This window comes from Rummeliibacillus sp. TYF-LIM-RU47 (assembly GCF_008638315.1).
Classification (GTDB): domain Bacteria; phylum Bacillota; class Bacilli; order Bacillales_A; family Planococcaceae; genus Rummeliibacillus; species Rummeliibacillus stabekisii.
Genome location: NZ_VVIR01000001.1, coordinates 1 through 115,343 on the forward strand (window position 1 = coordinate 1; position 115,343 = coordinate 115,343).

110 protein-coding genes, 15 tRNA genes, 2 rRNA genes, 2 other RNA genes, 1 pseudogene, 2 riboswitches and 1 other annotated feature (1 of these 133 running past the window's edge) are annotated in these 115,343 nt (G+C 37.8%); of the genes and pseudogenes, 90 read left to right on the plus strand and 40 right to left on the minus strand.

Annotated features, from left to right (window positions below; translation table 11 throughout):
* The 17 genes from F0527_RS00005 to F0527_RS00085 form a co-directional block, all read left to right on the plus strand.
* Nucleotides 1-124 (plus strand): 23S ribosomal RNA (locus tag F0527_RS00005); the annotation flags it as partial.
* A 184-nt stretch (nt 125-308) separates the two neighbouring features.
* Nucleotides 309-424, plus strand: a 5S ribosomal RNA gene (rrf, locus tag F0527_RS00010).
* Between the two features lie 8 nt (nt 425-432).
* A tRNA-Val gene (locus tag F0527_RS00015) sits at nt 433-508 on the plus strand.
* Nucleotides 509-518: 10 nt separating this feature from the next.
* Nucleotides 519-591, plus strand: a tRNA-Lys gene (locus tag F0527_RS00020).
* Nucleotides 592-604: 13 nt separating this feature from the next.
* Nucleotides 605-686, plus strand: a tRNA-Leu gene (locus F0527_RS00025).
* 12 nt (nt 687-698) lie between these two features.
* Nucleotides 699-773, plus strand: a tRNA-Gly gene (locus F0527_RS00030).
* 36 nt (nt 774-809) lie between these two features.
* Nucleotides 810-886, plus strand: a tRNA-Arg gene (locus F0527_RS00035).
* A 4-nt stretch (nt 887-890) separates the two neighbouring features.
* Nucleotides 891-967: transfer RNA gene (locus F0527_RS00040), tRNA-Pro, on the plus strand.
* Between the two features lie 19 nt (nt 968-986).
* Nucleotides 987-1,062, plus strand: a tRNA-Ala gene (locus tag F0527_RS00045).
* 17 nt (nt 1,063-1,079) lie between these two features.
* A tRNA-Ser gene (locus F0527_RS00050) sits at nt 1,080-1,172 on the plus strand.
* 41 nt (nt 1,173-1,213) lie between these two features.
* Nucleotides 1,214-1,290 (plus strand) — tRNA-Asp (locus F0527_RS00055).
* Nucleotides 1,291-1,317: 27 nt separating this feature from the next.
* Nucleotides 1,318-1,393: transfer RNA gene (locus F0527_RS00060), tRNA-Phe, on the plus strand.
* Between the two features lie 9 nt (nt 1,394-1,402).
* Nucleotides 1,403-1,475, plus strand: a tRNA-Thr gene (locus tag F0527_RS00065).
* A gap of 6 nt (nt 1,476-1,481) precedes the next feature.
* Nucleotides 1,482-1,565: transfer RNA gene (locus F0527_RS00070), tRNA-Tyr, on the plus strand.
* 5 nt (nt 1,566-1,570) lie between these two features.
* Nucleotides 1,571-1,647: transfer RNA gene (locus F0527_RS00075), tRNA-Ile, on the plus strand.
* Nucleotides 1,648-1,661: 14 nt separating this feature from the next.
* Nucleotides 1,662-1,738 (plus strand) — tRNA-Asn (locus F0527_RS00080).
* 5 nt (nt 1,739-1,743) lie between these two features.
* A tRNA-Glu gene (locus F0527_RS00085) sits at nt 1,744-1,815 on the plus strand.
* A 124-nt stretch (nt 1,816-1,939) separates the two neighbouring features.
* On the opposite strand, the gene F0527_RS17355 is transcribed toward F0527_RS00085, so the two are convergent.
* The 4 genes from F0527_RS17355 to F0527_RS00105 all read right to left on the minus strand — a co-directional run bounded on the left by F0527_RS17355 (nt 1,940) and on the right by F0527_RS00105 (nt 4,139).
* Complete coding sequence (locus F0527_RS17355) at nt 1,940-2,707, minus strand: methyl-accepting chemotaxis protein (RefSeq protein ID WP_223823491.1); 768 nt, start codon at nt 2,705-2,707, stop codon at nt 1,940-1,942.
* A 234-nt stretch (nt 2,708-2,941) separates the two neighbouring features.
* A non-coding RNA gene (gene ssrS / locus F0527_RS00095) (6S RNA) lies at nt 2,942-3,121 on the minus strand.
* 59 nt (nt 3,122-3,180) lie between these two features.
* Nucleotides 3,181-3,373: non-coding RNA, 6S RNA (gene ssrS / locus F0527_RS00100), on the minus strand.
* Between the two features lie 127 nt (nt 3,374-3,500).
* Nucleotides 3,501-4,139 carry a YfbR-like 5'-deoxynucleotidase gene (locus tag F0527_RS00105; protein ID WP_190323343.1) on the minus strand — a complete coding sequence of 213 codons (639 nt, stop codon included), beginning with the start codon at nt 4,137-4,139 and terminating at the stop codon, nt 3,501-3,503.
* Between the two features lie 342 nt (nt 4,140-4,481).
* Between F0527_RS00105 and F0527_RS00110 the strand changes: the two genes are divergently transcribed.
* From F0527_RS00110 to F0527_RS00145, 9 genes are all read left to right on the plus strand, one after another.
* On the plus strand, nt 4,482-4,919 hold the full coding sequence (locus F0527_RS00110) for a hypothetical protein (protein ID WP_150283344.1): 438 nt from the start codon (nt 4,482-4,484) through the stop codon (nt 4,917-4,919).
* Between the two features lie 85 nt (nt 4,920-5,004).
* Nucleotides 5,005-5,487: a hypothetical protein gene (locus F0527_RS00115; protein ID WP_150283345.1), complete on the plus strand. Its 483-nt coding sequence runs from the start codon at nt 5,005-5,007 to the stop codon at nt 5,485-5,487.
* 98 nt (nt 5,488-5,585) lie between these two features.
* On the plus strand, nt 5,586-6,707 hold the full coding sequence (locus tag F0527_RS00120) for a sensor histidine kinase (RefSeq protein ID WP_223823492.1): 1,122 nt from the start codon (nt 5,586-5,588) through the stop codon (nt 6,705-6,707).
* 196 nt (nt 6,708-6,903) lie between these two features.
* A complete protein-coding gene (locus F0527_RS00125; protein ID WP_150283346.1) occupies nt 6,904-7,392 on the plus strand; it encodes a PaaI family thioesterase in 489 nt (162 codons plus the stop codon).
* A 38-nt stretch (nt 7,393-7,430) separates the two neighbouring features.
* Nucleotides 7,431-7,799, plus strand: coding sequence for a helix-turn-helix domain-containing protein (locus F0527_RS00130; protein ID WP_066791447.1), 369 nt, complete (start codon nt 7,431-7,433; stop codon nt 7,797-7,799).
* A 559-nt stretch (nt 7,800-8,358) separates the two neighbouring features.
* Entirely contained in the window at nt 8,359-9,129 is a 771-nt protein-coding gene (locus tag F0527_RS00135; protein WP_150283347.1) for a 3D domain-containing protein, read from the plus strand.
* Nucleotides 9,130-9,283: 154 nt separating this feature from the next.
* The gene (mprF, locus tag F0527_RS00140) at nt 9,284-11,818 is read left to right on the plus strand and encodes a bifunctional lysylphosphatidylglycerol flippase/synthetase MprF (RefSeq protein WP_223823493.1); all 2,535 of its coding nucleotides are present in this window, start codon (nt 9,284-9,286) and stop codon (nt 11,816-11,818) included.
* Between the two features lie 117 nt (nt 11,819-11,935).
* Nucleotides 11,936-12,070 carry a hypothetical protein gene (locus F0527_RS17310; RefSeq protein WP_255475973.1) on the plus strand — a complete coding sequence of 45 codons (135 nt, stop codon included), beginning with the start codon at nt 11,936-11,938 and terminating at the stop codon, nt 12,068-12,070.
* 126 nt (nt 12,071-12,196) lie between these two features.
* Nucleotides 12,197-13,306, plus strand: coding sequence for an amidohydrolase (locus F0527_RS00145; protein ID WP_150283349.1), 1,110 nt, complete (start codon nt 12,197-12,199; stop codon nt 13,304-13,306).
* Nucleotides 13,307-13,347: 41 nt separating this feature from the next.
* Here F0527_RS00145 and F0527_RS00150 read toward each other — a convergent pair whose 3' ends face one another.
* Nucleotides 13,348-14,592, minus strand: coding sequence for a hypothetical protein (locus tag F0527_RS00150; RefSeq protein ID WP_150283350.1), 1,245 nt, complete (start codon nt 14,590-14,592; stop codon nt 13,348-13,350).
* A 92-nt stretch (nt 14,593-14,684) separates the two neighbouring features.
* Between F0527_RS00150 and F0527_RS00155 the strand changes: the two genes are divergently transcribed.
* Nucleotides 14,685-15,815, plus strand: coding sequence for a mandelate racemase/muconate lactonizing enzyme family protein (locus F0527_RS00155; protein WP_150283351.1), 1,131 nt, complete (start codon nt 14,685-14,687; stop codon nt 15,813-15,815).
* Nucleotides 15,808-16,488, plus strand: coding sequence for a GNAT family N-acetyltransferase (locus tag F0527_RS00160; protein WP_190323344.1), 681 nt, complete (start codon nt 15,808-15,810; stop codon nt 16,486-16,488). Before F0527_RS00155 ends, F0527_RS00160 begins: the two co-directional genes overlap by 8 nt.
* Before the next feature lie 42 nt (nt 16,489-16,530).
* Here F0527_RS00160 and F0527_RS00165 read toward each other — a convergent pair whose 3' ends face one another.
* From F0527_RS00165 to pepT, 4 genes are all read right to left on the minus strand, one after another.
* The gene (locus F0527_RS00165; RefSeq protein WP_066791465.1) at nt 16,531-16,740 is read right to left on the minus strand and encodes a hypothetical protein; all 210 of its coding nucleotides are present in this window, start codon (nt 16,738-16,740) and stop codon (nt 16,531-16,533) included.
* Between the two features lie 47 nt (nt 16,741-16,787).
* Nucleotides 16,788-18,038, minus strand: coding sequence for an Nramp family divalent metal transporter (locus F0527_RS00170; RefSeq protein WP_223823565.1), 1,251 nt, complete (start codon nt 18,036-18,038; stop codon nt 16,788-16,790).
* A gap of 305 nt (nt 18,039-18,343) precedes the next feature.
* Entirely contained in the window at nt 18,344-19,339 is a 996-nt protein-coding gene (locus F0527_RS00175; protein ID WP_150283353.1) for a DMT family transporter, read from the minus strand.
* A gap of 18 nt (nt 19,340-19,357) precedes the next feature.
* Nucleotides 19,358-20,584 (minus strand): peptidase T, encoded by a 1,227-nt coding sequence (gene pepT / locus F0527_RS00180; protein ID WP_150283354.1) that lies wholly within the window; start codon nt 20,582-20,584, stop codon nt 19,358-19,360.
* 185 nt (nt 20,585-20,769) lie between these two features.
* Here pepT and F0527_RS00185 point away from each other — a divergent pair, with 185 nt between their 5' ends.
* Nucleotides 20,770-21,060, plus strand: coding sequence for a hypothetical protein (locus F0527_RS00185; RefSeq protein WP_150283355.1), 291 nt, complete (start codon nt 20,770-20,772; stop codon nt 21,058-21,060).
* 76 nt (nt 21,061-21,136) lie between these two features.
* On the opposite strand, the gene F0527_RS00190 is transcribed toward F0527_RS00185, so the two are convergent.
* A complete protein-coding gene (locus tag F0527_RS00190; protein ID WP_150283356.1) occupies nt 21,137-22,705 on the minus strand; it encodes an FAD-dependent oxidoreductase in 1,569 nt (522 codons plus the stop codon).
* Nucleotides 22,706-22,877: 172 nt separating this feature from the next.
* Between F0527_RS00190 and F0527_RS00195 the strand changes: the two genes are divergently transcribed.
* The gene (locus F0527_RS00195) at nt 22,878-24,566 is read left to right on the plus strand and encodes a YrzE family protein (protein WP_150283357.1); all 1,689 of its coding nucleotides are present in this window, start codon (nt 22,878-22,880) and stop codon (nt 24,564-24,566) included.
* 53 nt (nt 24,567-24,619) lie between these two features.
* On the opposite strand, the gene nfsA is transcribed toward F0527_RS00195, so the two are convergent.
* Entirely contained in the window at nt 24,620-25,351 is a 732-nt protein-coding gene (nfsA, locus tag F0527_RS00200; protein ID WP_150283358.1) for an oxygen-insensitive NADPH nitroreductase, read from the minus strand.
* A 176-nt stretch (nt 25,352-25,527) separates the two neighbouring features.
* Nucleotides 25,528-25,639: riboswitch (SAM riboswitch) on the plus strand.
* A 109-nt stretch (nt 25,640-25,748) separates the two neighbouring features.
* Between nfsA and F0527_RS00205 the strand changes: the two genes are divergently transcribed.
* Both F0527_RS00205 and F0527_RS00210 read left to right on the plus strand, forming a co-directional pair.
* Nucleotides 25,749-27,044, plus strand: coding sequence for an O-acetylhomoserine aminocarboxypropyltransferase/cysteine synthase family protein (locus F0527_RS00205; RefSeq protein WP_150283359.1), 1,296 nt, complete (start codon nt 25,749-25,751; stop codon nt 27,042-27,044).
* A gap of 231 nt (nt 27,045-27,275) precedes the next feature.
* Complete coding sequence (locus F0527_RS00210; protein ID WP_150283360.1) at nt 27,276-28,262, plus strand: homoserine dehydrogenase; 987 nt, start codon at nt 27,276-27,278, stop codon at nt 28,260-28,262.
* 169 nt (nt 28,263-28,431) lie between these two features.
* On the opposite strand, the gene F0527_RS00215 is transcribed toward F0527_RS00210, so the two are convergent.
* From F0527_RS00215 to F0527_RS00225, 3 genes and pseudogenes are all read right to left on the minus strand, one after another.
* A complete protein-coding gene (locus tag F0527_RS00215) occupies nt 28,432-29,883 on the minus strand; it encodes a WD40/YVTN/BNR-like repeat-containing protein (protein WP_150283361.1) in 1,452 nt (483 codons plus the stop codon).
* A gap of 186 nt (nt 29,884-30,069) precedes the next feature.
* Nucleotides 30,070-30,626 (minus strand): annotated as a pseudogene (locus F0527_RS00220) (histidine phosphatase family protein).
* A gap of 141 nt (nt 30,627-30,767) precedes the next feature.
* Entirely contained in the window at nt 30,768-30,998 is a 231-nt protein-coding gene (locus F0527_RS00225) for a MerR family transcriptional regulator (RefSeq protein WP_150283362.1), read from the minus strand.
* 167 nt (nt 30,999-31,165) lie between these two features.
* Between F0527_RS00225 and F0527_RS00230 the strand changes: the two genes are divergently transcribed.
* The 5 genes from F0527_RS00230 (at nt 31,166) to F0527_RS00245 (ending at nt 36,124) form a co-directional block, all read left to right on the plus strand.
* Complete coding sequence (locus F0527_RS00230) at nt 31,166-31,954, plus strand: hypothetical protein (protein ID WP_150283363.1); 789 nt, start codon at nt 31,166-31,168, stop codon at nt 31,952-31,954.
* Between the two features lie 276 nt (nt 31,955-32,230).
* Nucleotides 32,231-32,926 carry a response regulator transcription factor gene (locus F0527_RS00235; protein ID WP_066791496.1) on the plus strand — a complete coding sequence of 232 codons (696 nt, stop codon included), beginning with the start codon at nt 32,231-32,233 and terminating at the stop codon, nt 32,924-32,926.
* The gene (locus F0527_RS16875; RefSeq protein WP_158512612.1) at nt 32,901-33,068 is read left to right on the plus strand and encodes a hypothetical protein; all 168 of its coding nucleotides are present in this window, start codon (nt 32,901-32,903) and stop codon (nt 33,066-33,068) included. The genes F0527_RS00235 and F0527_RS16875 overlap by 26 nt, the downstream gene beginning before the upstream one ends.
* A complete protein-coding gene (locus tag F0527_RS00240; RefSeq protein ID WP_150283364.1) occupies nt 33,065-35,281 on the plus strand; it encodes a sensor histidine kinase in 2,217 nt (738 codons plus the stop codon). The genes F0527_RS16875 and F0527_RS00240 overlap by 4 nt, the downstream gene beginning before the upstream one ends.
* 159 nt (nt 35,282-35,440) lie before the next feature.
* The gene (locus F0527_RS00245) at nt 35,441-36,124 is read left to right on the plus strand and encodes a nuclease-related domain-containing protein (protein WP_223823494.1); all 684 of its coding nucleotides are present in this window, start codon (nt 35,441-35,443) and stop codon (nt 36,122-36,124) included.
* A gap of 62 nt (nt 36,125-36,186) precedes the next feature.
* On the opposite strand, the gene F0527_RS00250 is transcribed toward F0527_RS00245, so the two are convergent.
* The gene (locus F0527_RS00250; RefSeq protein WP_150283365.1) at nt 36,187-37,398 is read right to left on the minus strand and encodes an AI-2E family transporter; all 1,212 of its coding nucleotides are present in this window, start codon (nt 37,396-37,398) and stop codon (nt 36,187-36,189) included.
* Nucleotides 37,399-37,650: 252 nt separating this feature from the next.
* Between F0527_RS00250 and F0527_RS00255 the strand changes: the two genes are divergently transcribed.
* The 6 genes from F0527_RS00255 to F0527_RS00280 all read left to right on the plus strand — a co-directional run bounded on the left by F0527_RS00255 (nt 37,651) and on the right by F0527_RS00280 (nt 44,551).
* The gene (locus F0527_RS00255) at nt 37,651-37,944 is read left to right on the plus strand and encodes a hypothetical protein (RefSeq protein ID WP_150283366.1); all 294 of its coding nucleotides are present in this window, start codon (nt 37,651-37,653) and stop codon (nt 37,942-37,944) included.
* A 114-nt stretch (nt 37,945-38,058) separates the two neighbouring features.
* Complete coding sequence (locus F0527_RS00260) at nt 38,059-39,153, plus strand: metallophosphoesterase (protein WP_150283367.1); 1,095 nt, start codon at nt 38,059-38,061, stop codon at nt 39,151-39,153.
* Between the two features lie 99 nt (nt 39,154-39,252).
* Nucleotides 39,253-40,080: an undecaprenyl-diphosphate phosphatase gene (locus F0527_RS00265; protein ID WP_150283368.1), complete on the plus strand. Its 828-nt coding sequence runs from the start codon at nt 39,253-39,255 to the stop codon at nt 40,078-40,080.
* Between the two features lie 457 nt (nt 40,081-40,537).
* Entirely contained in the window at nt 40,538-42,763 is a 2,226-nt protein-coding gene (locus F0527_RS00270; protein WP_066791517.1) for a ribonucleoside-diphosphate reductase subunit alpha, read from the plus strand.
* Between the two features lie 18 nt (nt 42,764-42,781).
* Nucleotides 42,782-43,822, plus strand: coding sequence for a ribonucleotide-diphosphate reductase subunit beta (locus F0527_RS00275; RefSeq protein WP_066791519.1), 1,041 nt, complete (start codon nt 42,782-42,784; stop codon nt 43,820-43,822).
* Nucleotides 43,823-44,092: 270 nt separating this feature from the next.
* Nucleotides 44,093-44,551, plus strand: coding sequence for a VOC family protein (locus F0527_RS00280; RefSeq protein WP_150283369.1), 459 nt, complete (start codon nt 44,093-44,095; stop codon nt 44,549-44,551).
* A 414-nt stretch (nt 44,552-44,965) separates the two neighbouring features.
* On the opposite strand, the gene F0527_RS00285 is transcribed toward F0527_RS00280, so the two are convergent.
* A complete protein-coding gene (locus F0527_RS00285; protein WP_150283370.1) occupies nt 44,966-45,760 on the minus strand; it encodes a TIGR00266 family protein in 795 nt (264 codons plus the stop codon).
* Nucleotides 45,761-45,939: 179 nt separating this feature from the next.
* Between F0527_RS00285 and F0527_RS00290 the strand changes: the two genes are divergently transcribed.
* Together F0527_RS00290 and F0527_RS00295 are read left to right on the plus strand one after the other, a co-directional pair.
* Nucleotides 45,940-47,418, plus strand: a complete 1,479-nt coding sequence (locus tag F0527_RS00290; RefSeq protein ID WP_150284866.1) for an aldehyde dehydrogenase family protein — start codon at nt 45,940-45,942, stop codon at nt 47,416-47,418.
* 15 nt (nt 47,419-47,433) lie between these two features.
* Complete coding sequence (locus tag F0527_RS00295; protein WP_066791524.1) at nt 47,434-48,606, plus strand: saccharopine dehydrogenase family protein; 1,173 nt, start codon at nt 47,434-47,436, stop codon at nt 48,604-48,606.
* Between the two features lie 166 nt (nt 48,607-48,772).
* Here the strand turns inward: F0527_RS00295 and F0527_RS00300 are convergent, their stop codons facing one another.
* A complete protein-coding gene (locus tag F0527_RS00300) occupies nt 48,773-50,119 on the minus strand; it encodes a polysaccharide deacetylase family protein (protein ID WP_150283371.1) in 1,347 nt (448 codons plus the stop codon).
* Nucleotides 50,120-50,253: 134 nt separating this feature from the next.
* On the opposite strand from F0527_RS00300, the gene F0527_RS00305 reads away from it, so the two are divergent.
* Together F0527_RS00305 and F0527_RS00310 are read left to right on the plus strand one after the other, a co-directional pair.
* Nucleotides 50,254-50,994, plus strand: a complete 741-nt coding sequence (locus F0527_RS00305; protein WP_370454665.1) for a threonine/serine exporter family protein — start codon at nt 50,254-50,256, stop codon at nt 50,992-50,994.
* A 12-nt stretch (nt 50,995-51,006) separates the two neighbouring features.
* Nucleotides 51,007-51,468, plus strand: coding sequence for a threonine/serine exporter family protein (locus tag F0527_RS00310; protein ID WP_150283372.1), 462 nt, complete (start codon nt 51,007-51,009; stop codon nt 51,466-51,468).
* Between the two features lie 98 nt (nt 51,469-51,566).
* Here F0527_RS00310 and F0527_RS00315 read toward each other — a convergent pair whose 3' ends face one another.
* On the minus strand, nt 51,567-53,573 hold the full coding sequence (locus tag F0527_RS00315; RefSeq protein WP_150283373.1) for a sensor domain-containing protein: 2,007 nt from the start codon (nt 53,571-53,573) through the stop codon (nt 51,567-51,569).
* A gap of 354 nt (nt 53,574-53,927) precedes the next feature.
* On the opposite strand from F0527_RS00315, the gene F0527_RS00320 reads away from it, so the two are divergent.
* The 4 genes from F0527_RS00320 to F0527_RS16880 all read left to right on the plus strand — a co-directional run bounded on the left by F0527_RS00320 (nt 53,928) and on the right by F0527_RS16880 (nt 58,623).
* A complete protein-coding gene (locus F0527_RS00320; RefSeq protein ID WP_150283374.1) occupies nt 53,928-55,658 on the plus strand; it encodes an ABC transporter ATP-binding protein in 1,731 nt (576 codons plus the stop codon).
* On the plus strand, nt 55,651-57,474 hold the full coding sequence (locus F0527_RS00325) for an ABC transporter ATP-binding protein (protein ID WP_150283375.1): 1,824 nt from the start codon (nt 55,651-55,653) through the stop codon (nt 57,472-57,474). The genes F0527_RS00320 and F0527_RS00325 overlap by 8 nt, the downstream gene beginning before the upstream one ends.
* 15 nt (nt 57,475-57,489) lie before the next feature.
* A complete protein-coding gene (locus F0527_RS00330) occupies nt 57,490-58,356 on the plus strand; it encodes a GNAT family N-acetyltransferase (protein WP_150283376.1) in 867 nt (288 codons plus the stop codon).
* 129 nt (nt 58,357-58,485) lie between these two features.
* Nucleotides 58,486-58,623: a hypothetical protein gene (locus tag F0527_RS16880; RefSeq protein ID WP_158512613.1), complete on the plus strand. Its 138-nt coding sequence runs from the start codon at nt 58,486-58,488 to the stop codon at nt 58,621-58,623.
* Nucleotides 58,624-58,749: 126 nt separating this feature from the next.
* Here the strand turns inward: F0527_RS16880 and helD are convergent, their stop codons facing one another.
* A complete protein-coding gene (helD, locus tag F0527_RS00335; RefSeq protein WP_190323444.1) occupies nt 58,750-60,972 on the minus strand; it encodes an RNA polymerase recycling motor HelD in 2,223 nt (740 codons plus the stop codon).
* Nucleotides 60,973-61,061: 89 nt separating this feature from the next.
* Here helD and F0527_RS00340 point away from each other — a divergent pair, with 89 nt between their 5' ends.
* On the plus strand, nt 61,062-61,817 hold the full coding sequence (locus tag F0527_RS00340) for a glycerophosphodiester phosphodiesterase family protein (protein WP_150283377.1): 756 nt from the start codon (nt 61,062-61,064) through the stop codon (nt 61,815-61,817).
* Nucleotides 61,818-61,834: 17 nt separating this feature from the next.
* Here the strand turns inward: F0527_RS00340 and F0527_RS00345 are convergent, their stop codons facing one another.
* On the minus strand, nt 61,835-62,857 hold the full coding sequence (locus F0527_RS00345; protein ID WP_066791546.1) for a DUF2804 domain-containing protein: 1,023 nt from the start codon (nt 62,855-62,857) through the stop codon (nt 61,835-61,837).
* Nucleotides 62,858-63,034: 177 nt separating this feature from the next.
* Here F0527_RS00345 and F0527_RS00350 point away from each other — a divergent pair, with 177 nt between their 5' ends.
* The gene (locus F0527_RS00350) at nt 63,035-63,514 is read left to right on the plus strand and encodes an amidase domain-containing protein (RefSeq protein WP_150283378.1); all 480 of its coding nucleotides are present in this window, start codon (nt 63,035-63,037) and stop codon (nt 63,512-63,514) included.
* Nucleotides 63,515-63,632: 118 nt separating this feature from the next.
* Complete coding sequence (locus tag F0527_RS00355; RefSeq protein ID WP_066791550.1) at nt 63,633-64,202, plus strand: nitroreductase family protein; 570 nt, start codon at nt 63,633-63,635, stop codon at nt 64,200-64,202.
* Nucleotides 64,203-64,247: 45 nt separating this feature from the next.
* Here the strand turns inward: F0527_RS00355 and F0527_RS00360 are convergent, their stop codons facing one another.
* Nucleotides 64,248-65,630, minus strand: a complete 1,383-nt coding sequence (locus tag F0527_RS00360) for a dipeptidase (protein WP_370454617.1) — start codon at nt 65,628-65,630, stop codon at nt 64,248-64,250.
* Nucleotides 65,631-65,776: 146 nt separating this feature from the next.
* Between F0527_RS00360 and F0527_RS00365 the strand changes: the two genes are divergently transcribed.
* Both F0527_RS00365 and F0527_RS00370 read left to right on the plus strand, forming a co-directional pair.
* Nucleotides 65,777-67,012 (plus strand): hemolysin family protein, encoded by a 1,236-nt coding sequence (locus tag F0527_RS00365; protein ID WP_150283380.1) that lies wholly within the window; start codon nt 65,777-65,779, stop codon nt 67,010-67,012.
* A 157-nt stretch (nt 67,013-67,169) separates the two neighbouring features.
* A complete protein-coding gene (locus F0527_RS00370) occupies nt 67,170-67,715 on the plus strand; it encodes an RNA polymerase sigma factor (RefSeq protein WP_066791557.1) in 546 nt (181 codons plus the stop codon).
* Between the two features lie 45 nt (nt 67,716-67,760).
* Here F0527_RS00370 and F0527_RS00375 read toward each other — a convergent pair whose 3' ends face one another.
* Nucleotides 67,761-68,186, minus strand: a complete 426-nt coding sequence (locus F0527_RS00375; RefSeq protein WP_066791559.1) for a MarR family winged helix-turn-helix transcriptional regulator — start codon at nt 68,184-68,186, stop codon at nt 67,761-67,763.
* A gap of 24 nt (nt 68,187-68,210) precedes the next feature.
* Entirely contained in the window at nt 68,211-68,615 is a 405-nt protein-coding gene (gene spx / locus F0527_RS00380) for a transcriptional regulator Spx (RefSeq protein ID WP_066791561.1), read from the minus strand.
* Nucleotides 68,616-68,930: 315 nt separating this feature from the next.
* Here spx and F0527_RS16885 point away from each other — a divergent pair, with 315 nt between their 5' ends.
* The gene (locus tag F0527_RS16885; RefSeq protein ID WP_184117534.1) at nt 68,931-69,101 is read left to right on the plus strand and encodes a hypothetical protein; all 171 of its coding nucleotides are present in this window, start codon (nt 68,931-68,933) and stop codon (nt 69,099-69,101) included.
* 279 nt (nt 69,102-69,380) lie between these two features.
* On the opposite strand, the gene F0527_RS00385 is transcribed toward F0527_RS16885, so the two are convergent.
* The 5 genes from F0527_RS00385 to F0527_RS00405 all read right to left on the minus strand — a co-directional run bounded on the left by F0527_RS00385 (nt 69,381) and on the right by F0527_RS00405 (nt 73,836).
* Nucleotides 69,381-69,887 carry a hypothetical protein gene (locus F0527_RS00385; protein WP_150283381.1) on the minus strand — a complete coding sequence of 169 codons (507 nt, stop codon included), beginning with the start codon at nt 69,885-69,887 and terminating at the stop codon, nt 69,381-69,383.
* 121 nt (nt 69,888-70,008) lie between these two features.
* The gene (locus F0527_RS00390) at nt 70,009-70,674 is read right to left on the minus strand and encodes an O-methyltransferase (RefSeq protein ID WP_150283382.1); all 666 of its coding nucleotides are present in this window, start codon (nt 70,672-70,674) and stop codon (nt 70,009-70,011) included.
* 217 nt (nt 70,675-70,891) lie between these two features.
* Nucleotides 70,892-72,451: a ribosomal protection-like ABC-F family protein gene (gene abc-f, locus F0527_RS00395; RefSeq protein ID WP_150283383.1), complete on the minus strand. Its 1,560-nt coding sequence runs from the start codon at nt 72,449-72,451 to the stop codon at nt 70,892-70,894.
* An 81-nt stretch (nt 72,452-72,532) separates the two neighbouring features.
* Nucleotides 72,533-72,724, minus strand: a complete 192-nt coding sequence (locus F0527_RS00400) for an SE1832 family protein (protein ID WP_066791567.1) — start codon at nt 72,722-72,724, stop codon at nt 72,533-72,535.
* Nucleotides 72,725-72,759: 35 nt separating this feature from the next.
* Nucleotides 72,760-73,836 (minus strand): PseG/SpsG family protein, encoded by a 1,077-nt coding sequence (locus F0527_RS00405; RefSeq protein WP_066791569.1) that lies wholly within the window; start codon nt 73,834-73,836, stop codon nt 72,760-72,762.
* A 274-nt stretch (nt 73,837-74,110) separates the two neighbouring features.
* Between F0527_RS00405 and F0527_RS00410 the strand changes: the two genes are divergently transcribed.
* Nucleotides 74,111-74,674 (plus strand): NADPH-dependent FMN reductase, encoded by a 564-nt coding sequence (locus F0527_RS00410; RefSeq protein WP_066791571.1) that lies wholly within the window; start codon nt 74,111-74,113, stop codon nt 74,672-74,674.
* A 39-nt stretch (nt 74,675-74,713) separates the two neighbouring features.
* Here the strand turns inward: F0527_RS00410 and F0527_RS00415 are convergent, their stop codons facing one another.
* The gene (locus tag F0527_RS00415) at nt 74,714-76,900 is read right to left on the minus strand and encodes a DNA topoisomerase III (protein ID WP_150283384.1); all 2,187 of its coding nucleotides are present in this window, start codon (nt 76,898-76,900) and stop codon (nt 74,714-74,716) included.
* 656 nt (nt 76,901-77,556) lie between these two features.
* Between F0527_RS00415 and F0527_RS00420 the strand changes: the two genes are divergently transcribed.
* Both F0527_RS00420 and F0527_RS00425 read left to right on the plus strand, forming a co-directional pair.
* Nucleotides 77,557-78,120 (plus strand): sigma-70 family RNA polymerase sigma factor, encoded by a 564-nt coding sequence (locus F0527_RS00420; RefSeq protein ID WP_150283385.1) that lies wholly within the window; start codon nt 77,557-77,559, stop codon nt 78,118-78,120.
* Nucleotides 78,117-79,145: a DUF4179 domain-containing protein gene (locus F0527_RS00425; RefSeq protein ID WP_150283386.1), complete on the plus strand. Its 1,029-nt coding sequence runs from the start codon at nt 78,117-78,119 to the stop codon at nt 79,143-79,145. Before F0527_RS00420 ends, F0527_RS00425 begins: the two co-directional genes overlap by 4 nt.
* A 355-nt stretch (nt 79,146-79,500) precedes the next feature.
* Here the strand turns inward: F0527_RS00425 and F0527_RS00430 are convergent, their stop codons facing one another.
* Entirely contained in the window at nt 79,501-79,770 is a 270-nt protein-coding gene (locus F0527_RS00430; RefSeq protein ID WP_150283387.1) for a 2TM domain-containing protein, read from the minus strand.
* 278 nt (nt 79,771-80,048) lie between these two features.
* Here F0527_RS00430 and F0527_RS00435 point away from each other — a divergent pair, with 278 nt between their 5' ends.
* The 7 genes from F0527_RS00435 (at nt 80,049) to F0527_RS00470 (ending at nt 85,035) form a co-directional block, all read left to right on the plus strand.
* On the plus strand, nt 80,049-80,612 hold the full coding sequence (locus F0527_RS00435; RefSeq protein WP_150283388.1) for a GNAT family N-acetyltransferase: 564 nt from the start codon (nt 80,049-80,051) through the stop codon (nt 80,610-80,612).
* Nucleotides 80,613-80,652: 40 nt separating this feature from the next.
* On the plus strand, nt 80,653-81,405 hold the full coding sequence (locus tag F0527_RS00440; RefSeq protein ID WP_223823495.1) for a hypothetical protein: 753 nt from the start codon (nt 80,653-80,655) through the stop codon (nt 81,403-81,405).
* A gap of 337 nt (nt 81,406-81,742) precedes the next feature.
* Nucleotides 81,743-82,138: a VOC family protein gene (locus tag F0527_RS00450; RefSeq protein WP_150283390.1), complete on the plus strand. Its 396-nt coding sequence runs from the start codon at nt 81,743-81,745 to the stop codon at nt 82,136-82,138.
* Between the two features lie 176 nt (nt 82,139-82,314).
* Nucleotides 82,315-83,148 (plus strand): alpha/beta fold hydrolase, encoded by an 834-nt coding sequence (locus tag F0527_RS00455; RefSeq protein ID WP_190323346.1) that lies wholly within the window; start codon nt 82,315-82,317, stop codon nt 83,146-83,148.
* A gap of 43 nt (nt 83,149-83,191) precedes the next feature.
* Nucleotides 83,192-83,641: a P-loop NTPase family protein gene (locus F0527_RS00460; protein ID WP_223823496.1), complete on the plus strand. Its 450-nt coding sequence runs from the start codon at nt 83,192-83,194 to the stop codon at nt 83,639-83,641.
* Between the two features lie 51 nt (nt 83,642-83,692).
* Nucleotides 83,693-83,971 carry a hypothetical protein gene (locus tag F0527_RS00465; protein ID WP_150283393.1) on the plus strand — a complete coding sequence of 93 codons (279 nt, stop codon included), beginning with the start codon at nt 83,693-83,695 and terminating at the stop codon, nt 83,969-83,971.
* A 32-nt stretch (nt 83,972-84,003) separates the two neighbouring features.
* The gene (locus tag F0527_RS00470) at nt 84,004-85,035 is read left to right on the plus strand and encodes a S66 family peptidase (RefSeq protein ID WP_150283394.1); all 1,032 of its coding nucleotides are present in this window, start codon (nt 84,004-84,006) and stop codon (nt 85,033-85,035) included.
* Between the two features lie 59 nt (nt 85,036-85,094).
* On the opposite strand, the gene F0527_RS00475 is transcribed toward F0527_RS00470, so the two are convergent.
* Nucleotides 85,095-85,646, minus strand: coding sequence for a putative glycolipid-binding domain-containing protein (locus F0527_RS00475; protein WP_190323347.1), 552 nt, complete (start codon nt 85,644-85,646; stop codon nt 85,095-85,097).
* Nucleotides 85,647-85,898: 252 nt separating this feature from the next.
* On the minus strand, nt 85,899-86,480 hold the full coding sequence (locus F0527_RS00480; RefSeq protein ID WP_150283396.1) for an LOG family protein: 582 nt from the start codon (nt 86,478-86,480) through the stop codon (nt 85,899-85,901).
* Nucleotides 86,481-86,562: 82 nt separating this feature from the next.
* Here F0527_RS00480 and F0527_RS00485 point away from each other — a divergent pair, with 82 nt between their 5' ends.
* Nucleotides 86,563-86,886: a MazG nucleotide pyrophosphohydrolase domain-containing protein gene (locus tag F0527_RS00485; RefSeq protein WP_150283397.1), complete on the plus strand. Its 324-nt coding sequence runs from the start codon at nt 86,563-86,565 to the stop codon at nt 86,884-86,886.
* An 89-nt stretch (nt 86,887-86,975) separates the two neighbouring features.
* On the opposite strand, the gene F0527_RS00490 is transcribed toward F0527_RS00485, so the two are convergent.
* The gene (locus F0527_RS00490) at nt 86,976-87,695 is read right to left on the minus strand and encodes a class I SAM-dependent methyltransferase (protein WP_150283398.1); all 720 of its coding nucleotides are present in this window, start codon (nt 87,693-87,695) and stop codon (nt 86,976-86,978) included.
* Nucleotides 87,696-87,738: 43 nt separating this feature from the next.
* Complete coding sequence (locus tag F0527_RS00495; protein WP_150283399.1) at nt 87,739-88,647, minus strand: DMT family transporter; 909 nt, start codon at nt 88,645-88,647, stop codon at nt 87,739-87,741.
* Between the two features lie 97 nt (nt 88,648-88,744).
* On the opposite strand from F0527_RS00495, the gene F0527_RS00500 reads away from it, so the two are divergent.
* The 9 genes from F0527_RS00500 to F0527_RS00540 all read left to right on the plus strand — a co-directional run bounded on the left by F0527_RS00500 (nt 88,745) and on the right by F0527_RS00540 (nt 97,679).
* Nucleotides 88,745-90,214, plus strand: a complete 1,470-nt coding sequence (locus F0527_RS00500; RefSeq protein ID WP_223823497.1) for an amidase family protein — start codon at nt 88,745-88,747, stop codon at nt 90,212-90,214.
* Between the two features lie 650 nt (nt 90,215-90,864).
* Nucleotides 90,865-91,473 carry a DUF7010 family protein gene (locus tag F0527_RS00505; RefSeq protein ID WP_223823498.1) on the plus strand — a complete coding sequence of 203 codons (609 nt, stop codon included), beginning with the start codon at nt 90,865-90,867 and terminating at the stop codon, nt 91,471-91,473.
* Nucleotides 91,474-91,752: 279 nt separating this feature from the next.
* Nucleotides 91,753-92,172, plus strand: a complete 420-nt coding sequence (locus tag F0527_RS00510) for a hypothetical protein (RefSeq protein ID WP_150283401.1) — start codon at nt 91,753-91,755, stop codon at nt 92,170-92,172.
* A gap of 14 nt (nt 92,173-92,186) precedes the next feature.
* Nucleotides 92,187-92,669, plus strand: coding sequence for a Cys-tRNA(Pro) deacylase (gene ybaK, locus F0527_RS00515; protein ID WP_147195542.1), 483 nt, complete (start codon nt 92,187-92,189; stop codon nt 92,667-92,669).
* 73 nt (nt 92,670-92,742) lie between these two features.
* On the plus strand, nt 92,743-93,399 hold the full coding sequence (locus F0527_RS00520) for a YczE/YyaS/YitT family protein (RefSeq protein WP_223823499.1): 657 nt from the start codon (nt 92,743-92,745) through the stop codon (nt 93,397-93,399).
* A 68-nt stretch (nt 93,400-93,467) separates the two neighbouring features.
* Complete coding sequence (locus F0527_RS00525) at nt 93,468-94,667, plus strand: glycine C-acetyltransferase (RefSeq protein WP_184117531.1); 1,200 nt, start codon at nt 93,468-93,470, stop codon at nt 94,665-94,667.
* Nucleotides 94,668-94,832: 165 nt separating this feature from the next.
* Nucleotides 94,833-95,621 (plus strand): carbon-nitrogen family hydrolase, encoded by a 789-nt coding sequence (locus F0527_RS00530; RefSeq protein ID WP_150283403.1) that lies wholly within the window; start codon nt 94,833-94,835, stop codon nt 95,619-95,621.
* A 402-nt stretch (nt 95,622-96,023) separates the two neighbouring features.
* Entirely contained in the window at nt 96,024-97,280 is a 1,257-nt protein-coding gene (locus tag F0527_RS00535) for a Y-family DNA polymerase (protein ID WP_150284872.1), read from the plus strand.
* A gap of 60 nt (nt 97,281-97,340) precedes the next feature.
* Complete coding sequence (locus tag F0527_RS00540; RefSeq protein WP_190323349.1) at nt 97,341-97,679, plus strand: YolD-like family protein; 339 nt, start codon at nt 97,341-97,343, stop codon at nt 97,677-97,679.
* Nucleotides 97,680-97,783: 104 nt separating this feature from the next.
* On the opposite strand, the gene F0527_RS00545 is transcribed toward F0527_RS00540, so the two are convergent.
* The gene (locus tag F0527_RS00545) at nt 97,784-98,419 is read right to left on the minus strand and encodes a hypothetical protein (protein WP_150283405.1); all 636 of its coding nucleotides are present in this window, start codon (nt 98,417-98,419) and stop codon (nt 97,784-97,786) included.
* 239 nt (nt 98,420-98,658) lie between these two features.
* Between F0527_RS00545 and F0527_RS00550 the strand changes: the two genes are divergently transcribed.
* The 4 genes from F0527_RS00550 (at nt 98,659) to F0527_RS00565 (ending at nt 102,567) form a co-directional block, all read left to right on the plus strand.
* Nucleotides 98,659-99,597, plus strand: coding sequence for an L-threonine 3-dehydrogenase (locus tag F0527_RS00550; protein ID WP_150283406.1), 939 nt, complete (start codon nt 98,659-98,661; stop codon nt 99,595-99,597).
* Between the two features lie 505 nt (nt 99,598-100,102).
* Nucleotides 100,103-100,636 carry an SF0329 family protein gene (locus F0527_RS00555; RefSeq protein ID WP_150283407.1) on the plus strand — a complete coding sequence of 178 codons (534 nt, stop codon included), beginning with the start codon at nt 100,103-100,105 and terminating at the stop codon, nt 100,634-100,636.
* 103 nt (nt 100,637-100,739) lie between these two features.
* A complete protein-coding gene (locus F0527_RS00560; protein ID WP_150283408.1) occupies nt 100,740-101,678 on the plus strand; it encodes a DNA/RNA non-specific endonuclease in 939 nt (312 codons plus the stop codon).
* Between the two features lie 430 nt (nt 101,679-102,108).
* Complete coding sequence (locus tag F0527_RS00565) at nt 102,109-102,567, plus strand: DinB family protein (protein WP_150283409.1); 459 nt, start codon at nt 102,109-102,111, stop codon at nt 102,565-102,567.
* A 327-nt stretch (nt 102,568-102,894) separates the two neighbouring features.
* On the opposite strand, the gene F0527_RS00570 is transcribed toward F0527_RS00565, so the two are convergent.
* On the minus strand, nt 102,895-103,218 hold the full coding sequence (locus tag F0527_RS00570) for a YflT domain-containing protein (protein WP_066791620.1): 324 nt from the start codon (nt 103,216-103,218) through the stop codon (nt 102,895-102,897).
* A gap of 180 nt (nt 103,219-103,398) precedes the next feature.
* On the opposite strand from F0527_RS00570, the gene F0527_RS00575 reads away from it, so the two are divergent.
* Complete coding sequence (locus F0527_RS00575) at nt 103,399-105,006, plus strand: long-chain fatty acid--CoA ligase (RefSeq protein WP_150284873.1); 1,608 nt, start codon at nt 103,399-103,401, stop codon at nt 105,004-105,006.
* 43 nt (nt 105,007-105,049) lie between these two features.
* Here the strand turns inward: F0527_RS00575 and F0527_RS00580 are convergent, their stop codons facing one another.
* Nucleotides 105,050-105,538 carry a QueT transporter family protein gene (locus F0527_RS00580; RefSeq protein ID WP_066791621.1) on the minus strand — a complete coding sequence of 163 codons (489 nt, stop codon included), beginning with the start codon at nt 105,536-105,538 and terminating at the stop codon, nt 105,050-105,052.
* Nucleotides 105,539-105,545: 7 nt separating this feature from the next.
* Nucleotides 105,546-105,590: riboswitch (PreQ1 riboswitch) on the minus strand.
* Nucleotides 105,591-105,729: 139 nt separating this feature from the next.
* On the opposite strand from F0527_RS00580, the gene F0527_RS00585 reads away from it, so the two are divergent.
* The 8 genes from F0527_RS00585 (at nt 105,730) to F0527_RS00615 (ending at nt 113,315) form a co-directional block, all read left to right on the plus strand.
* The gene (locus F0527_RS00585) at nt 105,730-106,227 is read left to right on the plus strand and encodes a hypothetical protein (RefSeq protein WP_150283410.1); all 498 of its coding nucleotides are present in this window, start codon (nt 105,730-105,732) and stop codon (nt 106,225-106,227) included.
* Nucleotides 106,228-106,276: 49 nt separating this feature from the next.
* Complete coding sequence (locus tag F0527_RS00590) at nt 106,277-107,191, plus strand: N-acetylglucosamine kinase (RefSeq protein ID WP_150283411.1); 915 nt, start codon at nt 106,277-106,279, stop codon at nt 107,189-107,191.
* A gap of 142 nt (nt 107,192-107,333) precedes the next feature.
* Nucleotides 107,334-108,215, plus strand: coding sequence for a GNAT family N-acetyltransferase (locus F0527_RS00595; protein ID WP_150283412.1), 882 nt, complete (start codon nt 107,334-107,336; stop codon nt 108,213-108,215).
* A gap of 234 nt (nt 108,216-108,449) precedes the next feature.
* Nucleotides 108,450-108,587: an RAxF-45 family protein gene (locus F0527_RS16890; protein ID WP_173668500.1), complete on the plus strand. Its 138-nt coding sequence runs from the start codon at nt 108,450-108,452 to the stop codon at nt 108,585-108,587.
* 81 nt (nt 108,588-108,668) lie between these two features.
* On the plus strand, nt 108,669-110,285 hold the full coding sequence (gene abc-f, locus F0527_RS00600) for a ribosomal protection-like ABC-F family protein (RefSeq protein ID WP_150283413.1): 1,617 nt from the start codon (nt 108,669-108,671) through the stop codon (nt 110,283-110,285).
* Nucleotides 110,286-110,482: 197 nt separating this feature from the next.
* Nucleotides 110,483-110,923 (plus strand): DUF4279 domain-containing protein, encoded by a 441-nt coding sequence (locus tag F0527_RS00605; RefSeq protein ID WP_150283414.1) that lies wholly within the window; start codon nt 110,483-110,485, stop codon nt 110,921-110,923.
* A 39-nt stretch (nt 110,924-110,962) separates the two neighbouring features.
* Nucleotides 110,963-111,226: a binding site (T-box leader), on the plus strand.
* A 61-nt stretch (nt 111,227-111,287) separates the two neighbouring features.
* Nucleotides 111,288-112,487, plus strand: coding sequence for an MFS transporter (locus F0527_RS00610; protein WP_150283415.1), 1,200 nt, complete (start codon nt 111,288-111,290; stop codon nt 112,485-112,487).
* Nucleotides 112,488-112,760: 273 nt separating this feature from the next.
* Nucleotides 112,761-113,315, plus strand: coding sequence for a GrpB family protein (locus F0527_RS00615; RefSeq protein WP_150283416.1), 555 nt, complete (start codon nt 112,761-112,763; stop codon nt 113,313-113,315).
* A gap of 359 nt (nt 113,316-113,674) precedes the next feature.
* Here the strand turns inward: F0527_RS00615 and F0527_RS00620 are convergent, their stop codons facing one another.
* The 3 genes from F0527_RS00620 to bshB2 all read right to left on the minus strand — a co-directional run.
* On the minus strand, nt 113,675-114,121 hold the full coding sequence (locus F0527_RS00620; RefSeq protein WP_150283417.1) for a hypothetical protein: 447 nt from the start codon (nt 114,119-114,121) through the stop codon (nt 113,675-113,677).
* Between the two features lie 136 nt (nt 114,122-114,257).
* On the minus strand, nt 114,258-114,767 hold the full coding sequence (locus tag F0527_RS00625; protein ID WP_150283418.1) for a DUF3916 domain-containing protein: 510 nt from the start codon (nt 114,765-114,767) through the stop codon (nt 114,258-114,260).
* A 101-nt stretch (nt 114,768-114,868) separates the two neighbouring features.
* A protein-coding gene (gene bshB2 / locus F0527_RS00630) for a bacillithiol biosynthesis deacetylase BshB2 (protein WP_150283419.1) crosses the window boundary here: on the minus strand, nt 114,869-115,343 show its 3' portion. It continues 218 nt past the right edge of the window; 475 of the gene's 693 nt are visible here — the last part of the coding sequence; the start codon falls outside the window, past its right edge; it ends in the stop codon at nt 114,869-114,871.

Here is a 115,343-nt window from a genome sequence, read left to right on the forward strand (position 1 = left end):
AGATGAGATTTCCCATTACGCAAGTAAGTAAGATCCCTCAAAGACGATGAGGTAGATAGGTTCGAGGTGGAAGTGTGGCGACACATGGAGCTGACGAATACTAATCGATCGAGGACTTAACCAAATTCTTAAGAATCTTCAATTCACGTTTATCCAGTTTTGAAAGAACAACTTTCTTTCAATAGAGGATTTCAAGACACGAGCAATACAAGGAAATGAACGAATGAACACCGGAGTGTACTTATGTACATGAGGATGTGAATGAGTGAAATTGACGCACTAGTGCGATGTGTATTGGAAGCCGTAAGTCTAGTAATGATGGCAAAGAGGTCACACCCGTTCCCATGCCGAACACGGAAGTTAAGCTCTTTAGCGCCGATGGTAGTTGGGGGCTTCCCCCTGTGAGAGTAGGAAGTTGCTAGGCTTAAATATGGAGGATTAGCTCAGCTGGGAGAGCATCTGCCTTACAAGCAGAGGGTCGGCGGTTCGATCCCGTCATCCTCCACCATTTTTTAAATGAGTCATTAGCTCAGTTGGTAGAGCATCTGACTTTTAATCAGAGGGTCGTAGGTTCGAATCCTACATGACTCATCATTTAAATTACGCGGGTGTGGCGGAATTGGCAGACGCACTAGACTTAGGATCTAGCGCCGCAAGGCGTGGGGGTTCGACTCCCTTCACCCGCATTAGTTTTTTGCGCGGAAGTAGTTCAGTGGTAGAACATCACCTTGCCAAGGTGGGGGTCGCGGGTTCGAACCCCGTCTTCCGCTCCACTTATAAAATTATTGAAACTTTTTTATTATAGATTTGCGCCCATAGCTCAACTGGATAGAGCGTCTGACTACGGATCAGAAGGTTGTGGATTCGACTTCTGCTGGGCGCACCATTTCCGGGAAGTAGCTCAGCTTGGTAGAGCACTTGGTTTGGGACCAAGGGGTCGCAGGTTCGAATCCTGTCTTCCCGACCATTTATGCTATATATATATTGGGGCCTTAGCTCAGCTGGGAGAGCGCCTGCCTTGCACGCAGGAGGTCAGCGGTTCGATCCCGCTAGGCTCCACCAATTTTCAATATAATATCGGAGGAATACCCAAGTCTGGCTGAAGGGATCGGTCTTGAAAACCGACAGGCGGGTCAAACCGCGCGGGGGTTCGAATCCCTCTTCCTCCTCCATTTTTAATTTTCACTGATACATAGAAAATAAAAAATTATATGGTCCGGTAGTTCAGCTGGTTAGAATGCCTGCCTGTCACGCAGGAGGTCGCGGGTTCGAGTCCCGTCCGGACCGCCACTTTTTAAATGAATAATTATTTGTTATGGGTCGGTAGCTCAGTTGGTAGAGCATTAGATTGAAGCTCTAAGTGTCGGCAGTTCGATTCTGTCCCGACCCACCATAACAATACGCCGGTGTAGCTCAGTTGGTAGAGCAACTGACTTGTAATCAGTAGGTCGAGGGTTCGACTCCTTTCGCCGGCATTTTTTGGAGGGGTAGCGAAGAGGCTAAACGCGGCGGACTGTAAATCCGCTCCTTCGGGTTCGGCAGTTCGAATCTGCCCCCCTCCACCATATATGGGCCTATAGCTCAGCTGGTTAGAGCGCACGCCTGATAAGCGTGAGGTCGATGGTTCGAGTCCATTTAGGCCCACCATTACATTATATGATTCCGAAGTAGCTCAGTTGGTAGCAGCATCTGACTGTTAATCAGAGGGTCGCAGGTTCGAGTCCTGCCTTCGGAGCCATAGAAGGCCCCTTGGTCAAGCGGTTAAGACACCGCCCTTTCACGGCGGTAACACGGGTTCGAATCCCGTAGGGGTCATAATAAAAAAACTCTTGGAAAATTTCCAAGAGTTTTTATTTTGCGCTTTTTAAGCATAAGGTATTCGTTAATCCTAGGCGGACTTTATAAACGTGTTATCATGTCTCTATAGTGGAGCGCTCATTTACTTGTTTAATGCTTCCAATTCTATTAAAACTTTTTTAAATTGGAGCTCTGCATCTAGAATGATATGTTGCAAATCTTTTGTGATATTGTTTACCTGTGTTGTTTCAATTCTAATATGATCCACATTCATATTAACTTGATTTATAAATTCTGCTACATTATTCGCTAGCTTACGTACCTCTTCTGCAACAATACTAAAACCCTTTCCTTGGTCTCCTGCACGTGCAGCTTCAATGGCCGCATTTAATGCCAATATGTTTGTTTTGGTGGCTATGCTTCTCATTAATTGAGATACTTCACTTATTAATTGGGTCTGTTTAGTTAGTGATTGCAAAGCATCCATCTTGGATTCAGTGTTTTCCGTAACAGCTTTTACTAAGTTAGTTGGAATCTCTTTTAATTGGCGGGTGGTAGAGATAGTTTTATTTTCCCGTTCTGTAATATCAGTTGCAATCTTTAAGATACCTTCTATTTCACCTGCCTTGTTTAAGACAGGAATATAGGTAGCTTCAAGCCATACAGTTTTTCCATATTTATTAATACGTTCAATTTTTTCTTGGAATCGAACACCTTGCTTTAAACTTTCCCATAATGCAATGTATTCTTTGCTGCTTGAAAATTCATGTGTACAAAATTGTTCGTGTTTCATGTTTAACATTTCATTAGCTGTATAATTCAGTGTGTTTGCAAAGTTTTCATTTGCCCAGATGACTTCCCGATTCAGGTTAAATTCCACCATTGCTAAATTTTTTTCAAGCGCTAACAATACAAATTGCTCATTTAATATTTGAGAGCTGCCTGTTATAAGGTTAGTTTTAATGTTCTTTTTCCTCTCATTATATGTATTTCCTTTTTCCTATTTTAAAAAGAATTAAGTGTAATTATACCATTAGACTAATTCCTTTGATATATATTTCTTTGTAGAAAAAGGTAATAATAATTAAAGAACCAATAAAAAAGCATCCCTTATAAAAGGGATGCTGGAAATTCAATAGGTAAGCCACTTTTGCCGTAATTTTAAATATCGAAAGTTTTAAACCACCACTCCTCAAAGTGGGTGTTCGCAGAGCATTTCATGTTCGTCCGCATCAAGGTGGATGCGGTATACCAGTCCGTACTCAATTAAAACTCCCTATTACAGCTTAAAGGTTAAAACTTCATATTATTACGTACAATGTAGCTTGTATTGATATATTACTACTAATTAAATTTGAATTCAAGAAAGAAAGCTTGAGTAATTAATAAGCCGCCTTTGCCGTAATTTTAAATATCGAAAGTTTTAAACCACCACTCCTCAAAGTGGGTGTTCGCAGAGCATTTCATGTTCGTCCGCATCAAGGTGGATGCGGCATACCAGTCCGTACTCAATTAAAACTCCCTATTACAGCTTAAAGGTTAAAACTTCATATTATTACGTACAACGCAGCTTGTATTCATATAATACTCCCCTTGAAGGGAATCTGCAAGAGAGAACAACTATGAAATTTTTGGGAAAATAAATCTTATTTTTTCTCCATTGTATACAAGAAAATAAAAAAGCATATGCCTATGATTCAGGCCTAAGCTTCAGAAAGAACGTGTTGGGTAAGCGTAGTAATATCGATCGGCGTCTTCTCAGAAACTACGTCTGCCAAAATGACATTTTTAAAGTATTTTACACATGTAGGAAGAGGGATTTTCAGTAACTTTGTTAATGCTTCCTCATACATGCTGACAAATTCCTTATCGGTATTTCCTCTTTTTAACTCAGAGAATGCTTCATAGAAGAGATCAAGCTTATCCGCAAATTCTAGCAATAGTCCTTCAAGCGTCGAATCTTTTCCTTCTTTCATGCGATCGAAGAATATTTCTTGGAATTCCTCAGGGATTTCGTGAATGATGAATTTTTCCATCATTTTTTCTTCTACATGTGAAATCATCTGTTTTAATTCTGGTGATGCGTGTTTGACAGGGGTCTTAATATCACCAATGAAGACTTCCGCAAAGTCATGGTTAATCGTTTTTTCATAAAGAGACTTCCAATCAACTGTAGCCCCCTCCATTTCCTCTAGGGTACCGAAAAACATGGCGTATTGGGATACTTTCCAGGAATGTGCTGCCACGTTATGCTCTTCAAACTTAAAACGTCCTGGACACCGAATAATTCTTTCTAAATCCGTTAAACTTGTAAAAAATCTATGAATGCCTATATTAATCACTTCCTTGAAAATAGTATATGCCTTGCTGAAAAAATGTGAACATAAAAATGGTATTAGGGTTTACTACAATCAGTGCAATAAAGCACATCAGAGAAAAAACTTTGTTTGACCTTATTATAGACGGAAAAATAAAAGTTATCCGGGTATTTACGGAAACGTAAACAGATCTTTATTTTGTATTTACATATTCGCTGTTATTCATATATTTCATTATGAATGAACTCATATTTATTCATTTGAAAACTATTACAATAAAGAAGTTTCACCTTTTTGTTGATTGCATGTCTAGTCAATTTCTATTAAGGTAAAAGTAATAAATAGATTGAAAAGGAAGCAGAAGATATGCTGTATTCAACTGGCGTTTTTATCCACGTATTAAGTGCAATATTATCAATTGGCCCATTCTTTGTCCTTTTACCTATGCTTAAGAAAATGAAGATTGCTCTAGTACATGAAGAAATGGCTGCCTATGTAGCAACGTTCCAGATAGCCATTCGTGTCGTTAAGCATGCGGGCCATGTTTTAATCATATCAGGGATATACTTGCTCTGGCGTAGCGGTTATTCGATTGCAACGCCATTTATAGCCACTACAATTGGACTTTTGGTTGTATCGCTCTTTTTTCTAGCGAAAGCGTTCAAGCCGACAATGCGCACGTTTAATACACCAGAATATGACCAACAACAATTTGTTGGTAAGCTAAAAAGAGCTACATGGATTTACGTAATTCTATTAACCTTAATGCTATGGCTCATGGTGACAAAACCTGCTTTATGGTGATTCATCGATTGCTAGATGAATCAATAGAAGAATTACTAACAATCCTACTTCTATAATGTGAGATTAATGAAAATAGGTGAAACATATGAGATTAATGAGAATCGCTCTGATCCTTCTTGCTGTTATTCTGATCTTCTTCGGATGGACAGCATATAAAGAAAAAGGACAGAAGGAGCGCATCAATGAAATTATTAATAAACAGCAATATGTTAATGAAATAGAAGTAAAAGATCTTAACAAAGGTAAAATCATTTGGACCACAAAGTCTGAAGCAAACCAATTCAAAGAGCAATACCCTTTAAGCCATATTGAAAACCTCAAAAAAGAAGAACGAAATCGATTTGCTGAAAAACCGGATTATACTATTATTTATAAAGCAAAAGGCAAAGAACTATACAAGGTGGAAATCCTTCATCTTTTAGATAATAATAAAGTTAGCAAAGAAATGAATTCTTTTATATTCCATGCGAATGATGAAGAATATATTATTTATTGGGAAGAACAACAAAAAGTATTCGAGCAATCGTCTAATACACAAAAATTGCTTGAACGTATTCAGAAAAAGTAAATGCTTAGTAGATGCATTGTAAGGTAAATAATTGCCCAAGAAATAATCCATATGAGTAAATGTTATAATAGAAGGAGTTTAAGACAAGGAGTGTTACTGTGACAAAGTGGTATAGTGTTTTCCCTAAAAATCCAATTCTTAGCGGATTGGCGTGGCTCTGCCTTTGTTTTATACCATTCTATATGATTTTTGATACATCACAAAAGCTAGAAAGCTCTATTGCAATTGCTATTCTACTTTTATATCTTATCTGTTTTCGGTTTGCCTATACTGCGACGAATGGGCTTCTTTATTTGTGGATAGCTTTTGGCATGGCCATTAATGCGGTGATGACCGTTTTATTTGGATATATCTATTTTGCATTCTTCACGGCTTTTTCAATCGGCAAAATTCATCATACCGTTGGATTTTATATCATGTATGGTTTGCATATTGCATTGACGGTAGGCTCTGTTATTGGCGGCTTCTTTATAGAAACAGATGTATTCATTCAAGAACTTCCTCTTATTGTCGTTATCTTGTTTAGTGCAATAATGGGTCCCTTCTATCTATATAGCGAAAGTAAAAGCAAGAGGCTCCAAGGTGCGTTGCAGACGGCTAATGCTAGGATTTCTGAGTTGAGTATATATGAAGAGAGGCAACGGATTGCAAGAGACCTGCATGATACACTAGGACAAAAACTATCTATGATTGGTTTGAAAAGCGATTTGGCTGTACGTTTAGTGCAAAAGGATCCCAATGCGGCGATTCAAGAATTGAATGATATACGTCAAACATCCTCTATTGCATTAAAAGAGGTTCGTGAAATGGTCTCCAACATGAAAAATGTAAAATTGCAGGAGGAAATGCAACACGTCCAGCAAATCTTAAAAGCTGCGGATATTAGACTAAAAGTTGAAGGTAATCCTCAGTTTGATACTATACCAACGATGTTAAGCAATTCGTTGAGCATGTGTCTAAAGGAAGCAGTAAATAATATTGTGCGACATAGTCAAGCAACAGCATGCTCAGTCGCAATTAGTCAAACTTCAGATATGATTGAGCTGGTTGTAAAAGATAATGGAATTGGCATTAAGAAAGGTGTAAAGAGAAATACAAGTAATGGGTTAAACGGTTTAAAAGAACGTGTGGAGTTTGTAAATGGTGAGTTAGAGGTCAAAGATAATGATGGTACATTTATAAAAATCACTGTGCCTATTGTTAGGCCGCCAACAGAATAGCTCAAGTATCACATGAGATACTTGAGCTTTTTAACATACATATGACTGAAATGTGAGTGTTATTTATTCAACTAGTCAAAAACATTAAAAATTTTCTTTTTAAAGATAAAATTCATGAAAAAGAAAAGGATATATTGTTTTAATGTCGAATTGTAAATAGTAAGAAAATTAAAAAATATAAAGGGGTTGGGTGGAAATGAATCAAGAAAATCAAAGAGCGATACAAGATGATTACCCAGATGACTTTGCTTGGTGCTATGGATGCGGACGTAATAATAATGAAGGAATTCATGTAAAGACATATTGGGAGGGTGACCAAACGGTTTCTTCGGTTCTTCCAGATAAAAAGTATACAGCTTTACCAGGCTTCGTGTACGGTGGTTTTTTAGCTTCATTTGTGGACTGCCATGGCACTGGTTCGGCATCATTAGCGTTGCATCGAAAAAAAGGCCATCAACCGGGTGACGGTGTCGAAGCGCCTCGTTTTGTCACAGCTTCTTTGCATGTTGATTATTTAAAACCCACACCACAAGGTATTAGCCTAAAGGCAATTTCAGAAGTGGAAGAAATCCATCCGAAAAAGTTCAAGGTGAAAACCCAAATTCACGCAGGCGACCAACATGTGGCAAACGGAGAAGTAGTAGCAGTCGTAATGCCAGATACTTTTGTAAAAGATAAAGATTAATCTAAAAAGAAAACTTCATAATAGAGGGGAAGAGAAAAATGTTTAATCCACAAGACTTCGGAGAAAAATTAAAAGAATTGCGTATTCATAATGGGTACTCCATGCTGTCGTTAGGAAAAGCAATCGGCACATCTGCAAGCCGCATTAAAAGCTGGGAGATGGGCGAAAGTGTACCTTCCGCAAGCTGGATTGTGAAGCTGAGCAATATATTGCAAGTATCAGCAGATGAATTGTTGTTAAATATGCTTGAGGAGCATGCACCTAAAGCAGATAAGCCATTTCCTAAAAAGAGGAATGTCATTTTAAATGATTTGAATATATTGCTGCATGAACTAGATAAAAAAGATCTGTGGGAACTCTATACACTAGCTGAGTTAAAGGCTATGCAAAAAGAAGTAACACTATAACTTGATTAAATAGAGTATGATGCATTAGACATTTCATCATTAATTGCTCTATAGATAGCTGAGGAGTTTTTTAAAAGAGCGGGAGTAAAGAAGGGGTGGTAGTTACCACTCCTTTTTCTTTTGTATTTTAAAAGAAAAAGGGTAGTTTATTGGATATTTATAGAAATTAATACTTCACCTTAAATATAAAAGGATGTATTCTTCAACTTTTTTTGTAATATTTCAGCGTAAAATGCTTCGTTTTTCATCAATTTTGCCTCATTTTAACCCAATTTCAAATAATATTTTATATTTTTTCTATGTTTTTATCTGTTCCTTCATTTTTATAAGTTGAATTAACAGTATTTTAACCCTCTTTTTTCCATGATCTTTCATCCTATACATGCCAACTATTCGACGTATAATTTTAAAAAAATTAAATTGTTCATGTATAAATAGTCAGATTATTGGCAAAGAATGTAACACGATTGTTACAGCGCCAACATCTTTTAGCAATAGTTATGACATATGGGCGTGGTAAAGTTATTCGTGTTAGTACAAAGGAGGTCGTTTTTGAACGATGAAAAAATATTTAATTGCACTAGCAGGTGTATTCGCATTAGGAACTGCAGCTTTAACTACTCAAGCGTCAGCTGCTAGTTACAAAGTGGAAAAAGGAGATACACTTTGGAGCATCTCACAAGATGAAGAAGTATCCGTAAAGGATCTGAAAAAGTTGAACAATCTATCTTCTGATATTATTGTTCCAAAACAAAAATTAAATACTGGTAAGAATGAAGAAAAGTCATATAAAATAAAAAAAGGCGACACATTATATAAAATCGCAACTGAAAAAGGTGTTTCTGTTGGAGATTTAAAAGCAATTAATGGACTTGCCGGAGATACTATTTATGTGGGACAAACTCTTGCATTAACTGGAGACAAAGCAAAAGTAGAAGCTGCCTCTACACAACAAGTAGAACCAAAAGCAGCTAACCCTGTTGCAGCAGCTCCAGCAAAACCTGCTGCCCAACAACAACCAGCTACACAACCATCATCAGGTAAAACAATGACTGTGACAGCAACAGCATATACACCTAATTGTGCTGGTTGTTCTGGAGTGACTGCCACAGGCGTTAATGTAAAAGCAAATCCACATATGAAACTAATTGCAGTTGACCCAAGTGTCATTCCGCTTGGTTCAAAAGTGTGGGTTGAAGGATACGGTACAGCTATTGCAGCTGATACAGGTGGCGCAATTAAGGGACACAAAATTGACCTATTAATGCCAAACAATAGCCAAGCGAATAGCTGGGGCGTACGTACAGTAACAATAAAAGTATTGAATTAGTAATTCAAATTCAACAATAGGTAATTAAAGAAAACGTTCGTAATGCAACCCGCATTATGAGCGTTTTTTTTTTAGATGGTTTACAATAGGGTTATCAAAAAACGGATGGGTGTAGATCAAAATTAATAAGACTAAACTTCTCCAATGGGTTAAAGTGGTTTTGCCAATATTATTAATGGTTTTTGCCATTCATGAGATCGCTAAAATTATAGGGAATGTAGATCGCCATGAAATAGCTGTTCAAATAGAAAATTTAGATATTCGAACAGTTGCTTTCACTGCCTTGTTATCTCTAGTGCTCGTTTTTCCTATGTTCTTTTATGATTACTTTATTGTTAAAAAGCTAAAATTGAATAGATCGTTACGAAAATTAATGAAAGAGTCACTAATTATTAATTCATTTTCGAATTTAATAGGATTTGGTGGGTTAGTCGGCGTTTTACTGCGTACGCACTATTTCAAGAAGAAAGAAGTAGACAACACCTCTTTCTTTAAAACGATTGCCTCGGTCACGCTCTTTTATTTGGCGGGCCTTTCCCTGTTTACTTGGATATTGCCTTTATTCTACTGGGATTTTCCTCTTTTCAAAGAGCATAAAATCGTCGTTTTTGCAGCAGGTTTAATTGGTTTATATTTACCTTTTCTCATTATTAAAGCTATCATACAGTTACTTTCAAAGAAGACAACCAAAAAGCACGTACTATCTGACGTATTACTGGTTTGCGTTTCAACCTTAGAGTGGCTCGGTGCTTTTACTTTTATTGTCGTGCTTATTCATCTTTTAAAAATACCAATCAGTATTGAATCTGTTATTCCTATCTTTGTTGTTGCGTCATGTGCCGGCATTGTCAGTATGATTCCTGGTGGGCTAGGTTCATTTGATTTGGTTTTTATATGGGGTGCCCAAGCTCTTCAAATACCGGAAGAATCGATTCTAATCCTATTGCTCTTTTATCGAGTAGGCTATTATGTGATTCCTTTTTTGGCAGGGCTGTTACTCTTTGTACGAGAGCTGTGGGGAAAGTTCAATGTGAGCTTTAATGCCATTCCAAGGTTTTTCCTTGAAAAAACCAGCCATATACTTGCAACAGCGTTTGTATTCCTAGCTGGCCTTATTTTGCTGGTATCTTCTGTAGCGCCGAGAGCTATAGAAAGCATTCGCTATGCAAAGGAGCTAATGTCTTTTCCAATAGTCAATATTTCTCACCAATTGGCGGTGGCGACAGGCTTTGTGCTGCTGGCATTATCAAACGGTATCTCTTATAAAGACAAAAATTCATATCGCATGACAGTGTTTGTATTGCTATTCGCTTCAGCACTTTTTATTGTGAAAGGTATCCAGTATAAGCAGGCCTTATTTATGTTGTTTGTAGCTGGGCTTTTGTTTTTATCACGGGGCCGCTTCTATCGAGAGAGCTACATTGTGACGTGGGGTAGAAGCATATTAAATACTTTCATTATTTTGGCTATTTTACTGCTTTATATTGTTATTGGATTATTCGCATATCCAACGATAAAATATTCAATGCCGCAAAAGCTACAACCCTTTTTTATCACAGATTCTAGCGATTTATGGAAAAGTGCTTTTATGGGTTTGATTGTTGTACTTATTGTAGTAGTCTGCGAAGTGTCACTGCGCAAATTAACGCAGTTTAAAAAAATATCTTCGCGCGAATATGAAGAAGAAATCTTTATCCATTTGAATAAATATGGAGGAAAAGAGTTATCGCATCTCATTTTCTTGCATGATAAGTATGTCTATTGGAATTCGAAAAAGACGGTTCTCTTTCCTTATCAGGTAGTCGCAAATAAACTAGTTGTGCTGGGCGATTTAGTTGGAGAGAAAGCAGATTTCAGAGAAGCGATTGAAGAATTTATCACGTTTGCTGACCGGTATTGTTATACGCCCATTTTCTATGAAGTAAGTGATTCATTCGTTCCTTACTTGCATGGTTTTGGCTATCTTTTCTTTAAGTTCGGGGATGAAGGATATATTGATTTAAAAACGCCATTACCCGACTCAAATGGGTTGCGGAAGATAGAAGACACCTTTAAGAAGAAGGGCTGCCATTTTGAAATATGGCCTCCACCTCATTCAGAGGACGAACTGAAGCAGCTTCGCCAGATATCAGATGAATGGTTAAATAATCGTAAAGAAAAAGGCTTTTCGCTAGGCTATTTCAATGAATCGTATCTCCAATATACGCCGATTGCTGTTGTAAAAAGAAATCAACATGAAATTGTAGCATTCGCAAATTTAATTCCGCTTTATGACCAAGAGCAGACAGTTACAATCGACTTAATACGTTTTAAAAAAGACTTTTTGCCTGAGCATATTTTAGATTACTTATTTTTAAATATCTTTCTGGCAAGTGAACAACAAGAATTTAAGCGTATAAATGTGGGGATGACACCTCTTTCGCATGTAGGAATTTCACGATTTGCTGGTATAAGTGAAAAAATCGCAACGCGCATTGTTGTTGAAGGAGAGGGCTATTATAGTTCTCCTGCCATCCAGCGCATTAAAGAGACCTATATTAACGAGTGGGAAATTAAGTATGTCGCCTATCGCAAAAAGACATCATTACCTTTTACTATTCTGCAAATCATGATGTTGATAGGTGATAATAACTTTTCAAATATGAGAATGCAAGTAACTGAAGTGAAGCAATCAAGAAAGAGAACATAGCATTTTGCGCTATGTTCTCTTTTTTATCATTTTCTTATTTTAAATACTTGATAATAAATTGTATCTATTGTAAGATATAAAAAATCAGAAAATTCAACTAAAATAAGGAGTGTACAGATGAATCCATCTAGATTTGAAACGTATTTATTAGACGAAGAAAAGGAAGAGACAATGGAAAGTACTACAAACGAAGAAATGATTCCTCTTGAAGAACTAACACAGTTTCCAGCAGGTTTTTTCAGCGAATTATAATCAACACACCATGCCTACGCAGCCAAATCTATGGCTGTTTTTTTATTTGTAATCTAATCCAAAAAGGATAATGACTTTGAAAACATTGGCTAATGCAGTATGATGAAAAAACGAGGTGATGGATAAATGGCAATTGATGAACAAATTTTAGAATGGTTTCATTACTTTCATAAACATCCAGAGGTGAGTTGGAAGGAACATGGAACTACCCAAAAAATTAGTAGTATTTTAGATGAATTACATATCCCTTACCGGGAATTTAAGGATATTCCTGGGCTTGTAGCTGAGATAGGCGAAGGAGACGAAGTAGTGGCAGTGCGTGCAGATATTGATGCACTGTGGCAAGAGGTAGATGGTGAATGGAGAGCAAACCACTCTTGCGGCCATGATGCCAATATCTCAATGGTGCTCGGTGCAATGTTGCATTTAAAAGATGCCCCGTTACAGCACAAAGTACGTTTTATCTTCCAGCCTGCTGAAGAGCAGGGGAACGGAGCGGTTGCTGCTTATGAACATGGAGCAGTTGACAATGTATCACATCTCTTCGGCGTACATTTGCGCCCAATCGAAGAATTAGCATTAGGTATGGCATCACCTGCAATTCACCATGGCTCTGCAATCTTTTTAGAAGGCGAAATAAGAGGCGTTGATGCACATGGTGCTCGCCCACATCAAGGAAATAATGCAATTGATGTAATTATGGCGATTCATCAAATGGCAAAAAATATTTATATATCGCCATTTGAACCTCATTCTGTAAAGCTGACGAAAATGATAGCAGATGGCGGAAGTATAAATATCATTCCTGGTTCAGCAAGTTTTTCAATGGATATTCGAGCACAAAAGAATACGGTGCTGGAAGAAATCCAAGAAAAAGTAGAGCATGGATTGGCTAGCTTAGCTAAGCAATTCAACATTTCATTGAATTGGAAATGGATTGACTTCACACCAGGCGCAGAAGTGTCTAACGAAGCTGCAGATATGGCGGAAGCAGCAATTGTCGAAGCGTTGGGCACAGAACATTTGGCACCACATGTCATTACACCTGGCAGTGATGATTTCCACTTTTATACGATTAAAAAACCCGAATTAAAGGCAACCATGATTGGTATTGGTGCTGACCTTGCACCAGGTTTACACCATCCGCACATGTCGTTTAATCATAAAGCTCTATTCGACGGGGCGAAGGTACTCGCAACTGTTTTAGGGAAAAAACCTCATAGCATTAACTTATAAAAAAGACCGGTTTGACATTGCGCCAAACCGGTCTTATCTTATTAGGAATACGTAGAAAAATTAAGTTCATAAACAGCACGCGGTCTCCCTTGCTGATATAGCATTTCTTCACCCACTATGACAGCATAGCCATGGTCCACTAGCTTTTTTAAAATCCTTTCTGTTGTTCTTCGAGTGACCTGCAGGTAATCCGTTAAATCCTGTGCTGTAAATTGAAGGGATTTCCTAGATGTACTGAAGGCCATGATTTTTGAAATGTTTTGCGGACTTAGCTTTGTTTCTTTCGCCATTTGGAGCACATAAGGATCCTTTGTCTTGAGTGATAGCTTTATCATTTCAGGATGAGGATATTGAATAAGTTCCTTCTCCTCATTCATGATTAGTATGGTATTATAATCTGCAAACTGTAGTGCTTGCCTAGCATTTTGCTTTGCTTCTCGTATAGATGTCCCATAGCCAAAGGTAAGCTTTGCTGTAGTTGGGCTTGAATGGAGTGCCTGTTCAAGTAAGCTGTACTGAAGAGCATTGTAAAGATGGCCATACGTTGTAAATACTTCGAAATGATAGTCATCAATCTTTTGGTATGTAGCATGAATAGTAGATGTGATTTGCTGTAAGAGCAATTGATTTTCCTTTTCTTGCTCTTTGAATGCTATAATGCCCACTACAGCTTTTGCTGATTCAGATTTCAGCATTTTGGAAAGTGACTTGGTTTTTTTCAAGTGTTGGATGATTGTACTGTTTGGATCCTGCATACGGATGGCTGGTATACCTGCTGAAACTAGATCATCATATATTTGATGTATACTTGTAATAATGAATTTTGCTTTTCCTTTATGCCATAATTGTTGATGTGCTTCTTTGATTTGTTCAAATGATGATTCCAGCTTAATTTCCTGTATAAAAGGCGGTTCGCCAGAATATTGAATATCATTTAACACATGGCGGACATCTTTTGCATTCATGACATCAATAGAAATATCAGAAATGGGTACCCTATAGTTAGACAGAACAGAGAGAAGAGATGTTGAAATAGCTGCTTCATCCTGTTTTAAATACGTCCAGGGAATAGGCCAGTCATGCAGCAATGGTTTAGCATATAAGTAAGGCAGAGTGCCTGATAACAATAAGGCATCACAAGGTTTAACTTGTTTCATTAGATTGGGTGTTTCATTTGGCGCCTGATAGATGTAAAATTCTAATTGGATATTAGATACTTCTTGAGCTATCGATTCTAACCTTTCACGAAAGGCAGAGGAACAAATCACAGCAATTTTAATGGGCATTGTACAGGTTCCTTTCTTTTTGCCTATTTAGCGACAGTTTAACGACAATATATCAAGGAGTCAAATAAATGTAAAGGGAAAGGGAGAAAAAAATGAAAATCACGAAGATAGATATTTATGCTATACATTTACCGTTAATCGAGCCGTTTGTTATCAGCTATGATACATACGATACAATGCCATCCATTATCACTAAAATCACAACTGATGAAGGGATTGTCGGTTACGGAGAAGCAGTGCCAGATGACCATGTAACAGGTGAAACATGGGAAGGTGCCTATATGATGTTGAAACATCAATTAGCACCGGCTGTCATTGGCCAAGATCCACTTTGCTTTGAAAAGATCCATGACATTATGGACAAGACGGTATATCTTGCACCTGCTGCTAAAGCAGCCATTGATATTGCATGCTTTGATATTGCAGGAAAAAAACTGCAAGTGCCTGTTTATCAACTTATTGGTGGGCGCTATCATGAGAAGTTTCCTATCACTCACGTTTTGAGTATCGGCTCGCCTGAGAAAATGGCACAAGAAGCAGCAGAACGCGTAGAAATGGGATATCGTTCCTTCAAAATGAAGGTCGGTACGGAAGTGATGAAGGATGTAGAGCGCATTAAAGCGGTTCGCGAGCGAGTAGGCGATGCTATTGATATCCGTGTCGATGTCAACCAAGGCTGGCATAATGCGGCCACAACACTTAAAGGATTACGAGCACTTCGCAAGATGAATTTAGATTGGCTTGAACAACCCGTCGATGCAGATGATATAGATGCCATGGTCGAGGTAAAAGCAAAAAGCGATGTTGCCTTGATGATTGATGAAGGTTTGCATGGAATGAAAGAAATGCGTGAAATTATAGCTAAACGTGCAGCAGACAAAGTGAATATCAAGTTGATGAAATGTGGAGGCATCTATCCAGCTATGAAGCTTGCCCATATGGCAGAAATGGCGGGGATTGAGTGCCAAATTGGCTCCATGGTTGAATCTTCGGTCGGTTCTGCGGCAGGCTTCCATGTCGCTTTTTCGAAGAAAGTCTTTAAAAGCGTGGAATTGACAGGACCGCTTAAGTTTTCAAAGGATATCGGTAACCTGCACTATGACGTGCCATTCATTTCCCTAAATGAAAAAAGCGGTTTAGGTGTAGATGTAGATGAAAGCATCATCAAAGAGCTCTGCCAATTTTCATGTAGTGTTGATGGAAAGGAAGAGGGCAATGAATAATATTGCAAAAGGAACGATTGGCGGGAATGTGTATCATGCAAGCATTTTAACTGCAGACCATTTGCCAGCAATCATGGTACTGCAAGAAGAAGTAATTGGAGCGTTAACAGATCGTGATTCTCTGCAACCACTAAGTGAAGAAGAGATTATCCACATTTTTAACGGAAATGGCCTCATAATCGGTATTTTTATTACTGATGAATTAATCGCTTTTCGTGCTTTGCTTTTGCCGGAGGTTGATGAGGAACATTTAGGACTAGACTGTGGTATTCCACAAGAACAGCTTTCACGTGTGCTTTATCAAGAAATTTCTAATGTCTCACCTCGCTATCGTGGATTAGGTCTACAAAAGAAAATGGCGTCTATTATTATGGGTCAAGTTGATTTAGGCCTTTACGATTATGTATGTGCAACAGTCAAACCTCTCAATATCCCTAGCTTAAAAGATAAATTCTCGCAGGGATTCCATGTGGCTGGATTGAAGGAAAAGTACGGTGGCAAACTGCGCTACATTTTTTTAAAAAACCTAAAAGAAAATGTTCCGAGCTTTACTCAGGAACAGGAAACGGCGATGACAGATACTTTAGGACAACAGCGGTTAATTAACGCAGGATTTATTGGAACACATATGCTTCAAAGAGACGGTCAGTGGATTGTTGTTTATAGAAAGTAAAAAAAGCAAGCGGAGAACTACTCTCTGCTTGCTCTTCTATTCTCAGGATGTCCAGGATCCATTATATTTGTCATCAAGCTCTTCTTCTTTTAACTCAAGTGCTTGTGATTCTGCTGGAATAGGATCAACTGTCTGCATATCTTCATGCAAATCATAGATACTAATGTTCTCGGAATCCAGCATGTCTGGTCGATCTTTATAGGGAAGATCAACAAATATTTTTTTGTTTTCAGGTAACGAATCCTTTTTCATTGCTCACACCTACCTTTTGTAGGTTAGTGTGTGTGCGTTGCATATTATTATGCACCCATGAATGTTTCATAGAGTAGATAAAGATTTAATAATACGACAATGGCTGCAACGATCCAACCGATAAAAGTAGTGATTTTATGATTTACAAGGCCACCCATTATTTTTTTATCACTAGTGAACTTAATGAGTGGTATTAGTGCGAATGCAATACCAAAGGACAAGATAACCTGGCTCCATACTAAAGCCTTGGTGGCGTTTGCGCCGAACCCAATAATTAATAATGGCGGCAACATCGTAATAAAGCGTCTTAGATAAATTGGTATATGCTTCTTAATAAAGCCTTGCATTACCACGTCTCCAGAGAGTGTACCGACGGAGGAGCTAGCGAGCCCTGCGATTAATAAACCTAAGCCGAATGAAATGGCAGCTGTTGGCCCAAGCATGTCATGGAGCGAGTTGAAGGCTACATCCAAGTCTTCAACATTCATTCCTTTAGTATGGAATACGGCTGCTGCAATGATAAGCATACTCATATTAATTGCCCCGGCAATAATCATAGCGATCACAATATCAATGAATTCAAATTTAAAGATCTTTCGTTTTTGTTCCTCATCTTTTCCAACCACGCGATGCTGTGTTAGAGACGAATGTAAATAAATAGCATGTGGCATAACAGTAGCGCCTAGTATGCCGGTAGCCAGAAGAATCGAATTAACTCCGTCAAACTTAGGAATGAATCCTGCTGCTAACGCTCCTCCACTTGGATGGGCAAGGAATGTTTGAAAGGCAAATGCCAATACAACCATCATGACCATCGCTGAAACACCTGCTTCAAAAGCTCTTACGCCGCGTCGTTGTAATTCAAGGATGGCGAATGAACCTACAGCTGTAATAAGTGCAGCTGGCAACATAGGTATATCAAATAATAAATATAAGCCAAGCGCAGCCCCGATAAATTCTGCTAAGTCAGTAGCCATAATAACAAGCTCAGCTTGAATCCATAACAGTATAGAAGTAGATTTTTTAAATTTTTCCCGTGCGATTTCCGGCAAGTTTTTCCCTGTAGCAATTCCTAATTTAGCTGAGAGAGATTGAATTAAGACAGCCATTAGATTTGAAAAAGCAATGACCCATAAAAGAAGATAGCCATATTCAGATCCTGCGGTAATATTCGTAGCGAAGTTGCCTGGGTCAATATAGGCGACAGCCGCTATAAAAGCAGGCCCTAGAAAAGGTAAAATATTTTTGATGCCATGGGATTTGCCATTTAATACATCATCGGCGGTCGGGAAAGCCATTTTTGTTTTTCTATTTCTCATATTTTTCCCCTTCACTTAAAATTGTTATTGCAGAAATAAAGTTTCCCTAAGGCAAGTTTTATAGTGTAAAGTGTACCCTACATTTAATGAAAAGTAAAGCCTGGATTCTTCTCTATTTTAGAAAGATTCCATTTAATGTGTGTAGGCATTTACCTGGATTCATAGAATTTTTTTGAATGGTCACTGAACAATATTCAATTGCCACTTGTTGATTATTATAAACATTGTCATGTTTACCAATAAAAAAGCCCAAAGGAATCATGTTTCCTTTGGGCTTGAGTCTATTACGCTCTTAATTTTGGTTTTTGCTCATGTTTAGCATTTGCGGCCTGTACTAGAATATTCTCTTTTTTCTTTAATAGCATCGTATAGTAACTATGCAGTGACATACCAATGATAATGGCGATTATCCCAAACAGCGCAAGCGGGGTGGGGAGCGGAATACCTAAGAGAAAAATTTCTCCAATGATGACGAATATAATCTCTGTTGATTGAGTAGCTTCGACAGCCGCTAGCTTGCCTTGGTCATGATGAACGCGGTCAGTCGCAATAAAAAATAGCACAGTTGCAATGACCCCTGAGCTGATGCCGACAATCAATGACTGAATCAACTGGCTCATAGATGGAAGGCCAACTGTAAATAACGCATAGACGGCCATCCCAATCCAAGCGGGCATAGAAGCGATCGTCATTCCCAGCACACGTTGGAATGTATCTAATCTTCCCTGGCAAAGATCCATCATCTTACGGTTGCCGAGTGGATAGGCAAATGCCGCAACGATAACCGGGAGTATGCTCAACAATAACTGTGATGTAGAGACATTTTGACTACTAGGTATTTGAATTAAAATAATGCCTATCACGATAATGCTTGAGATAAGAAGTGAAGTGACGGGGACCTTTTGACGTATGGGACGCCCGTCAATATAGTTCACAAAGAATGGCGCAAGCAGCACCCCTGCTATGATTGTAAACTGCCATGTACCGGACACAAGCCACCCTGGCCCATATGCCGCAGCGAATGTAAGCGGAGCATAAAAAAGAACAAAGCCGACAAAGCTCCAACATAACCATGGTAAGGGCTTTGCTTTCATTTCTTTCGTAAGAACGGGCATTCCTTTACGTGCAGACACGATGATCAAGAGAAAAGGGAGCATGAAGAAATAGCGCAAAGACGAACTCCACAGAAAACTCCCGCCTTCTAATTCCATCGAATGATTTAATATAAAGGTCACGGCAAAAAATAAAGAAGCCAAAATACCAAGTGCTATTTCTTTCATCTCTCCACCTCTTTTCAATTATGCTTTTTGTTCAAATAATTGGACAATCTCGATAATGACATTTGTTGCTTTGACCATAGTTTCTGCAGATACATATTCAAATTTACCGTGCATATTTTCTCCACCTGCAAAGATATTAGGTGTTGGAAGTCCCATGTATGATAACTGAGAACCATCAGTACCACCACGGACAGGGGAGATTAATGGCTTGATGTCCAAGTTTTTCATTGCTTTCTCTGCGATATCTACAATCTCTTTTACAGGCAAGATTTTTTCTGCCATATTGTAGTATTGATCATTCATTTCTACGGTAATAGCTTCTTCGCCGTATTCTGCTTGGATTTTCTTCTCCGCGTCTTTCATAGAATCTTTCTTCGTTTCAAATGCTTCGCGGTCATGATCTCGAATAATATATGAAAGAGTAGTATTTTCTACATCTCCATCAAATCGCATTAAATGAATAAAGCCTTCACGATCCTCTGTTTTTTCAGGAACAGCCTCTTTTGGCATCAATTCTTGGAATTTAATCGCCATAGTAATCGCGTTGACCATTTTATCTTTAGCTGAACCTGGGTGTACACTTGTACCGCGTGTTTTAACTTTGACGCCTGCTGCATTGAAGCTTTCATATTGAAGCTCGCCTAATGGGCCGCCATCCATTGTATAAGCGTAAGTTGCATTGAAGCGTTCTACGTCAAACTTATGCGGGCCACGGCCAATTTCCTCGTCAGGTGTAAAGCCGACACGGATCTTGCCATGTTTGATTTCGGGATGTTGAATGAGGTATTCCATAGCTGTCATGATTTCGACAATACCAGCTTTGTCATCAGCACCAAGTAATGTAGTGCCGTCTGTTGTAATTAATGTTTGGCCAACATAGTTTGATAGCTCAGGTGAATTTTTTGGTGAAAGGACAACCTTTTCATTTAATTGAATATCACCGCCATCATAGTTGTCATGACGTTGCGGATTCACATTCGTACCTGTATAATCTGTCGCTGTGTCCACATGTGCTAAAAATCCAATTGTGGGAATGTCTTTTTCTGTGTTGGCAGGCAATGTAGCAAACAAGTAGCCAAACTCATCCACTGATACTTCTTCCATACCGATTTCCTTTAATTCGCTTTCTAATACACGAAGTAAATCCCACTGTTTTTCAGTAGATGGTGTAGTTGTGCTTTCTTCGTTTGATTGTGTATCAATTTTGGCATAGCGAATCAATCGCTCAATAACTGTTTCTTTCATTGTGTGAATCCTCCTTAAATTTTAAGCATTGCTATAATTCTAACACTTTCTTTAGTTGTGCGAAATATTTTCAGAAAAGAGGAGAGAGAAAATAGTTGAAATAGTTAGCTATACTAACTTTATATAAGCTTAATAGAAGGTTACAATAATTAACAAATAGATTCATGAACATAAGGAGGTGTAAAGTGAAAGATAAGATTATTGCATTATATGGTATACCAGTTGGATTTTTATTATTAGGTTTTTTATTTCTCATAATAGGGGCTAATGGAGAAGGGTTGGCGAGTTTTTTTTCTAGGCCACCTGGTGCGATGGAATGGTCAATTTCTAATAATGCTATCAAAGCTTTTAAATTTGTTCCCACAGTTTTAGGGATTACTTTTTTGACTTTGTTTGTTAGCACCTTTTCAATTTCATTTTATACATGGCAAAAGAATGTGTTGAGGGATATCGATAATGAAACAGAAAAAGGATAGCAAACAGCTATCCCTTGCATTTTTAATTATCAAATTTCGTATGGAGTTAAAACACGTAGTTTTGTGATTTTTTCTTTTAGTAACCTGAATCCTTCGAGGTGAAGTTATCAAAAAATGTATGGTCATCGCGTGACAATGGTTTTTCAGCTGGCCCTTCAATTACTTCGCCGGTATAAGTGAATCTGGAACCATGGCAAGGGCAATCCCATGATCGTTGGCCGTTGTTCCATTCAACCTCGCATCCTAAGTGAGTACAGGTTGTATCTACAATATGCAATTTTCCTTCTGTATCTCTATAAGCGCCTTTTCGTTTGCCGTTGATCGTGATAACGCCGCCTTCATCTTTCTTTATGTCTTCTATCGATTTAGTAGTTATGCCAAATTTCCCTTTCATAAACTGCCCAGCAACATTCACATTTTGAGCTAAGAGGTTTTTTAAGCTTGGATTTGCATAAAACCGTGATGGCGAATATAAGTCCTGATACTTACTTCCTTTATTTACAATGACATCACGGAATAGAAGGGCAGCAGCTGTTCCGTTCGTCATTCCCCACTTTCTAAAACCTGTGGCAATTAATATATTAGGATCATTGCTTGTGAGGTTACCGATATAAGGCAACTTATCTAGTGTTATTAAGTCCTGAGCAGTCCAACGGTAGGCGATACTTTCAAGCCCGAGAGCATGTTCCGTAAAGTCTTCTAATGCTTTGTAGCGCTTTAGTGTGTCTCCGCCTTGACCCGTTTTATGGTCCTCACCAAGAACAAGCACGTATTCCTCGCCGTTAATGGTTGCTGAGCGAAGAGAACGTGATGGCATCTCAGCACTAATATACATACCGCCCGGATACTTGTTCTTTACTTTTGTAGCAAGTACATATGAGCTACTTGCATGCATTCTTGCTGAGTAAAGTCCCATGCCCTCATAAAAAGGGAAGTGGGTGCAAATAAGCACATGTTTAGCTGTAATGCTATGATTCTCGCGGGTTAAAACCTTTGGCTGTTCCTTTGTCTCTATGTTGACAGCTGTTGTATTTTCAAAGATTTTGCCGCCTTTTTCTGTAATGTGTTGTAGAAGATGTGCCAAGTACTTTAATGGATGAAATTGTGCCTGGTCTTTCATTACAATCCCGTTCTGTATATCGATATTAAACGGAATGCTATTCACCAATTCGCCTTTGATGCCAAGCTTTTCATAAGCCTCAGCTTCTTTTTTTACTTTCATTGCATATTCTTCAGTGACCGCATAAACGTAGGCATCCTGTTTAGAGAAATCACAATCAATGTTATGCTCACTTATTGTATTTTCAATGAAATGCAGTGCTTCTGCATTTGCTTCATAATAAAGCTTTGCCTTGTTCTCACCGATATTCCTGATAAATTCATCATAGATTAAACCATGCTGAGCTGAGATTTTTGCAGTTGTATTCCCTGTAGTCCCATTGAGCACATGGTCTGCCTCGATTATAGCAACCTTTAAACCTTCGTTAACTAATAGAAAAGCAGAAGTAAGCCCGGCTATACCACCACCTACAATAACGACATCAACATTAATGTCTTCTTCTAAACGTGGAAATGTGGGCAACTTTACAGAGTCTATCCAATAAGATTGAGGGCTTTCTGGAAGCTTTCCATATTTTTCTGGCATTATTTATCCTCCAATTACTTTTTTTTAAAGAATTCCCGAATTGGAGGGTAATTATACCAATCTAGTTGAACTATTTGATGAAGTTGGAACTCAATCTTCTCAAGCATATAAATTCTTTGAAACTTTCATTCGCTCCAACCGTATTTATAGGATAAGAAAGGATGAGTAATACATGACACTAACTCTTACGATGTCAGCGTTAATCGGTTTGATCGCAATGGTTTTGGTAACGCCGCTTGCAAGCAAGACACCAGAGGGCGATCATAAAACATCGTTTAAATTAAAATTTGGCTTATTTATTTTTATTGTAGGAACATTAATTTCGAGCATTGTCTTCTATGTAACTAAATTAGATCAAAATTGGTCTGTAATATGGCCTGTTATTTTAGTTCTTGCTATCATTGGTCTTTTATTATCCACAGGAATGGAACGTAAAATAAAAGGTTTAATCGCTTTTGCTAGTTTAATTTATTTTGGTTATCTTTTAGCTGCTCCTGTTTTTAACGCCAATCAAAAATTTGAGTCGGCGGATATGGATCACAAAGTGGAAATGAAAGCGTTTGATGACACAAAAACGCCTGCAAGTGTTCCACCAAAATTCGCACGAAATAAGATGAAGAAGGCCTTTAGCCAAGTGCCAAATCCTAGCTATTATGAATTAGGAGAATTGCAGATCCAAAAAGTAGCGGGCGAATATGTTTATATTGCACCCGTTGAGTTTTCTGACTTTTTTAAATGGATGAAGGGGAAGGTTTCGCCAGGGTATCTCATTATGAGTGCAACCGATTCATCTAACAATCCAAAGTTCGTTAAATCTGAAATGGTTTACACAGCTTCTGGCTATTTTAACAATAATGTCGAACGCCACATGAGACTTGCTAATCCAAAAGAAATTTTTTATGGCGATCCACAATTGGAAGTAGACGATGACGGCAAGCCGTATTACATCAGAACGTATGGAAAATTCATTTCTGCGCGTAATGGCTTTGATCCAAAGGGCATTGTTATGGTAGATGTAAAAACAGGCGCTTCTAAAACGTATACATTAGATAAAATACCTGCCTTTATTGACGGAGCAATCTCTCCAGAAGCGGTAAGTCGACAAAATGAATATTTCGGCAAATATGTGCATGGCTTTTGGAATAGTCTAGTCGGCAAGAAAGATGTGAAATTGCCATCAGATGAAGGGACAGAAGCAAATGTCAGCCCTGTTTTTGATGAGAATGGAACCATGTATTATTTCACTGATTTTAGAAGCCCGAAAAAAGGCGTAGATTCTATGCTTGGCTACTCTTTAACAGACGCTCGCACAGGTCATGCAACGTACTATACAGGCAATAAAGAAGAATCCTATATGGATTCACAGGGTGCTATTCAAATCATTGAGAAAAAATTCATTGAGAAAAAATGGCGTGCTTCTATGCCGATTATCTACAATTTTTACGGTGAAGCTAGCTGGCTTGTACCAGTATTAGATTCCAATGGCTTCCTGCAAAATTACTCGATTGTGTCTGCAGCAAGGCCTGAACTTTCAGTATCTGCAGCAACTCCAAATGAAGCATTAAGGCAATATAAAACAATTATCTCCCGAATTGGCAACAGTTCGTTAAAAGGAACATCTGAAGCAGAAGAAAAAGAAGCTCAAGGAAAAATAGTCCGCGTTTATAAAGAAAAGAATGGGGATTTCACTACTGTTTCCTTCTTGCTAGATAATAAAGAAAATTATATTGTGAGTTCAGAAGTGGCTCCTCTCGCCGTCTATCTGAAAGAAGGTGACACTGTAAAGCTGAAATATGTGAATTCAAGCGAAGTCTTTTTACCAGTAAAAGAAATGGTTATAGAGGGAATCGAAGAAAAATAATTAAAAAAGCTCTATAAGGTAGACGAAAGCCAAAAACCTTATAGAGCTTTTTTCTATTTCCAAGTAAATCCTTTGGTTGCAAGAAAGTCTTTGATAAATGGACGACGCTGTTCAACTAAGAAATCAGCCATTTGTTTTGTCCAATTCGACATTTTTTGATTCGATGAACGATGTTGGTAGTATTCTTCTAATGTCGCATCATATTCATCAAGTAATGTATCGTATTTTTCTTCATCATAGCTATTTTCATGCAGCACGGCATCCAGTGGAAGTCTTGGTTTTGTTTCATTTCTTTTCGTCGGTTTTCCGATTGTCATGGCGAACATAGGGAAAACGTGTTCAGGCAGATTGAATAATTCGCTGATCTCAGCTGGGTTATTACGCGCACCGCCAATATAACAAATACCGTATCCTTCTGATTCAGCAGCAATAACAAAGTTTTGTGCAAATAGCGCTACGTCGGCTACGCCTGCAAGAAGGTTTTCAGCAGAATCAGCCACAATTTCTACACCTTGCTTTTTGCCGGCAGCCTCCAAACGCTTGAAGTCAACGCAGAATAAGAAAGAAGCACCTGCTGTTTTGAATTGGAACTCATTGTTAGAGAGCTCGCCTAATTTTTTCTTTTTGTCAGCATCAGTTACCCAGATGACACTGTATGCTTGGATGAAATGTGAGGTAGCAGCCATTTGTGCTGTTTCAATTAAATCTCGTACAACCTCTTTTGGTATCTCTTCACCTGTATATTTTCGAACAGATGAATGGCTACGCAATAAATCTTTAACCATCTGTAGAACAACTCCTATTTTGTGGATTTCTTTAATTAACTATAGGAGAAATTGTAGGAAATGACTAGCGAAACGAATCCGCTTGTATGTAATATTTAGAAATATCAAAAAATAGTATTGACTTTTTAAAATGCAATACCTATACTTACAACAACAAGATGGAACAGAATAAATTACCTTTATCAAGAGTGGCGGAGGGAAAGGCCCTGCGATGCCCGGCAACCAGTAAGTTATCTTACATGGTGCTAATTCCTACAGATTCTTTATTGCGGATCTGACAGATAAGGGGAGGAAAATGCTAATGACCCTCTTCTTATGTGAAGAAGGGTTTTTCTTTTGGAAAATCCTTGCCACATGCCTCAGATTTCCATCTCAAACTATATTAGGGGGAATTAGAATGACAGAATTTCGTAAAGAGACTTTAGCAGTACGTGGAGGCCAAACGCCTGATCCTACAACTGGTGCAATTGCAGTGCCGGTATACCGAACTACAGCCTATAGGTTTAATGATACAGAGCATGCAAGGAAATTATTCGCCTTGGAAGAGCCAGGTAACATTTATTCTCGAATCATGAATCCTACTGTTGATGTCTTTGAAAAACGAGTAGCCCTGCTTGAAGGTGGAACAGCAGCGGTTGCTTTATCATCAGGCATGGCGGCCATTTCATTTTCTATTTTAAATATAGCGCGTGCTGGTGATCATATAGTTTCAGCTGCGAGTGTATATGGAGGAACGTACAATTTATTTGCCAATACTTTGCCACGATACGGAATCAATACTACATTTGTAGATGAACGGAAGCTTGAAGATTTTGAAGGTGCAATCCAAAAAAATACAAAAGCGATTTATGTTGAAACGATTGGTAATCCTAGTCTTTCAGTAGCAGATATCGAAAGTATTGCGGATGTTGCCCATCGACACGAAATCCCTCTAATCATCGACAATACATTTGCATCACCGATTGGATGCAATCCTATCGAATATGGTGCTGATATTGTGATTCACTCTGCGACTAAGTGGATTGGCGGGCACGGTACGACAATCGGTGGTGTTGTGGTGGATGCAGGCAAGTTTGATTGGACACGAGGTAAATTCCCTGACTATACAGAAAGAGATGAATCCTATCATGGCATCCGATATGGCATTGATGTGAGTAATGCAGCTTTCACTACACGCCTGCGCGTACAATTGCTGCGCGACTTTGGGCCAACGCTTAGCCCAGATGCTGCCTTCCAGTTATTACAGGGTCTTGAAACACTGCATCTTCGTGTGCCTTATCATAATGAAAATGCTAGAAAGGTAGCTGAATACTTACGTCAGCATCCTCAGGTGGAATGGGTAGGATACAACGGCTTCTCTGATAGCGAATTCGCTCCTCTTGCCAAAAAATATCTAAAGAATGGTTATGGCTCTGTTCTTACATTTGGAATTAAAGGGGGCAGAGATGCTGGACGCGAATTTATCGACAATGTCGAATTGTTCTGCCACGTGGCAAATGTAGGAGATGCCCGCTCATTGATTATTCATCCAGCCTCTACTACTCATCAACAATTAAACAGTGAAGAGTTGAAAAAATCAGGCGTGCCAGAGGAATTAATTCGCTTATCTATTGGGTTAGAAGCAATCGATGATATCATCTCTGCACTAGAAGAAGCATTCACAAAGGTAAGCCCAAAAGTTGCAGCAAAATAATTTGTTAATGAGTTTCACTTCGCCTCAGGGAAATAGCAGCATTTCCTAAGATTTTTAAATAAATAAAGAAAAGAGTGATGGATTGTCTTGTCACTCTTTTCATTTTGAATTGAATGAACACACTGTAAATACATATGTCTTTTATGGGAGGAATTATCTTGTAAACATACTCTGTGTAAGCTAAAATCATCAGTATGTAGATTAATTGATTAAGAGAATGGAGGCGGTTTTTTGAAAAAGGTAAAGGTTGCTATATTAGGTTTCGGTACAGTTGGCCAGGGGGTCTATCGCATATTAACAGAAAAGCGCAGTCAATTGAAACGGATGCTAGGTGTCGACCTAGAAGTAGCAAAAATCCTCGTAAGCAATCCGAATAAGCCACGTCCTCACGCTGCTAAAGAGTTGCTGACAAATCAAATAGAGGAAATCCTGGATATTCCGAATCTTGATGTTGTTTTCGAAGCAATTGTAGGAGAGGAACCTGCATATCAATACCTTGACCGCCTTATTGAAAAGGGATGCAACGTTATCACCGCTAATAAAGTGATGTTTTCTAAGCATGGTAAATCACTTCAGGAAAAAGCAGCGAAACAGGGAGTGCAGGTAGGTTTTGATGCAACAGTTGCAGGCGGCGTTCCTGTTATAAAAACGATGCAAAATCTGCTTCGTGTCAATGAGGTCCAGCGCATTCAAGGTATATTAAATGGAACATCCAATTACATATTGACCCAAATGCGTGCCAGAGGAATGGCATTTGAGGAAGCTTTAGAAGATGCACAGAAATTAGGCTACGCTGAAGCAGATCCTTATAACGATATATCAGGCCAAGATGCTTTTCGAAAACTAATGATCCTCAGTGAACTAGCATTTAAAGAGCAGCCAGATTGGAAGGATGTAAAAGTACAAGGTATTAATGAAATCACATCCCAACAAGTAAAAGAAGCAACTGAAAAAGGCATGCGCTACCGACATATTGCACTAGTCCAAAAAAATTATAAAACAGGCGAGGTGCATGCGACAGTTAGACCTGAGCTCATAGATCAGAGTCACCCTCTCTATTCAATTGAGGAAGTAAACAACGCTGTTGCCATTGAGGCGGATCTGCTAGGCACCGTAACACTTGTAGGGCCAGGAGCGGGAATGCTTCCGACTGCGAGCGTGATGGTGGAAGATTATGGAGATATGCTAACAAAGACTAAAACTGCTATTTCAATTTAACTCAATTAAAAGATATTTATCATAATATTGGTTTAAAAAGAAAGGATAGATGAACAGGAGTGTGGACCTGTATACATCTATCCTTTTACATTATATAACTTCTCTTCTTAGTCTTTTGGGTTGAAGAGTAGAATGCTATTTATAGCTATACACTACATACTTTTATCGTCTACTTAATCGGCATATCTTCCCATGAATAATCTGGTATTGTCGCAATCCATAACGTATCTTTCATGATATCCACATCCCAAACGATGAGATCTCTCGTATCAAAGACTTTTTTAGATTTTTGTTCATCTCTTGTATTGATGGAATAAATAGCTTCATCTCTATGTGTGCTGCCGAACAACTTCTCTCCTTTTTTAATAAATCTAACCAGCACTTCATCAACTTGGACATTTCTCCAATTTCCCTTACCTTTCTGTCGGAGATTTCGAGTCCAAATTCCGCCTTGTGTTGTAACAAATAGCCTATTATTAATCACTTTCATATCCATAGGTTCATCATTACAATGTGGTATGGTTATTAATTTCCATTGATTTTTTGTGTATTGCAAAATACTTCCTTCATCTGATAACATTACCAAATCACCGTTATTTGAGATTTGTAGCACATTAAATGGTTTAGGTACTACAGTTTGTTCCCAAGTCTCTCCTTGATTGATTGTATAGTAAACCTTACCTTTTGAAGTCACAGCTATCTGGTTGTTAGCAGAAAAATCAATTTTCTCTATAGGGTACTCTAATGAAAGGATTTTAGTACCCCTACTTTTCGATGTAATACCTGCCCATATTTCTTTTTCTGTGGCTACGTATAATCGATCTTTCATATCAAACCAAGCATGTGCTACATAACCATTAAATTGCAGTTCTATCCATGTTTTACCATTGTTATGGCTCAATTCAATAAAGGGTTGCTTGGTTGTGCTAAACTGCGTTGGCTTTTTGTCGCCCCATATCACCAATTGTTTGTTCCCTGCAACAACACCCATAATAGCCATTCCTTTATTTGACAGAACTTCATTCCCAATATGTTTGGATAGTAATCCACCGCCGAAAGGTAATTTATGAATTGCACTGACTATATCTCCAGTTTTGGTATTGAATGAAATTCGAGTAAAACGGTTATCTCGATCATTTCCAACCACTGTTAAAATAGGTTCACCCTCGATACTATCAAGTGTAAAATGATATCCTGTCGCCCAATCCTTCCCTTGTTTTAATCCGTATTTATCCTTAGCCAATTGTAGAGCTTCAAAGCTATCTAACCTAATATCATCAAAAGGAATTGTTGGGCCTTGGGTTTGTTTACTCGGTCTAAAGAAGGTAATTTTCTTTTTTGAGATACCAACTATTACATAATCTTCTGTACCTGGTACCACAAAGGTCGTAAACCAATTAAAGCGTTTTCCTGTATCTCCTCTCGAACCTCCCATTGTTTCATCCACACTGTTTGCTGTTGTAAGTGTTGCATTTACATTCCATTCTTTCGCTCTCTGATATCCAATGTTAATCGCTTCTTTTAATGTAATTTCAAGATCTGAAGCGATTACTTCACGATCTTTCAAATTGACAATAACTAAAAAAACTAACAAACAAGTAACTATTTTTATGAACTTCAAAATTACCACCATCCTAAAATAATGTGCCTTGTTAGGTTGGGGTAAATCGATTGTTATATCCTTAGTATGTTCAATAAAAAAATACCTTTTTATTCAAAGTACCTTCTTGTCACACTCCTACCTGGATTAATATGTAGTTTAAGAGCAATTGTGTTAATACAATCGCGCCAATTAAGTAAACAAGAATTAATTTCTATCCCAAATTCTTTCTACGTTTCTTAAAACTTTTCCGTCAAAAGTCAATTTATATATATCTGGCATATCAAGATTCTGCCAAAAAGAAAAATTATACTGTCTGTCAAAGAAATTCATGATTAGCACCATGATATTTCCATGTGTTCCTATCACTACATTTTTACCTTTATAGTTGTCTAATATTTTAAATGTAGATTCAATACCCCTTTCTTGAGCCACAACGTTAGACTCTCCACCTTCCCATGAAAAGTTGTAGTCTTCCCAGACTTTTGCTATTGCAAAAGCAAAATCATTGAAGGGACTGCAGTTAAAGTCCGTTCTTTAAAACCTTCTATAATTCCTATATCTGTATGTATGTATTCTGCTATGTCCTCTACGGTTTGAACCGCTCTTTTATAAGGACTTGAAAAAACGAAATCAATACCCTCTGTTTTTAATAATCTTGTAACCAGTGGGGCATCAGAAAATCCCTTTTCTGATAATGGTCTATTTAATTCATCAGGTGTATAGGTAGAATGTGTATGCCTAACAAAATATAAATTAGTCATTGTATCAGCTCCTGACAGTAATGATCCTATTGTAGCATTGGAGAATTTAGGAGGAGTGATAAACAAAAAAGTACACCACTAATTTTTAAATGGCGTACTTTTATTATTATCATTAATTTTACAAAGTAGTCCTCATTGTCATTAATCCTCATCCTTAATATCAATATCCTCTGGAATAGGTGTGTTTTTCCATATTTCGATTTCTTCTTTTATTCTATCCAATTGTTCAAAATAACGTTCAAATTGGTCGCTATTAACGAGGAATTGCTGGCCATCATGTACAGCGCGTATCCTTCCTTCTAAGACATAGCGCATCACTTGATGTTCGGGCATAGAGAGATCCTGTGCTGTATCTGCCACACTTTTGTACATCAAAAGAACCCCCTTTTTGCTTCATTATACTAGTAGATGTAGGGTTGCTCAACTGCTGGTTTGTTAGCTACAATATAAGACCGAGAGGCTAATGGTTTCTCTCTAACTTTTTGCTAAGAAAAATTCTAGCAAAGATGAAGCATATTTTATAGAATGAGGTTTATTTTTTGAAGAATAATAAAAGGCTTCTATGGGCAGCTTTAGTGATATTAGCGATGATTGGTGTTTTATTAATTGCATTTTATGAATTAGCTCCAAAAAAAGAGATGAAAGAAGCGCCCCTAAAAAATGAAAAACCAAAGACTTTGAAAATAGTAGAAAGTGGTGGAGACGATTTCTTACAGACGCAAGGGCAAAAAGTGAGGGAAAAAGATAGAGCGACGCTTGAGTTAATTCAACATTACAATATAAGGAAAGAGTATAATGTTGGCGAGGTGCATATCTTTGTTAAGGAAGTTAAGCTGATAAAAATGACAGATATAGTAGATGAAGAGAAACAATATTTAAATAATTATAATAATAAGTCGATAGAGGATTTACTTGAAGAAAAAAACAAATACAAAGATGCAGATTGGAATGAATTAAATGAGGCTGTTCAAAAATCCGGGTGGAAGATTAAAGACCGTGCATATTACATAGAAATTATCTATAAAGTGACTAATCAATATCCTGAGGTAGTGCAGTTCTTTAGCTTCCTAGATGTTCAATTTGATGGAGAAAGTTTTTACGTTCCAAGAAGAAACTTTATCTTTAGTAATGATACCTTTGTTAGCGAAAGTAGCGCATCAAGAGTCGACTATCGTAAAGGTGAAAAAAGAGAGGGAAGAATAGGCTTATTGCTGAAAAAGCGTCCTAAACAAATGGGTGACATTCAGTTCTCTACAGACGATGTACGTAATGGCGTTACGCACGAATTGATAAGATCAGGAAAAAACTTTGATATTCCTTTAAAGTAGTAACTCTATTTCCAGAGATGTATCATACTCCATTTTAGAATCAAGTAGAGTGGGCAAGTTACAAAAACAAACTATTATCACTTAGGAATGAAGTGATAATAGTTTGTTTTTTGGTGTTTATTATTGGTGATGTTAGAAAGTTCTCTTCGATAGGGTTGTGAAATCCTGTAAAATAGGAGTAAATCTTAAGAATTTCTTCATTTTTAGGCTCACTTCTTTTTAAGATTTGGCCTGTAAAATGAACTATATAGAAAACAGTGAAATGAGGTGCATGAAGTGGCATCCTATACAATATTAGTCACAGATGATGACCAAGATATTCGTGATGGCATTGAAATCTACTTAAAAAACGAAGGTTACCATGTATTAAAAGCAGCGAATGGGTTAGAGGCATTAGAGAAATTAATGGAAAATGAAGTCCATTTAATCATATTGGATATTATGATGCCAGAAATGGACGGGATACAGGCAACTTTTAAAATACGAGAAGAACAAAATATCCCGATTATTATGCTTAGCGCTAAAGCTGAGGATGGAGATAAGATTCACGGACTATCAGTTGGCGCGGATGATTATGTGACAAAGCCCTTTCACCCATTAGAATTAATGGCTCGCGTTAAATCGCAATTGCGTCGCTACGTAAAACTTGGGACCTATCAAGAACAGCAAGGGAAAGTAGTATTAGGCGGGTTAGCATTAGATGCAGAAGCAAAGGAATTGTCGCTGGACGGCGAGCCTATAAAACTGACAAAGATTGAATATAACATCGTAGAACTCTTAATCACCAATGCAGGTCGTGTATTTTCAATAGAAGAAATTTACGAGCGTGTTTGGAAAGAAGCGGCTTACAATGCGGATAATATTGTTGCAGTTCATATAAGAAAAATACGTGAAAAAATAGAAGTAGATCCAAAGAATCCAAAGTACTTAAAGGTGGTGTGGGGAATTGGCTACAAAATGGAAAGAGCATAGCGCAATGATTTGGTCAATCATCGCTTTGTTGCTTGCATTCGCTAGTCTTTTATATTGCTTATCATTTATTTTGCACTTTATTGATTTTAGTTTTGCCAAAGCCCTAGCTCAGCTAACACGTACAATTGGAGGAAACGCATGAAACGAAATAAATATATTGCCCAGTTGTCTCTAATTTCTATTGTATTGATTGGGCTATATTCTTTTTTAGAATATGGCCACCAATACTTTCTGAAAAACTTTTTTGAATCTGATACTTTCCAATCAGATTATGACGATTTTACACACCAATTAGGCTCGCTTGTATTAAATCCAGCAGATGGAGATGAGGCGAAGAAAAAAATCAAGGTCTCTTCTAGTGAAATAGAGGATTATCGGAATTATTATGGAAGCTTAGGAGAGCAAATAGCCAATATTAAAGACCAGTATAGAGATAGGATCCAAGAAGCAAAAGATGCCAAGGCTACTACTGTCGAAGAGGCACTAATCAAAGAGCGAGAGAAAAAAATAAAAGATATCACAAAGAACTTTGAAGACGATCAATATGTACGCGACAAGATTATAAAAATTAAAGAAAAAGATATTGATCAGTATATAAGCGACAGAGAGAATAACAAAGAGTACTTTTTCAACTATTTCTCTTATTACTCATATAACCTCACTGATCTAGAGACGGGCCAGTCATTTGTGAAGGGCAATGTGAAGGGAGATACAGCCTATACAAAGCAGTATAATCGTACCGATGATACCCTAGATTTATCATTATCTTCTGATGATATCGTGTATGAAGGAAGTGATGGAATCTCTTATGATGTGTCAAATTTATTGGAGCAGAAGACACACCGATATACAGGAAGTATCTCTATTTCAGAAAAATTATTTACACAATCAAGCTACTATGAGGAATATAAAAACTTTCAATTCCACAAACGACTTCTTTATTTTATTTGGTTAGTTAGTATATTCTCTATAATTGCCTTATTTTTATTACGTCCGTTTCAATTAGAGATACAGAAGGGCCGCGCATTTTACCAGTGGATACGTAAATGGCCTATTGATATAAGAGGGATATTTATTGCATTAAATTTATTTGCTACTCTCTTTGCCGTTATTTTATTATCGGAACACTTAGTATTCACTCGTATATATGGAACTTTCTTTAATAAAGCGATGTTTGTTTTCACTTTTATATTTGAATTTGCTTTATTGTTTGTTTTAGTACATTTTATCATTAGGCAATCGATGATGTTGATGAAAGACTTGGATACAGGGGAGAAGCGTGCGAAAGCTATTAAAGAATCTATCCTTCTTCATGTAATAAAGGATATTCAACATTTATTTTTATCTAGAAGCATTGGTCTACAATCTATCGCATTGCTAATTACTGTTTTTTTAGCAGGCGTAGGCATAGTCATTGTATCGGATGGTAGTGGAGGGGCATTTTTACTTTACATGTTTTTATTTATGTTTGTAGCAACTCCAGCAACATTAGTATTTCTGCGTCGCATGGGTTATTTAAATCGAATGATGAAACAGACAGAGGATATGGCGAAGGGGCGATTAAGCGGTGATATTCCCGTTCGAGGCAAATCACCTTTTGCCCAGCATGCAGCAAATTTGAACGCCTTACGTGAAGGTGTCCGTTCTTCTATTACAGAGCAAGCGAAAAGTGAGCGGTTAAAAACTGAACTTATTACCAATGTCAGCCATGATTTAAGAACACCATTAACATCCATTATTACGTACACTGATTTATTGAAGAATCCTGCATTGACAGAGGATGAGCGTAATAGCTATATAGCGATATTAGATAAAAAATCACAACGCTTAAAAACATTGATTGAAGATCTATTTGAGGTGTCTAAGATGGCGACCGGTAATATTGAACTGCACAAACAGCGAGTTGATTTAAATCAACTAGTCAAGCAAGCAGTGGGCGAACATGAGGAAGAAATTGAAAAAGCAAATATGTCGTTCCGTGTGCAATTGTCAGAGGAGCCATTATTCGCATATGTAGATGGCCAAAAGTGGTGGCGCGTGTTAGATAACCTGTTGATCAATGCATTAAAGTATACAATGGAAGGAACACGTGTCTATATCACATTAGAAAAAGTGAATGATAAAGCGCAGTTTGTTATCAAAAATATTACGAAATATGAGTTTGGCGACCAAAATGTCGAGGAGCTCTATGAACGTTTTAAAAGAGCTGATACCGCTCGCCATACAGAAGGGTCAGGCCTTGGCCTTGCTATTGCTCAATCTATCGTCGATCTCCACCAAGGCAGCATGGAAATCACAATCGATGGCGATTTATTTAAAGTGGTTGTTTCTGTGCCATTAGAGCGATTATATTGAAAAAATATAAATAGGTTCCAGAATTCTATGATGAATTCTGGGCTTTTTTTAATTCCATCAAAAAACTAGTAGCAAAAAACAATATAATATAGGAAAATGATATTAATAATAATCTATTTACTGGTAAATATATAAAAAGATAGAAGTGAGTGATATACATTGATAATAATAGGAATCATCTTTATTTGTTTTTTGCTTTCTATCCAATATGTTCGATATATTGGTTATGAAAAAAGTGAATATAAACAACTGACAGGCACATCATTCGGAAAAACCTTTTTTAACAAGGGACTATATGGGGAATATTTAATTGTAAAAGAGTTACAAAAGTTGCCGGGCAAGCATAAAACGCTAGTCAATCTTTATATTCCTAAGACAAATGGAGATACAACGGAAATCGACGTTATATTCATACATGAAAGTATGATTTATGTGATTGAATCTAAAAATTATAGCGGATGGATTTATGGTAGAGAACGCGATTATAAATGGACTCAGGTTTTTCAAAATAAAAAGAAGTATAAGTTTTACAATCCTATCAAGCAAAATCGATCACATATACAACATTTGCAGCGTTTACTTTCAAGTGTAGATGAGAAGTTTTTTTATTCTCTGATTGTTTTTAGCAACCGTTGCACTCTGAAATCAATTGATATTGAATCAGAGTGTATAGAAGTTATCAATCGTAATAGGTTGCATGTGGTGAAGAAGATTAACGCTCTTCATAGGCCTGATGCAATACCAGTTAATCTTATCTACAATAAATTGTTGCCTTATACAAATGTAGAAGAACAAGTGAAAGAGAAACATATTAATGATCTTCGCAAGAAGCACTCATCTTAAACGAAAAAATGAAAGAGCTAGAGTACAAATCACACTGAACTCTAGCTCTTTTATACAAGCAACTATTTATCTTGAGATTCTGGACCTACAATAATAGGTGAGGTGTCGGTAGGAACCTCTTCTTCTTCTGTAATAATCTTTTTATCCGCAAACATGTTAGACTGCAATCGAATAAATTGATAAATATGTGTGACGATTACTTTTAGTACTGCATAGCCTGGTACCGCCAAAATAATCCCAGGCAAACCAAATAGATTTCCAGCAGTCAAAATAACGAAAATAACCGTTATAGGATGGACTCGCAGAGATTTGCCCATGATTTGTGGAGAAATTAGTTTTCCTTCAAGCAATTGAACGATGACCCAAACGATGGCTAATTTCAACAGCATAGATGGCGAATGAATCAGCGCAAGAATAATGGCTGGCGTGATAGCAATAATAGGTCCTAGATACGGCACTACATTCGTTACCATCGCAATGATTGCTAGCGTTAAGGCATAATCTAAGCCGATAATAAGGTAGCCAATTAAAAGCAATGTGCCAATACATAAGGATACGAAGATTTGACCACGTATATATGAGCTTAACGCATGGTTCATTTCGCTTAAGATTCGCTTGGTTTCTGAACGTGATTGATCTGGCAAAAACTGTAGAATATATGTTGGCAGATTATCACCGTCTTTCAATAAATAGAAAAGAATAAAAGGAAGCACTGCCACAGCCATGATCACTTCTGTAATGGTTCCTACAACTGAAAATATACCATGTGAAAAATCTGCTGCATTATTGCTGAGATAGCCTGACACACTTTGCGATATTCGATCAATATCAGCATTTAGAGGTTGCATCCATTTTTCGACAAAATCATTATGTGCCAATTGTAAAACTGTATGTTGTACCTCTTTTGTGAGAGTTGGAATATTCATGATGAGACTTTGAATTTGTTCTTTTAAGATGGGCAAAACAGAGGAAATAATGACCGTAAGTATGCCTATAATCAATACGTATAATAATAAAATGGATATAGTCCGCTTCACCCCAGCTCGTTCGGAGAAATCAATCAACGGATTGAATAAATAGAAGCAAATTCCTGCCAGTATGATCGGCAAAAAGATAGTTCTAATAAAGATAGCGAAAGGGATTAGAACAAATCCGATTTTGGATAGCGCTAGAACAGTTAGACTGAAGATGAAGACAATAAGTGTATAGACAACAAACTTGCTGTTTAAAATTTTCCTTTTAAAGATAGTTCCTTTTGAATCTTTAATCTGCATTATACTCACCCACCCCTGGTCATTCTTTAGAATGTATCCAACAAATGCTGCTTATTTTTGAACCTTGCTTAAAAAATAGCGTCTTGCTAGTTAGATAACTATTCTTTACCCTTTATAAGACCGTTTCTAACTAAATTGCTTGCTCATACTGTAATTAAGTAACCCAATTGTAAAGATACTATGGATAAACGCCTCTAATTTGCCGTAATTAACCAAAAATATATATAATTACTGGTAAGGGGGAGGAGAGTTATGATTAGCCGGCTTCTGTTCAACTTGCAATTACACGCGGGTAAGTTTAGATTACTAGGCTATGCGGTCTTGCTAGATGCATTGCTAGGGATAGGGGATATTACTGTTTATTTAGCTTTACCGGAATTATTTATAGGGATCCTGTTGACTAGTATTTTAATGGTTGTTGTTAGGAGATACGCGCCTATTTTCTATAAAGTAATTTTAAAAAGACGGGCTTTGTTAACTACTGTACTAACTGTATATTCTTGCATTATTTTTATGCATTACTTTATTTGGATTGCGCCATATTAAAATAAGTAAAAGCCTGATTTCCTTAGTAAGGTAAGAAATTGGGCTTGTTCTACTTCGTTATTTGATGGAAATATATTTACATACAGTTTAAAAAGGTGAGGAAAGGAGCGTTCTATGGGAGTCAGCAAAATAGTCAAAGGTCTTTTATTGGTTGTCATTTATAATTTGATTGTCTATTACCTTGGATGGAATGTGTACCACTTTTTATCAACCGTCTTTCACTCTCATTTTAGCCTTATATTTTCCATTATTTGGCTTTATATCGCATATAGTATTATCATCAGCAATTTCAATGAAAAGTTTCGTCTAACTAAAGTGGTGAGCGCCTACTGGATGGTGTTGGTCGAATATGGGCTTCTCTTGTTCCCGCTCGCTGATTTAGCCCTATGGCTCATTCCCTCGCTAACAGTTTTATGGGTAGGAGTAGCTGTTATTGGCATATTCGCTTTGATCATAGGAATTGGCTCATATATGGCTTATTCACCGGTCGTTCGGAGAAAAGAGATAAACATTAAAAAAATTCATCCTGAAAGTAAAGATTTTCGTATGGTCATTGCTTCGGATTTTCATCTAGGCATCTTGTCTAACAAAAAGCTTTTACAAAAATTTGTGAATATGTCGAATGAGACAAAGCCTGACGTCGTATTATTAGTGGGGGATATTGTAGACGATCACCCGTATTGGTTTAAGGCATATCACATGGATGAGGTCATGAAAAAGTTAACTTCTACATATGGTGTATACGGAGTTCTAGGCAATCACGAATATTACGGTCGCCAAATTCCTATATTTGTAGAAGAAATGAAAAAATCTTCTGTAACCATCTTACAAGATGAAACAATATGTATAGCCAATGCGTTTTATTTAACAGGAAGGGAAGATAAGACGAATACTAATCGCAAGTCTTTAAAAGAATTAGCTGAGCATGTTGATCAGCAATATCCGTGGATAGTCATGGACCATACGCCATCAGATTTGCGCACACCTACAGAACTTGGTGTCGATATCCATCTCTCAGGCCATACTCATCTCGGGCAAATGTGGCCCAATCAGTGGATAACGAAAAAAACATTTGAGTTGGACTATGGTTATTTATTAAAAAATACAACGCACTATCTCGTATCATCTGGTTTTGGATTTTGGGGGCCACCGATTCGAACTAATAGCCGGAGTGAAATGTGGATTGTAGACGTGAAGTTGACGGATTAATGTAACGGAATTATAAAATAGCTATCATTCCCGATGTGTTATGATTAATTTTGCTGGCAATAGCCAAATGAAGCATCAAATAAAAGATAAGGAGTTATTATGGAAATAATTGAATTATTAAAATCCATCATATTAGGTTTTGTGGAAGGCATGACTGAATTCGCCCCTGTATCTTCTACTGGCCATATGATTATCGTCGATGATATGTGGTTGAAAACGCAAGAGTTTCTTGGCGAGTCATCGGCCAATACATTCAAAATTGTGATTCAGCTGGGTTCTATCCTAGCAGTGGTTGTGGTGATGTGGAAGCGGATGTTAAGCCTTGTTGGTTTATATCATATCAAAGGACAAAGACCTCATCATCATTTCAATTTGTTGCATGTCATCGTGGGTATTATCCCTGCTGGTATACTAGGTGTTCTGTTAGAAGACTTTATTGACAAGCACTTATTTGGGATTAAAACTGTTATTTTCAGTCTGTTTTTCGGAGCGTTATTTATGATTGCGGCGGACAAATGGGGACCAAAAAGACCAAAAGTGCACTCGCTTGATGATTTATCATATGGGCAAGCATTTAAAGTGGGGCTTATTCAATGTTTATCCCTGTGGCCAGGTTTTTCACGGTCAGGCGCAACGATTTCCGGCGGTGTTATGCTAGGGCTAGATCATCGTACGGCATCCGACTTTACGTTTATTATGGCGGTTCCTATTATGGCGGGTGCCAGTCTTGTATCCCTGCTGAAACATTGGGATGAAATTAATTTCGGCGACATGAATTTCTATATCGTTGGATTTATCAGCGCATTTGTGTTCGCTCTTATTTCTATTAAGTTTTTCTTGAAGCTTATTTCGAAAGTGAAATTAGTTCCGTTTGCCATCTATCGTATTATTCTAGCGATTATACTTGCAATTATCGTATATATGTAGAAAAAGAGATGTCGGTTTTCGACATCTTTTTTTAATTGTGTGAAATATATTATTTAAGTGAAAGAGTGCCAAATAAACTTGTCTTGTGCTATAATAAAAAACAGTAAAAACACAATATATCTTTATTGTGTTGGTGATATAACACAATATATAGTATGAAAGCCACATTTTTATCTTTTCTGCAGTTAGACGGTTAAAGCTAGCTGCGATGGGGAAATTGCACATAAACAACAGGTGAATTTTCTTTCTGTAGACACAAGATGTAGCTTTTCAGCACTAATTATACAACCTAGATTATGTCGTTTTGTGTCTCATTTCGTAGGCTTCGGAATCAATAAATTTATTCCCTTATAAGCCTTGCGATTGTTCAGCCATTGGGTTAAAACAATCGCTTTTTTAACGAAAGAGCCAAAACGATTATCTTTTGGGATAGATTTTGTAAAAAGGAGACAAAAATATGCTAATTCGTTTGGATGAAAAAGAAAAAGTAATGCAGCAACTAGAAGATGAGTTTGGAAAAGAGGATTTAGAGCTGCTTAGACGGAAGCATGAACGTTTAGAAGATAAGCATCCTGAATATACGCTTGTTGAGTGGACACGTGCTTTAGCGCTTGAAGCATTAAGCCTGTTAGATGAATTAGAACCTTATTGGACATTTGTCGCAGCACGGTTGTTGCTAGCAGAAATTTACGAAGAATATGCAGCACTTCGCCATGTTCAACCTACAGAGGTCTATCAAGCTTTTCCAAAACAGGTCCAAGAATTAGTAGAAAAAGGGTTATATGACCCGGCACTAGCAGAAGCATATACACCTGAAGAATTACAACAGCTAGCGGCAGCGATGGAACCGGAGCGCGATAAGTTATTTACATATATCGGCCTCAAAACATTGATGGACCGCTATGTGACTCGTGAACACGACAATACGCCAATCGAATTACCACAAGAGCGTTGGATGGTCATTGCGATGACATTGATGCAAAACGAAAGTGATAATCGACTAGATAAAGTAAAAGAAGCTTATTGGGCAATGAGCAATCTTTATATGACAACAGCTACTCCGACCCTTTCGAATGCTGGGAAAACGCATGGCCAGCTTTCTAGCTGCTTTATCGACACAGTAGATGACAGTTTACAAGGCATTTACGATTCCAATACAGATGTTGCAACATTATCTAAATTTGGCGGCGGCATCGGCGTTTATATGGGTAAAGTGCGCAGCCGTGGTTCATCTATTCGTGGATTTAAAGGCGCATCAAGCGGTGTAATCCCATGGATCAAACAACTAAATAATACAGCTGTATCAGTTGATCAATTAGGGCAACGCCAAGGGGCAATCGCTGTTTACTTAGATGTTTGGCATAAAGATATTTTCCCATTCCTTGATTTGAAATTGAACAATGGTGATGAGCGTATGCGCGCACATGATATCTTTACAGGGGTTTGTCTCCCAGATATTTTCATGGAAGCAGTAGAAAATCGTGAAGAATGGCATTTATTTGATCCGCATGAAGTACGTACAGTTATGGGCTTCAACTTAGAGGACTACTATGATGAAACAAGAGGACAAGGCTCTTTCAGAGATAAATATTTAGCTTGCGTAGAAAACCCTGAATTATCTTCTGAAGTCGTACCTGCTATTGATATCATGAAACGGATTATGCGTTCACAGCTTGAAACAGGCGTACCATTCATGTTCTACAGAGATGAAGTAAACCGCATGAATGCAAACAAACATACAGGTATGATTTACTCAAGTAACCTATGTACTGAAATTGCACAAAACATGAGTGCAACTGAGTTTGAAACTATTACAGTTGAAGATGACTTAATTGTCACTCGCCGCAAACCTGGTGATTTTGTTGTGTGTAATTTATCATCTATCAATCTTGGTAGAGCAGTACCGGCGAATGTGCTAGAACGTTTAATCGGTATTCAAGTGCGTATGCTTGATAATGTAATTGAGTTGAATAATATCCCTGTTAAACAAGCTGAAATCACAAATTCACGCTATCGCGGTATTGGCCTTGGTACATTCGGATGGCACCACTTGCTTGCATTAAAAGGCATCACATGGGAATCAGATGAAGCAGTTACTTACGCGGACGAGCTATATGATCAAATCGCTTACTTAACTATTAAAGCATCGTCTGAGCTAGCGAAAGAAAAAGGATCATACCCACTATTTGAAGGCTCAGATTGGCAAACAGGTGAATACTTCACAAACCATGGCTATGACGGCAAAGAAAAATGGGAACTATTGCGTCAACAAGTTGCAGAACAAGGAATGCGCAACGGCTATGTAATGGCAGTAGCTCCTAACTCAACGACTTCTATTATTGCCGGCAGTACAGCAAGTATCGACCCAGTGTTCCAGAAGAGCTATTCTGAAGAGAAAAAAGATTATAAAATCCCAGTTACAGTACCGGATTTGAATGAAAAAACAACTTGGTACTATAAATCTGCTTACTTTATCGATCAAAATTGGACGATTAAACAAAATGCAGCGCGCTCTCGTCATATTGACCAAGGTATATCCTTAAATTTATATGTACAAAATACCGTCAAAGCGAAAGAATTGCTTGCCCTTCATTTAAATGCATGGAATAGCGGCATTAAAACAACTTATTATGTACGTTCTACTTCAGTTGAATTATTAGAATGTGAGTCTTGTGAAAGCTAAAAAGGAGAGGGATTTAATATGACAACAGTCAATAAACGAGTACTTATGGACAAAGAAGCACCCAATCGTTCGACGAAAATTGTCAACGGCCGTTCATCTAACATTTTGAATTGGGATGATGTACGCTTTAGCTGGGCTTATCCTAAATACAAAAAAATGCTCGGTAATTTCTGGACGCCTTTTGAAATTAATATGAGCAATGACATCAAACAATTTTCTCAACTAACAGCAGATGAACAAGAATCATTCAAAAAAATTATCGGTTTGCTAGCATTACTAGATAGTATCCAAACAGATTATGCCGGCAAAGTAGCTGATTATTTAACAGATTCAAGCCTTAATGCCTTGATGATTATTCTGGCACAGCAAGAAGTCATCCATAATCATTCATACTCTTATATTCTTTCCAGTCTTGTATCAAAAGATGAACAAGATCGCATTTTCGACTTTTGGCGCACTGAGCCAATCCTAGAGAAACGTAATGACTTCGTGATTAAAGGCTATCGCCAATTTTCTGAGGAGCCAACTATCGAAAATATGCTTGATTCCGTTGTTTATGATGTGATTTTAGAAGGCCTGTTCTTCTATTCAGGATTCTCGTTCTTCTATCATCTTGCACGCAACCAAAAAATGGTAGCAACAAGTACAATGATCAATTATATTAATCGTGATGAACAGCTTCATGTCGATCTCTTTGTAAAGATTTATAAAGAATTGTTGGAAGAATACCCTGAGTACAACACACCAGAGCGTGAAAAACATGTGCAAGCAATCTTTAAAGAAGCAGCACAGTTAGAAATTGAATGGGCACACGAAATTATCGGTGACAAGATCGAAGGGCTAGAGGTAGAAGATGTGGAAGATTACGTGTACTTCTATACTAATGTCCGCTGCAACCAATTAGGCTATGAACGTCCATTTGAAGGTTACCGCAAAAACCCAATGAAATGGATTAAAGCTTATGAGGATGTAGATCTTGGCAAGACAGATTTCTTTGAACAACGTTCACGTCAATATACAAAAGTTAATGTCCAAGACAATGGCTTTGATGAACTTTAATAAATAACTTTATAAATACCAAACGAGTACATCACTTACAAAAGTGATGTACTTTTTGTTTGCAGTTTTAACTGAAAATTGATAAATATCCTTTGCTTTTTAGTAAACCCTTGCTGGATTGCATGAGCTGAAAGCCTAGTAAGAAAAAAGTGATGAGGGGATTAAAGCTTAATAGGACAGATTAGTTGATTAGTATAAAAGTGAAAACTAAAATTAACTTTGTAATTAATTATCAAAGATTTCACAACAGGGAATAAGGGGAGAATATTCATGATAAAAGGTATTTTTGAAACACATATAAATGTGAGTGATTATAAAAAATCTGCGGAGTTTTACGAAAAACTGTTAAATATTATTCCATTATATGAAGATGCGGAACGAAAACTAAAGTTTTATTGGGTGGGACAACCTGGAGAGGCTATGCTAGGTATACGAGAGAACTATCCAAGTTCCTTAGTTCAAAGACAGCATTTTGCTTTCAGAGTAGATTTAAATGATATTTCTTCAGCAAAAGATTATTTGTCCTCTTTGGACATTGATACAACAAACTTTTTTGGAGAGAGTGCTGATAATTTATTAGTATTTCCTTTTATGCCTGCTGTATCTATCTACTTTGAAGACCCAGATGGTCACTCGATTGAATTTATTGCTATGCTAGATGACCAGCCAAAACCTGAATTAGAGATTATGCCATGGAAAGAATGGGAAACGTTGTGTGGTAGAGAGTGATTAAATAAAATAACTACAGTTGTCCAACCTTTAAGGCAATAAAAGGATAGATGAATCAGCTATAACCATGCTGTTCATCTATCCTCTTTTATATATACGAAAAACATCAAAATTGATCTAAGTAAAAGTTCAGGCAAAAAGTCCATCCTGCCACAATAAAAGACCCAACGGCTAATACAAAAAAGAAAGTTCCAATAAGGCTTGTTTCTGACTCTTTTTTATCATTCATTGCGATCTTCCTCTCTGGCCGATTTTCTCTATTGTCAGAGTGCCCATTTAGGCATTAATGCATTCATAGAGATGAGAAAATATCGAGCGGGAGGACAAGAAAAAAACTCCTTTTATTCCCCCTAAAAAAGATGGAATAAAAAGAGTTATGGTTCGTTTATAACTTAACCGGCGTGAAACAGAGAGCTAGTCATCACTAAACAAGTTAAATACGCCGCCGATGCCGCGTTCACCAACCTGTGAACCCCCAACTGTTTGAGGAGCAGCAGCAAATACACGACTGGCTAAGCGACTAAATGGCAATGATTGGATCCAAACAGTGCCAGGTCCCTGTAGTGTTGCAAAGAATAGACCTTCTCCGCCAAATAGAGCTGTTTTAACGCCGCCTACAGCTTCAATGCTATAATCAACACTGCTTGTCATCGCAACCAAGCATCCTGTATCTACTCGTAGTCTTTCACCAGCTTGAAGATCTTTGCGGATAATCGTTCCGCCGGCATGGACAAATGCCATTCCGTCACCTTCTAGCTTTTGCATGATAAAACCCTCGCCCCCAAAGAAGCCTGTGCCTAGTTTGCGTTGAAATTCAATGCCAATGGACACACCTTTTGCAGCAGCTAAGAATGCATCTTTTTGGCAGATGATTTTGCCATCGTAAATGCTTAAATCCATTGGTATGATTTTGCCGGGATAAGGAGCAGCAAATGAAACATGGCGTTTTCCCATATCTTCATTTGTGAAGGTCGTGATAAATAAGCTTTCTCCAGTAATCAAGCGTTTGCCGGCACCCATCAATTTGCCCATTAAGCCGCCGCCACCTCTACTTGAACCATCACCAAAAACAGTTTCCATCCGAATGCCGTCTTCCATCATCATAAGTGCGCCTGCTTCAGCCACCACTGTTTCATTTGGATCTAATTCCACTTCAACAAATTGCATATCATCGCCATATAATTTGTAATCAATTTCATGATTATTCATAATCAAACCCTCCGAATCGTATAATCTATAACAAGTTACGTATGAGAGAATAAAAAAGTTCCGCAATATAATATTTTGAATAATAAAAATATTATACAAAGGATTTCCTCTTCTTATGTAGAATAGTAGAGCAAGAGGGTTGCAGATCGATCATACAACAAGGGGGAATAATGATGAGTATTCAATTAGAGCACTATATCGGAGGAAGATTTCTAGCAACAGAGGAAGAAAAATGGACAAGTGTGTTAAACCCAGCTAATGGAGAATTACTGGCTGAGGTACCGCTAGCAACAGAAGTAACTGTAAATGAAGCAGTGGCGCAAGCAAAGCAGGCGCAGCAAGAATGGGCATTAGTGCCTGCACCGAAACGAGCGCAATATTTATATGCGATCGGCATGAAAATGCAGGAAAAGAAAGAACACCTCGCGACTGTTCTCACCAAAGAAATGGGAAAAGTGATTGAAGAGGGACGAGGCGAAGTACAAGAAGGCATTGATATGGCTTTCTATATGGCTGGGGAAGGCAGAAGATTATTCGGTGAAACTACCCCATCTGAACTTTCGAATAAATTCGCCATGAGCGTTCGAGCACCAATTGGTATTGTCGGCTTAATCACACCTTGGAATTTCCCTGTAGCCATTGCGACGTGGAAGAGCTTCCCTGCAATTGTGGCAGGCAATACATTTGTATGGAAGCCAGCAACTGAAACGCCAATGATGGCTTATGAAATGGCCAAAATCTTTGATGAGGTAGGCCTACCAAAAGGTGTCGCCAATATTGTTTTCGGTTCTGGCGGCGAAGTAGGAACAGCGCTGATTGAGCATCCAGATGTCAAAGTCATCTCGTTTACAGGGTCCACCGAAACAGGCAGGAAAGTCGCTAGCCTTGGCGGACAGCATCTAAAAAAAGTATCCCTTGAAATGGGTGGGAAAAATGCGGTCATTGTCATGGATGATGCTGATTTAGATCTAGCAGTAGATGGGATTTTGTGGAGTGCATTTGGAACTGCAGGTCAACGTTGCACCGCATGTAGCCGTGTTATCGTGCATAAAGATGTAAAGGAAGAATTAGAGCAGCGTTTGCTTGAGGCGATGAAACAGCTGTCAATCGGGGATGGATTAGATGAATCGGTCAAAGTTGGCCCTGTCATCAATCAAAAAGCTCTGGAAAAAATCCATTATTATGTGGAAGAAGGACAGAAAGAAGGAGCAAGGTTGCTTGCCGGAGGACGTATTTTAACAGAACAACCTTATAGCCAAGGTCATTTTTATGCTCCGACTCTTTTCACTGATGTTGCACCGGATGCTCGCATTGCACAGGAAGAAATTTTTGGTCCTGTTGTTTCGCTAATTGCCGTAGCTGATTTAGAAGAAGCAATCCAAGTAAATAATAGCGTTCAGTATGGATTGTCTAGCTCGATCTTCACACAAGACATCAACAGTGCATTCAAAGCTCAGCGCGACTTGGATACTGGTATTGTCTATGTCAATGCAGGGACGACAGGAGCTGAAATCCATCTGCCGTTCGGTGGCACGAAAGGAACGGGCAATGGCCATAGAGATTCTGGTGTAGCTGCATTAGATGTGTATACCGAATGGAAGAGTGTCTACATTGATTACAGTGGTAAGCTGCAACGCGCACAAATTGATACAGAATAGATAGGAGGAAACAGGATGAAAATTGCCGTTTTGGGTGCTGGTTTAATGGGGAAAGAAGTAGCTCGTGATTTAGTGAGAAATCCAAATATAGAAAAAGTCTTTTTAGCGGATTTAAACAAAGAACAAGCGAAGCAATTTGCCGATACATTGCAGTCAGAGAAAGTAGAAGTATTACAGCTTGATGCAACAAATGATGAGCAATTGAAGTTGGTTATGTCAAAAGCGAATGTAGTCATTAATGCACTTTTCTACACGTTTAATGAGCGTGTTGCAAAGACTGCCATTGAAGTGGGTGTCCATTGTGTAGATCTTGGCGGCCATATTGGCGGAGCGACAGACCAGATTTTAAAATTAAACAGTGAAGCCCAAGCAAAGGGTGTTACGCTAATTCCTGATTTGGGTGTAGCACCAGGCATGATTAATATCCTGTCCGGTTTTGGTGCCTCTAAACTAGATCACGTGAAATCAATCAAAATCTATGTTGGCGGCATACCTGTAGAGAAAGAACCACCATTAGAGTATAATGTGGTATTTTCACTAGAAGGCGTGTTTGATCACTATACAGATCCATCTCATGTTGTGCGCAATGGCGTTTTGCAAGAGATTCCATCTCTATCCGAAGTGGAGCCTTTCTATTTTAAAGGATTCAATGGCTTAGAGGCATTCCATACATCTGGCGGCTTATCAACATTGCCGGAGTCATATCCGGATATTCAAACATTAGAATATAAGACTGTGCGTTATACAGGCCATGCCGAAAAATTCAAGTTACTCGTTGATTTAGGCCTTACAAATAAAGAAACGGAAGTAACAGTGAACGGGCAGAAGGTCAAGGCAAGGGATGTTTTACGCGAGGTACTGGAAAGTAAGATTGGTCTTGGCGATAAGCAAGATGCTGTATTATTGCGTGTGATTGTTAGCGGTGAAAGCAATGAAGAAGCTGTTTCCTATGAATATGAAATGGTAACATACAGAGACCAGGTGAATAACGAAACGGCTATGGCTCAAGCAACCGCGAATACTATTGCGGTAGTTGCCCAACTAGTTGGCGATGGCACAATTGATAAAAGAGGAGTCTACCCGCCAGAAAAAGTGGTTCCAGGTGAAGCGTATATTAAAGAAATGGAGCATCGAGGAGTAAAGATTACCGAAATCAAACATCGTTCAACAAATATTGTAAAGGGCTAATACGAATGGGTCTAATCCTGAGGGAAGCCTGAAACGAAATACAAATGAATAAGATGAGTAAAATAATAAAGACCGAACAAATGTGAAAGTAAGTTGTAAATTTCACATAGTGTTCGGTTTTTTATTAGCTTCTACACTCTTCATATTTAACTAGTTATCTACCATTCTAAGAATGCAATTCGGGTACCGTCACAAATGTATAGCCTCTTTTCTCAAGGTACGTTAAGACAGCATCTAGTCCCTGTGCAGTGGATAGATGTATATCGTGCATCAACACGATGGCACCAGGGTAGACATCCTTTTTCACTTGAGATAAAAGTTTTTTTGAATTAAGGTATTTCCAATCCAGCGTGTCTACTGTCCATAAAACAATAGGTTGGGATGATTGTGCTTGAATTCGTTTATTATAAGCCCCATAAGGCGGTCTTAAAGCAAAAGGCATACAACCAGTAGCTTTTTTTATCTCTGCATTCGTTTGATTGATTTGACGTTTAACTTTTTTAATCGGCAATGTTCTAAGATCAGGGTGAGAATAAGAATGGCTGCCAATTTCATGGCCATCTGCGTACACTTTTTTGGCTACATTCGGATACTTATGGACTTGTTGTCCTAGCATAAAGAATGTGGCCTTAGCGTGATGCTTTCTTAATATGCGCAATATTTTAGGTGTTACCGTATTGCTAGGCCCGTCATCAAATGTCAACGCAATTTTCTTTGCTGGTTGTTTCTTCTTAAAAGGCGGAGCGAGAATAGCGTTGGTGGTAGATGATAAAGGGATAACATATTTTTTTATGCCCGTTATATTCTTAGAGAGCTCGCCTGGATTATAATAAATAATAAATGCGTTTTTTGTTAGAGCAAATTCTTGATAATTACCCCATATAGGCCGTGTGATATTTGCTACAGAAGCAGCATCGTGATGCTGCTTTATCAGACAATCGGACATGATTTCGCCTTTAACAGTCCTAGATAAAACGCCAAGATTTTGCTTTGTTTGAATAATATCTTGCAATAAGACGACTTTTTTGTTTTTATAATCATACATAAATGTTTTTACACACTTCCTCTTTTTGTTGAGAGTTTGTGTTAAAACAAATGAATAATAGTTCTTTTTATAGATAATCATTTTAGTAGATATCGTTAATTTGCTCTTTTTCCCTTTAGTATCTGTTGTCATCTGGTTTATTAAATAATCGTCTCGCATTTTATCAACAGAGTCGGTAACATTTTGATTAAATGCTTTATTAGGCGTTTTAGGAAACTGAATTGTGTAGGCCACATCTTTATCGGCTGCTTTTGCTTTTTCAGTTACCAAATAAATGCCCTCATGTTTTGTTTGTTTTTGCGTTGTGTTGGATACTATGTTTAGTTTATCTTTAGGATTGCTAGCAGGAGCTCCATGCTTCTGGTTAATCAGTGTTTTAGATACAAAAAATATAAGTGCCAAGATTGCAATACCCATCAAAATAAGTATAGAAAGGTAATACTTTTTTGGGTGATCGTTAGTAGTCACTCCCGTACTTCCTCCTTAGGTGTGATAGTTTTATTCTACCCTATTCGACAGGAAAAGTGAGCAGAAAAATGTTAAATCTAACATTTTTGTTTAAAAAAGATAATTGAAGTATGAGGTGAAAGGTATTGATCGAAATAGCACAGGAAGAATTAGCTATTGATTGTTTTTTGCTAGCTGGACGTTTGTTAATCCAAAGCGGGGCTGAAACGTATCGAGCAGAAGATACGATGCTAAGAATGGCCAGTTCCCAAGGATTCACAGACGCTCAAAGCTTTGTCACACCAACGGGTATCATTTTTTCAGCGGGTCACAAAAGGCCCACTCGAATTGCACAGATTGCAAGCCGTACAACGGACTTAGAGAAAATTGCAGTAGTCAATGCCATCTCAAGGAGATTGACCTCCGGTGCCCTTACTGTTGGGGACGCGTATGAAGAACTTTTACGTTTAGAGAGGACAAATTTATTCTTCCCTGTTTGGGTGCAGCTGATAGCAGCAGCAACATCTAGCGGATGTTTTTTAATTTTATTCAATGGTAAGTGGGTTGATGTGCCATCAGCTATGGCAATCGGTGCATTTGGCTATTTAATTTATTTGGCTATGCATTCTTTAACAAGAGTGAAGTTCTTTGCAGAGTTTACAGCATCCTTGTTTATCGGCGTAGCAGCCATGCTTGTGTTAAAAGCAGGATTAGGAGCACAGCTTGATAAGATTATTATCGGCTCGGTCATGCCGCTAGTTCCAGGGTTAGCTATTACCAATGCGGTGCGTGATCTAATGGCAGGTCATTTTGTTTCTGGCGTAGCAAAAGGGATGGAAGCACTTTTGACCGCCTTTGCCATCGGAGCCGGCATAGCGCTCACATTGTCATTTTAGGAGATGTTTTGAATGGATTGGGTATATCAAGGAGTGCTAAGTTTTATAGGGACAGCTAGCTTTGGCGTTATTTTTAATGCGCCTAAGAAAACGCTGTTTCACTGTGGGCTTGTCGGCATGTGCGGGTGGTTAATTTATTATGCATTTATGCAAAAGGGTGTCGATGCTGTGTTTGCTTCTTTTGCGGGTGCTTTCTTAATCGCGATTGCTGCCCATTTGTTGTCACGTCGATTTAAAACACCTATGATTGTATTTAGTGTTGCGGGAATTATTCCTCTTGTGCCAGGGGGTCTTGCTTATAATGCTATGCGCTCGATTGTTGAAAATGATTACGTCGAGAGCACGCAATATGGAGCGAAAGTGTTTATTATTGCTGGCGCTATTGTTATGGGGCTCGTATTCGCAGAAGTATTAATGCAGCTAGTGTTCAGAGCCATTCGGAAAAGGAAGGCTAGGATGATCAAAGCAGGTTAATTCCGCATATCTGTTTGTTCTTTAGCTATCACTCATATTTCACATATAATAAAACAGCAATTGAGCCCATTTGAAATGGTCCAATTGCTGTTATTTTTTTAAAACAACTTTTCAATGTCATCTGCATCCATTGGATAACCGACCAAGTAGCCTTGAATCGCATCACAACCATATTCTGCAAGAAGCTCTTTTTGTTCTTCTGTCTCAACACCTTCGGCTAAGACACCCATATGAATGGATTTGCCGAATTGTATCATGCCGTTGACAAGCTTTTGCGTTTTTGGCTGATAAGGCATGGATGATATAAAGGTTTGGTCTATCTTAAATTGAGAGAGCGGCAACATCTGCATGTAGCGGAACGAGGCGTAACCTGTGCCAAAGTCATCAAGAACAAAACGAACACCATCATTATGCAGCTGCTTCATTTGTTTAATAATAGATTTTTCTGCTTCCGCTTCCAATGCAAACTTTTCGGTAATCTCTATTTGCAACAATTCTGCAGGGCAATTTGTGCGTTCTAATATGCTACTTATCTGTTTGGCCATATTTTTATCTCGAAATTCGCGCACAGATAAATTAATGCTGGCCTTAATGTTTAGACCAGATTCTTTCCATTGTGCAGCTTGCATACACACTTGCTCCAACATAAAGGTGCCAATATTATTAATCAACCCTGTCTCTTCCGCGATAGGGATTAGAACATCTGGCGCTACTGTGCCTATTTCTTTATCATCCCAGCGCACAAAAGCTTCCACGGCTATGATTTCTCCTGTATTTAAATCCAGTTGCGGTTGATAAGAAACTTTTAAATCTTGTTGGTTAAGCGCAACGAGCAGCCTTTTCTCGATAATGGACTTCGTATATAAAGCCTTATGATCTGCTGTTGAAAGGCTGCCAATCTGTGCGCCCCCTTCCGCTTGTATTTTCTTTAATGCAGTATAGGATGCTTTCATTAAATGAGAAAATGAAATTTGGTCATTTGGATACTTTGAAATACCGCCGCTAATTGAAATAGGGAATGCCCCATGATTGATATAAATCGGATGCTGTTCTAAATAAGACAGGAACCCTTGAATGAACCATTCACCAAGCGGTGTTAGGACGACAAACTCATCCATACTGACACGTGCAATGACACTGTCTTGAAAATATTTTTTTAAACGTTGAGTAAATTCTTGCAGGGCAATACGGTCTGCTTGGTCATTATAAATTTCTTTCAAAGAGTAGAACTTGTCGATGCTAAAATAAACGAGACTAAAATGATTTCTTTCTTCTATCATCGACTCAACTACTTGCTCAAGACGATTGCGGTTCATTAATCCAGTCTCTTGATCAATATAAGCAAATTTCTCTAGACGTTCCTGTAATTGTTTTTTGTCTGAAATATTATTTTCTAACAAAATATAATGTGATGGGCCTTTTGCATTTTTTAGTGGGATTGCGGTTAAGTCGACCCAATAATGCTGTCCATCCTTTGTAATTTTTTCTGCCTCTCCATGCCACTGATTTCCCATTTCTAGTGTCTTCCAGATATTATTGGCGAATTCTGTTGTTTTTGAATCAGAAGGGAAAAGCTGCCAAAATGATTTACCGAGAATTCTTTTTGGTGTCCATTTGCTTTGCTTTAAAAATAAAGGGTTCGCATAAGTAATCAACCCTTCCTGATCAAGTGCTGCCAACATAAAGGTCGAATCTAAATATTCATGAATGTTAGATATTTCATTGAGCACAAAATCAACGGCTTCTTCTTCGACTAATAAGAATTGGCAATGCACAAAGCTTTCGTCGTTAATCGACAATGTATTAAGAATAAGAGAGATTTGGATAGGGTCTCCCTTTTTCTTTTGCAATAATATGTTATTTAGTTGTATAGGGACTTCTGACTGAAGGATATTTAGCCATCTGTCTTTAAATGTATTGGTATAATCTTTTACTATAAATGGAGGTGGATTGCCTTCCAGCTCTATTTCTGTATAGCCAAACGCTATCTCAGCTCCACGATTCCAAGAGACGATATTTCCTTTTGAATTTAAGATCATCATAGGGCAGGGCGTCTGACGAGTAAGTGGATGTACAGTAGGGTTTACATGCTGGGTTTCTCTCATAAATTATATTTCTCCTTGGAATTTCTATATTTTCTATTATAGTAAATTGAAAGGTATAAGTCATTAGTAACAGGGTATTTAGAGATAAGTATTTTTTTTGTGCCTTCGCATAGGAGAATTAAAATATATATCCCGAAATGTAAGACATTTGGTTTTACTTAAAGGTAAGTGGTTGGTTATAAGGGGGTATAAAAAAGAGTTATGAATAGGTATATTTAACTTACTTATTATACATATATTATTAATAAATTGCTTATTGTGTCGCTTTAAAATGTAAAATCAATTTTATTTCGTAAATCGAACAGTTATGTGATAATAAATAAAAACTCTAGAAAAGAAGGGAGGAGATTAATAGTGAAAACTATTATTGGCTTCATTAAAGCTTATAAAGTGCCGGCTAGCATCGCGCTTTTATTGATGCTCATTGAATTAATGGTTGAGTTGGCACAGCCACTGCTTATTCGGAAAATTATTGATGAAGGAATTGTTGAGAGCGATATACATACCATTTGGTTTTGGGGCACCATTATGCTATTGCTTGCGTTACTTGCCTTTTTTGCTGGGATTATTAATTCCTTTTTCTCGGGGTATGCCGCACAGAATCTTGCATTTGATTTGCGTACAGCTTTGTTCCGTAAAGTTCAATCCTTTAGCATGACAACGTTTTTACGGTTCCCGACTGCTAGCCTTATCACTCGGATGACGAATGATGTCACACAAGTACAGCAAGTATTTTTTATGAGCTTGCGTGTTATGTTGCGGACTCCTTTGGTCGTTATTGGTAGTTTAATTATGGCTTTTTATATCAATCCATCGCTTGCTCTGTATCTTGTTGTAGGTGTACCTTTTTTGCTGATATTCATGTATCTTATGGTGAAAAAAAGCATCAAGCAATTCTCAGCGGTACAAAAGCGTGTAGACAGGATTAATACAATGATTCAAGAAAACCTTCAGGCGATTCGTTTAATTAAAGCCTATTTTAGAGGGAAATATGAAGGGTCACGTTTTGAAAAAGCAGCATTTCTTTTAAAACATGATACATCAAAGGCTTTGCGTTTGATGGAGTATATCCAACCCATTTTATTAATCGTTATGAATATCGCATTACTGGCGGTTTTATGGTTTGGAGCAGGGAAAGTGAGTACTGGACATGCAAAGATTGGTGACTTGGCGGCGATTGTCAATTATACCATGCGCCTAACAGGTTCCTTTTCGATGTTTTCGTTCATTATTATGCTCTTTTCAAGAGCAAAGGCTTCTGCTGATCGCATGGAAGAAATCCTCTTGGCTGAAGACATGCCAAAAGAAAAACTACCATATAACGATGTATTAAAAGAAGATAAGGACGACGTTATTGAATTCAAAAATGTATCTTTCCATTACCCAGGCACAACAACATATGCCTTACAAAATATTTCTTTCACATGCAGAAAGGGCGAAAAAATTGCCATCATGGGTGCAACAGGTTCTGGAAAATCGACTATTTTTCAATTGCTTCTAAAATTCTATGATTGTTCAGAAGGTGAAATCTTTGTGAATGGTCGTAATATTACTGATTGGAAGGCAGAAGAGCTACGTCAATACCTAGGATACGTACCACAGCAATCTTTGTTGTTCACAGGAACAATTGCTGAAAATATGAGGTGGGGCGCAACAACGGCTACGCAGGAAGATATAGAGAAAGCTGCTGTTCAAGCCCAAATCCATACGTCCGTCACACGTTTCCCAAACAAATATCAAACAAGAGTGGGACAAAAAGGCGTCAATCTTTCGGGTGGACAGAAACAGCGTTTATCCATCGCTAGAGCCATTTTACGGAAGTCTCCTATTCTTTTATTCGATGATAGTACAAGTGCTCTCGATGTAAAGACGGAAGCAGCATTATGGGAAGAACTCGACACCATGTCTGCTACGATGCTTGTCATTACTCAAAAAATCCAAACAGCGAAAGGTGCGAATCGTATTCTACTGCTAGACAATGGGGCGGTAGCTGCCTTCGGTACACATCAAGAATTGCTGGGCAGCTCAACGCTCTATAGCAAAATCGTCAGGTCTCAAGCAGAGGGGGAGAAATATAATGATTAAAAATTGGTTTCGGTCCTATATGTATGAGCCTGTTTTAACAAAAGAAGAAATTCAATCCTCCAAAAAGAAAAAAGGTTCAAAAGCGGCCAATTGGCGTAGGACACTAGGCGGCATTTGGAAGCTAGTGGATGAACAGCGCGGGTTGCTGATCTTCGTGCTACTCATGGTCATCGTTAGCTCGATTCTATCGTTGCTCGGCCCCTACTTGATTGGAAAAATCATAGATGATTATCTTGTAGAAAAGAGATACGGCGGACTCAAATCCATCATTGGCATTCTTGTCGCTGTATACGTTGGCTTGTCCCTGTCTCTGTTTTTCCAAAATTATTGGATGATTGGCATCGCCCAACAAACAGTGTATCGCATGCGTACAGGTCTTTTTTCAAAGCTCCAAAGACTGCCAATTTCGTTTTTCGACCAACGGCAACATGGAGATTTAATGAGCCGGATGACCAATGACATAGATAATATTAGTTCAACGCTTAACAGCACCTTTATTCAAGTATTCTCGAGTACATTGATATTGATAGGTACTGTGGTTGTCATGGTTTCGATGAGCCCGCTCTTAACGCTCCTTACAATGGTGATTATTCCTATCATGTTTGTTTCCACCCGTTTCATTACACGGCGCACGGGAAGACTCTTTAAAAGGCAGCAAGAGGCACTCGGTATGCTGAATGGAATGATCGAAGAAACGATTTCAGGTCAACGTATCGTAAAAGCCTTCTCTCAGGAGGAGCGTGTGATTGAAGACTTTGCAGAAAAATCCAGTGAATTGCGGCGTATTGGCTACTGGGCAAATGTGTATTCTGGAGCGATTCCAAAAGTGATGAATTTCCTGAATAACGCAAGCTTTGCGATCGTGGCTGGCGCCGGTGGTATTCTTGCTTATAATGGATATGTTTCGATTGGTACAATTGTCGTTTTTGCGGAATATGCACGCCAATTTACAAGGCCGTTAAATGATTTAGCCAACCAATTTAACAATATTTTATCTGCGATTGCCGGAGCAGAACGAGTTTTCGTCATTTTGGATGAAGAAGATGAGCAAGATGAAGCAAAGCAACAGCCGTATAAAAAGATTAAGGGGGATGTTCGTTTTAAAGATGTCTCTTTTAAATATAATGCAGAAGAAGAAGCGTACACATTATCGCATATCAATTTTCATGTGAAAGAGGGTCAGACAGCGGCGCTTGTTGGTGCTACCGGGGCAGGGAAGACAACGATTATGCAGCTTCTTGCCCGCTTTTATGACGCTCAAGAAGGCAGCATTCTGATAGATGGAGCCCCTATCTCTTCCTTTGCAAGAGAAACGATACGAAGCCAGATGGCATTTGTCCTGCAGGAGCCATTCTTGTTCCAAGCAACCATTATGGAAAACATTCGGTATGGCAATTTGGATGCAACAGATGAGGAGGTAATAGAAGCGGCAAAAAGAGCAAATGCCCATCATTTTATCATGTCTTTACCAGATGGATATAACACAGAATTAGCAATGGATGGCGGCGAAATCAGCCAAGGCCAAAAACAATTGCTTTCAATTGCTAGAGCCCTTGTAGCAGGACCTTCTATACTATTGCTAGATGAGGCAACAAGCAGCATTGATACGGTTACAGAATTAGAAATACAAGAAGCGCTCGAACGGTTGATGGAAGGACGCACAAGTTTCGTCATTGCCCATCGATTAAATACGGTGAAGAAAGCAGATGTTATATTTGTAATGGAGCAAGGACAATTAGTAGAGTCAGGCAGCAGGCAAGAATTAATTCAGAAAAAAGGCATATTTTATCAGATGCTGCAAAACAATAATGAATAGGGGACAAGGAAACTTATGGATATATACGTAATGAGGGCAACTTATCCCGTAGATGATGAGACAATTCAAGAGGTCAAAGATTTACTAGAAGCATCTCAGGAATTAAATAAAGATCTGTCGCTATTAATGAAAGAGGATCTTTGGAAAAACGCTGAATGCAAAGGGTTTATGATACTGGCATATAATGAACAGGACCAATTGCTCGGCGTCTTATGCGCAAGCGATATGTTTGGCTTCAACACATATGAATGGTCAATAGCAGTTCATCCGCAATTCCGGCGAATCGGAATTGGAACAGCCATTTTCCAAGCATTCGCTAATGCCCTTCTTGAAAGAGGTGCGATGGGCGATATGGCAGTTGCTTATCATGAAGAAGCGAGTGCTTTATTTTTAGAAAAACTGGGTTATGACTTTAGTTCGGCAGAAGCAACGCTACAGGCATTGCCCCAATATCATCCAGAAAATTGGAATAGAACGATCCGGCCATATAAAGAAGATGACAAGAATAAGGTCATAGCACTTATGCAAGAGGGCTTTTCAGATTTACCTGAAGAGACGGAAGAGCTGATCTACTATAATACAAATACAGAAGGCCGAATGCTATACATGGTAGATGAGTTGGATGAGAGCGTTGCGACTGTGACGCTGGCAGAAGAAAGAGAAAGTCTTTGGATTACTGCATTTGTAGTCGGAGAAGAACATCAAAAAAGAGGGATAGGCTCTGAAGTCTTGCAATGGGTAAGACATAAAGCTTCTGAAAAAGGGATGGGATCTGTCCTTTTAGATGTAGAAGTAGAAAATCAAAACGCACTACGCATTTATCAGAACAATGATTTTACTATCATCCAGCAGATTGATTATTTTGTGAAAAACAATAAGTAAGATAAAATATATTATAAATGTTCTGTAAATTTTAGGTTAAAATTAACACTAAAAAGGGTTAAATGGGATATACTTTGGGTAAGAGTCTTCATAAGATGGACTATCACATGCTTTTAGGGGGTTTTTGGTATGAGGCTACCTGCATTGCGTAAAGCGGAAGGCGGACACAAAAATTTATTAAGCCATGTACTTGGCAAAGTATTGCATTTTAGACCAGTTAAAACTCGCTTAAAAAAGAGCTATTATCCTATTCCTAATCGAAAGTAAACCTGCAAAAAGAAAGCTTGTGAATGAATTAAGGCTACATCTGTATACTCAGATGTAGCCTTATTTTTTAACTTAAGGAACGCTCATTTAACTAAATTAGGCAACTTATTAAATGCAATCTATAGATTAGTCTTCTAATAGTAGATATTTCTTTTTAGGAGCAACCAAATGTAACTCATGCATAGCGCGTGTAAGTGCCACATATAAAAGCTTACGATCAAGTGCTGTATCATAAAAGGCTTCGTCAATCGCAGCAATGATAACGGCATCGAACTCTAGTCCCTTTGATAAATAACTTGGGACAATAAGTAGCGCATCTGGGTCGATGGCTGATGACTCATCTAGTGTCTGAATATGTAGGTCTTCTTTTGAAAGTACCTTCGCTGCTTTCTTGGCATCCTCCGCCGTTTTGCAAATCAATGCAATGGAGCGATGACCATTACCTCTGATTTCTTCATACAATTTCGCTAGTTGTTTAGGCTCCCATTTATCCATTGGATGGAAAGCGGGCTCTTCTCCATGCCGCACCACAGGTTCAACGAGGGGAAGGTCCTCGTCCATTTGCTGAAGCACTTCGTTGGCAACATTCATAATTTCAATAGTTGTTCGATAGCTCTTTTGCAATGTCTTATAGCTTGCGCGAGGGAAAAGTTCGCGTACAGGGTCCCATTCCGTGAGAGATCGGTAACTGTGAATTCCTTGTGCAAGATCACCGACCATTGTAAACATGTCAGTCTCTAAGCCTTCTTTTAAAGCAGCTAGCTGGAACAAGCTATAATCCTGTACTTCGTCAATGAAGACAACTTTCATTTTCCATTCATCTTTAAGGCCTTTAATTCTGGCGTGTAAATAGTACAGCGCAGCAAGGTCTTCCAATGTCCAAGCTTCCTTTTCATGTGCTTTTAAGAATTCCTCCTGCATTTCCTTTGTAAAGCTTGAAGCTAATTCCTGCAGAAGTACTGGGTCTGTTAAAAATGTACGGTAAAGTACTTTAATCTTGTATTTATCAAAGCGTTTCATATAACGAGAAACAACAGTCTTTGCTTCTTTCTCGACCTGAGGCAGTCGCTCATCACGCTCATCAATCCATTTGGTGACAACTTCTTTACGCTTCGCATCATCGCGGATGCCAAAGATGGATCGATCTAATATATCATCGTAGCGTTTTTTTAATGTGTAAATCAGCTGTTTTTTCTTTTGGCGTATATGGTTTTGTAAAACAGAACGAATTTTTGCGAGTCTCTTTTCTATGGGCATATATTGATAGTCTTCTAAAAAAAGTCTGCGTAGGTGTGATGCTTTCATCATGCGGAATTTTTCAATATAAATATCCTCAAATTGGTCTGCTATTTGCCATTCAAGTTTCTTAATATAACGATCCATTATTTCAAGATATTGCATCGTGCCTTTCATTCTTGTAATCCAGCTGTATTCCTCTACACTTTGGATGGCATTCTCCAACTGTTCATTAGCGTTTTGAATTTTAACCTTGATGTTTGTGGCCTTTTGAACATACTCTGCAAAGGTCGTTTGACAAATTTGTCCTACACCAAGCTCTGGCAGTACATCCGCTATATAGTCTATAAATAGACGGTTTGGCGCCAAAATCATTAAATTCTGTGGTTTAAAATGTTCGCCCATTGTATATAAGAAATAAGAAATACGGTGAAGGGCTATCGTAGTTTTTCCACTACCCGCTGCGCCTTGGACAAGAATAGGCTGCTTTAAATGTGCCCGTATGATTTCATTCTGCTCCGCTTGGATGGTCGACACGATTTCTGTTAAGCGTACATCTGCTTTTCCAGCAAGCGCATCCTGTAACAGTTCATCGTTTGTTGTCAGATCAATATCGCGGACATCCAGCAGCTTGCCATTTTCAATTTTGTACTGGCGCTTTGAAAAGAGATGGCCTTTCAATTCTTCATCATTTACCATGTAGGTAAGGTCACCTAAACGTCCATCATAATAAACATTGGCAACAGGTGATCGCCAATCTACAATAATCGGTTCTTGTGAATCTCGGTCAAAGAGAGAGGTCTTACCGATATATAGCTTCTCTGCCGGCTCATTTTCCTTTTGAAAATGAATTCGCGCAAAATAGGGTTTTTGTTTTATCGCTTCGAGTCCTTCTTTTTGGTTTTTCGCCATATCAAAGAACCTCGTATTGGTTAATATATTTTGGTAGCTAAGACTGGAATCGAGATATTCCAAATCGGACATTGCAGAGCGAAGATTTGCTTGGGCAGCTTCAAGCTCACTTTCTGATTCATTTAGTAGCTTCTGCATATAATATTTCGTATAAGAAAGATGTTGTTCTTCTTCGTTGAAATCCGGATGTTTTGCCAAAATAAGGACCCCCTTTTTGCTTAAATAGGTACTGATTATTATATAAGAAAATAACTTTGAGAGAAAAATAATGATATACGGAGGTAAAACAATTGGATATTTTTGCGCATCGTGGCGCTTCGCGCTATTTCCCGGAAAATACCCTTCTAGCTTTTAAAGAAGCAGCGAAGATCCCAATATACGGTGTCGAATTAGATGTTCATCGGACAAAAGATGGCGTGCTAGTCGTACATCACGATGAAAAGATTAATCGAACTTCCAATGGGAAGGGATTTATTCATGAAATGGATTTTGCAGAGCTTCGTAGCTATGACTTTGGTTCATGGAAAGGGGAACAGTTCGCAGGCCAACAAATACCCACTCTCCATGAAGTATTAGACATTTTTCGTGTAACTCATCATATGATAAATATTGAGTTGAAAACAGATGTTTATAGCTACCCCGGTTTAGAAGAAGATGTCCTGCAAACCGTGTTAGAACACGACATGGCGGAGAGAATCATTTATTCATCATTTGATCATGAAATTCTTGAAAAATTGCTTGAAAAAGCAATACCTAATGAGGTAGGCCTTCTATTTTCAAAGGTTTTAATCAACTTAAGTGAATATGGGCAGATGGCAGGGAGTAGTACTCTACATGTTTCTTTGATAGCAGCCAAACGCAATGCAGTGAAAAAGGCGATTGAACTAGGCAATCGCGTTAGAGTTTATACAGTCAACCGAATAGCTGATTATGATTTATTAGAGGATCTAGGTGTTGATGCTATTTTTACCGATGAGCCTGAGAAAATGTACCGCCATGCCTACGAAAAAAAATACCAAACGAAAAAAGAGAGTTCTTACGAGTAAGAGCCCACTCTTTCCGATTACCATTTGGCAATATGTTCTTCTACTGTTCCAAGCATTTGCTGGATCTTCATGCAACGACCATTTTCAAGCCGAATTTGACCGTTATAATAACCGACCATGTGGTGAAGTGAAGATGTCACTAACTTCAAGTCTTTGCTATCTTCCCTTTCAAAAAAAGGTGTAAATGAAAGCTGTACGTCATCAGTAAAACGCGTATGAATTTGCCATGGCTCCATGTAATCTGATTTATTGTAATGGAAGATGACATCCTCATGTATTTTATGCAATTTGCCATCAAGGAAAAATGCGTTTTCTGTCATACCTGTGCCATCTGTCCACAAGCCGCCCAGATTTAATCCGATACGATGTCCTCTGCATTTTTGGGAGGCCATTGCACGGTTCCATGCTGTATTTCGAGGCCATACCCCACGCCCGAAATCTAAGACAGCAAAACAATCTTCTTCATTAAACGTATAACTCTTGCTGTCCAACTTTACATAGCCATTGACAGGAAGTGAGAGGTGTTTAGCTGTTAGATGGAATGTTTGGCGATTCCAAGGCACTACGACGTTTAATGATTCATCCTCTACCTGATGTTTTATAACTAAATCTGCATGCAAAAGGTCACCTTCAAAATTGGGAATCGTTACCGTCATATGCGTTTCGCCATTCGAAAACAATAATTGAAGTTTTAATTCTTCATTATTCAAATGTACTGTTTCTAGCACGCGCTCAGGCATTTTCAGTTTTTTTCCAAGCGGAATGGTCACGATCTTTTCGCAAAAACGCTGTGTTTCATATTCTAAAAAACGAACAGAACAAATCACAGCGTAATCTAAGTGAATAATGGAGGTAGCGAATAAGATGTCATCACCAAATATGTACCAATTATTCCACTTCTTCTTACGCATAAAATGACCCTTCAGATTGCCTAGAATAATAGGTTTTTTGGCATAACCAATCGCCGCAGGGTTGAGGTTGCCTTTTTGATCGCATAGGAGTGTTGCATCCACAATTTCTTTTTCTGCATGCTGAGTCAATTCAAACATCCTTTCAAACGTAAAATCAAGAGTAATAGAAAGCTTACGAGAGTTCTCAAGTAGTAAAGGACAATAAAAACAAGTTGTTTCCAGTATACCAAAAAAGTGTGAGTATCGTCGCCTCTCAAGAAATCATAGAGAGTTTGGATTCATAAAGTTAAATAGGAGGTATATTATATGTATAACAGGCAAGCAGCTGTCGATTATGCAAATACTTGGTGGAATCGTCGGAATCCTGCATTCCCACAATTTAATGATGATTGTTCCAATTTTATTTCTCAATGTTTGTTTGCAGGAGGAGCCCCTATGACAGGTGCTCCTAATCGAGCAAAGGGCTGGTGGGTAAAGAAAGGCAATTGGAGCTATAGCTGGAGTACAGCCAATGCGCTACGTTCTTATGTGGCTTCCTCAAAAAAAGGACTTCAAGGTAAGAGGGTAGATAGTGCCAGTGATTTGAAACTAGGGGATCTCATTTTCATCGATTTTGAAGGCGATGGTGTTATCAACCACTCATTGATTGTAACCAGCATTGTTAATGGCGTCCCTTATGTAAATGCTCATTCTTCGGACAGCTATCATCGACTCTGGACTTATGAGGATTCCAGTGCATACACACCAAACATTAAATACTATTTTTATCAAATTTCAGTCGAATAATCTAGTAGTTGAGCCGTTTCAATATATGCTAGTTTGTGGTAAGTTAAAAAGGAATAATATACATACAAGTATATTAAATTAGAAAAATATACTTAATTGCAATAGAGGAGTGATTATGATGACAGAACAGTCTTTATCGGTTAAGGAAGCAATCCGCAATCGTCGTTCCATAAAACTATTCAATGGCCAGCCGGTAGATCAAGAAGATTTAATGAATATTATTGATACAGCTGTTTGGGCCCCTAACCATGGCAATCGCCAACCATGGCGTTTGGTAGTTTCAATTGGTACAGCTATGGATTCCTTGATGAGTGTGATTCGTGACTTTGCAGTGCCGAATTGGAAGGAACTGACGGAAGAAGAAATCAATAAAAAGATGCTTAAGTTTACAACTCCAGGCGCATATGCTTTTGTGATTGTTCCACAAGATGTACGCCAAAAAGAACGCTATGAAGATTTTGCAGCAGCAAGCGGCTTTATTCAAAATATGCAATTGCTTGCTTGGGATTTAGGTATCGGCGCTTGTTGGAAGACGCCTAATTGGTTAGACAATCCTAAATTCCGAGAAGCATTAGGTGTTAAACCGGAAGAACGGATCATCAGCATGCTCCAATTTGGTTATTTTGATGATATTCCAAAAGAAAAGCCGCGTAAATCGGCTGAAGAAATTGTCACATTTTTTAAATAGAAAAAACCAACGTCTCTCTAGAGAGATGTTGGTTTTTATTTTGAATTATTTTTCTATATTCGCTATCTCTTCAAAATAGTCACTTACTACACGAAGCCCTTTATCAAAGTTATCCAAATGGAAATGTTCATTTGGTGCATGGAAGTTTTCCGTAGACAAGCCGAATCCCATCATAATGACGGGTGTATTTAATATTTCGTCGAATGCCGCAACAATCGGAATCGAACCACCTGCACGTATATACGCAGTTTTGGCATCATACTGTGTTTCATATGAACGGCCAGCTGCTTGAATATATGGATGTTCGAGCGGTGTAATAAATGGTTTACCTTTATCAAATTCTGTAATAGTAGTGTCAACACCTGCAGGCTTGTGTTTTTCAATATGCGCACGTAGCTGTTTAACTATTTCATATGGATCTTGGTCTGGTACTAAACGGCATGTAATCTTCGCACCTGCTGTTGCGGGGATGACTGTTTTAATACCTTCGCCAGAGAATCCACCATATACACCGTTTATTTCTAATGTTGGGCGTGCCCATGTCCGTTCTAGGTAAGTAAAGTCCGTTTCACCAAACAATTCTTTCACGCCAGCTTCCTTCTTCGCGCCTTCTGCATCAAAGTCTAATGCAGCGTAAGCGGCTTTTTCTTCATCTGTAATCGGACGCACCTTATCATAAAAGCCATCGACTTGAATAGTCCCATGTTTGTCATGGAATGATGCAAGAAGTTCCACTAATGCATGAATGGAATTTTGTATGCCACCACCGTAGATGCCGGAATGCAGGTCACCACTTGCTGAGCGCACATCAATTTGGACACCTGTCAATCCACGAAGTGCATAGCAAACCGCTGGACGGCCAGGCGCATAAAGAGCAGTATCTGAGATTAAGACTAAATCAGCGGCCAGCTTCTCTTTATTCGATTCTACAAAGTCTGGGAGATGAACACTTCCGATTTCTTCTTCTCCTTCTATCAGGAATTTCACATTTACAGGAAGCTCGCCTTGTTTCTTTAGAAAGGCTTCGATCACTTTTACATGCATGAATACTTGGCCTTTGTCATCGCTTGAACCGCGGGCATATAGTTTATTCTCGCGGACCTCAGCTTTGAATGGATCACTTTCCCATAATTCTAAAGGATCAACTGGCTGTACATCGTAATGGCCATAAACAAGGATCGTTGGTTTTCCTTCCGCATGTAGCCAATCACCAGTTACAACAGGATGGCCGGCTGTTTCATTAATAGTAATATGCTCTAGCCCAGCTTCTTTCATTAAGTTTCCTAGATAACTAGCACAATCTTTCATATCATTTTTGTGCTCTGATAGAGAACTAATGCTAGGGATTGACAAAAATTGCTTTAACTCCTCAAGGTGTTGTTCGCGATGCTCTGCAAAATAACTATCTAGAACATTTTCTTTTTTCACATGGATCACCCTTTTCTGAATATTCAATACCATGACAATTATAGCATATAAGTGCTTTTATCTAATGAATCAGAAAATGATTGCAACTAAATAATGGTATATTGGGTAATATAAATGTACGAGGATATATAATGGGAGGAATTGTATTGGATTTTTTAGGCTTAATTATTTGTTTGCTTATTTCCTTTTTCTTTTCAGGAAGTGAAACGGCTCTAACAGCGATCAATAAAATAAAAGTCCAGTTGCGTGCGAATCAAGGGGATCGCATGTCTCAAAAATTAAACTTTTTAATTTCACAACCTGATCGAATGATTACGACCATTTTAATTATTAATAATACAGTAAATATTTTAATGCCGACATTGCTGACAATCATTGCTCTAAGGCATGGATGGCAAATATCTGTTGCGACGACTGTCCTAACTATCATCATTATCATTTTCGGCGAGGTCTTGCCGAAAACGATTGCAGTCACTTTTGCGGATCGCCTAGCATATGTGGTAGCGCCTTTTATTGCGCTGTGTGTGAAAATCCTTAGACCGATCACTTGGATTGTGCAAGGCTTTACCAATATGTTCATACGTATTCTCTCTAATGGTGCTGTAACAGAGGCTACATTGACGAAGGAAGAATTTCGTGGAATGGTTGATTTTGCCTCTACTGAAGGCGCATTTGACGAGATTGAATCAGTGCGTTTAAAAGAAGTACTGGATTTTCCTGATAAAGCGGTATCAGATGTATTAGGTACACACCGGACTGATGTTATCGGCTTACCAGTTGAAGCGAAGTTTGAAGAAGTAAGGGACATCTTATTAGAGTATTCCTTTACGCGCTATCCCGTTTATGAAGATAGCATGGATCAGATTGTCGGGTTGTTTTATGCTCAGAAATTTGTGGAGTGGTCTTTAGACCCTAAGCGAAAACTCATGGATTTTATCGACTCCGATCCATTATATGTAGTGTCAACTGTAAGTATTGAGAAGGTTTTTACGCTCATGCTTACTAAAAAGAAACATATGGCAATAGTATTGGATGAATATGGAGGCACATTAGGAATTATTACGAATGAGGATTTAATAGAAGAAATGATTGGATTAGAAATAGAGGATGAATCTGACCAGGAAGAAGAATCTCTCGTTTATAAAATGACCGAAGATGTGCTCATATGTAATGGCCGGTTGGAAATTGAAGAAGCTAATCTCCTTTTTGATGTGGATATCCCGCAAGACCATGAGACAGTAGGTGGGTTTGTTTTGGAATTAAGCTTGCATATTCCAGGACCAGGCGAAGCGTTTAACTATCAGGACCTGCATATTGTGGTCAATGAAGTGGAGGATAATCGGATTACAAAACTCACGATTACGAAAAAGCAGGAGGAATAGTAAAAACGAGTCTCAATTGCACACTAGATCCTGTATTACAAAAAATTTGCCCAAACCTTACACGTTTGTAATGTAAGTGAAAGTTAATCCGATAGAGTGAAAGCTTTGTATTTGCGAAAATATAAATAACAAAGCAACACCAACGGAGGAAATAAAAATGAACACTTTAGAAAATGTCTATGAAGAATATAATCGTTATATATATCATTTATGTTTAAAACTAACTCGCAATAAAGCAGAAGCAGAAGACTTGATGCAAGAAGTTTGGGTGAAAGTAGTACGTTATGAATCATATATGGCTGAAGTGGAACATGTAAAAGCTTGGCTTACAACCATCGCCATGAATACATTCCGCGACCGCTATCGCAAGAATGTACGTCGTAGCAAATATATGATGAGTCAACCTGAAACATTAGACGTACCTGTTTTAGATTTGGTTCCCAATAATGAGCCTTCTACTGAAAAAGTTGTGGAGCAAGGTGTTATCTCTCAAATTGTCCAAGAAAAGATTGATCAATTGGATACGATTTACCGCAACACACTTTTATATTTTTATGTTAACCAGTACTCATTGGTTGAAATCGCAGGATTAATGAAAGTATCCATTGGTACAGTGAAATCACGTCTTTTCCGTGCTAAACAACGTCTAAAAGAAATCTTAATGTCAGATGAATCATCAGCTGAAGCCATCTTGCCAGCATAAAGCTTAAAAAACACCCGATCAAACAAAAGTTGATCGGGTGTTTTATTATCCTAATAAGCATTTGGCGAAGATTTTGCGTAAAGAATGAATTTCTTCTTCTGTGAGCATACCAAACATGCGATCAACAATCGCAGTAATATGATTATGGGCTGTTTCTAAAAGCTGGTGTCCTGTTTCAGTAATCTCAAGCTGAGACGCACGGCGGTCTGTAGTATTTTGCGTTTTAATAATATAGCCTGCTTTGATCAGCTTTGTAGTGAGGACAGTCACACCGCCTGAAGTAACGTGAAGTTTTTCAGCAAGGGTAGATGGACGCAGAGGACCCTCTGCGTCCAGCAAGTCTAATATAAAAATATGGCTCTTAGACAAGCCTATTGAATTTTGGCTATTCCATTCATTCGCCCATTTTCTTTCTAAAGAAGATACAATTTCAAAAAGGGAAGTAATGCTCTCTCTTCTTTTTTCATTCATTATTTTCATCTCCGACATATAGCATTAAATTTCATATGATAAGCGTTGCATTTCATATAGCTCGTATGCACGCACTTTACGTGGGATAAAGCGACGGATGTCCATTTCGTTATAGCCGACTTGAAGCCTTTTTTCATCTATCAGTATAGGGCTGCGCAACATTTTGGGATGGTCTTTTACAATATCATATAGCTCTTGAATCGACAATTGTTCTACATCGCATCGCAGATTTTTAAAATCCTTTGAATTTTTTGAGATGATTTCATCAGTTCCATCTTCTGTCATGCTTAAAATCCGTTTGAACTCAGGAAGTGTTAGTGTCTCAGATGTGATACGTTTTTCAGTATAAGGAATTTCATTTTCCTTCAACCATTTGAGTGCCTTTTTCGATGATGTACAGCTAGTTTGCGTATAAATTGTCACAGTCATAGCATTTCCCGCTTTCTCATTTTTATTATATATATATCTTATCAGTAAGATATATATAAGTCAATGAGATTTGGCAAAAGAATAGGAAAAATTGCGAAAAAATGAGCAAATTCATAAAGTGTTCATAAATTGTATAGGTAACCATTGAAAGGGGAGTTAGAGAAGGATAAGCAAGATGAGTACTGGATGGTTTCTGATTTATTCAACATACCTAATGGGTCTTTCAGAAACAAAATAGGATATATTTGTATATTATTTTTGGAATAATTAATGTATGATAATTCTAACAAATTTCTTTGGAGGAGACAAAAAATCATGATTTCATATACAACCACATGTATTATTTGCAAACAGGATTTTGAGTTAATCGAAGGCACAAAGAAATATAAAGAACGTAAGAAAGATCGAGATAAAAAATTTTGGTGCGACGAATGTGAAGGTAAAATCAACACACAGGCTCGAAAAGGGTTTTTAGAAAGATATTGAAGTACCTATTAAAGCACCTCTTTAGTTTGTTGAGAAGGTGCTTTAAATTAGGCTCAACCAATTAAAAAGGCAAGAGTAACAGGAAATTTGTGAGAAATTGGTTTATTCATGACGATGGATACACAGATAGTCGCTATGGAATTGAAAATCATATCAAAGGCAAAACAAAGGAATTTAAAATATCCTTCAAGCGCAAATTTTTTCAAAGTTTCTTTTATTCGCCGAAAGTTTCATGAGGTTTCACGTATATTAAAACCTTCCATTGCACCTTTAAATATATTATTTGTTGTCAATTTCTCGCCTCCTCTTCTCTTTTCTCCTCTTCCTTTGAATAGCCTCTAACTTTTTGACAATATAAAGTACATAAGTAAATAAAATATCACTTAAGGTTATAAATATTGTTATTAATATTATCCCCAATAAGTTAACTTGGATATTATGCGAAACAGTTGTGAAAACTGCCACGTATAATAAATCCAATACAAAAACTACGATATTTTTGGTGGTTTGGTTATATATATTAGCTTTCATTAAAAATTTTTCAGAGATTATTTGAGCTATTCCAAGTACAACTAAGGCTAATAAAATGAATTTCACTACCAATAATATATTAGAATATATGTTATCTTTCAGAATGGTAACACCGGGAGTATATAACAAAATATAATAAAAGCTTACTAGAATTAATAGTGGTACTGTAAGTGCAAATGCAATTATTATTATCATGCAAATAGTGACTACTATCCCTGTTAGTATTTTATTTTCCTTTTTTGTTTTTTTAGACATTTTATGAAAACTCCTGTATTGCTGTAATCATGTAATTATAACAAAAATTAACACTAAAACCCCGTTCTAAATGAACGGGGTTATGTATAATTGGAGCCTAATATTATTTGGTATGTGTGACTTATTTGACAACACTCATAATAAAACCGTCATAACCTTTGCTACCAACCGTTTGTATAGCAGTGGACTCTAAGCTAGGATTATTTTCCAACAAATCAACGAATTCTCGTACTCCCTGAACCCGTTCATCAGTGCTTTCTACATCAACAACTAAGCCATCTCGTACGACATTATCTGCAATAATGAGCGCCCCTGGATTTGCTAATTCCAAAGCCCACTTCAAGTATTGTGGATTGTTTTGTTTATCGGCATCGATAAAAAATAAATCAAACAAGAGGCCATCTGCTTTTAATTTTGGTAATGTATCGAGAGCTTCTCCTACCAACACTTCTACTTTTTGTTCACATTGTGCATTGCGAATATTTTCTTTTGCTACTTTCGAAAAGTCAGGGTCAACTTCAAGGGTATACACTTTACCGTGCTCAGGAAGCGCGCGTGCGAACCAGATACTGCTATAACCACCGAGTGTACCAATCTCTAATACATTTTTAACTGCTTTTATTTTTGTTAATAAATATAGAAATTTCCCCTGTGCAGGTGACACATCAATTTCTGGAATATCTGCTTCTTTATTTTTTAATAACACTTGTTCAAGAGTTGAATCTGATGGCAGTAATTTATTGCCAAAGTATTCATCTACCTTATTCCATACTTCACTTCTTTCCATATGATCATCCCCATTTGCAAATTTTTCGTCCTAAAATAGTATAACGTTATTCATATTATACAGATATTAGTATAACACAAATGATATTTAATATTAAAAAGTATAACTTATATAAATTGCCATACAGTTATTTAATTAATAACAACCAAAAACAAAAAGACCACCCCTATATTAAGAGGTGGTCTTTTTCTTATTTATTCAAATTAGTATGGTCATACTATTGGTGTCCTTGCGCAAACCATTCGGCTACGTTCCACACTTTTGTTACTAAGCCCTCATAGAATTCAGGTTCATGGCTGACAAGCACGATAGTACCTTTGTATTCTTTCATAGCACGTTTCAATTCTTCTTTTGCAACTACATCTAAGTGGTTAGTTGGTTCGTCAAACAGCATCCAGTTACTTTCTTCCATCATCAGTTTACATAAGCGGACTTTCGCTTGTTCTCCACCACTTAGTTGGTTGAGCGGACGAGAGATGTGCTCGCTTTTAAGTCCTGTTTTTGCAAGCAATGCACGTACTGTTGCTTGTTCTAATGAAGGGTAAGTATTCCAAACATCATCAATCGGTGTAAGAGACCCAGCTTTTACTTCTTGTTCGAAATAAGAAGGGAAGATGAAATCGCCAAGTTCCACTTTACCGCCAAGTGCTGGTATTTTGCCTAGCATGGTTTTTAATAATGTAGACTTACCGATACCATTCATACCTACTAACGCAATTTTTTCGCCACGCTCTACCTGGAAAGTAAGAGGTGGAAGTAGGGGCTTGTCCTTATCATAACCGATCAATAAGTTTTCAGCCTCTACTACATAGCGGCTAGAGCTGCGTGATTCCTTGAAGAAGAACTCAGGTTTTGACGCAGTTTCAGGACGATCGATTCTCTCCATGCGATCCAATTGCTTTTGGCGTGATTTCGCACGGCCGGTTGTAGAAAAACGCGCTTTGTTTTTTGCGATAAATGTTTCTTGTTTTTTAATGAATTCCTGCTGTTTTTCATATGCATCAATATGTTGGCGTTTATTGATTTCTGCAAGCTCTAGGAATTTTTCATAAGTGGCAGTATAGCGTGTCAGTTTCGAGAACTCCAAATGGAAGATGACATCCACAATGCCGTTCATAAATTCTGTATCATGCGAAATTAATAAGAATGCATGTGGATAGTTTTTCAGGTAATTGCTTAGCCACGTAATATGTTCTTCATCTAAATAGTTGGTAGGCTCATCTAGAAGCAATACCTTTGGTTTTTCAAGCAACAGCTTTGCAAGCAATAATTTAGTACGTTGACCACCTGAAAGGGCAGTAACGTCACGTTCTAAGCCAATTGCATCAAGACCAAGACCGCGAGCTACTTCTTCAATCTTCATATCTAATGTATAAAAATCGCCTGCATCTAATGCATCTTGAATAGTAGCCATTTGTTCTAAAAGTTCTTCTAGCTCTTCTGGAGTTGCTTCAGCCATTTTAGCGGCAATCTCATTCATTTCTTCTTCCTTTTTGTATAGTGGAAGGAATGCATCGCGTAATGTGTCACGCATTGTTTTGCCTGGTGTTAATACTGCGTGTTGGTCTAAGTATCCGTAATGTGTGTTTGGCAGCCATTCGACACGTCCTGTATCGTGAATTAGCTCACCTGTTAGTATGCTCATTAATGTGGATTTGCCGACACCATTTGCACCGACAAGGCCTACGTGTTCACCTTCTACAAGGCGGAAAGAAACATCCTTGAAAAGGGTGCGGTCGCCAAATGTATGTCCTAGTTTATCTACTGTTAAGATCATGGTTTATAATTTCCTCCGTTTATGTTGTATATCTATTGAAATGTGGAATCAGCACAGCAAAAAACGCCCAATGCAGGCGCTTTATGCTTCATAAGATTCCAATTTTTTGTTTAGTTCTGCAAGCTGCTGCTCCATATCTGCGAGACGTTGTTCAGCTTTTTCAACCATTTGTGGATATCCTGTAGCTTCAAGCTTTTCAATGTCACCTTGTTGGCGGATATAGTCGCTTTTCAGTTCGGCTATTGTATATAATAGTTCTTCTTTTGTCGCCATATGAAAGCCCCTTTTGCATAAAGTAGTTCTTCTTTTTATTGTATCATATCGCTTGTTTTTTTGGCTTGTTCTTCTGATAAAAAGCCAGGGGAATTTGATGGATCATTTCCAAAGCTTTTAATAAAGGATTGGATATATTGGTTGTTGCGACCTACATCATGGCTCAATTGTTTGCGGATAGCATGTTCACGTCTGCCTTCATGTAAAAGAAACTCCATTACTGCATTTTGCAGGAGGGATTGCTTAATTTTCTTTCCGAGCCCCAAGTTAATAAATCCATTGGCTTCTGTCGGGAAAATATGCTGCATCTCTAGCTCGTCATAGCATACCACAATGCAGGGGATGCCCACTGTCGCTACTTTATATGGCGTGTACTTTGCTCCACAAATCACAATGTCCGCCTCACCTAATAATTCGTATAGTGCATGATCCTTGTGGATAACTTTTATGTTTTTACGACTTAAGGCCATTAGTTTTAATTCATCCACAGCATGGCTGTAGTTGGATTGGACAACGACCGATATTCTAATCGGGATTTGTAGTTGGAGCAAATGCCGTAGCACACGATAGCTTGTATTGTCTGGATCTTTTCCTTCAATAGAGACAACTATATGCGGCTTGTCCGCTGGTTCTTTTGCTTTTTTCTGAACGGCCTGCAACGATTTCGGCACTACATAAGAAGAAGGTCCAACTAAATAATGGGGGAGAAGCTTTTCACGCTTTTCCTGGTAAAGTGTTTGGAAGACGCAATCTGCGGCAGTACCACCCTCTCCAAAATCATCGAAATGAATGATAGTTGGTATGAATGCTTTCAATTCTTCTACAAATGGAACCTCTGTATTTCCACCATCATATATCACTAATTGAGGAGAGAGTTTTTTTAGCTCTGCTACTAACTCTTTCTCAGTTTGATAGCTAATGGGTTTAAAGCCTCTATTGATTAAATATTCGATTGCTTGTTGATCGTGTTTGATCAACAAGTTGGTATTTGATTTATCAAACATTGCAGCAAGCGTTGCAATTCGTTCAATTGGGTATAGGTTCATACACGAAGTTACAGCTCCAACAAAAACAGTCTTTTTCATTGATTCTTCATTATTTTGGTAGTTCATTATATCCCCATCCTTTCAGCGCTCTATTCAACTTATGGGACAGGGAGAGGTAATATGTATAGATTTCTAGTAATTGATGAACTTTTTGAAGAGTGCTAGCTTACGAATTTATTTGTTTAAATGTTGATCATATCCACTTCTAAATAAAAAATGACAAAGAGCGACTTATTCAGCCAAAAGACTGAATTGTTCGCTTTATAGGCATACTACCTTATACTAGGCTGTCGTATTTGTTACAATACCTATAGGAATTTTGAATTGGAGGTAACAACAAATGAAGATTTTGCTTGTCGACGGCACGCTTCTTGGCCGCAAAACAGGTGCCATTTTAGAGCAAGTGGAACAATATATCAAAGAATTGGATGAAGGGCTAGAAGTATCTCAGCTACATCTGGCAGACTTTGAACATCAATTTGTGGATGGACGTCCATTTGATCAATATAATGATGATATGAAAAAACTCGTAAAAACCATTGAGGAAGCAGATGGCTACATTCTGGCTACGCCTATTTTCCAAGGATCTATCCCAGGTGTCTTAAAGAATACATTTGATTTCTTACATCCAAAAGCATTGCGCTATAAACCAGTTTCTATCGTGGCGAACGGTGGGACTTATCAACACCACCTAGTTGTAGAAAACCAACTAAAACCTATTCTTGATTATTTCCGTGCGTTAGTGACACCGAATTACGTATATACACACGGAGATCATTTTGACTCAGAAAACAAAATTATCGATGAGAATGTACACGAACGCCTTCGCGAAATGGCACGTGTTTTCGTCAAATACTGCGAGCTAAGCAAAGATTTACCGAAAGAAACAATTGACCAGCACTAATAAAAAAATCCTTGGCCACTAGGGCCAAGGATTTTTATTTTAATCGAGTTTTAACCCTTTTAATGCCTCTGCTAAAGCATTATTCACAGGTTCATCCTCTTTTTGGTTTTTCAAATATTTTTGGACTGTCCGTTTATCCACTTTTCCTTTGGATTCTTTTTCACGTCTTTGTTTAAAAGTGGATAGTTTTTCACGATATCCACATTTACATGTGAATATCTGTCCTTCACCTTCACCACGTAATTCTAACTTCTTATGACATTGTGGACAACGTGCGTTAGTTACGCGCGCTACATTTTTACGATGTCCACATTCGCGATCTTGGCATACGAGCATTTTACCTTTTTTACCGTTCACTTCAAGCATTGGCTTTCCACAGTCTGGACAAGACTTTGTGGATATATTATCATGCTTGAATTTTTTGTTGCTGCTTTTAATTTCTGAAACGATTTCTTTTGTATGTTGCTTCATTTCATTGATAAATACATCTTTTTTCAGCTTGCCTTTTGCGATGAGCTCTAGTTTTTGCTCCCATTCCGCAGTTGTTTCAGGTGATTTCAATTCTTCGGGTACTAAATCAAGAAGCTGGCGGCCTTTACCTGTGATGTGGATATCTTTTCCGCGTTTTTCGATTAAGAAAGAATTGAATAATTTATCGATAATATCTGCACGTGTAGCTACTGTACCAAGTCCGCCAGTTGTTTTAAGCGTATCTGCGAGCTTTTTGTCATGTGTGTTTAGATATTTCGTTGGATTTTCCATAGCTGAAAGTAATGTCGCCTCAGTAAAACGTGCGGGTGGTTTTGTTTGGCCAGACGTTTGAGAGATTAATTTCACTTGCAGCGTTTCGCCTTTTTCAATGCGTGGCAGGAGTTGTTCTTTAATATCTTCATGAGTCTCATCTTCATCAAAACGGTTTTCATATACTTCTTTCCAACCACTTGAAAGTATAGTTTTCCCTTTGGCAATAAAGTTTTCGTCCTTAATTTTCGCGCGCAATGTTAGCTGTTCATATTCATGGGCTGGAGATAGAACTGCTAGGAATCGTTTGATGACCAAATCATAGATTTTGCGTTCTTTGTCATTCATCGCAGAACGATTAACGTAAGCTTCAGTCGGAATGATTGCATGGTGGTCCGACACTTTTTGATTATCAACAAATGCTTTCGTTGCCTTAATTGGTTTGGTTAAAATCCTATTGGCAATTGTACGATACTCACCAATGCCACAAGCCTTTAGACGTTCAGGCAAAGTAGCAACAATGTCTGTTGAAATATAGCGTGAATCTGTACGAGGATATGTTAACACTTTGTGCTGTTCGTATAGTTTTTGCATGATATTTAATGTTTCTTTTGCGGAATAGCCAAACATTTTATTGGCATCACGTTGAAGCTCTGTTAAATCGTATAACCCAGGGGAGAATGTCTTTTTCGCTTTCTTCTCTACCTCTACAACCGTTGCACTTTGGCTGCCCAGTTTATTCACAATGGCATCTACTTTTTCTTTATTAAAGCTGCGAGAATTGCCTTTTTCGTCTTGCCAAGTCAGTTTTAAGTTATTGGCTGTGCGTGCTTCAATACCGAAATATGTTTGCGGCTTGAAGTTTTTGATCTCATCTTCTCGTGCAGCAACCATTGCTACTACTGGTGTTTGTACACGACCACAATTAAGCTGTGCATTAAATCTGGTCGTCAAGGCACGGCTTGCGTTCAGGCCAATATACCAATCGGCCTCAGATCGGGCAACTGCTGCATGATATAAATGTTCGTAGGCTTTACCGGGTTTTAAATTTTGGAAGCCATCTTTGATTGCTTTATCTGTAACAGAAGAAATCCATAATCGTTTGATCGGCTTACGCACATGTGCTTTTTCAATAATCCAACGTGCGACCAATTCGCCTTCGCGTCCGGCATCTGTTGCGATGATAATTTCATTGACATCATTGCGGTTTAGCTGTGTTTTGACCGTGTTGAATTGCTTACCGGATTGTTTGATGACAGTCAATTTTAGTCGGTCGGGCAGCATTGGTAAATCTTCTAAATTCCACGTTTTATATTTTTTATCGTAAGTTTCTGGATCGGCTAATGTCACAAGATGCCCTAATGCCCATGTGACAATATATCGGTCGCCTTCCAAAAAGCCATTTCCTTTTTTATTGCACTTCAATACATCCGCAATATCTCTTGCGACAGAAGGCTTTTCTGCTAATACTAAGCTTTTTGCCATACTATTCTTCTCCTTTAAACTTGTGTATGGTTACTATAACATAGTTCCAGGATTTGAAATATGGATGAGAACTATTGGTAACTGGAGTTCATTAAATTTGTTCTTAAAAGGAAGGGGGATGAGTGTATGTCTCCTAAAGAATATTCAGATGAAACCTGAAGATATGCTTTGACAGAAGGAGCAAATAAAGAAACGGAAATCAAGAATGTCTATTCCAGAATCTTTGCGACAATTGATAGTATTAGTTCTAATGTAGATGAAAAAAATTAATGAAGTATAGTTTTTAAGAGGAAATAGTTAAGAATAAATGTGAGGAAACATTAAAGGATAGATAAGCCTTGGTGAAATTTCATTCAATTTCTCTTATAAGCAATGCCTTTAGGTGTTGCTTTTTTATAATGTTTAATAAATCATTAGGTAACGTTTATCCCACCAACATCATACGTTTTTATCAAACGACGTTACTTAAAAGAATTTTTTCTTTACCTGCATTCTAAATAATGCCATCTTACCTCTTTCATGCTATATACAAATTTACATTTCTTTTATTTATCTTAAAAATAGTAAATACATAGAATATTATTTGAGAATAATCCTGTTGTACGTTCGTTGTACTTTATGAAAAAGCTTTTTCCATCACATAAGGAGCGGAAATTATGAAAAGTTCATCGTCAAACTTTATCATCAGACTAAAAAAACAGAAAGAAGATGCACTCGATTATATTTTAGAGGTATATATGCCCCTTGTGAAAACAATTGCCTCTAAGATTTTGCACAATATGAGACAACTGGATATCGATGAATGTGTCAATGATGTTTTTTTAACTGTATGGCAAAATGCGCATCAGTTTCAGGGTGATCCACAAGATTTTAAAAAATGGATAGGCATGATAACAAAGTACAAAGCAATTGATCGTTACCGCCAGGCTGAAAAACAACTAGCACTTGAACAATCAGATGATCCACTTGAACAGACTGCAAGCCATTTACAGACAGATTTATCTGTATTAAAAAAAGAAGTGAAAAATGAGCTACTGCTTGCGCTAAGCAAATTAAGTGAAATGGATCGTGACATTTTCATTATGAAATATTACTTAGAGCTTACGAATAATGAAATCGGCGATAATCTTGGTCTTTCGAAGGCAGCGGTGGATAATCGCTTGTATCGAGGTAAGAAAGTATTAGCCACAAACACAAAATTAAAGGAGCTCTTTGTATGAGTAAAAAAGAATGGATGGACATAGATATAGATAACCTTGACCTGTTAGAGGTATCAAATGTCGAAAAAGCGCGCGTCAAACAACATGTATTAAAGAAACGTAAAAAATCAAAGACTTGGCGTAATATTGTCATCGCAGCTGTCATTATGGTTAGCGTTACTGGTGCAACTGGATTTGCATTTCCAACTATTGCAGCCCAAATCCCGTTTATGAATCATGTGATTAGCTATTTCAGCAATGAAGAACAACAGGTGTATAAAAACTTTGATACCTTCTCAACAGAGATGGGGCTTGCCAAGACAAGCAATGGAATTACGGTCATGATTGACAAAGCAGTATATGACGGCACGAATATAACTGTATCCTACGCACTAGAGACTAAGCATGACCTTGGGGATGAGAGGGAAATAACTGCACGTAATTGGTTCCGTGTCGAAGGTGCAGATGGAGGCACTTTTTCTGAAGATGTTAGGAAAATTAGTAATACACGTTATGTATGCATTGCCACATTTACCCCAGACTTTAAAGATAATAGAAAGCCAAATGAAGTCCAAGTTACTTGGAAACCTGAAGCTTTTTATAGTTTTTCTAAGGATCGAGAGTTTAAAGGTGATTGGACTTTTAACTTTTCATTAAATCGCATAGAGGGAGATAAGCTGCTTGTGAATAAAACAGTAAAAAATAAGAACATAGATGTTACATTGAGTTCAATTGTATTTACAGATGTCTCGACCATCATAGCCTATGATCAGATAGTGACAGACGAATTCCTGAAAAAATGGCCAAGTGTAACACCTATGTTTCGAGTAACAGATGACCTGGGGCATGTATATTTGGAGGGCTCTGGCGGTGGTGGAGTTACGAACGATAATGGAAAGACTTTCAAAGGGAGTACCACATTTCAATCAATCCAAAAAGATGCCAACAAATTAATTATTCAACCAATCGCGATTGCGAGTCTTATGTATGGGAACGGCCATAAAAAGATTGAACTGGAACCGATTATTGTAGATTTAAAGAGGTAAAATGGCTTCCTAAATTTTGTTGTACTTTTTGTAATATTGCAGATTGAAGACAAAATGAGGTGGGAATAAAATGAGATTAAAGAGGACGCTTCCTAAAAGGTATTTATTTTTGCGCCTATATATATTGCAAATAGTTATTATAATTTGTTTTACTTCTGGGAAATACAAAGTCATACATTCAATCAATTAGAAGACTTTGGACGATAAAAAGCCAATCGTTTTACTCCATAAAATTTTTTTTACAGGATAATTCCTCCTGTAAAGAGGAAGCCCTTTTGAGGGCTTCTTTTTCTTATAAATGTGTTTGAGGTTAAAGGGTACCTGTCTTAAGGGAAGTGCTAATGGTAGAAGAGTTTTACTTATCTTTCCCCATATACTCTTTAATTTTACGTTCTTCCCACTCTGCACCAAATCTTCCAGAAGAAAATGTTGTTATGCCGTGTATAGCAACCCCAATACCCCAACCTCCAAGCGGATATAAAAACCATAAATGACTTGAATCAGTGATGATGTTTATGAAGAAAAGCATAAGATTAACTAGAATATAAACCGTTAAATGAATGTAAAATGATTTTAAGTTTTCAACCCGCTTTTTAGCCCGCAAATAAATTTCATCATGCTCCACCTTAAAACACCTCCTTAAAATTATTTTCAATTTTTAATTAATTTTACCATACATCTAAATGGTGTTTTGAAGTTATTCACATTATCTTATGTACCGTGATATCCACGTATTATCCTAGAATCAAACTGTAGTGGCGATAGTCGGAGAAGTATAGGCAAATTGATAACTAGGGTGATAGCAAGAAGGAGTCTAATAACTAATGTAGAAATAGTTATAGAGCAGGGGAAGCCGTTTTTAAAATAAATTAATGTTAAATTAGCTAAAACGGAGGTAGGCAAATGATAATAGAAACAAAGCGATTACTCTTAAAACCATATGAACAAGAATTTGCAGATGCTATCTATTCAGTAGTGTCACAGGCGGAAATTGCTGACACAATGATTACCATTCCACATCCGTACCCAAAAGCACTTGTAAATAAGTGGATTGCCTACTTACAACTTAGTGCAAAACAAGGAACAGCTTTTGAATTTGCAGTTTTTTTAAAAGAAGACCCAGAGAAATACATAGGGAATTGCGGGTTGGTCAGTATTTCGAGTAGTCATCAAAAAGCGGAAATTGCCTACTTTGTTGATAAAAATGAGTGGGGTAAAGGTTATGCGACAGAAGTTGCTTCTTTTATGCTCAGTTATGGTTTTGAAGTACTGGGCTTAGAGAGAATATATGGACACTGTATGTCTAGAAATCCTGCTTCTCGGAAGGTGATGGAAAAGGTGGGACTTCAATTCGAAGGAACATTAAGACATGATATTAAAAAAGGTGAAGACTTTGAGGATTTGGATCTATTAGGTATGACAAGGTTTGATTATGAAAAATTAAATGCCAAGGATCATATACACTAGATTCGGATAACTTGGCTAATTTGAAAGAAGAATCTTATTTTTGAAGAATAACATTTTAGAAAATATACATACCTTAAAACAAATGCATGCAGATGGACTTTTAGGCGGGGAAGTGATGCCTGAGGATGTGTTGATTAATGTAGTGAAAGAAGATGAACTACTAGATGTTTTAACTATGGCAATGGCTTTAAACTATCAAAGAAATTCTTATTCGTTGTGGGAATCTGTTGTTAAAGCGTATCAAGATCCTAAAACGAGCTGGATATTTAATCCGATTGTTGTCGCCACAAAAGATATTCATGAGCTTCGTGAAGCATTGCTATTACATCGTGTGGGCTTACAGCCAAACCGCCATCCTGATATTTGGCAACGTGTTGCAAAAGGTATAGTTCATTCATCGGAACAAGGAAACGTCCAAGGGCTAATTGAGTCAGTAGAATTTGACAATTTACTATTAAAAGAAATCATGCAAGGCTCCAGGAAAACAGAATTCCCATACCTTTCTGGACCGAAAATATTTAATTATTGGTTATATGTTTTAGAGTGTTATGCAAAAGTATCCTGGAAGTCACGAGAACTAATCTCTATTGCACCAGATACTCATATTCTAAAAGCCACTGTGAAATTAGGATTATGTACAGAAGAAGTGTTGAATGGAAGTGGAGATGACCGAATAGCTGTGGCAAATGCTTGGATCAAAGCCCTTGCTGGAAGTGGATTAGCTCCTATTGATGTGCATACACCTTTATGGTTATGGAGCCGAGCGGGATTTCCTCTGCTTACTGCAACTTAAATGTGTTAAGAGAGGGGGGAGAACGATGCTCATATTTGCAGATATTTTAATGGTAATAGCAACACTATTAATCTTTTTAAGTGCAGCTTTTTATTTACGATATCTCGAAAAGGTTCGAAAGCAAAAAGGACTTACAACCTTTGAAAGGACCCTATACATATTGATACAGATTGCATATATTCTATTTGCAATTAGCTTGTTGATTAGAGTTTTTAGTTAATTGCTAAGGAATAAAGCTTTTCAAAGCACACCGGTACCAAAATTACTTCCTACTCAATTAGTTCAGATAATTTTTATTATGTGAAAAACTAGCCATTAACGGCATAGGGGGATTTTTTTGTCAAAAGGATTACTTCACCATATAGAGATATACGTTTCGGATTTAAAAAGAACCTCTGTTTTGTGGGGGTGGTTCCTTGGTGAGCTGGGATATAGCACGGTTCAAAAATGGGATGGGGGACAGAGTTGGAAACTAGGGGATACCTACCTTGTTTTTGTACAAACAGAAAAAAGATTCTTAGGGGATCCATATCATAGATGCCATGTGGGATTAAATCATTTAGCATTTCACGCGGAATCAAGGCAACAAGTTGATGAAATGACCGAAAAGTTGAAAGGCAGAGAAGTTACTTTACTATATACTGATCGGCATCCATTTGCTGGGGGTGAAAATCACTACGCTGTTTATTTTGAAGATCCGGACAGAATCAAGGTAGAACTGGTAGCTCCTTAGGAAGCTATATTTCCTTTTTATCAATATACGATGCCTTCCAAAGGGTAAAATGCATTGTCATTGAGGAATCTTTGAAGATACTAAAATTATATTTCAGTAGTCAAGTTAAAACTGAAATTCTACTCACCAATTGATTTATTTTAACTGAATTTTTAAATATGATAGGGGGCGAAGCTATGGTATTACGTTATTACAAATGGGGTAATCAAGACAATCCTGCACTTGTTTTCTTGCATGGACTGGGCTCCTCTGGCTTAAGTTTTGCGGAGCTAGCGAAACTTTTGCAGAATGATTTTTACGTTGTTGCTTTTGATTTACCAGGACATGGTGGAGAAGTTTCCATGGATAATGAGGAAGAGTATTTTCCAACAAGGATGGCTGAACGTCTATGTAATTACATCAACTCCTTGGGTTTAACCCATGTCTATCTTGTTGGCCACTCATGGGGAGCCCACCTTGCACTTTATATGGCTGAATTGTATTCGGGGAAAATCAAAGGACTGGTGTTATTGGATGGCGGTTACTTCCAGCAAGACCCGGCTGGTGTTTCACTTGATCAGCAGCTTATAGATGTAGGAGCTTTCATTGATAGTGCTCGCTTCGCTTCCTGGAATGAATTTCTCGACGCTGAAAGGGCTAACTCTTCACGATGGTCGAAGGAGATTGAGGATGGGTGTATTGCACAAGCTGCTGAAGTTGACGGTGAAATTAGGCTAGCCATATCTCCGTTTACAGCCAAAGCAGTGATGAAAGGAATGCATTTAGAACCAACAGCAGCTATTTTTCCAAAGGTCCAGTCACCAGTACTATTACTGCGTAGTACGATGCCCAAGGAAATAGAAGAAGAACGACATGAGGCAATTGAATATTTGATGAATGAAATTCCCCATGCAGAAGTTCAGGCTATTCCTAATACGAGTCACGAGATATATCGAGATGCACCCGAAATAATTGTTAGCAAATTAAAAGAGTGGTTCTATAGACAAACAAAATCCTGTGCCAATACCTAAACGAATACATATCATTGGTTCCATCGGAAGTGGCAAAACTACCTTGGCCAAGAAGCTATCTGATCAATTAAGCATTCCCTATTTTGAATGGGATAATGTTGTTTGGAAAAGGTTTGACACTGGAGATATTAAACGAAGCAAACAAGAGAGAGACGAATATTTAAGTAAAATAATTGCTACTGACAATTGGATTATTGAAGGGGCCCATCATAAATGGGTATCTTCCTGCTTTCAAAATGCTGATCTAATTTTATTTCTAGACATTAGCCTCCCAATAAGAAGATATAGAATAATCAAAAGGTACTTTAAACAAAAAATAGGCATTGAAAAATCAAATTATAAACCATCTTTAAAAGTATTAAAGGATTTATATAACTACAATACTGTCTTTGACTATAAAAGTAAGCCGGAAATACTTGCTTTGCTTATCCCTTATAAAAATAAGTTAATAACCTTAAAAAGTAATGCTGAAATTTTAAGACACTTCCATTGAAGGTAAGAGAATATAAAATTGTAATTTTCTTTAGTGAAGGGAGAAGAGCTAATGGCAATCTTTGTAGGGATACTAATTACAATCGTAGGGGCTTATGTAGCTTTTTTGCTTAGTACAGGTAAGTCTAAAAAGAGAAAATATATAGTTTGGGGAATTATTCTAATGCTACTCATTTCACCATCCATCTCTTTTGCAATGGGCTTAAGTTTTGCAGTAATCACTAAAAGCGGATGGTCAGCATTAGTGATGCTTTATATATTTCCCATTATTTTTCTAGTTGGTCTTATCCTGTTTTTTGTAGGTTTGTTTGAAAAAAAGGCAATCCATTAAACATTAAAGTCATTATGAAAGGGTGCAATATCATGTTAATTAAACCAAAAAAACTGCAAGTGGGAGATCGAATAGCAACAGTAAGCCCTTCTTGGGGAGGTGCGGGTGAACCAGACCTTAGATGGCGATATGAACAAGGTGTAAAAAGATTAGAAGACATCTTTGGTTTGGAAGTTGTGCCAATGCCAAATAGTTTAAAAGGCGAAGACTATCTTTATAATAATCCGCAAGCTCGTGCGGAAGACTTGATGACGGCATTCAAGGATAAGGATATCAAAGGGATCATTGCAAATATTGGCGGTGATGATAGTATCCGCTTGTTACCCTATATCGATTTCGACGTTATTCGTGAGAATCCGAAAATATTTATGGGTTACTCCGATGTAACCATTTCACATTTATTCTGCCATAAAGCTGGGCTTTCCTCTTTTTATGGTCCAGCCATTCTAACCGATTTTGCAGAAAATGTGGAGATGGATTCATATACAATTGAATCGGTGAATCGAACGCTCTTTTCAAATGAAGTAATTGGTGAAATACTTCCGGCGAATGAATGGACGAGTGAATATGTAGAGTGGGCAGAAGGAAATAAAACACGCCGGCGAGTCATGCAGAAAAATGCAGGAGTTGAAGTTCTTCAAGGTTCTGGAATAGCGCAAGGACGTTTGATAGGAGGCTGCATTGAAGTACTTGAATTTGTAAAAGGGACAGAACTCTGGCCAGAAGAAAAGTATTGGGAGAATAGCATCCTTTTCTTTGAAACCTCTGAAGAAAAGCCAGCGCCGGATCTTATTAAATATTGGTTGCGCAACTATGCTGCCCAAGGCATTTTACAAAAGAGTAAAGGAATTATCTTTGGGAAACCTCAAGATGAAAAATATTACGATGAATATAAAGAGGCTATTCAATTAGCTATGAAGGAATTTAATCTAGAAGATTTGCCGATTCTCTATAATTTAAATTTTGGTCATACGGAACCAAAGTTTATTTTGCCATATGGTGCATTGGCAGAGATAAATTGCGATAAAGGAACCTTTACCATTTTGGAAAGTGGTGTAGAATAATTTAGGAAGCATGCATTGAGATTTCGAATGCATGCCTTTTGATATTTTTTTGCTAGTTTTTAGTATTTTCTTTTGAACAGTTTTGGATATTCAATTACCAACCCATCTTTACCAACCTGAATAGTAGATTGAAATGAAGAGCTTCTATAATCAAACATTTGATAGTCTTTTTCTTCCTTGATTAGAGTATATACTTGTTCAACTTTTTTAAGAGTCAATTCTGGAACCTTGATATAAACCATTAGGAAACTCTGAGGTTTATTTAAGCGCCAATCCACTCTATTTATTGGTAATGAATTTGTAAACGGTGTACAAGATATATCAATATCAATTGCTCCAGAGAGTTCAGGGATTTCGTTCCCATGTTCGTCAAACCATTGATGATTTTGATTACTTTCAAGATAAAGAGATTTACCAAGGTTTAATAAATCGATCTTCACATTTTTTGTAAACCAATTAGTTAATTCAATTTTATATTCTATTTTTAAGGGAGTATCATTTTCAATTGATATAATTGAACTTTTTGCTATGGAAGTATCTTCTAATGACTTCACCTCTAAGAATTCAGAACCAGTAGATTTTTTATTTTCCCAAACTGCGATTTGTTTCATTATATCCATCCTCCTCATTTGAATGTCCATGGGTTTACAATGATATTTTTCCGCTCCTTATGTACGCGAAGAGATCGACCCCGCTCTGAAAGCTAACAGTCTATTTATTCCTTTTATCTTGCTCTAATAGTTTAATTATTCTATCTAGTTTTTGCTCCACTTTTATATTGTTTTCCGCTATTATTTTTTATATCCTAATACCTTATTTTGTAATTCTAAATAAGGCATCGAACCTGTTATAAATAATGTTTTTCAAGCTTGATTCCCTTTAATATAGGTTTTTATTGCTGGAGGGGTATATGAATGAAACTTTTCAATTAGTTTTGCTGGAGATGTATCATTCAAAAGCATTGATAAGTATTTTTCTTGAAGAAACTGTTGTTCATTCATGTGGTTAAAGAAATTAATTAATTGATCATAATAATGATCTATATTTAATATCCCGCAAGGTTTTTGGTGTAGACCTAACTGTCCCCATGTAAATACCTCAAAAAATTCTTCCATCGTTCCCGGGCCTCCAGGTAATGCGATGAATCCATCTGCTAAATCTGACATTTTTGTTTTTCTTTCATGCATGGAATCTACCACAATCAATTCTGTTAAATGTTTATGAGAAATCTCTCTTTCTTCTAGCATTTTGGGAATAACACCAATAACCTGGCCGCCTGCTTCTAATACTGTATCTGCCACTGTACCCATAATACCTACACTAGCTCCGCCGTATACGAGTGTAATATTTTGTTCAGCTAATTCTTTTCCTAAAGCAATGGCTCCTTCTTTGTAAGTAGGTAAAGCACCCATACTAGAACCGCAAAATACTGCTACACTTTTCATAAGTTCCCTCAATTCTGCAAGTTTTTATTATACAATTGTAATTATAGGGAATATTTGAGATTGAACCAAGGGGGATTATAGTATGGATGTGAATGAATTTCAGCAATGGATTAACGATTATTATGAAGAGCGAGGATGGTCACAATTAGATATATTCATCCGTATTGGATTCTTAGCGGAGGAAACGGGAGAGGTTGCCCGAGCAATCAGAGCTCTTGAAATTGGACGCGATCGACCAGATGAAACTGAAAATACATATATTGAAAAGAAGCAGGAGCTTGTAAGTGAATTAGGTGATGTATTGGGAAATATCACTGATATAGCGAATAAATATGATATTAAGCTAGAAGATATCTTTAAAGTGCATCAGGCAAAGTTAGATGACAGGTATAGGGTCAAAAAGTAAACGAGTAATAGTGATCTAAAGAGCCTTGCTACGTATGGATTGTAGCAAGGCCTAATTTATTTTTCATTAATAAACTGTTTGGTTAACTATTATCCTTTTACAGCATGAAAGATAAAAGATTTGGTGTCTGATGTGGCTTCGGTAAATGTCCAATCTCCATAAACATGGATTTGTGAAAATCCAACTTGTTGTAATGATTCTTGTATTTCTTCTTGAGTTCGGAATATTAATTGCATTTTTTTCTGAATGACAATTTCATTTGTACGTGCAACTTTGATAGTCTCATAAAAAGTAAATATATCACCTACAAATCCAACGTATTCCGTCCAAATTTCTAGTGGTTCATTGTTCAACGGATTTGTTGCAAGATCAGGTGTCATATCTTCCTGCCACTGTTCCCATTCTTTGGCTAAGGGATTTCGTGTATCAAAAATAAAATGTCCGCCAGGTTTTAATGCTCGATATGCATCAGAAATGACGTTCTGCCAACTTTCATCTGTAAGAAATACTTGCGCCACATTGGCCGTCATGATGATAGCATCAAAAACATTTGGTTGTAAATTGGAGCTATCCCCAACAATCCAGGTCACTTCCTCTGGATACTCTTTCGCTTTGGCATATTCGATTGCTTCTTCATTCGGATCAATCGCTGTAATATGATAGCCTGACTCTGAAAAATGGGTTGTTAATCTCCCAGTTCCACAACCCAAATCTGCTATGTATTTCACGTTCAATTTCTTCAACAGGGCTAAGAAGAATTCATTGTCTTTACCACAGCCACTAAGCTGGTCATATACTAACGGAATCATGAATCTACCCACTTTCTACATCATGTTTATTTTAGCCATGATATCAAGAGTCTCGTTGTCCACCTCGGCCAAATTTTAAATCCTTTATTTTAATTTTCGTTAAAAACGGCACCTTCGTTTCAGATATAATAATCGCCCCTAAAATAAGAATCGCACCAAACGCCATTTTAATGGTCAAGACTTCATGCAAAATGAGTACGGAAAAGACCATGCCCCAAAAAGATTCTGTTGAAAGGATGATGGCGGCTTTTGTATCTGTGGTGAACTTCTGAGCAACTGTTTGAAGCAAAAAGGCAGCGCTTGTAGAAAAAATACCCAAATATAAAATAGAGAGTGTTCCGCCCGTTTCAACCGTGTGGAAACTTTCCCCTTTGAAAAAGATAACAGCAAAACCAATAAGGGCAGCAGTCGTCATTTGGACTAATGTCAAAAGGATTGGATCAGCATCCTTCACAAATTTGGCTGTATAAAATATATGGAAGGCAAAACCAACTGCACAGGCTAGTGTTAATAAATCCCCGATATTGATAGAAGAGGACAATTTCAGCGATAGGACACCGATACCGATAATGGCAAGGAACGCCCCAATGAGTTCGAAGTAATCCATCTTTCTTTTATACAAAAGTAAGCCGATAAACGGTACGATGACGACATTGACTGCTGTTAAGAAAGCATTTTTGGAGGGGGTGGTAAATTGTAGCCCGACTGTCTGAAGCGCGAAAGCCAAGTATAAGAAAGTCCCCAATATTGCTCCTTTGAAAATGGTTCCTTTGTCTATTCCTTTTAACTTTTTATAAAAAACAATGCCTAATATGACTGCTCCTATGAAAAAGCGAATCGCCAATATCTGATACGGCGTAAAATGTTCCAAGGCAATGGCACTCGCCACAAAGCCGCTTCCCCAGATAATCGCTGTAATTGTCAGAGCGAGTTCTCCTATGTATTTGCGCATTACTTCCCACCTTCTTTAATATTGATAGCTCTAAACATATCAGAAAATAAAGAGTATTGCTATAATGATTGGTAGAAAAGTTGCCAGGAGGGACGAGATGAGCACATCAACAAAAAGAGAAAAATATAAAATGGAAGAATGGTCGATCAAACAAATTCAAGAAGCTTTGCAGAATGGGGAATTGACGGTTGTAGAGTTAGTGGAATGGTATATAGAGCGAATTAAACAGTTTGATAGCAGCGGTCCTGCAATTAATTCAGTCCTCAACATAAATCCAGATGCATTAAACATAGCTGCTGATATGGATAAGGCAATGGGATCGGGGGAACAAGGCCCTCTTTTTGGAGTTCCTATTCTTTTGAAAGACAATATTGAAACAATGGATCCGATGCCCACTACAGCAGGTGCCATTGCATTAAAAGATAACTATGCGAAGAAGGACTCCTGGGTAGCGAAAAAACTTCGAGAAGCAGGTGCGATCATATTAGGGAAAACCAATATGAGCGAGTGGGCATATTTTATGTCTACTAAGGCACCTAGCGGCTACAGTGGAGTGGGTGGACAAGTTAAAAATCCTTATGGGCCGGAGAATTTCGAGGCTGGATTTGTAGGCGGCTCAAGCTCTGGTTCTGGCGCAAGTATCGCCTCTAATTTTGCGGTGGTTAGTATTGGAACGGAGACATGTGGTTCCATTCTGAATCCATCGAGTTTGAATTCCATTGTGGGTATCAAACCAACAGTCGGACTAATTAGCCGAGGGGGGATTATTCCACTCGCCCTTAGCCAAGATACAGCTGGTCCTATGGCAAGGACGGTAAGAGATGCAGCTATTACATTAGGTGTGTTAACGGGTGTTAATCCAGCTGATCCTATCACAGCAACAAGTGAAGGTAAGGCACTTCAGGATTATACAAAGCATCTCAAGATGGACGGTTTAAAAGGAGCTACAATTGGTGTTGATCCTCGCTTTTTGGATAGGCACGATGAAGAAACGACAGAGCTAAAAGAAATGTTGAATATAGCAATGGATGAATTGCGAAACCTAGGCGCTGTTATAAAGGAAGTGGAGGTCCCTGAACATGATCTCCGTTCCGATGTCCTGTCCTACGAATTCAAGCATCAAGTGAATCAGTATTTAAAGACAACCTCAGATTCTGTATCAGTGAAAACGCTAAAAGACATTATTGCCTTTAATGAAGAAGACCCTGATAACAGGATGAAGTATGGCCAAGATTTATTGATTGAGTCAGAGGGAAGAAGCGAGAGTCTAGAAAATCCAGTTTATCTGAAGCAACGCTCAGATGATGTGAAATTATCAGGAGAACTTGGCATTGATAAGGTAATGGAAGAGAATGGTTTAGATGCTCTGTTATTTTTAAGTGACTCTGGCGATGAATTGCCTGCCAAAGCGGGTTATCCTTCTATCACAGTTCCTGCGGGTTACACAAAAACCGGGCTTCCTGTAGGTTTGACGTTCTCAGGCTTGGCATATAGTGAACCAAAGCTAATCGAATTAGCCTATTCCTACGAACAACAGACGAAGAGGCGCGTACCACCAAAGTTTTAAATGAGAAGGTCATGAGTGGATATTATTCAGGGGAGGAGAATGATGATAAAGAACTTTTTCCTGCAGCTAACGAGTGTTATGCTTTAGAGAAAAATGAATCTAGAACAAAAGATTAATCTAGACGTTTTTATGGTTTTCAAGAAGGAATGAAGCATAATGAAAGAATATTTACTACACGAAAATAGGATATCATTATTTTTATCTTTGTTTATGTTACTGGTTATGTAAGCTCAGTTATCTTTATTGGAGGGCCAGTGACTTACTCAGGGCCAATAGGAGTTTTAATAGGGTTCCTTTTAGTCCAAAGATTGAAGTACAAGAAATATTACAAATCCAAAAAATATTAATCAGTATATAGTTTGCCCTTAATCTCCGAGATTAAGGGCTTCTTTATGTTGACGGAAGTATACAGGTGAAATAGATGGAGATGTAGAATTATATAATTGGCTATAAAATATAATGTGAGCAGAGTGTGTTTTAGAAAAGTACTGTGAGCGGAGCTAAAGCTTTAATCTAACTTGTGATTATCTTCAATAAGATTTTCCGTTGTTGTGCACAATCCTTGAATAAGGATAAGCACTTAATTCATTTAAGGACAATTAAAAGAAACATGTTGTGGAAGTAGAAATTTAATGGAGAGGGAGATTCGTGTGTCGGAAAGCGTTATTTCTAGAGCGGACATTCGTGGGACTGCTTCGGGGGTTATGTTTATGGCCTTTTTCGGGACAGTTTGGGCGGACGTTGGTATTGGAGGTTTGCAGGGCTTAGGTTCTATTTGGTTACTAATTCTTGCAATATTTATCGGTGCTACTTTATTTTTCTCGGGGATTGCATTGATTAGGAGTTCCCGAAACTTGGATAGTACAAATACCCATGGTTCTAAGAATGCCAATGTCAACAAGTGGTTTAATATTGTTTTTGCTACAGAATTTTTGTTGATTATTATTGCGGCTATCATTTGCAATACTGTTGGACATTTCGATTGGTTTTTTCCGATTATGGCTATAATTGTTGGGGTACACTTCTTTCCTCTTGCTTACCTTTTCAAAGTCAAGGCTTATTATGTTACAGGAACGCTCCTTTGTCTGCTTCCGATTGTGACACTACTCTTTGTGCCATTGAGGTCCAGTCTTGGACAGCATCAGATTAACACATGGTGGACATTGGTTGGCTTGGGTTCTATGTTGATATTATGGATAACCAGCCTTGTGATTTTGTCCGTGGGTAGGAGATTACTTAGGATGGCACGAGACCAATAATATTGTTACACACTGGGCGTTTTAGGTGAACATACAGAAACTTTGTTGCTGTTGTGGTTTTAGTTGTTACACTTTATTCCTCCAGAATCTAGTTTCAAATACTGAGACTATCGGTTTTCTATCGAGGTTGCAAGTTTAATTTGAAATAGTGGAAAAATATTCTGAGCCCCATTCGTCTATTTCCACTTTTCTGATATATTAATAGATGAAGATAAAAAAAGCTCTTATTTGTAAGCGTATTCGACAATAGAGTTAGGATAAAAAGGGGAGGTTGTCGCCATGCATGTTTCGTCACTTCTGGAAAAACAGTATACGGATATAGAAAACCGCAAGAGGGCGCTTCGCCATAAAACAGCGGATGAGACTTACCGGAGGAACGCTCAATATCATAAGCCGAGACCATCTATTGAAACGTTGCTGAATTTATTGACGGGAAAGACAGATCAGGAGCACAATGAAGAGTATACTGCTTCTGCCCGCAACCAAAAGGGCAAAGACATAGGAAAGAATAGCATCTGGCGCATACATAATGATCCTGTTACTCAAATAACGAATACATCTCTCAAGGAGTCTACATTTGAGCAAGCACCATCAAAGCAGCACATAAGGGAAAAAGCAATTTCGCGTTATACTTTTCAAACCAGCATGGCCAGACAAGGTTTTCAATTTGCTGAACCAACCATCTACATGTTCATTTAGGAGGGGAGAATGCTATGGCAAAACATAAGATACAAAAAACAAATGCCGTCCGTTTGTTGGATGGTCAAAAAATCCCTTATACATTAACGGAATATGAAGTGGAAGACGGGAAGATTGATGGCGTAGCAGTGGCGCATAAGATTGGGCAGGCAGAGGAGAGTGTATATAAAACGCTTGTTGCAACAAGCGGCAAAGGCAATCTCTATGTTTTTGTCATCCCTGTAGCTTCTGAGCTGAATCTAAAGAAGGCAGCAAAAGCGGTTGGCGAAAAGAAAATAGAGATGCTGCCTGTGAAAGAGCTTCTGCCGAATACAGGTTATATCAGAGGGGGCTGTTCGCCGATTGGTATGAAAAAGCAGTATCCTACATGGATTGATGACGCAGCAGAAAAACTAGATGAAATATTTGTTTCAGCCGGGAAGATTGGTATGCAAATTTGCTTGTCGCCGGAAAGTCTAGCAAAAGCGGCACATGCAAAATTCACATCTCTAGTTTAAAATAGAAGTAATGAATGAAGGAAGGCATGTTCATGCATGGCTTTCTTTTTCTAATGGTGAAAGAAGGGATGAAGTGAAGAAAGTAAATACGTGGCGTTTGCTGTTCTTTTTCGCTGGCCTAATGGTTATTGGGCTGGGTATTGCACTGACAGTAAAAGGCCAGCGTTTTGGCGTCGGTTCATGGGATGTGCTGCATATTGGCCTGTATCAACAGTTTGGTTTATCAATTGGTACATGGTCGGAAATAATAGGCATTCTCATCGTGACACTATCCTCGATTGGTATTAGGCAATGGCCGCATATAGGCACATTCCTTAATATGATTGTGGTCGGGCTCTTCCTTGATTTCTTCAACTGGCTTTTGCCAGATCCGCATCACTTCGCTTTTCAATTAATGGATTTTATTCTCGGTACCATTCTCATCGCTATCGGTTGTGGCCTGTATATACCGGCCCATTTTGGGGCAGGGCCACGAGATACCGTGATGCTGTTGCTTGTTGAAAAACTCGACTGGAGCATTACTTCGGCACGTACCTTCATGGAATTCACTGTAGCAGTCGTCGGCTACTTCCTTGGTGGACCTGTCGGCATTGGTACGGTTGTAATGGTCTTCGCACTAGGGCCCATCATCCAGGTAGCACTTCGGTATAGCGAGAAGGCTTTGAAAAAATGTATGAAAATAGATGACGGTAAACATAAGCAAGTAGAAAAAGAAATCATAGAGCAGTAGTGGCTGGTATAGAAATGCAAAACTAAAAATAGTTATGCTACAATACGATATAGATATGCAGGAAAGGGATGAGGACTTTGTCACACGTACTTAATACATTCTTAAACGAAAATTTACAACAGCTTCGCGACCAAGGATTATACAATGAAATCGATGCCGTTGAAGGCGCGAATGGTCCAGTAATCCAAGTTAAAGGAAAAGAATTAGTTAACTTGTCTTCCAATAACTATCTTGGATTAGCGACAAATCCTGAATTAAAAGAAGTTGCCAAAAAGGCAATTGATAAATACGGCGTAGGTGCAGGCGCTGTGCGTACAATTAACGGTACGCTTGATTTGCATGTGAAGTTAGAAGAAAAATTGGCTGAGTTTAAAGGAACAGAAGCGGCGATTTCCTATCAATCAGGCTTTAACTGTAATATGGCTGCAATTTCAGCTGTTATGGATAAAAATGATGCCATTCTTTCAGACCAACTAAACCATGCGTCTATTATTGATGGCTGCCGCCTATCAAAAGCGAAAATTATTGCATTCAACCATTCTGATATGGAAGATCTTCGCCAAAAAGCGAAAGAAGCGAAAGAATCAGGCCTATACAATAAAATTATGGTCATCACAGATGGCGTCTTCTCAATGGACGGCGATGTGGCAAAATTGCCTGAAATCGTAGAAATCGCAAAAGAATTTGATCTGATTACATATGTGGATGATGCACATGGTTCAGGTGTAATGGGCAAAGGGAAAGGAACAGTCAAACATTTTGGCCTTCAAAATGAGATTGACTTCCAAATCGGTACATTATCTAAAGCAATCGGTGTTGTTGGCGGTTATGTTGCTGGTAAGAAGAACCTAATCGACTGGTTAAAAGTCCGCTCACGTCCATTCTTATTCTCTACAGCATTACCACCAGGTGACGTAGCTGCTATCACACGTGCAGTTCAAATGCTGATGGACTCTACAGAGCTTCATGACAAGCTTTGGGAAAATGGCGATTACTTAAAAGCCGGCCTGAAAAAATTAGGCTTTAATATCGGTCATTCAGAAACACCAATTACGCCATGCATTATCGGCGATGAAAAATTAACACAAACATTCTCAGCTCGTCTTCTTGAAGAAGGCGTCTATGCGAAATCGATTGTGTTCCCAACCGTTCCAAAAGGCACTGGCCGTGTACGCAATATGCCAACAGCTGCCCATACAAAAGAAATGCTTGATAAAGCGCTAGCGATTTACGAAAAAGTCGGTAAAGAGCTTGGTGTTATTTCTTAATATCCTAAAATCTCGCCATTATGGCGGGATTTTTTTATGTTAAAGGACTTTCTAGTATCTCGTTTTTATATACTTTTTGATTCAGAAAAGATAGAATAATATGTAGATTTTTCAGAATTGAAAGTTTACTATGGGAGCGAAAAGTTCAAACGGAGGTGCGCAAACATGAAGATAGGATGCATTCAGTTAAATGTAGCATTTGGTGATGTGGAAAAGAACTTTAAAAGAGCTGAACAGTTCATTCGCGAAAGTGCTAGTAAAGGAGCCAAGCTTGTTGTCTTGCCTGAAATGTGGAATACAGGTTATGCGCTGAAAAAGTTAAATGAATTAGCGGATGACCATGGTGAAAGAACTAAGAACTTCTTGCAAAATTTAGCCACAGAACTTCACATCGATATTGTCGGCGGTTCTGTGGCAACAAAGAGAGATAATTATTTCTACAATACGATGTATGTTGTCGATAAAGAGGGCAAACTAGTAGGAGAGTATGATAAAGTCCATCTTTTCAGCCTCATGGATGAACATTTGCATTTATCCTCAGGAAGCGAAAAGAACAACTTTGCTTTAGGCGACTTGCAGGCGGCGGGCGTTATTTGCTATGACATCCGTTTTCCAGAATGGTTGCGCCTTCATACATTAAATGGGGCAAAAGTGTTGTTCGTGGTAGCACAATGGCCGACGCCAAGAATTGATCATTGGAAATTGTTACTCCAAGCAAGAGCTATTGAAAATCAATGCTTTGTTATAGCTGTCAATCGAATTAGCAACAAGAAAGAAAATTTCAACGGCCAGTCCATGATTATTGGGCCTTGGGGTGAAGTATTGTGGACGGGAAATGAGGATGAAGAGCTTGCTGTTATTGACGTGGACTTATCTAATGTCGATGAAGTGCGAGGACAAATCCCTGTCTATGATGACCGGCGCCCTGATTTATATAAAGATATTCTGGTGTAAGTTCAAGTGAGAGAAGCTATTTCTCTCGCTTTTTACTTTATTGTTCGAACCTGCCTCTTTGGATATAAACGTATATCCATCCCCTCACCGAATATAATATATTCACAAACCCTTTCTACATTCCTCTCGTTGTTTTTATCCCGCATTAACGGGCAGTAAGACCCCCACTTCAAAACTGCAGTATGTAAAGGAGAAGTTTAGTGGGGGGTAACTGCCCGTAAAAGCCCGATTGGTTCAACTAACCTTCAGTGGGGATAAAAAACCCCCACTGAATGAAGTTTCACTTTATATGGAAAATAAAACGTTACATTTTGGTAAATGCTCTTTATGACTTGTCATCTCACTTGTCTCATTTTAGAATTAGAACAAATGTTCTTTATTGAATGGAGGGAGTTCGCTGTGCTGTATGAAAATATGCCAAATAGATCGATTATGTGTATAGATATGCGTTGTTTTTATGCGAGCTGCATGGCGACACTCGCTGGTTTGAATGTGCTGAACGAAGCGGTTGCCGTTGTTGGTAATCTGGAGCAGCAAAGCAGTATCGTGCTTTCTGCATCTCCCATGGCGAAAAAACGTTTCCAAATAAAAACGGGCACTCGGTTATTTGAAATTCCGAAGCACCCCGATATCCATGTGTTTGAAGCAAAGATGGAGTACTTTGTGCGCATGTCTGTTGAAATCACTAAATTATTTACGAGCTATGTACCGAGCGAAGCGATTCATGTTTACAGTATTGATGAAAGCTTTATTGACTTAACAGGCACGGAGAAGCTATGGGGTGATCCAGAACGAACAGCGCGTGCCATCCAGAATGAACTTTACAAGCAATTCGAAATTCCAAGCACTGTCGGTATGGGACCTAACATGCTTCTAGCAAAGCTTGCACTCGATTTAGAAGCGAAAAAAACAGGTTTTGCAAAATGGGACTTTGAGGATGTTGAGAAAAAGCTATGGCCTGTTATGCCGCTATCTGAAATGTGGGGAATTGGACGCCGCACCGAACGAACGCTAAACCACATGGGTATTTTTTCAGTGGGCGATTTAGCAAATGCTGATTTATCTGCACTCGAAGAGAAGTTCGGCATTATGGGCAACCAGCTTTACCACCATGCATGGGGGATTGATTTATCTACCGTAGGAGAAGCACCAATTGTTGAAGGCCAAATCAGTTTCGGCAAAAGCCAGATATTAAAACGCGATTACCATACGAAAAAGGAAATCTTCATCGTGCTGCTTGAGATGTGTGAGGATGTAGCAAGGCGGGCAAGGGAAGCTTATAAAGTGGGCCGCACCATTACATTGGGCATATCGTATAGCCGCGATGCTTTTGGCGGAGGCTTCCAACGCGCAAAAACAATTGATGAAGCGACCAATGATACAATGGCGATTTATCGTGTATGTCTGCAGCTTTTTGAAGAGCATTACAACGAACGTCCCGTGCGACAAATCAGCATCAGCATATCAAAATTAGAATCGGAACAATCACTACAGCTTAGCCTCTTTGATACAAAACGCTGGAAACGTCGTAAGCTCGGCGCTGCAATGGATCACCTTCGTGCACATTACGGTTCGACAGCTATCCTTCGCGCCGTTTCGTATACAGAGGCAGGTACTGCAATTGGACGCGACGGATTGCTTGGAGGGCACAAGCGCTAAAGTCTGAGGGAATTTTACAGCTTGTTAATGCGAGACGGGATAAAAAGGAGATGTGTGTTAGTGCTACGCGACCGAGGGAATATCAAGTGGACGGCTATGATGCTGCCGGAACATGTTCACCGTTTAAAAAATTGGCAAAGTGAATTAAAGCAAATCAAAAAACCTGCATATGACGAATGGACACTGCAGGCGTTAGAAGAGGAAGTACTTCAAGCATACTACAGCAAAAAACAAGTAGTAGTAGAAGTATGGCATGACAAAACGAGCCGCAGCTTTACAGGCATCATTGCCAACCTTAACAGTGAAAAGAAAAAACTGTTAATCCAAGATCAAGATACATTTTCTAAAAATCATTGGGTGGATGTGGACTGTATTATTCATTTGGAAATATTAGCGTGAAAATCATAAATAATAATAATCAAATAAAATATAAAAGCCACAAACGTATAGATTCAACGTTTGTGGCTTTTTAGGTGTACACACAGAGTTTGCTAAAATCCCTTTCACATTTGAAGTTCTTTCATATCTTTCAAGGAATAATAAAGCATGTACTTCTGTACACCTCTTGCATGTTCGATTGCTTCAGCTGAGTATCGGCTAAAGTTTTCTTTATTTTTCTCCTTGGCAGAAATCAAACTTTCAATTGAAGGAGCCATCCATTTTTCAGTTAACCGCGGAAGCATTTCACGTGCGTTCTCGATATTTCCAAGCAGGGCTTCGCTATGGGCAATCATATAGCTTTGATAAGGCTCTTTCTGAATTTGTTTTGCTTCAGTCAGCGCTTGGTCATAATGTTCTTCTAGTAGGGCAAGCAAGCATGCGTAATTATGTTTGATATAAGGCTGTTGATGAGTGGAAATTATTCGTTGAAGTGCTTCTTTTTGTTCTGCTAAGGATTCATGGGCGATGGCGTATGGATAGGCAAATAATGCTTTTTGCTTGTTCCTTTTAAGGAAGCGGTCAATTTTTTTTAGATTATTTGTCCACCATAGTGCATTGAAGTGGGGATAAAGTGTAAACATAAATACATATAAGATAAGCAAAATTACGATTAGCCATGTAGGAATATCCATTAAAAGCAGAAAAGAGCATGCTAGGATGGCGAATAAATAAATAAGCGTTAATTTTACTAATTCCATTCGTTCACTCCTTTTTTCGTTTAGTATAAATGAAAATTCAAGAAAAGTCCCAGAAGAAATCAGTGGATAAGCACTAGTTGTGCTTTCTAGAAATACAGTATATAATAAACTCGGAAAATTACTTTAAATAATAGGTGCTAATGGGTTTATTTGTACACTGGGAGAATACAAATGTTTTTGAGAAGGGAAATTGTACTGTCGGAAAAAGCAATTGTATGTAATAGAGGGAGGATTATACAATGAAAAGAATAATGATAACAGGCGCGTCTGGCCAAATCGGTTCAGAATTAGTGGCGAAGCTAAGAAAAGAATATGGTACCGAAAATGTACTAGCTACAGATATAAAAGAGAGTGCAAACCAAGCAGGGCCATTTGAAAAATTAGATGTAACAGATGCAAAACGTATGCATGAATTAGCGAAGAATTTTGAAGCAGATACAATCATGCATATGGCAGCATTATTGTCAGCAACAGCTGAAGAAAGACCATTGTTCGCTTGGAATTTAAACATGGGCGGTCTTGTGAATGCTCTTGAAGTAGCACGCGAATTAAATATGCAATTCTTTACGCCAAGTTCTATCGGCGCGTTTGGCCCATCAACACCGAAAAATAATACGCCTCAAGATACATTACAACGTCCGACTACTATGTACGGCGTAAATAAAGTAGCGGGTGAACTTCTTTGTGATTATTATTTCACACGCTTTGGCTTAGATACGCGCGGCGTTCGTTTCCCTGGCTTGATCTCCAATGTGACTCCTCCAGGCGGCGGTACAACAGACTATGCGGTAGATATTTATTATAAAGCTGTACAAGAAGGCAAATATACTTCTTATATCGCACAAGGTTCATATATGGACATGATGTATATGCCTGATGCATTGCAAGCAATCGTTGACTTAATGGAAGCGAATCCAGAAAAACTAATTCACCGTAATGCATTCAATGTAACAGCGATGAGCTTTGAACCAGAAGAAATTGCAGCTTCCATCCGCAAGGTAATGCCAGACTTTACAATGGATTATAGTGTGGATCCTGTACGCCAAGCAATTGCGGACAGCTGGCCGAATTCGATTGATCCAACAGCGGCAAAAGAAGAATGGGGCTTTAAAGCAAAATTCGATTTAGACGCAATGACAATCGATATGTTAAATGTATTAAAAGAAAAATTAAAATAGACTAGGCAAGGAACAGCATTTTAAAAATGCTCATCCTATATGAAAAAGGGGCACGAAAAAGTGGCATATCACTTTTTGGGCCTCTTTTTGCTTATTCGGATTTTAATTCTTAAATAATAGTTTTTCAGAAGAAGGACTTTGTTATTGATCTTTGTATTTTATCAAAGCTTTATTATACTCTGTGCTCTCTTCACTTTTCTTATAATAAACCTTTAAAGTATTGGGCTTCCCCCACCAAATTGGCCATCTCACTATCTTTGCTGAATATGAAGATAAAAGCCTTATGTGTAAATGTGATTGTTGTAATGTAGTGGCTAGAGTAGAACACTACATTATAACGGGACAACAAGTTCTTTGTGTGGCTATTTAAAAGGAAAAACTATTGCACGAGACCTTTCCTAAAAAACCATTATAAAAAAGACAAAATTCAATCAAAGCTGTTGTTTTTTTTATTCCTATAATTTTGATTTATACTTAATATAAAACGATTTTTGGAGGTATTTATTTGTTGTATAGTCCGAAATGGAGTAAAGCAAAAAAACAATTGAAAAGCTTCACTTGCGAATCTTTGCGTTCGAGAGTGGATTTTCAAGTTATTAATTATAGACGCGCGCACGACCAGTTAGGTAGAGCCGTCATTACGGTAGATAAAGTTGAAAAGTTAAATATGTGTACACTCATTGCAGAGAGAGAAGAATTTCGCAAAAAATGGGCTATACGAAAACAATTAGATGATTTTAACTTTGATGACGTAACTCATAATCGGGATCTTCAAGATGAAGCACATCAATTACTGAAAAATGAGGCGATTTATGGACAATATGATTTCTTTTTTGCTTTAGAACAATATTTCAATGCTTCAATACAAGAAAGTCGACAGTCCTCCGATATTTTAATCAAAATATTATCTCTTTTAGACCGTCGCATAGGTAAACGATCATTAATGAAAATAAATGACACTATTGCAAATGAACATCCATTTGTCCAAGACTTTTTTAAACTACGTTGTGAAGCGGAAAATATAAGAATCATCATTTAAAACAATTTATTAATAAATTAAACCAATTAAGGTAAATGGATATATTTATGATAAAGTATATCTTGGAACAAATACTATAAAGCTATTACAGGAGAGTCCTAACATGAAAAGGAAAATGAATTACATAATATTACTTTTAACGACCATCTTTATAGTCGGTTGTACCGAAGGTGGATCCATTAAAGATAAAGAAACAAATTCACAAGAAGTAAACACAGTTGATACAAATAAAAATAGTGAAAAAGATGAAACTATCACTTCGGTTATTGGTGAAACAGTAGCAAAGAAAACACCAACTAAACCAAATAAAAAACTGTTCTCAGGATACAAACTTATTAAAGTTTATGGTGGTGATCTTTCTGGGTATCGAAAATCAAACGTCGTCGTTGACATTGGTTTTGGAAATCGTGAATATTGGGGATTTACGAATGAGCATGGGCAACTGGTTCGTGTTATTGCCGACAAAATTGTTCTACAAGATGACCGTACCGAACCAGTAACATCGTCTGGTAGATACTACCCTGATGAAGCAAAAGTTCCAGGTGTTGAAAGAGCAGATTTAGATGAAGGACATATCATTGCGGATTCTCTCGGAGGGGTATCAAATGCTTACAATATTACTCCACAAGAAAGTACACTCAACCGACATGGTGATCAAGCATATATGGAAGATGCCATTCGTAAAGCTGGTGGGGCTACAAACTTTGAAGCCATTATTACCTATCCTAATACGCAAACACAAATTCCCTCAAGCTATCAGTATACCTATACGATAAAGGGTGAGAAAATCGTTGATAAATTTAAGAATGTGAACCCTGATAAAGTAAACAAATCGCTCGGTCTAACTGGCAATAAGGCTTCCAATTCAACTACAACTCGTTCAAACAGAAAAGGCAATATTTCTAGTGTTGATACAAATGGTGATGGACAAGTGACGATTAAAGAAGCAAAAGCAGCAGGTTATAGTATGCCAATAACGAGGAAACATTGGTTATACCCATATATGGATGATCGAGATAATGATGGTATGGTAGGGGAATAGGTATTTAGAAATTAAGGTAAAATAAATTTCAAAGAAATAGATGAATACAGGCCTTTATCGATTTTCATTCAAAAAACGACTAAACCTTGATTATAAAGGAGTTAGTCGTTTTTTGATGGTTTCAAATTAGAATGGAAAGTTTATTAACACTATTCTGGATAGAGTAGCATTCAAGGTAGACTTTTTCATTCTTTCTTCAAGTAAAGTGGCAGTCTAATTGTAGCTGTTATTCCACAATCGGGCTATTTAATGCTGTGGGAATATGTGAAAGATAATATTTTACTTTCAAAATAAACAAACCCTATAAAGGATTACTTGATGAGGATATAATTCTTGTTCAACTAACAGGCTAATTTAAGAAGGTATATTAATGTCTTTAGACGAATATTGTTTTTTAGATACATATTGCATATTGAAAGGGTGAAGGTGTATGGAGGATGTAATTAATGGAATAAACCACTGGATACAAACATTACCGAAGGTATATAACTCAATGTCAGAAACAGAAATATCAAATCGTCCATTACAAAATAAATGGTCCAAAAAGGAGATTTTAGGACATCTATGCGACTCTGCAATAAATAATATTAATAGTTTTGTAAAGATTCAGTACGAAGAACAACCATTTGTTATCCAATCATATAGGCAAAACCAATGGGTAATTCTTCAGAAATATCAAGAAAGACCACTTGATGAGATATTAAACCTTTTTTTATCATTAAATAAGCAAATCATAAATACTATCTCGAACATTCCAAAAGAGAGATTATCAAATCTTTGTGATATAGGAGATAATCAACAAAAAACATTAGAGTGGCTCGTAAAAGATTATCTTAAACATATGGAACATCATATTAACAATCAAATCCTTATTAAAAATAATGCCTAATATTGATAGCATTTCGGTAACTTACAGGTTCTTTAGTTGAATAATGTAATAAAGTTAGACTACACATCAGACATGTTTAATATGTGTGGCCTAATTGTCTAAACTGTTTTGCTTTCTTAACCTAAATGTAACGATGACCGAGATAATGATGTAATGAGTGATGAACTTGAAAGAGAATTTATGCAAAATAATTTTCCTAGTTTAGAGAAATAAAAGGTGATCATAAAAAAGTTCCAATCATCGAAAGGATGACTGGAACTTTTTTGGCTTGGTTGATTAACCTAGCCGTGTTTTTTTAAGGATGCTCAATTCATGAAGGGAAGGGAATTATTTTTTGTTAACTACTAATACAAGTTTGCCTTGGTCTAACTCTTTTTCGCCGGCATCTGCTTCTGCTTCGCTTAGACCCACAGCTTGCATTTCGGTGCGTAATTCATCGCCGCGTTTAGCCACTAAGTTTTTCATGGATTTGAAGAAACCTTGTTCTTTCATACCCACTTCAGCTGTATCTAATGCATCTGCAATATCATCTTCGCGTTCTTGATAGTGCGCGAATACATAGACATCATCACGGCTGTAGCCTTGAGCTTCTAACTTTTCGATTTCTTCTTTCGCTTGTACTGCGTTTTCTACTGTAATTTTTGTAACCATTTAAAATTCCTCCTCTGTTGATTATATTTATGGTATTCCCTGAAAAAGAAAGATTAAACCTGGCCACTTTAAATTTACTAATCTAGTCAACCAGCATTCATTAAAAGCTCTTAACCAGCATAAATATAGAAAGAGTTAATAGATTTGAAAGAAGGTAGACAAAAGGGAGCTGGTAGAACAATGATGGGAACGCCATTAGTATTAACTGATTTTGTAAAAAGAGCAGAGCGCTATTTTCCAGAGAAACTAATTATTTCACGAACTGCTGAAAATATGATTCACAGAATCAACTATCGAGAGTTCGGGAGACGGACAAGAAGATTGGCGGAGGCGCTCACGAAGCTAGGTATGAAAAAAGGAACGAAGGTAGGTTCTTTTGCATGGAACCATCATCGGCATTTAGAAGCTTATTTTGCAGTACCTTGTGCAGGCGCCGTATTGCATATGATCAATATTCGTTTGTCGCCTGAGCATATTGTCTACATTATCAATCATGCGGAGGACGAAATCCTATTAGTTGATGGCGATTTATTTCCATTAATAGAGAAGGCAATTCCATTATTAACATCTGTAAAGCATATTGTCGTAATGCAAGACAATCATGAGTTGCCGCCAACAGATTTGAAAAATGTCCATTCGTATGAACGATTGCTTGAAGATGCAAGCGATGCGTATGAGTTTCCTGAGGACCTGGATGAAAATATGCCGGCTGGGATGTGCTATACAAGTGCGACGACAGGCTTCCCAAAGGGTGTAGTATACACACATCGCAGCTTGGTGCTCCATAGTTTAGCGCTCGGCTTGGCAGATTCACTGGGATTGCGTGAAAACGATGTTTCGATGCCAGTGGTGCCAATGTTCCATGTCAATGCATGGGGTATGCCGTTTGCTGCGGTCAACTTTGGGACAACTCAGGTACTGCCAGGTCCAATGTTCACGCCATCTTTACTGCTTGATTTAATTGACAAAGAGAAAGTAACCATCACAGCAGGTGTTCCCACTATTTGGCTTGGTGTTTTAAAAGAATTGGAACAAAATAAGAGAGATATTTCATCCTTGCGCGTGATTGTCTGCGGTGGCGCCGCTTCTCCAAAAGGGCTAATCCAGACATTTGAAGAAAAATATAATGTCCCATTCATTGTCGGATATGGCATGACAGAAACAACGCCAATCGTTAGTTTATCCACCTATACGTCTGATATGCAGCATTGGTCTAAAGAAGACAAGCTCAATATTCGTGCCACGCAAGGTCTAACGGTTTCACTACTTGAAACGCGCGTCGTAAATGAACAAGGGGAAGTACCATGGGACGGCAAGACGATGGGGGAATTAACAGTTAGAGGGCCGTGGATTGCGGATGAATATTATAAAGATGAAAGAACAAAAGAAGCATTCAAGGACGGTTGGCTGTATACAGGTGATATCGCTGTGATGACGCCGGAGGGCTATATTAAAATCACCGACCGTGTGAAAGATTTAATCAAAAGTGGCGGAGAGTGGATATCGTCTGTGGATCTTGAAAATGCTTTAATGACACATCCGCAAGTATTCGAGGCGGCCGTGATTGCAGTGCCGGATGAAAAATGGCAGGAAAGACCGCTTGCATGTGTCGTCTTAAAAGAAGCGAGCACCACGACAAAAGAAGAGTTGCTAAGTTATTTGGAAGGCCAATTCGCAAAGTGGTGGGTTCCGGATGATGTAGTGTTTCTCAATGAAATTCCGAAAACCTCTGTTGGTAAGTTTTTAAAGACTAAACTCAGGGATGATATCCACGAGCTGAGAAAATAAAAATAAAAAGGACCTGTGATTATTTCACAAGTCCTTTTTCTAATTAATCTTCTATCAATTTATTAAAATTAATGCGTTTATTAAGCCCCATCATTACTGGAATCCCAACAGCCATTACGGCAAGTTCACCTACAGCACATGTAAACCATGTGTAAAGGAAAGGAAGATCATAAAGAAGATGTAGTTCAATGGCGATTAAGAACATTGTTACTGTAAAGACGATTGTATTAAATATCATCTTCGCTAACTGTCCTTTAATAAAACGGATGGAAATAATCGTAATCGTAAGTGCTAACACAGATTGCCCAACACCAAAAGCTAAATCATATACGCCAAGTGGTGAAAAGAAATTAGCAATTATTACACCTACTACAATTCCAATCATATATTTCTTGTTAAAAACAACAAGATGGTTGAACATTTCCGAGATACGGAATTGTATCGCAGTAAATCCAAAAGGCGCGATCAGCAATGTAACGGCAACATAAAGAGCCGCAATAATACCGCTGATTGCGAGAGACTTTGTTTTCATTATTGTATTCCCCCTAGTTTTTTTACGTGGGATGGTCTCGAACCACGTGTTTAGAGCAAATCATTATTTTACTCCTGTTTAGCCGGGTTGTCAAAATGCTTTTGCAAACACTCAAAGAAGCTCTTTTGCATAAGATTCGTTATAATAGAAGAACAAAAACAGCAGTGCCTTTGCTTTAAAAGGAGCATTATATGGAGAAATATTTACCGAAAAACGTTTGCATTCTTTTTTTGCTTCTTGGCGGATTTGTAACAGTACTCGGCGTGCTTACCCAATTATCACATGAAACGCAGGCAGGAAGCTGGAGCTGGCGAGAAATTGTGATGGTTGTAGTCGGTATTGTAGTCTATTTCACTTTTGCCTTTACGGGTTTTTACTTTTTAATTGCTCGTATTAAAAAAAGAGGAATCGCCTGGACTAAAAGAAGAGTTTCAATAGATTTCAGCAATCATGAATTGTACTGGCATGAAATCGAGTCCATCGTTTTGAAGAAATATCCGGGGATTGGTAAGGTAACAACGATTGTGACTAAGCCAGAATACCGAGATGAGATTCAACAACGTTTAGAAAAAAGAAAATCGGCAGTAGAGTCATTTGATATATTGTGGATTGCAGTCCAAAAGCCAAACATTATGCACCAAGAGATGATGAAAGCTTTTAAGCAATTTGAAAACCTCCATAGGGTATAAGCTACCTATATGGAGGTTTTATTTTAGGAACACGAAAGGAGTTTAGCAAATGAAAATCATAATAGGAGTCGACGCAGGGGGCACAAAGACGGAAGCAGCTGCTTATGATTTAGACGGGAATCTATTGCATACAAGTATTTCGGGGTTTGGTAATGTGCTCATACATGAAGAAAGAGCACTTCATCATATAATGGAGGCAGTCGATGCCTGCCAATCTGCGCTTTCAAAAACAGAGTGTGTGCATTTATATATGGGCATTGCGGGATATGAAAGCTCATTAAATCAAGAGCTCATTCACCAACACTTCAAGAACTATTACAAGACAAAGGTAGATATAGTACAAGACAGCATCATCGCTCATGCAGCTTCTCTTAAAGGGCAAGATGGTATCTTGACGATTGCTGGGACGGGGTCTGTTTGTTTTGGTGTGCACGACGGTATTCAAAAGATGACAGGAGGCTTTGGCCATTTGCTTGGAGATGAGGGGAGTGGCTATTGGATCGTCATTCAATCATTGAAAGCCATGATTAAAGAGGAGGATCAGGGAGTAGCCTATTCATCTTTAACAAGGACAGTATTAAAAGAATTGGGACAAACCTCTGTTCAGGACATAAAAGATTTTGTTTATTCCTCTCCTAAGGCAGAAATTGCACGCCTCGTACCCGTCATTGTAAAAGACGCTGAAATAGGCGGTGAAAAAGCGCTGCAAATTTTAAGTGAGGCAGGAGAAGAGCTTGCCGAGCTGACATGGAATGCGTATAAAAAATTACAATACAAAGAAGAAGAAAAAGTGGCTATTGCCATAAAGGGCAGTATTCTCGTTAATATTCCTTTTGTACAAGAAAAATTCACTGAAATTCTTCGCCAGCGAATCCAAAACGTTCAGTTTATAACAGAAGATATTTCTTCTACGGCGGGATGCTATTACTTGGCGAAGTTAAATGGTGAAACTCCTTCTAATTGAATGCTTTTATATACATTCCAAAAGGTGCTAAGCTTGATGCATTATGGTAGAAACTTCTCCGAATGATTCCCATGATAATGGAATTCTTCCTGAGAGGTGAGCATACCTAGTAAGGACGTATCGCTGTTAAGGGGGAAATAAAATGATAACGATTAAGAGGTTAGTAGATTGTACAATTGCAGATGCGGTAACAGCCTGGAACGATGGGTTTGAAGGATACTTTGTGGATGCAACCACTACTCCAGAAAAATTATTAACAAGAATGGTTATGGAAGATCTTTCACCTGCTTTATCTATCATCGCCTTTGAAAACAATCGACCAATAGGGATTGTGATGAACGGTGTAAGAATGGATCACGGCCAAAAGGTTGCTTGGAATGGCGGCACCGGAGTTAGTAAGGATTATAGGGGTAAAGGGATCGGGAAATTACTAATAGAATCAACGCTCTCCATTCTACAAAAGGAGAATGTTAATATAGCAACACTTGAGGCGATAAGTGAAAATACGGTCGCCATTTCCGTCTATAAGAAGAAGGGTTATCTTGTTGAAGATACTGTAGAATTCTTAAATCTTAATGGAAAGCAAAAACAAAATCTAATTGGTGAGGTAAAAAGAAAATTTACGGTTGAACGAGTAGCGCTACAACAAATTGGTCAACTACCATTTTATAAATCGACGAATCCATGGCAGACCCGATGGCAAAGCGCGAAAAGTGGTGAGGGCCTCCTCGTAAAAGAAGAAAATGGTGATGTACTTGGCTACGCTTACTACAAAAAGAATTATAATGATCAAGGTGTCCATACAGGTACCACCATGTATCAGTGTGAGGCAAAACCAGAACGAGTAGACGCTGAAGAGATTATCTATCAATTAATAGGTTGTGTTTTTGGGGATTTTACAGATAATATCAATCGAACAGTTCCTAATTTACCAATGAACAAAAGTAAAAAAACCTATAGTGCCTTAAGAAAGATAGGTTTCGAAACAACAGCTCAGCAAGTGTATATGGTGAAAGAAATTTAAAGTAGTAAATATTATGATAGCTTGTATTAAATACCGGGACTTATAAAAATAAATTATATAAGGAAGGGGCGCTATTTACTGGCGTATACCCTTCTATTCCTCTTTTATCAAAATGCATAGTATGAAGAGTCGAAAATCTAAATTCGAAATTTTTATCTATTTTATTCCATTTGGCGCTTTTTTTATTGAAATGTGTTAATATTAAAATAACTTTAGTGAACGGAGGTGAGAAGAATGGAAAAGTTAGCTATGGAAACAGGTGTAAAAGTAAATACAGCTATGTATTTTGCATCTGTTATTGCTTTTGATTTTGCTACTAACGGGACAAGTGTGCCCTTTTTTAGAAAAATTAATAGTGTTTTAGCTAACTAACAACATTCTTTTCACAATTTTTAAGGAAAGACTGCTTAGTTATAGCAGTCTTTTTTTATTTCCAAAGGGGAGCTTTAGAGTATGCAATTAAAAGTAGAAAATATAACAAAAATATTAGGTGGAAACACCATTTTTACCAATTTATCAGTTGAAGTAAATTTAGGTGAACGAGTGGCTATTGTTGGACGTAATGGGTGCGGTAAAACGACTTTATTTAAAGTGATAGCGGGAATCGAGCAACCAGATGAAGGGCGTATAGTAAAGACAAAAGGTCAAACAATTGGTTACTTGCATCAAATTCCGATGTTTAAGGATATTACTGTGTTCAACGTATTGTCCCAAGCATTCGAGCAGCTACATGAAATGAAGGCTCGTTTAACGGAACTGGAGCAAATGATGGCTATAAACATGAGCGAAAAGGTTTTAACTCAATATGGGGATCTATTAGAGCAATATCAATTAGCTGGTGGTTATGAAATTGAAGCAAAGATTGCTTCTATCTCAAATGGGCTGAAGATCACGCAACTTTTGGAGCAACCTTTTGAAGCATTGAGTGGTGGTGAGAAGACGAAGGTAATGCTCGCGCAAATTTTGCTGAAGCAACCAAATATATTACTTTTAGATGAGCCAACAAACCATCTTGATTTAGCAGCTATTGAATGGCTAGAAGATTATTTAAACTATTTTAAAGGAACAGTATTGATCGTATCTCACGATCGGGCTTTTTTAAATAATGTCGTTAATAAAATATTAGAAATTGAGGATGGAGAAATTTGGGTTAGTAAAGGGAACTACGATCAATATGTGAGAAATAAAGAAGCAAAAATTGCTCAGCAGTTCGCTGAATATCAGGAGCAACAAAAAAAGATTCAAAAAATCAAAGAAGCAATACGCCGATTGCGTCAATGGGCAAATGAGGCATCACCACCAAATCCAGATTTATATCGAAAAGCAAAAGTTATGGAAAAGATGCTCGAACGTATGGATCTGGTGAAGAAGCCGAGAGTTGAGCGGCAGATGAACCTGCAGTTAAAAGCTGATGAGCGTTCAGGAAAAGAGGTGTTTTTACTCAATCACGTTTCACATGGCTTTGAAGAAGATTTCTTATTTATGAATGTACATTTACCAATCTTTTATCGGGATCGTTTAGCGATTGTTGGTAACAATGGGACCGGCAAATCAACGTTACTCAAAATATTACTTGGAGAATTAATACCAATAGATGGGGAAGTGAAGCAAGGAAGCAATTTAAAAATTGGCTATCTGGCTCAGCAGTTCGGACAATTTAATAAAGAAGAGCGATTAATTGAAGCCTTTCGTCGTGATGTTTCAATGACGGAATACGAGGCACGCCATATGCTCGCACAATTTTTATTTTATGGTCATGATGTGTTTAAAAAGGTAGAACAATTGAGTGGTGGAGAAAAGATGCGACTGAGATTAGCTCAGTTGATGGTTCAACAATGTAATGTGCTTGTGTTGGATGAACCTACAAATCACCTTGACATTGAATCGCGTGAAGCACTTGAAGAGGCGATTGAAAAATTTGACGGTACAATAGTAGCGATTAGTCATGATCGATACTTTTTACAAAAGCTGTTCACCAAAACAGCTTGGCTAGAAAATCAGCAATTAACACTGCATGATGGCCCATTTGAGTGGGCAAAAATGAAGCAGAAAAAGTTATACAACGAATAAGATCGAGAAAATCTTTGTAAGAGGAATTCTTAAACCCTAAAATATAAATACTACATTTTAGGGTTTTTCTATATTGGTTTTACATTTAAAAGCCAAAAGAATTACATAAAGTTTAATGAAGATTTGAGAAGAAGGAAGTGTTAACTTAAGCTAAAAAGAACATTGAACAAATTATAATTTTTTTGGAGGTATGACTGTTGGAGAAGACAAAAACACAGGTGAGGGTCTATTTAAGTATATTTGGCGATTCATTTCCCTTAGAAGATATTACTGAAAAATTAGGGATTGAACCTTCTAATACATATAGAAAAGGAGATAGAATTCCCAATCGTTCAAGTAAACTGTCGAGAAAAGAAACTTCGTGGCATTTAGATACAGGCTACCAAGAATCTTTTGATGTAGAAGAACAATTACAACAAATTATAATGCCGCTTCAAAATAAGGTATCCATAATTCAGGAGATCAAACAAACTTATTCTGTTGTATGTAAATTCTTTATTGTAATCATTATGGAAGAAGGAGATACCCCTGGTCTTTACTTAGATACGGACGTAATAAATTTTGCATCAAGTATTGGTGCTGAATTTGATATAGATTTATATGCAAACCCTTATGAAGATGATTTTTGTTTGGATTGAATTCTTGTTTTAAATAGTATATGATTTACAGAATTACATATAAAAGCTACGAAAAGAAGAGTAAACCCACGTACTATCTACAGAGACCTCTGATTGCTGAAAAAGAGGGATAGGAAAGGCGTTGAAACAAGGCTTGGAGCTGTGCATTGGATTTGTTCACTGGAATAATGATGATGCAACGTATTCTCACGTTACAGAGATAGAGTATCGCAGGTGAATTATTCACAAAGCCGTACTCGATAAGGCCTCTGCAGCAATGTAGAGATGAACTGGGGTGGCACCGCGATATGACTCGCCCCCAAGATAAATATCTTGGGGGTGAGTTTTTTATTTTGTTTTACAAAAATAAAATAGGAGTGGTGACATGTTCAGATGGAAGTATCCTTTCATACTATTAGGAGGAATAGGTATTTCAAATGTGGGCGCTTGGGTTTATCTCATTGCATTAAACTTAATTATATTGAATAAAACAGGTTCCCCACTTGCCATTGCTTTATTATATATACTACATCCAATTGCAACTATATGTTCAAATGCTTGGGCAGGTAGTCTAATTGATCGGGTAAATACAAGGCGACTGATGATGGGATTAGATATTTTTCGAGCAATATGTATTGCGTTCATTCCATTTTTACCGTCACTGATTTATGTTTATATACTAGCGTTTATCATTAATATGGGAAGTGCTATTTTTCAACCTACCTCTATGGTTTATATGACTAAACTAATACCTGAAGCTGATCGGCAACGGTTTAACGCACTTCGTAGTTTTATCAACTCATGTGGCTCACTAATAGGCCCTGCCATTGCTGGAATGTTATTTTGGATGGGCACTCCTTATACGGCTATTCATATAAATGCAGTAGCATTACTATTTTCAGCTCTAATTATTAAGATGCTACCTAATGTGGACTCGAGACTTAAAGAAACAGAGAGGCAAAGAATTACATGGCAATTGATAAAAAAAGATTTTCGAGTTGTTTTTCATTTCAGTAGAAGTAATACCTATGTCGTAAAAATATATTTATTATTTAGTGGTACTACTATAATCATGACCGCAATAGATTCGCTCGAAGCAGCTTTTGCTAAAGGCGTACTTTCAATGTCAGACACCAATTATGGGTTTTTATTAAGTGTCTTTGGAGGTGGAATAATAATAGGTTCAATTATTAACTCCCTCTATTCAAAAAAACTTGCAGTTAATCTTTTAATAGGTATGGGCACAATTTCCACTTCAATTGGTTATATAATATTTTATAGTTCGGATGGCTTTTTTAGTGCAACGCCTGGTGTATTTTTAATAGGAATTGCTGTGACGTTTGCTAATACAGGGTATATGACTTTCTACCAAAATCATGTTCCTGTCGGGATGATGGGGAGATTTGAAAGTCTTTTTAGTGTGGTGGAAGCAGGTTTTATTGTTGTTATAACTGTTTTAATAGGCTTTGCAGCTGAATTAACTTCGATCCGGCCTGTAGGGTTAATAGGCTCCTTTGCCTTTCTCGCTGTAGGGTTATTAGCATGGAAAGTCGTAACAGGTGAAAAGCGGCAGGAATACTTTTGAAAAAATGGTGCTTCTTTAAATAGTTAATTATAAAAAGGCTTGACCAATAAAGTAATGGGCAAGCCTTTTGCAACTCCAGCTTAAAAAAGCTTATATCAATATCATGGGCCACTCAGCAATTTATTCGGACAAAATCAAAGCTCTATTGTGGTCACTCACACTTAGAATTATAGCTTCTTTAGCTGAATCATGAACTTCAGTAATCGGGAGTTTCTTTAAAGATGGTGTTTTGGAATGTGATGAAATTAAACATATACAAAGAGGTGGCTCTTAATGAGAAAAGTTGAAGTGAAAGCATATAACGAGTGCTGGAATTCAATGTTTGAGGTAGAAGCAAATTTATTGTATAAGATATTCAGTTCCGAAATCATTGATATTCATCATATTGGTAGTACATCTGTAAAAGGTCTAAAGGCAAAACCAATCATTGATATAATGCCCGTGGTTACAGATGTAAATAAAGTTGATGAATTTAATATTCCTATGATGGCCATTGGTTATGTACCAAAAGGAGAAAACGGGATTTATCAAAGACGATACTTTCAAAAAGGCGGAGATCATCGAACTCATCATCTTCATTTTTACCAATTTGATAACCACAATATTAATCGTCATCTGGCTTTTCGTGATTACTTGATATCACATCCAGATGTCGCTAAAAAATATGGAGATGTGAAAGAGGGACTCTCCAAACGTTTTCCTTACGATATTGAGTCATATATTAAAGGCAAAGAGCAGCTAGTCTTGGAGATTGAACTAAAAGCAAATGCCTGGTATCAAAGCATAAGGCAACCAGACAGTAAAAATCTCCCTACATTTGAACTGTAGGCTATTACCGATCAGGAGAGAAATATTGAATGAATATATATATGTTGATTATAAGCTCCATATTTTTATTATTTATTGCAGGCAATGCCTTTTATGTAACTTTTAAAAGATTTAAAGAGGACAACGATTTTATTCTTAATACTTTAGATTGGATTGATTCGTTATTTAGTGTTCTCTTATTAATTTCTGAGAAATTTACAACACCAAAATATCATATTGTGATCTTTAAAATGCTTTCCTTCATATTTGGGTTGCTCTTTTTAGGATTTACTGTTTTATTATGGATTCTTTTTGTTTAATACAGAAGAGAAGCTGGAAGCAAGGGAGAATCCCTTGAAAGATAAAAAGGAAGCTAAGCTTTAACGGATTTCAATTGCAAAAGCATAGCTTGCGCTGCCTTTCTCCCAGTTTGCAGATACATCATACACATACAACCCTTTTTCTTTTGGCAAGATAATTGACTGTTTATTTAGTACGACATCTTCAACCTTATTATTTGGAAGCCATTTGCTTACTGATATCGTATTCTTTTTAGGTTCGTTTTTAAATACTATTTTCAATTTGGATGAGGGAGAAGCAACCACAGGTGAGAGGTTTTGGTTTTTAATAAGTTCAGGAGGAGGCATAGTATCAACACATTCACTGCTAACAAGTCCTTCCCAACAATAAGAGCCTCTAACTTTCGCAACATTTTCATGCCCAGCACGAATAATGGGGAGGGGTGGCTTACTATTAAGTAGGCTATTAACGTAAAAACCTCCGGCGATCACAAGAATCAATAAGAATGCCATTATTATTTTTTTCATAGATTACCCCTTTTTGAATATTATTCCAGATAAATGTACCATAGGATTGGTGAATGTCTCAATAGTATATTTTTTAATTAAAGGCTCTAGATTTTTTAAAAGAAAAGGGGCATACGTATTTTATGTCTGTTTAAATTTATCTTAATTCTCCAATAAACCAAATTTCACCTTCAAAGTGGTATCCATCTTCATCGGTAATTTCTTCTTTAAAACCTGTTATTTGTAAACCGTTAGGAACAGATAGTCCCCATTCATTTTGAATTTTTCTGTCATTTGGTAAATGCAGCCACTTTTGATATTCGTCGTCTCTGTTAAAGAATTCTTCAAAATGGGCGTCACCTTTAAATACAATAATTTGTGAACCCCATAAATCAGGTAAATCAATTGCAGCTACTACTCGATACTTTTGTTTGTCATTTGGTTTGAAACCAATTAGATATTCAGCTCTGTCCAATAGTGATTGAATGCAGAGTCTTTTAACTCTTTTTGGTGTTTTATTGGAATTTATAAAGTCTGGAGCAACTGGTAGGTGCAGATGCCAATAACCATTGTAAAAGTCTGTTGGGAATTCAAATGTGTTTTCTTCAATACGTTTCATCATATTATTGGTTTTACGTTTAATTCCTCGAATTTTTTTCTCCCGCATCATATTTCTCCTCAATCTCTTTAATAATCTCTTTTAAAGACAACGAAACAGTGCTAATTAAAAAGGCCCAGTTTATAAGAAAACTGGGCCTTTCTATGTTCTTAAAAACTGTCTTCGAAATCTTCATCAAAGCGATAGCTGTAGAAATGCTCGTTTGTAAACCAGTTATTTTCTGCAGTCGCGCCTTCTTCTTTGCGTTTTTCTTCTTCTTGAAGCATCCAGCCTGTTTGGGAAATATGAGCTCTCATAGAGTTCATTTTTTCCACGCGTACATCGTGAATATCATTAATAATATCCGGGTTACCAAGTTCTGCTACTGTATTGTTGGCGAATGCCACACAGTATAGTCTTGGGCGATCGCTCTCAGGCATGCGGCGTACAGCACGGACAACAGCTCTAGCAGTTGCTTCATGATCAGGGTGAACCGCATAATTCGGATAGAAAGTGATGATTAATGAAGGGTTGAGTTCATCAATTAAATTTGTCATCATGGCAACCATTTCTTCATCATCTTCAAATTCAACCGTTTTATCACGAAGTCCCATCATACGTAAGTCTTTGATACCAATGGCTTCA

Bases quoted from the DNA above. Each gene is read 5' to 3' on its own strand.
- F0527_RS00110 (WP_150283344.1), top strand. From the start codon at position 4,482: ATGCTGTATTCAACTGGCGTTTTTATCCACGTATTAAGTGCAATATTA.
- F0527_RS00115 (WP_150283345.1), top strand. From the start codon at position 5,005: ATGAGATTAATGAGAATCGCTCTGATCCTTCTTGCTGTTATTCTGATC.
- F0527_RS00125 (WP_150283346.1), top strand. From the start codon at position 6,904: ATGAATCAAGAAAATCAAAGAGCGATACAAGATGATTACCCAGATGAC.
- F0527_RS00130 (WP_066791447.1), top strand. From the start codon at position 7,431: ATGTTTAATCCACAAGACTTCGGAGAAAAATTAAAAGAATTGCGTATT.
- F0527_RS00135 (WP_150283347.1), top strand. From the start codon at position 8,359: ATGAAAAAATATTTAATTGCACTAGCAGGTGTATTCGCATTAGGAACT.
- F0527_RS17310 (WP_255475973.1), top strand. From the start codon at position 11,936: ATGAATCCATCTAGATTTGAAACGTATTTATTAGACGAAGAAAAGGAA.
- F0527_RS00145 (WP_150283349.1), top strand. From the start codon at position 12,197: ATGGCAATTGATGAACAAATTTTAGAATGGTTTCATTACTTTCATAAA.
- F0527_RS00150 (WP_150283350.1), bottom strand. From the start codon at position 14,592: ATGCCCATTAAAATTGCTGTGATTTGTTCCTCTGCCTTTCGTGAAAGG.
- F0527_RS00155 (WP_150283351.1), top strand. From the start codon at position 14,685: ATGAAAATCACGAAGATAGATATTTATGCTATACATTTACCGTTAATC.
- F0527_RS00160 (WP_190323344.1), top strand. From the start codon at position 15,808: ATGAATAATATTGCAAAAGGAACGATTGGCGGGAATGTGTATCATGCA.
- F0527_RS00165 (WP_066791465.1), bottom strand. From the start codon at position 16,740: ATGAAAAAGGATTCGTTACCTGAAAACAAAAAAATATTTGTTGATCTT.
- F0527_RS00170 (WP_223823565.1), bottom strand. From the start codon at position 18,038: ATGGCTTTCCCGACCGCCGATGATGTATTAAATGGCAAATCCCATGGC.
- F0527_RS00175 (WP_150283353.1), bottom strand. From the start codon at position 19,339: ATGAAAGAAATAGCACTTGGTATTTTGGCTTCTTTATTTTTTGCCGTG.
- pepT (WP_150283354.1), bottom strand. From the start codon at position 20,584: ATGAAAGAAACAGTTATTGAGCGATTGATTCGCTATGCCAAAATTGAT.
- F0527_RS00190 (WP_150283356.1), bottom strand. From the start codon at position 22,705: ATGCCAGAAAAATATGGAAAGCTTCCAGAAAGCCCTCAATCTTATTGG.
- F0527_RS00195 (WP_150283357.1), top strand. From the start codon at position 22,878: ATGACACTAACTCTTACGATGTCAGCGTTAATCGGTTTGATCGCAATG.
- nfsA (WP_150283358.1), bottom strand. From the start codon at position 25,351: ATGGTTAAAGATTTATTGCGTAGCCATTCATCTGTTCGAAAATATACA.
- F0527_RS00205 (WP_150283359.1), top strand. From the start codon at position 25,749: ATGACAGAATTTCGTAAAGAGACTTTAGCAGTACGTGGAGGCCAAACG.
- F0527_RS00225 (WP_150283362.1), bottom strand. From the start codon at position 30,998: ATGTACAAAAGTGTGGCAGATACAGCACAGGATCTCTCTATGCCCGAA.
- F0527_RS00240 (WP_150283364.1), top strand. From the start codon at position 33,065: ATGAAACGAAATAAATATATTGCCCAGTTGTCTCTAATTTCTATTGTA.
- F0527_RS00250 (WP_150283365.1), bottom strand. From the start codon at position 37,398: ATGCAGATTAAAGATTCAAAAGGAACTATCTTTAAAAGGAAAATTTTA.
- F0527_RS00255 (WP_150283366.1), top strand. From the start codon at position 37,651: ATGATTAGCCGGCTTCTGTTCAACTTGCAATTACACGCGGGTAAGTTT.
- F0527_RS00260 (WP_150283367.1), top strand. From the start codon at position 38,059: ATGGGAGTCAGCAAAATAGTCAAAGGTCTTTTATTGGTTGTCATTTAT.
- F0527_RS00265 (WP_150283368.1), top strand. From the start codon at position 39,253: ATGGAAATAATTGAATTATTAAAATCCATCATATTAGGTTTTGTGGAA.
- F0527_RS00270 (WP_066791517.1), top strand. From the start codon at position 40,538: ATGCTAATTCGTTTGGATGAAAAAGAAAAAGTAATGCAGCAACTAGAA.
- F0527_RS00275 (WP_066791519.1), top strand. From the start codon at position 42,782: ATGACAACAGTCAATAAACGAGTACTTATGGACAAAGAAGCACCCAAT.
- F0527_RS00280 (WP_150283369.1), top strand. From the start codon at position 44,093: ATGATAAAAGGTATTTTTGAAACACATATAAATGTGAGTGATTATAAA.
- F0527_RS00285 (WP_150283370.1), bottom strand. From the start codon at position 45,760: ATGAATAATCATGAAATTGATTACAAATTATATGGCGATGATATGCAA.
- F0527_RS00295 (WP_066791524.1), top strand. From the start codon at position 47,434: ATGAAAATTGCCGTTTTGGGTGCTGGTTTAATGGGGAAAGAAGTAGCT.
- F0527_RS00310 (WP_150283372.1), top strand. From the start codon at position 51,007: ATGGATTGGGTATATCAAGGAGTGCTAAGTTTTATAGGGACAGCTAGC.
- F0527_RS00315 (WP_150283373.1), bottom strand. From the start codon at position 53,573: ATGAGAGAAACCCAGCATGTAAACCCTACTGTACATCCACTTACTCGT.
- F0527_RS00325 (WP_150283375.1), top strand. From the start codon at position 55,651: ATGATTAAAAATTGGTTTCGGTCCTATATGTATGAGCCTGTTTTAACA.
- F0527_RS00330 (WP_150283376.1), top strand. From the start codon at position 57,490: ATGGATATATACGTAATGAGGGCAACTTATCCCGTAGATGATGAGACA.
- F0527_RS16880 (WP_158512613.1), top strand. From the start codon at position 58,486: ATGAGGCTACCTGCATTGCGTAAAGCGGAAGGCGGACACAAAAATTTA.
- F0527_RS00350 (WP_150283378.1), top strand. From the start codon at position 63,035: ATGTATAACAGGCAAGCAGCTGTCGATTATGCAAATACTTGGTGGAAT.
- F0527_RS00355 (WP_066791550.1), top strand. From the start codon at position 63,633: ATGACAGAACAGTCTTTATCGGTTAAGGAAGCAATCCGCAATCGTCGT.
- F0527_RS00370 (WP_066791557.1), top strand. From the start codon at position 67,170: ATGAACACTTTAGAAAATGTCTATGAAGAATATAATCGTTATATATAT.
- F0527_RS00375 (WP_066791559.1), bottom strand. From the start codon at position 68,186: ATGAATGAAAAAAGAAGAGAGAGCATTACTTCCCTTTTTGAAATTGTA.
- spx (WP_066791561.1), bottom strand. From the start codon at position 68,615: ATGACTGTGACAATTTATACGCAAACTAGCTGTACATCATCGAAAAAG.
- F0527_RS16885 (WP_184117534.1), top strand. From the start codon at position 68,931: ATGATTTCATATACAACCACATGTATTATTTGCAAACAGGATTTTGAG.
- F0527_RS00385 (WP_150283381.1), bottom strand. From the start codon at position 69,887: ATGTCTAAAAAAACAAAAAAGGAAAATAAAATACTAACAGGGATAGTA.
- F0527_RS00390 (WP_150283382.1), bottom strand. From the start codon at position 70,674: ATGGAAAGAAGTGAAGTATGGAATAAGGTAGATGAATACTTTGGCAAT.
- abc-f (WP_150283383.1), bottom strand. From the start codon at position 72,451: ATGATCTTAACAGTAGATAAACTAGGACATACATTTGGCGACCGCACC.
- F0527_RS00400 (WP_066791567.1), bottom strand. From the start codon at position 72,724: ATGGCGACAAAAGAAGAACTATTATATACAATAGCCGAACTGAAAAGC.
- F0527_RS00405 (WP_066791569.1), bottom strand. From the start codon at position 73,836: ATGAACTACCAAAATAATGAAGAATCAATGAAAAAGACTGTTTTTGTT.
- F0527_RS00410 (WP_066791571.1), top strand. From the start codon at position 74,111: ATGAAGATTTTGCTTGTCGACGGCACGCTTCTTGGCCGCAAAACAGGT.
- F0527_RS00415 (WP_150283384.1), bottom strand. From the start codon at position 76,900: ATGGCAAAAAGCTTAGTATTAGCAGAAAAGCCTTCTGTCGCAAGAGAT.
- F0527_RS00420 (WP_150283385.1), top strand. From the start codon at position 77,557: ATGAAAAGTTCATCGTCAAACTTTATCATCAGACTAAAAAAACAGAAA.
- F0527_RS00425 (WP_150283386.1), top strand. From the start codon at position 78,117: ATGAGTAAAAAAGAATGGATGGACATAGATATAGATAACCTTGACCTG.
- F0527_RS00435 (WP_150283388.1), top strand. From the start codon at position 80,049: ATGATAATAGAAACAAAGCGATTACTCTTAAAACCATATGAACAAGAA.
- F0527_RS00455 (WP_190323346.1), top strand. From the start codon at position 82,315: ATGGTATTACGTTATTACAAATGGGGTAATCAAGACAATCCTGCACTT.
- F0527_RS00465 (WP_150283393.1), top strand. From the start codon at position 83,693: ATGGCAATCTTTGTAGGGATACTAATTACAATCGTAGGGGCTTATGTA.
- F0527_RS00470 (WP_150283394.1), top strand. From the start codon at position 84,004: ATGTTAATTAAACCAAAAAAACTGCAAGTGGGAGATCGAATAGCAACA.
- F0527_RS00475 (WP_190323347.1), bottom strand. From the start codon at position 85,646: ATGAAACAAATCGCAGTTTGGGAAAATAAAAAATCTACTGGTTCTGAA.
- F0527_RS00480 (WP_150283396.1), bottom strand. From the start codon at position 86,480: ATGAAAAGTGTAGCAGTATTTTGCGGTTCTAGTATGGGTGCTTTACCT.
- F0527_RS00485 (WP_150283397.1), top strand. From the start codon at position 86,563: ATGGATGTGAATGAATTTCAGCAATGGATTAACGATTATTATGAAGAG.
- F0527_RS00490 (WP_150283398.1), bottom strand. From the start codon at position 87,695: ATGATTCCGTTAGTATATGACCAGCTTAGTGGCTGTGGTAAAGACAAT.
- F0527_RS00495 (WP_150283399.1), bottom strand. From the start codon at position 88,647: ATGCGCAAATACATAGGAGAACTCGCTCTGACAATTACAGCGATTATC.
- F0527_RS00500 (WP_223823497.1), top strand. From the start codon at position 88,745: ATGAGCACATCAACAAAAAGAGAAAAATATAAAATGGAAGAATGGTCG.
- F0527_RS00510 (WP_150283401.1), top strand. From the start codon at position 91,753: ATGCATGTTTCGTCACTTCTGGAAAAACAGTATACGGATATAGAAAAC.
- ybaK (WP_147195542.1), top strand. From the start codon at position 92,187: ATGGCAAAACATAAGATACAAAAAACAAATGCCGTCCGTTTGTTGGAT.
- F0527_RS00525 (WP_184117531.1), top strand. From the start codon at position 93,468: ATGAGGACTTTGTCACACGTACTTAATACATTCTTAAACGAAAATTTA.
- F0527_RS00530 (WP_150283403.1), top strand. From the start codon at position 94,833: ATGAAGATAGGATGCATTCAGTTAAATGTAGCATTTGGTGATGTGGAA.
- F0527_RS00545 (WP_150283405.1), bottom strand. From the start codon at position 98,419: ATGGAATTAGTAAAATTAACGCTTATTTATTTATTCGCCATCCTAGCA.
- F0527_RS00550 (WP_150283406.1), top strand. From the start codon at position 98,659: ATGAAAAGAATAATGATAACAGGCGCGTCTGGCCAAATCGGTTCAGAA.
- F0527_RS00560 (WP_150283408.1), top strand. From the start codon at position 100,740: ATGAAAAGGAAAATGAATTACATAATATTACTTTTAACGACCATCTTT.
- F0527_RS00565 (WP_150283409.1), top strand. From the start codon at position 102,109: ATGGAGGATGTAATTAATGGAATAAACCACTGGATACAAACATTACCG.
- F0527_RS00570 (WP_066791620.1), bottom strand. From the start codon at position 103,218: ATGGTTACAAAAATTACAGTAGAAAACGCAGTACAAGCGAAAGAAGAA.
- F0527_RS00575 (WP_150284873.1), top strand. From the start codon at position 103,399: ATGATGGGAACGCCATTAGTATTAACTGATTTTGTAAAAAGAGCAGAG.
- F0527_RS00580 (WP_066791621.1), bottom strand. From the start codon at position 105,538: ATGAAAACAAAGTCTCTCGCAATCAGCGGTATTATTGCGGCTCTTTAT.
- F0527_RS00585 (WP_150283410.1), top strand. From the start codon at position 105,730: ATGGAGAAATATTTACCGAAAAACGTTTGCATTCTTTTTTTGCTTCTT.
- F0527_RS00590 (WP_150283411.1), top strand. From the start codon at position 106,277: ATGAAAATCATAATAGGAGTCGACGCAGGGGGCACAAAGACGGAAGCA.
- F0527_RS00595 (WP_150283412.1), top strand. From the start codon at position 107,334: ATGATAACGATTAAGAGGTTAGTAGATTGTACAATTGCAGATGCGGTA.
- F0527_RS16890 (WP_173668500.1), top strand. From the start codon at position 108,450: ATGGAAAAGTTAGCTATGGAAACAGGTGTAAAAGTAAATACAGCTATG.
- abc-f (WP_150283413.1), top strand. From the start codon at position 108,669: ATGCAATTAAAAGTAGAAAATATAACAAAAATATTAGGTGGAAACACC.
- F0527_RS00610 (WP_150283415.1), top strand. From the start codon at position 111,288: ATGTTCAGATGGAAGTATCCTTTCATACTATTAGGAGGAATAGGTATT.
- F0527_RS00615 (WP_150283416.1), top strand. From the start codon at position 112,761: ATGAGAAAAGTTGAAGTGAAAGCATATAACGAGTGCTGGAATTCAATG.
- F0527_RS00620 (WP_150283417.1), bottom strand. From the start codon at position 114,121: ATGAAAAAAATAATAATGGCATTCTTATTGATTCTTGTGATCGCCGGA.
- F0527_RS00625 (WP_150283418.1), bottom strand. From the start codon at position 114,767: ATGCGGGAGAAAAAAATTCGAGGAATTAAACGTAAAACCAATAATATG.